The organism is Ulvibacter antarcticus (assembly GCF_003688405.1).
GTDB classification, from domain to species: Bacteria; Bacteroidota; Bacteroidia; order Flavobacteriales; family Flavobacteriaceae; genus Ulvibacter; species Ulvibacter antarcticus.
On record NZ_REFC01000011.1, the window covers coordinates 230,686 to 346,028 of the forward strand.

The 115,343-nt window shown below is 37.3% G+C and carries 101 protein-coding genes and 1 tRNA gene (2 of these 102 only partly in view); 53 read left to right on the top strand and 49 right to left on the bottom strand.

Translation table 11 applies throughout. From position 1 onward, the window contains the following. Window positions 1-398: the beginning of a patatin-like phospholipase family protein gene (locus tag BXY75_RS01240; RefSeq protein ID WP_121905881.1), read on the bottom strand. It extends 1,837 nt beyond the left edge of the window; the window shows 398 of its 2,235 coding nt (coding positions 1-398); the start codon lies at window positions 396-398; the stop codon falls past the left edge of the window. Between the two features lie 49 nt (window positions 399-447). Next, a complete protein-coding gene (gene uvrC / locus BXY75_RS01245; protein WP_121905882.1) occupies window positions 448-2,250 on the bottom strand; it encodes an excinuclease ABC subunit UvrC in 1,803 nt (600 codons plus the stop codon). A 135-nt stretch (window positions 2,251-2,385) separates the two neighbouring features. On the opposite strand from uvrC, the gene BXY75_RS01250 reads away from it, so the two are divergent. The 11 genes from BXY75_RS01250 to BXY75_RS01300 all read left to right on the top strand — a co-directional run bounded on the left by BXY75_RS01250 (window position 2,386) and on the right by BXY75_RS01300 (window position 11,345). Further along, the gene (locus tag BXY75_RS01250; protein WP_147437211.1) at window positions 2,386-2,802 is read left to right on the top strand and encodes a hypothetical protein; all 417 of its coding nucleotides are present in this window, start codon (window positions 2,386-2,388) and stop codon (window positions 2,800-2,802) included. A 62-nt stretch (window positions 2,803-2,864) separates the two neighbouring features. After that, window positions 2,865-5,087, top strand: coding sequence for a TonB-dependent receptor (locus BXY75_RS01255; RefSeq protein ID WP_121905884.1), 2,223 nt, complete (start codon window positions 2,865-2,867; stop codon window positions 5,085-5,087). 56 nt (window positions 5,088-5,143) lie between these two features. Continuing rightward, window positions 5,144-6,016: an ATP-grasp domain-containing protein gene (locus tag BXY75_RS01260; RefSeq protein ID WP_121905885.1), complete on the top strand. Its 873-nt coding sequence runs from the start codon at window positions 5,144-5,146 to the stop codon at window positions 6,014-6,016. Between the two features lie 87 nt (window positions 6,017-6,103). Continuing rightward, window positions 6,104-6,529, top strand: a complete 426-nt coding sequence (locus BXY75_RS01265) for an ATP-dependent zinc protease family protein (protein ID WP_121905886.1) — start codon at window positions 6,104-6,106, stop codon at window positions 6,527-6,529. Beyond that, a complete protein-coding gene (gene rimK / locus BXY75_RS01270; protein WP_121905887.1) occupies window positions 6,526-7,401 on the top strand; it encodes a 30S ribosomal protein S6--L-glutamate ligase in 876 nt (291 codons plus the stop codon). The genes BXY75_RS01265 and rimK overlap by 4 nt, the downstream gene beginning before the upstream one ends. Before the next feature lie 11 nt (window positions 7,402-7,412). Next, complete coding sequence (locus BXY75_RS01275) at window positions 7,413-8,405, top strand: succinylglutamate desuccinylase/aspartoacylase family protein (protein ID WP_121905888.1); 993 nt, start codon at window positions 7,413-7,415, stop codon at window positions 8,403-8,405. Next, entirely contained in the window at window positions 8,406-8,966 is a 561-nt protein-coding gene (locus BXY75_RS01280) for a 5-formyltetrahydrofolate cyclo-ligase (RefSeq protein WP_121905889.1), read from the top strand. Between the two features lie 50 nt (window positions 8,967-9,016). Then, window positions 9,017-9,298: a CD225/dispanin family protein gene (locus tag BXY75_RS01285; protein WP_121905890.1), complete on the top strand. Its 282-nt coding sequence runs from the start codon at window positions 9,017-9,019 to the stop codon at window positions 9,296-9,298. A gap of 25 nt (window positions 9,299-9,323) precedes the next feature. Next, on the top strand, window positions 9,324-9,704 hold the full coding sequence (locus BXY75_RS01290; protein ID WP_121905891.1) for a DUF2752 domain-containing protein: 381 nt from the start codon (window positions 9,324-9,326) through the stop codon (window positions 9,702-9,704). Window positions 9,705-9,818: 114 nt separating this feature from the next. After that, complete coding sequence (locus BXY75_RS01295; RefSeq protein ID WP_121905892.1) at window positions 9,819-10,904, top strand: PAS domain-containing sensor histidine kinase; 1,086 nt, start codon at window positions 9,819-9,821, stop codon at window positions 10,902-10,904. A 15-nt stretch (window positions 10,905-10,919) separates the two neighbouring features. After that, window positions 10,920-11,345: a response regulator gene (locus tag BXY75_RS01300; protein WP_211331801.1), complete on the top strand. Its 426-nt coding sequence runs from the start codon at window positions 10,920-10,922 to the stop codon at window positions 11,343-11,345. Between the two features lie 32 nt (window positions 11,346-11,377). Here BXY75_RS01300 and BXY75_RS01305 read toward each other — a convergent pair whose 3' ends face one another. The 4 genes from BXY75_RS01305 to ileS all read right to left on the bottom strand — a co-directional run bounded on the left by BXY75_RS01305 (window position 11,378) and on the right by ileS (window position 16,566). Beyond that, complete coding sequence (locus BXY75_RS01305; protein ID WP_121905893.1) at window positions 11,378-11,995, bottom strand: lipoprotein signal peptidase; 618 nt, start codon at window positions 11,993-11,995, stop codon at window positions 11,378-11,380. Window positions 11,996-12,039: 44 nt separating this feature from the next. After that, window positions 12,040-12,669, bottom strand: coding sequence for a hypothetical protein (locus tag BXY75_RS01310; RefSeq protein WP_121905894.1), 630 nt, complete (start codon window positions 12,667-12,669; stop codon window positions 12,040-12,042). 81 nt (window positions 12,670-12,750) lie between these two features. Next, window positions 12,751-13,131, bottom strand: a complete 381-nt coding sequence (locus BXY75_RS01315) for a TraR/DksA family transcriptional regulator (protein WP_121905895.1) — start codon at window positions 13,129-13,131, stop codon at window positions 12,751-12,753. A gap of 3 nt (window positions 13,132-13,134) precedes the next feature. Further along, window positions 13,135-16,566 (bottom strand): isoleucine--tRNA ligase, encoded by a 3,432-nt coding sequence (gene ileS / locus BXY75_RS01320; protein ID WP_121905896.1) that lies wholly within the window; start codon window positions 16,564-16,566, stop codon window positions 13,135-13,137. Window positions 16,567-16,803: 237 nt separating this feature from the next. Here ileS and BXY75_RS01325 point away from each other — a divergent pair, with 237 nt between their 5' ends. Genes BXY75_RS01325 through BXY75_RS01335 form a run of 3 tightly spaced genes read left to right on the top strand, consistent with a single transcriptional unit; the run spans window position 16,804 to window position 18,683 of the window. After that, entirely contained in the window at window positions 16,804-17,712 is a 909-nt protein-coding gene (locus tag BXY75_RS01325) for a DUF6268 family outer membrane beta-barrel protein (protein WP_147437212.1), read from the top strand. A 56-nt stretch (window positions 17,713-17,768) separates the two neighbouring features. Continuing rightward, window positions 17,769-18,329 carry an NUMOD4 domain-containing protein gene (locus BXY75_RS01330; RefSeq protein ID WP_121905898.1) on the top strand — a complete coding sequence of 187 codons (561 nt, stop codon included), beginning with the start codon at window positions 17,769-17,771 and terminating at the stop codon, window positions 18,327-18,329. 3 nt (window positions 18,330-18,332) lie between these two features. Then, on the top strand, window positions 18,333-18,683 hold the full coding sequence (locus tag BXY75_RS01335; protein ID WP_121905899.1) for a hypothetical protein: 351 nt from the start codon (window positions 18,333-18,335) through the stop codon (window positions 18,681-18,683). 14 nt (window positions 18,684-18,697) lie between these two features. Here the strand turns inward: BXY75_RS01335 and BXY75_RS01340 are convergent, their stop codons facing one another. Further along, window positions 18,698-19,162: a CBS domain-containing protein gene (locus BXY75_RS01340; protein WP_121905900.1), complete on the bottom strand. Its 465-nt coding sequence runs from the start codon at window positions 19,160-19,162 to the stop codon at window positions 18,698-18,700. A 205-nt stretch (window positions 19,163-19,367) separates the two neighbouring features. Here BXY75_RS01340 and BXY75_RS01345 point away from each other — a divergent pair, with 205 nt between their 5' ends. Beyond that, complete coding sequence (locus BXY75_RS01345) at window positions 19,368-21,716, top strand: M28 family peptidase (protein WP_121905901.1); 2,349 nt, start codon at window positions 19,368-19,370, stop codon at window positions 21,714-21,716. Then, entirely contained in the window at window positions 21,709-22,515 is an 807-nt protein-coding gene (locus BXY75_RS01350; RefSeq protein ID WP_121905902.1) for a Rossmann-fold NAD(P)-binding domain-containing protein, read from the top strand. The genes BXY75_RS01345 and BXY75_RS01350 overlap by 8 nt, the downstream gene beginning before the upstream one ends. 202 nt (window positions 22,516-22,717) lie before the next feature. Here the strand turns inward: BXY75_RS01350 and BXY75_RS01355 are convergent, their stop codons facing one another. Together BXY75_RS01355 and BXY75_RS01360 are read right to left on the bottom strand one after the other, a co-directional pair. Further along, window positions 22,718-24,784 carry a M13 family metallopeptidase gene (locus tag BXY75_RS01355; RefSeq protein ID WP_121905903.1) on the bottom strand — a complete coding sequence of 689 codons (2,067 nt, stop codon included), beginning with the start codon at window positions 24,782-24,784 and terminating at the stop codon, window positions 22,718-22,720. A gap of 93 nt (window positions 24,785-24,877) precedes the next feature. Then, on the bottom strand, window positions 24,878-25,465 hold the full coding sequence (locus BXY75_RS01360) for a hypothetical protein (protein WP_121905904.1): 588 nt from the start codon (window positions 25,463-25,465) through the stop codon (window positions 24,878-24,880). Window positions 25,466-25,579: 114 nt separating this feature from the next. Here BXY75_RS01360 and BXY75_RS01365 point away from each other — a divergent pair, with 114 nt between their 5' ends. From BXY75_RS01365 to BXY75_RS01380, 4 genes are all read left to right on the top strand, one after another. Next, window positions 25,580-26,527 carry an NAD-dependent epimerase/dehydratase family protein gene (locus BXY75_RS01365; protein ID WP_121905905.1) on the top strand — a complete coding sequence of 316 codons (948 nt, stop codon included), beginning with the start codon at window positions 25,580-25,582 and terminating at the stop codon, window positions 26,525-26,527. Between the two features lie 118 nt (window positions 26,528-26,645). Beyond that, on the top strand, window positions 26,646-27,581 hold the full coding sequence (locus tag BXY75_RS01370) for a hypothetical protein (protein WP_121905906.1): 936 nt from the start codon (window positions 26,646-26,648) through the stop codon (window positions 27,579-27,581). A gap of 126 nt (window positions 27,582-27,707) precedes the next feature. Further along, the gene (locus BXY75_RS01375; RefSeq protein ID WP_121905907.1) at window positions 27,708-28,658 is read left to right on the top strand and encodes a putative periplasmic lipoprotein; all 951 of its coding nucleotides are present in this window, start codon (window positions 27,708-27,710) and stop codon (window positions 28,656-28,658) included. A 121-nt stretch (window positions 28,659-28,779) separates the two neighbouring features. After that, entirely contained in the window at window positions 28,780-31,707 is a 2,928-nt protein-coding gene (locus BXY75_RS01380) for a VWA domain-containing protein (protein WP_121905908.1), read from the top strand. A gap of 259 nt (window positions 31,708-31,966) precedes the next feature. On the opposite strand, the gene BXY75_RS01385 is transcribed toward BXY75_RS01380, so the two are convergent. Further along, complete coding sequence (locus BXY75_RS01385) at window positions 31,967-35,017, bottom strand: tail fiber domain-containing protein (RefSeq protein ID WP_121905909.1); 3,051 nt, start codon at window positions 35,015-35,017, stop codon at window positions 31,967-31,969. 743 nt (window positions 35,018-35,760) lie between these two features. Between BXY75_RS01385 and BXY75_RS01390 the strand changes: the two genes are divergently transcribed. Next, window positions 35,761-37,155, top strand: coding sequence for a cytochrome c peroxidase (locus BXY75_RS01390; protein WP_121905910.1), 1,395 nt, complete (start codon window positions 35,761-35,763; stop codon window positions 37,153-37,155). A gap of 10 nt (window positions 37,156-37,165) precedes the next feature. Here the strand turns inward: BXY75_RS01390 and BXY75_RS17375 are convergent, their stop codons facing one another. From BXY75_RS17375 to rseP, 3 genes are all read right to left on the bottom strand, one after another. Further along, window positions 37,166-37,450 (bottom strand): GIY-YIG nuclease family protein, encoded by a 285-nt coding sequence (locus tag BXY75_RS17375; RefSeq protein WP_211331802.1) that lies wholly within the window; start codon window positions 37,448-37,450, stop codon window positions 37,166-37,168. A 427-nt stretch (window positions 37,451-37,877) separates the two neighbouring features. Beyond that, window positions 37,878-37,951, bottom strand: a tRNA-Asn gene (locus tag BXY75_RS01400). 127 nt (window positions 37,952-38,078) lie between these two features. Continuing rightward, a complete protein-coding gene (gene rseP, locus BXY75_RS01405; RefSeq protein ID WP_121905911.1) occupies window positions 38,079-39,407 on the bottom strand; it encodes an RIP metalloprotease RseP in 1,329 nt (442 codons plus the stop codon). A gap of 251 nt (window positions 39,408-39,658) precedes the next feature. Here rseP and BXY75_RS01410 point away from each other — a divergent pair, with 251 nt between their 5' ends. The 4 genes from BXY75_RS01410 to BXY75_RS17065 all read left to right on the top strand — a co-directional run bounded on the left by BXY75_RS01410 (window position 39,659) and on the right by BXY75_RS17065 (window position 42,931). After that, complete coding sequence (locus BXY75_RS01410) at window positions 39,659-40,324, top strand: SCO family protein (protein WP_121905912.1); 666 nt, start codon at window positions 39,659-39,661, stop codon at window positions 40,322-40,324. 97 nt (window positions 40,325-40,421) lie between these two features. Beyond that, on the top strand, window positions 40,422-40,649 hold the full coding sequence (locus BXY75_RS01415; RefSeq protein WP_121905913.1) for a FeoA family protein: 228 nt from the start codon (window positions 40,422-40,424) through the stop codon (window positions 40,647-40,649). A gap of 1 nt (window position 40,650) precedes the next feature. Further along, window positions 40,651-42,750, top strand: a complete 2,100-nt coding sequence (gene feoB, locus BXY75_RS01420) for a ferrous iron transport protein B (RefSeq protein ID WP_121905914.1) — start codon at window positions 40,651-40,653, stop codon at window positions 42,748-42,750. 22 nt (window positions 42,751-42,772) lie between these two features. Further along, a complete protein-coding gene (locus BXY75_RS17065) occupies window positions 42,773-42,931 on the top strand; it encodes a hypothetical protein (protein WP_170152827.1) in 159 nt (52 codons plus the stop codon). A 7-nt stretch (window positions 42,932-42,938) separates the two neighbouring features. Here BXY75_RS17065 and BXY75_RS01425 read toward each other — a convergent pair whose 3' ends face one another. The 7 genes from BXY75_RS01425 to BXY75_RS01455 all read right to left on the bottom strand — a co-directional run bounded on the left by BXY75_RS01425 (window position 42,939) and on the right by BXY75_RS01455 (window position 49,217). Next, the gene (locus BXY75_RS01425; protein WP_121905915.1) at window positions 42,939-43,331 is read right to left on the bottom strand and encodes a hypothetical protein; all 393 of its coding nucleotides are present in this window, start codon (window positions 43,329-43,331) and stop codon (window positions 42,939-42,941) included. A gap of 67 nt (window positions 43,332-43,398) precedes the next feature. Further along, window positions 43,399-44,559, bottom strand: coding sequence for a metal ABC transporter permease (locus BXY75_RS01430; protein ID WP_121905916.1), 1,161 nt, complete (start codon window positions 44,557-44,559; stop codon window positions 43,399-43,401). Continuing rightward, a complete protein-coding gene (locus BXY75_RS01435; protein WP_121905917.1) occupies window positions 44,552-45,676 on the bottom strand; it encodes a metal ABC transporter permease in 1,125 nt (374 codons plus the stop codon). The genes BXY75_RS01430 and BXY75_RS01435 overlap by 8 nt, the downstream gene beginning before the upstream one ends. A 351-nt stretch (window positions 45,677-46,027) precedes the next feature. Beyond that, the gene (locus tag BXY75_RS01440) at window positions 46,028-46,768 is read right to left on the bottom strand and encodes a metal ABC transporter ATP-binding protein (protein ID WP_121905918.1); all 741 of its coding nucleotides are present in this window, start codon (window positions 46,766-46,768) and stop codon (window positions 46,028-46,030) included. 10 nt (window positions 46,769-46,778) lie between these two features. Next, entirely contained in the window at window positions 46,779-47,687 is a 909-nt protein-coding gene (locus BXY75_RS01445; RefSeq protein ID WP_121906577.1) for a metal ABC transporter solute-binding protein, Zn/Mn family, read from the bottom strand. Window position 47,688: 1 nt separating this feature from the next. Continuing rightward, window positions 47,689-48,345, bottom strand: coding sequence for a metal-dependent transcriptional regulator (locus BXY75_RS01450; RefSeq protein WP_121905919.1), 657 nt, complete (start codon window positions 48,343-48,345; stop codon window positions 47,689-47,691). 137 nt (window positions 48,346-48,482) lie between these two features. Beyond that, window positions 48,483-49,217, bottom strand: coding sequence for a molecular chaperone DjiA (locus tag BXY75_RS01455; RefSeq protein WP_121905920.1), 735 nt, complete (start codon window positions 49,215-49,217; stop codon window positions 48,483-48,485). A gap of 183 nt (window positions 49,218-49,400) precedes the next feature. On the opposite strand from BXY75_RS01455, the gene BXY75_RS01460 reads away from it, so the two are divergent. From BXY75_RS01460 to BXY75_RS01470, 3 genes are all read left to right on the top strand, one after another. After that, window positions 49,401-49,811 (top strand): BrxA/BrxB family bacilliredoxin, encoded by a 411-nt coding sequence (locus BXY75_RS01460; protein WP_121905921.1) that lies wholly within the window; start codon window positions 49,401-49,403, stop codon window positions 49,809-49,811. A gap of 92 nt (window positions 49,812-49,903) precedes the next feature. Continuing rightward, on the top strand, window positions 49,904-50,647 hold the full coding sequence (locus BXY75_RS01465) for a lysophospholipid acyltransferase family protein (protein ID WP_317125231.1): 744 nt from the start codon (window positions 49,904-49,906) through the stop codon (window positions 50,645-50,647). Beyond that, complete coding sequence (locus BXY75_RS01470; RefSeq protein ID WP_121905922.1) at window positions 50,647-51,327, top strand: HD domain-containing protein; 681 nt, start codon at window positions 50,647-50,649, stop codon at window positions 51,325-51,327. Before BXY75_RS01465 ends, BXY75_RS01470 begins: the two co-directional genes overlap by 1 nt. Window positions 51,328-51,336: 9 nt before the next feature. Here BXY75_RS01470 and BXY75_RS01475 read toward each other — a convergent pair whose 3' ends face one another. The 8 genes from BXY75_RS01475 to BXY75_RS01510 all read right to left on the bottom strand — a co-directional run bounded on the left by BXY75_RS01475 (window position 51,337) and on the right by BXY75_RS01510 (window position 62,072). Further along, entirely contained in the window at window positions 51,337-52,404 is a 1,068-nt protein-coding gene (locus BXY75_RS01475; RefSeq protein ID WP_121905923.1) for a PA0069 family radical SAM protein, read from the bottom strand. 85 nt (window positions 52,405-52,489) lie between these two features. Next, window positions 52,490-53,272, bottom strand: a complete 783-nt coding sequence (locus BXY75_RS01480; RefSeq protein ID WP_121905924.1) for an enoyl-CoA hydratase/isomerase family protein — start codon at window positions 53,270-53,272, stop codon at window positions 52,490-52,492. A 53-nt stretch (window positions 53,273-53,325) separates the two neighbouring features. Continuing rightward, entirely contained in the window at window positions 53,326-54,783 is a 1,458-nt protein-coding gene (locus BXY75_RS01485) for a sensor histidine kinase (RefSeq protein ID WP_170152828.1), read from the bottom strand. A gap of 59 nt (window positions 54,784-54,842) precedes the next feature. Then, window positions 54,843-55,379 (bottom strand): CopD family protein, encoded by a 537-nt coding sequence (locus BXY75_RS01490; RefSeq protein ID WP_121906579.1) that lies wholly within the window; start codon window positions 55,377-55,379, stop codon window positions 54,843-54,845. A 45-nt stretch (window positions 55,380-55,424) separates the two neighbouring features. Further along, complete coding sequence (locus BXY75_RS01495; protein ID WP_121905926.1) at window positions 55,425-58,523, bottom strand: WD40/YVTN/BNR-like repeat-containing protein; 3,099 nt, start codon at window positions 58,521-58,523, stop codon at window positions 55,425-55,427. Between the two features lie 56 nt (window positions 58,524-58,579). Continuing rightward, window positions 58,580-59,950: an MATE family efflux transporter gene (locus BXY75_RS01500; RefSeq protein WP_121905927.1), complete on the bottom strand. Its 1,371-nt coding sequence runs from the start codon at window positions 59,948-59,950 to the stop codon at window positions 58,580-58,582. A 62-nt stretch (window positions 59,951-60,012) separates the two neighbouring features. Beyond that, entirely contained in the window at window positions 60,013-61,050 is a 1,038-nt protein-coding gene (gene hemH / locus BXY75_RS01505; RefSeq protein WP_121906580.1) for a ferrochelatase, read from the bottom strand. 131 nt (window positions 61,051-61,181) lie between these two features. Beyond that, window positions 61,182-62,072: a helix-turn-helix domain-containing protein gene (locus BXY75_RS01510; protein WP_121905928.1), complete on the bottom strand. Its 891-nt coding sequence runs from the start codon at window positions 62,070-62,072 to the stop codon at window positions 61,182-61,184. Between the two features lie 189 nt (window positions 62,073-62,261). On the opposite strand from BXY75_RS01510, the gene hemA reads away from it, so the two are divergent. The 14 genes from hemA (at window position 62,262) to BXY75_RS01580 (ending at window position 73,803) form a co-directional block, all read left to right on the top strand. After that, complete coding sequence (gene hemA, locus BXY75_RS01515) at window positions 62,262-63,533, top strand: glutamyl-tRNA reductase (RefSeq protein WP_121905929.1); 1,272 nt, start codon at window positions 62,262-62,264, stop codon at window positions 63,531-63,533. Next, the gene (gene hemC / locus BXY75_RS01520) at window positions 63,530-64,441 is read left to right on the top strand and encodes a hydroxymethylbilane synthase (RefSeq protein ID WP_121905930.1); all 912 of its coding nucleotides are present in this window, start codon (window positions 63,530-63,532) and stop codon (window positions 64,439-64,441) included. Before hemA ends, hemC begins: the two co-directional genes overlap by 4 nt. A 262-nt stretch (window positions 64,442-64,703) precedes the next feature. Next, window positions 64,704-65,729, top strand: coding sequence for a uroporphyrinogen-III synthase (locus tag BXY75_RS17195; RefSeq protein ID WP_211331803.1), 1,026 nt, complete (start codon window positions 64,704-64,706; stop codon window positions 65,727-65,729). A gap of 46 nt (window positions 65,730-65,775) precedes the next feature. After that, the gene (gene hemE / locus BXY75_RS01530) at window positions 65,776-66,807 is read left to right on the top strand and encodes a uroporphyrinogen decarboxylase (protein ID WP_121905932.1); all 1,032 of its coding nucleotides are present in this window, start codon (window positions 65,776-65,778) and stop codon (window positions 66,805-66,807) included. Continuing rightward, the gene (locus BXY75_RS01535; protein WP_121905933.1) at window positions 66,804-67,292 is read left to right on the top strand and encodes a DUF6973 domain-containing protein; all 489 of its coding nucleotides are present in this window, start codon (window positions 66,804-66,806) and stop codon (window positions 67,290-67,292) included. Before hemE ends, BXY75_RS01535 begins: the two co-directional genes overlap by 4 nt. Window positions 67,293-67,302: 10 nt before the next feature. Next, on the top strand, window positions 67,303-68,082 hold the full coding sequence (locus BXY75_RS01540) for an EI24 domain-containing protein (protein ID WP_121905934.1): 780 nt from the start codon (window positions 67,303-67,305) through the stop codon (window positions 68,080-68,082). Continuing rightward, window positions 68,075-68,605, top strand: coding sequence for a GNAT family N-acetyltransferase (locus BXY75_RS01545; RefSeq protein ID WP_121905935.1), 531 nt, complete (start codon window positions 68,075-68,077; stop codon window positions 68,603-68,605). Before BXY75_RS01540 ends, BXY75_RS01545 begins: the two co-directional genes overlap by 8 nt. After that, the gene (gene hemF, locus BXY75_RS01550) at window positions 68,602-69,504 is read left to right on the top strand and encodes an oxygen-dependent coproporphyrinogen oxidase (RefSeq protein ID WP_121905936.1); all 903 of its coding nucleotides are present in this window, start codon (window positions 68,602-68,604) and stop codon (window positions 69,502-69,504) included. The genes BXY75_RS01545 and hemF overlap by 4 nt, the downstream gene beginning before the upstream one ends. A gap of 121 nt (window positions 69,505-69,625) precedes the next feature. Next, the gene (hemB, locus tag BXY75_RS01555; RefSeq protein WP_121905937.1) at window positions 69,626-70,609 is read left to right on the top strand and encodes a porphobilinogen synthase; all 984 of its coding nucleotides are present in this window, start codon (window positions 69,626-69,628) and stop codon (window positions 70,607-70,609) included. Between the two features lie 18 nt (window positions 70,610-70,627). Then, window positions 70,628-71,140 (top strand): DinB family protein, encoded by a 513-nt coding sequence (locus BXY75_RS01560; protein WP_121905938.1) that lies wholly within the window; start codon window positions 70,628-70,630, stop codon window positions 71,138-71,140. A 65-nt stretch (window positions 71,141-71,205) separates the two neighbouring features. Further along, the gene (locus tag BXY75_RS01565) at window positions 71,206-71,559 is read left to right on the top strand and encodes a hypothetical protein (protein WP_147437213.1); all 354 of its coding nucleotides are present in this window, start codon (window positions 71,206-71,208) and stop codon (window positions 71,557-71,559) included. Window positions 71,560-71,664: 105 nt separating this feature from the next. Continuing rightward, window positions 71,665-72,135, top strand: a complete 471-nt coding sequence (locus tag BXY75_RS01570; RefSeq protein WP_121905940.1) for a hypothetical protein — start codon at window positions 71,665-71,667, stop codon at window positions 72,133-72,135. Between the two features lie 103 nt (window positions 72,136-72,238). Beyond that, window positions 72,239-73,330 carry a CNNM domain-containing protein gene (locus BXY75_RS01575; protein ID WP_121905941.1) on the top strand — a complete coding sequence of 364 codons (1,092 nt, stop codon included), beginning with the start codon at window positions 72,239-72,241 and terminating at the stop codon, window positions 73,328-73,330. Beyond that, entirely contained in the window at window positions 73,330-73,803 is a 474-nt protein-coding gene (locus BXY75_RS01580; protein WP_121905942.1) for a methylated-DNA--[protein]-cysteine S-methyltransferase, read from the top strand. Before BXY75_RS01575 ends, BXY75_RS01580 begins: the two co-directional genes overlap by 1 nt. A gap of 6 nt (window positions 73,804-73,809) precedes the next feature. Here BXY75_RS01580 and BXY75_RS01585 read toward each other — a convergent pair whose 3' ends face one another. Then, window positions 73,810-74,637 carry a hypothetical protein gene (locus BXY75_RS01585; RefSeq protein WP_121905943.1) on the bottom strand — a complete coding sequence of 276 codons (828 nt, stop codon included), beginning with the start codon at window positions 74,635-74,637 and terminating at the stop codon, window positions 73,810-73,812. 76 nt (window positions 74,638-74,713) lie between these two features. Between BXY75_RS01585 and BXY75_RS01590 the strand changes: the two genes are divergently transcribed. Together BXY75_RS01590 and BXY75_RS01595 are read left to right on the top strand one after the other, a co-directional pair. Further along, on the top strand, window positions 74,714-75,865 hold the full coding sequence (locus BXY75_RS01590) for a serine hydrolase domain-containing protein (protein ID WP_121905944.1): 1,152 nt from the start codon (window positions 74,714-74,716) through the stop codon (window positions 75,863-75,865). Between the two features lie 51 nt (window positions 75,866-75,916). Further along, window positions 75,917-76,624 (top strand): 3'-5' exonuclease, encoded by a 708-nt coding sequence (locus BXY75_RS01595; protein WP_121905945.1) that lies wholly within the window; start codon window positions 75,917-75,919, stop codon window positions 76,622-76,624. Window positions 76,625-76,722: 98 nt separating this feature from the next. Here the strand turns inward: BXY75_RS01595 and BXY75_RS01600 are convergent, their stop codons facing one another. Further along, window positions 76,723-80,523 (bottom strand): M4 family metallopeptidase, encoded by a 3,801-nt coding sequence (locus BXY75_RS01600; RefSeq protein WP_121905946.1) that lies wholly within the window; start codon window positions 80,521-80,523, stop codon window positions 76,723-76,725. Window positions 80,524-80,729: 206 nt separating this feature from the next. Here BXY75_RS01600 and BXY75_RS01605 point away from each other — a divergent pair, with 206 nt between their 5' ends. Continuing rightward, window positions 80,730-82,418, top strand: a complete 1,689-nt coding sequence (locus BXY75_RS01605) for an ABC transporter ATP-binding protein (RefSeq protein WP_121905947.1) — start codon at window positions 80,730-80,732, stop codon at window positions 82,416-82,418. 613 nt (window positions 82,419-83,031) lie between these two features. Here BXY75_RS01605 and BXY75_RS01610 read toward each other — a convergent pair. From BXY75_RS01610 to trhO, 6 genes are all read right to left on the bottom strand, one after another. Next, window positions 83,032-83,685: a CoA transferase subunit B gene (locus BXY75_RS01610; RefSeq protein WP_121905948.1), complete on the bottom strand. Its 654-nt coding sequence runs from the start codon at window positions 83,683-83,685 to the stop codon at window positions 83,032-83,034. 93 nt (window positions 83,686-83,778) lie between these two features. Further along, window positions 83,779-84,477, bottom strand: coding sequence for a CoA transferase subunit A (locus tag BXY75_RS01615; RefSeq protein ID WP_121905949.1), 699 nt, complete (start codon window positions 84,475-84,477; stop codon window positions 83,779-83,781). A gap of 148 nt (window positions 84,478-84,625) precedes the next feature. Continuing rightward, a complete protein-coding gene (locus BXY75_RS01620) occupies window positions 84,626-86,944 on the bottom strand; it encodes a penicillin-binding protein 1A (RefSeq protein ID WP_121905950.1) in 2,319 nt (772 codons plus the stop codon). Window positions 86,945-86,950: 6 nt separating this feature from the next. Then, window positions 86,951-87,436, bottom strand: coding sequence for a gliding motility lipoprotein GldH (locus BXY75_RS01625; protein ID WP_121905951.1), 486 nt, complete (start codon window positions 87,434-87,436; stop codon window positions 86,951-86,953). Next, window positions 87,426-88,727 (bottom strand): PSP1 domain-containing protein, encoded by a 1,302-nt coding sequence (locus tag BXY75_RS01630; protein ID WP_121905952.1) that lies wholly within the window; start codon window positions 88,725-88,727, stop codon window positions 87,426-87,428. The genes BXY75_RS01625 and BXY75_RS01630 overlap by 11 nt, the downstream gene beginning before the upstream one ends. A gap of 89 nt (window positions 88,728-88,816) precedes the next feature. Beyond that, window positions 88,817-89,848, bottom strand: a complete 1,032-nt coding sequence (gene trhO / locus BXY75_RS01635) for an oxygen-dependent tRNA uridine(34) hydroxylase TrhO (RefSeq protein WP_121905953.1) — start codon at window positions 89,846-89,848, stop codon at window positions 88,817-88,819. 377 nt (window positions 89,849-90,225) lie between these two features. Between trhO and recA the strand changes: the two genes are divergently transcribed. The 3 genes from recA to BXY75_RS01650 all read left to right on the top strand — a co-directional run bounded on the left by recA (window position 90,226) and on the right by BXY75_RS01650 (window position 93,546). Beyond that, window positions 90,226-91,230 carry a recombinase RecA gene (gene recA / locus BXY75_RS01640; protein ID WP_121905954.1) on the top strand — a complete coding sequence of 335 codons (1,005 nt, stop codon included), beginning with the start codon at window positions 90,226-90,228 and terminating at the stop codon, window positions 91,228-91,230. 135 nt (window positions 91,231-91,365) lie between these two features. After that, the gene (locus tag BXY75_RS01645; protein ID WP_121905955.1) at window positions 91,366-91,902 is read left to right on the top strand and encodes an RNA polymerase sigma factor; all 537 of its coding nucleotides are present in this window, start codon (window positions 91,366-91,368) and stop codon (window positions 91,900-91,902) included. A gap of 105 nt (window positions 91,903-92,007) precedes the next feature. Then, window positions 92,008-93,546 (top strand): outer membrane beta-barrel protein, encoded by a 1,539-nt coding sequence (locus tag BXY75_RS01650; protein ID WP_121905956.1) that lies wholly within the window; start codon window positions 92,008-92,010, stop codon window positions 93,544-93,546. Between the two features lie 92 nt (window positions 93,547-93,638). Here BXY75_RS01650 and BXY75_RS01655 read toward each other — a convergent pair whose 3' ends face one another. Beyond that, complete coding sequence (locus BXY75_RS01655; protein ID WP_121905957.1) at window positions 93,639-94,379, bottom strand: lysophospholipid acyltransferase family protein; 741 nt, start codon at window positions 94,377-94,379, stop codon at window positions 93,639-93,641. 145 nt (window positions 94,380-94,524) lie between these two features. On the opposite strand from BXY75_RS01655, the gene trpS reads away from it, so the two are divergent. After that, a complete protein-coding gene (gene trpS / locus BXY75_RS01660) occupies window positions 94,525-95,493 on the top strand; it encodes a tryptophan--tRNA ligase (RefSeq protein ID WP_121905958.1) in 969 nt (322 codons plus the stop codon). Here the strand turns inward: trpS and BXY75_RS01665 are convergent. Next, window positions 95,477-96,232: a hypothetical protein gene (locus BXY75_RS01665; RefSeq protein WP_121905959.1), complete on the bottom strand. Its 756-nt coding sequence runs from the start codon at window positions 96,230-96,232 to the stop codon at window positions 95,477-95,479. The two genes, trpS and BXY75_RS01665, sit on opposite strands and share 17 nt — an antisense overlap. A gap of 64 nt (window positions 96,233-96,296) precedes the next feature. Then, entirely contained in the window at window positions 96,297-97,403 is a 1,107-nt protein-coding gene (gene dprA / locus BXY75_RS01670; RefSeq protein WP_121905960.1) for a DNA-processing protein DprA, read from the bottom strand. A gap of 109 nt (window positions 97,404-97,512) precedes the next feature. Between dprA and BXY75_RS01675 the strand changes: the two genes are divergently transcribed. The 4 genes from BXY75_RS01675 to BXY75_RS01690 all read left to right on the top strand — a co-directional run bounded on the left by BXY75_RS01675 (window position 97,513) and on the right by BXY75_RS01690 (window position 105,808). After that, window positions 97,513-98,454, top strand: a complete 942-nt coding sequence (locus tag BXY75_RS01675; protein ID WP_121905961.1) for an HU domain-containing protein — start codon at window positions 97,513-97,515, stop codon at window positions 98,452-98,454. A gap of 73 nt (window positions 98,455-98,527) precedes the next feature. Next, window positions 98,528-99,037 carry an acyl-CoA thioesterase gene (locus BXY75_RS01680; protein ID WP_121906581.1) on the top strand — a complete coding sequence of 170 codons (510 nt, stop codon included), beginning with the start codon at window positions 98,528-98,530 and terminating at the stop codon, window positions 99,035-99,037. 182 nt (window positions 99,038-99,219) lie between these two features. Continuing rightward, window positions 99,220-101,958: a S8 family serine peptidase gene (locus tag BXY75_RS01685; protein WP_121905962.1), complete on the top strand. Its 2,739-nt coding sequence runs from the start codon at window positions 99,220-99,222 to the stop codon at window positions 101,956-101,958. A gap of 238 nt (window positions 101,959-102,196) precedes the next feature. Further along, entirely contained in the window at window positions 102,197-105,808 is a 3,612-nt protein-coding gene (locus BXY75_RS01690; protein ID WP_121905963.1) for a S8 family serine peptidase, read from the top strand. Window positions 105,809-105,862: 54 nt separating this feature from the next. Here the strand turns inward: BXY75_RS01690 and BXY75_RS01695 are convergent, their stop codons facing one another. From BXY75_RS01695 to atpA, 10 genes are all read right to left on the bottom strand, one after another. Beyond that, window positions 105,863-107,098 carry a murein hydrolase activator EnvC family protein gene (locus tag BXY75_RS01695; protein ID WP_121905964.1) on the bottom strand — a complete coding sequence of 412 codons (1,236 nt, stop codon included), beginning with the start codon at window positions 107,096-107,098 and terminating at the stop codon, window positions 105,863-105,865. Next, complete coding sequence (locus BXY75_RS01700; protein WP_170152829.1) at window positions 107,099-107,872, bottom strand: DUF4292 domain-containing protein; 774 nt, start codon at window positions 107,870-107,872, stop codon at window positions 107,099-107,101. It abuts the gene before it with no gap. Window positions 107,873-107,876: 4 nt separating this feature from the next. Beyond that, the gene (locus BXY75_RS01705; protein WP_121905966.1) at window positions 107,877-109,247 is read right to left on the bottom strand and encodes a tetratricopeptide repeat protein; all 1,371 of its coding nucleotides are present in this window, start codon (window positions 109,245-109,247) and stop codon (window positions 107,877-107,879) included. Between the two features lie 55 nt (window positions 109,248-109,302). After that, complete coding sequence (locus tag BXY75_RS01710) at window positions 109,303-110,319, bottom strand: sugar nucleotidyltransferase (RefSeq protein WP_121905967.1); 1,017 nt, start codon at window positions 110,317-110,319, stop codon at window positions 109,303-109,305. 74 nt (window positions 110,320-110,393) lie between these two features. Beyond that, entirely contained in the window at window positions 110,394-110,828 is a 435-nt protein-coding gene (dut, locus tag BXY75_RS01715) for a dUTP diphosphatase (RefSeq protein WP_121905968.1), read from the bottom strand. A 75-nt stretch (window positions 110,829-110,903) separates the two neighbouring features. Beyond that, window positions 110,904-112,364, bottom strand: a complete 1,461-nt coding sequence (locus BXY75_RS01720) for a lipopolysaccharide biosynthesis protein (protein ID WP_121905969.1) — start codon at window positions 112,362-112,364, stop codon at window positions 110,904-110,906. A 55-nt stretch (window positions 112,365-112,419) separates the two neighbouring features. After that, window positions 112,420-112,926 carry a hypothetical protein gene (locus BXY75_RS01725; protein ID WP_121905970.1) on the bottom strand — a complete coding sequence of 169 codons (507 nt, stop codon included), beginning with the start codon at window positions 112,924-112,926 and terminating at the stop codon, window positions 112,420-112,422. A 180-nt stretch (window positions 112,927-113,106) separates the two neighbouring features. Beyond that, the gene (locus BXY75_RS01730) at window positions 113,107-113,625 is read right to left on the bottom strand and encodes a hypothetical protein (RefSeq protein WP_121905971.1); all 519 of its coding nucleotides are present in this window, start codon (window positions 113,623-113,625) and stop codon (window positions 113,107-113,109) included. A 127-nt stretch (window positions 113,626-113,752) separates the two neighbouring features. After that, entirely contained in the window at window positions 113,753-114,616 is an 864-nt protein-coding gene (atpG, locus tag BXY75_RS01735) for an ATP synthase F1 subunit gamma (RefSeq protein ID WP_121905972.1), read from the bottom strand. Window positions 114,617-114,689: 73 nt separating this feature from the next. Further along, on the bottom strand, window positions 114,690-115,343 hold the end of the coding sequence (atpA, locus tag BXY75_RS01740; RefSeq protein WP_121905973.1) for a F0F1 ATP synthase subunit alpha. Its footprint extends 927 nt past the window's final position; the window shows 654 of its 1,581 coding nt (coding positions 928-1,581); the start codon falls outside the window, past its right edge; the stop codon is at window positions 114,690-114,692.

Consider the following 115,343-nt stretch of genomic DNA (forward strand, 5'->3'; position numbering starts at 1 on the left):
TTGGATAAACCAGATGGAAAAGAGACTTGAAATTTATCGAAAGGTAATGTAAGCGCATATTTTTCGGACTCTTCTTTCTCATAAAAAGTCTTTGCGCTACGCGGAATATTATCCTGTATCAAAGTATTGAAATCCACTATATTAAAAATAGAATCTAATTGCTTTGCTGAGTAACCCGACGCATATAAGGCACCAATAATTGCTCCCATACTGGTTCCACCAATATAATCGATCCTCACTCCTGCATCTTCAATTGCCTTTAATGCACCAATATGAGCCAATCCCTTAGCTCCACCTCCACTTAACACTAATCCCACCTTTAGGTCTGTGGTATCTTTAGTTTGTGAAAATGCAACAAGACTGCTGCAAAACAATAGCAAAAACAGGTATTTCTTCAATTTTTCTTTTCCTTACAAATTAGCGATTTTTCGTTGATAATACAGCACTTTACTCGGTTTTAGTGCTATTAAAATAAGTGACAATTTTTTTTGCACGACTACTTCCTACCACTTTGGCAATCTCATCAAATTCGGCTGCGGCTATTCTTTTACTACTTTTAAAATGACTCAACAATTCTACCACGGTTTTTTCTCCAATACCCGGGATCGATTCCAATTCAGTGTTTAATGCCTCCTTGCTTCGTTTCAGTCGATGAAAGCTTATACCAAAACGATGTGCTTCGTTTCTTAATTGTTGAATAATTTTTAAAGTTTCAGATTTCTTATCCAAATACAATGGAATGGGATCATCGGGATAAAATAGTTCTTCCAGTCGTTTTGCGATACCTATAATAGCTATCTTTCCTCTTAAACCTAATTTATCCAGACTCTTTAAGGAAGATGAAAGCTGTCCCTTTCCCCCATCAATGATGATCAATTGCGGCAAAGGTTGCTCTTCTTCCTTTAATCTTTTATAGCGTCTATAGACTACCTCTTCCATAGAGGCGAAATCATCCGGTCCAACTACCGTCTTAATGTTGAACTTACGATAATCCTTCTTACTTGGTTTTCCGTTTTTAAAGACTACGCAAGCCGCAACTGCATTTGTACCCTGTATATTACTGTTATCGAAACATTCAATATGTCGCGGTTCTTCGGTAAGTCGGAGATCTTTCTTCATTTGAGCCATGATTCTCTTTTCATGACGGTCGGGATCTACGATCTTCGCTTGTTTAAAGCGTTCCATCCTAAAATATTTGGCGTTTCTAATAGAGAGATCGAGAATATGTTTTTTATCTCCCGCTTTGGGAATATACACCTTAACTCCCTCTTCCACGGTTATAGAAAAAGGCACATAAATTTCCTTGCAGATAGATTGAAATCGTTGACGCAGTTCAATCACGGCCAACTGCAACAATTCCTTGTCGCTTTCATCCAATTTTTTCTTAATTTCCATGGTATGAGATCGAATGATAGAACCATAAGAAATCTGTAAATAATTAATATAACCAAAACTCTCGTCGGTTACTACCGAAAATACATCCACATTGTTGATTTTCGGATTTATAATAGTCGATTTCGCCTGATAATTCTCCAGGATCACAATTTTTTCTTTCACCCGTTGTGCTTCTTCAAACTCCATATTCGAGGCATATTGGGTCATTTGCTTTTTAAAATCCACCAAAGATTCTTTAAAATTCCCTTTCAATATATTTCGAATTGCCTCTATTGACTCATTGTAAGATTTTTCAGATTGATGTCCCTCACATGGCCCCAAACAATTTCCTAAATGATACTCGAGGCAAACCTTATATTTTCCTGTCCTTATTTTTTCTTCGGAAAGGTCATAATTACATGTTCGTAAGGGGTATAAGCCTTTAATAAGGTCTAATAGAATATGTACGGTTCGCATACTGGTATAAGGACCGAAATACTCGGAGCCGTCACGTATCATTTTTCTGGTTGGGAAGACTCGGGAAAATCGCTCATTTTTGATGCAAATCCAAGGATAGGTTTTATCATCCTTTAGTAAAACATTATATCGAGGTTGGTATTTCTTAATTAGGTTATTTTCCAGTAATAGTGCATCGGTTTCCGTGTCGACGACTATATGCCGGATTGTTCTAATTTTTTTTACTAATAATCGAGTACGCGCATTATCGTGCTCTTTATTAAAATAGGAAGCCACTCTTTTTTTAAGATTGATCGCCTTTCCTACATAAAGTAATTTATCATCCTTATCGTAATATTGATAAACCCCTGGCGAGGACGGAAGTGTAGAAATTTGAAGTTTAACCGAACTGTCTTCCATAACTCAAAGATACTAGCATTTTTATTTTTCAATCTTTTTATTCCGGTCAATTATTGTTAAATCCGGGTTAAACCAATATCGATAAAAAACCATAGAGCTAAGTTCGTCGTATATTTTATATACACATCCAACCAGATGCAGAATAATGTCGAAATATCATCTTTTAAAAGGATTCTCATAATCCTTCTGGCATTTATGTATATTATGGCGCCTTTAAAAAACACCTTCCTTGGCCTTGCTCATGACGTTTCTCACGCCTTTGAAAAAATTCAAAATAGTACTCATTCACATTCTCACAATCACGAGATCGCAAACCATCATGAGCATAAATTAATTTCTTTCTTTTCTATAGTATTTTCTTCGGAAAAGGACGCTACCTCGTCTCATGATTTGCAAGCTCTTCAACATTTCGACAAACATCTTATGCAGCAGGATTTTGCTCTAAAAATCCTTCCGAAGCAAAACAAAAAACAAATCTTTCATTTCGCCTTAGACAGCTATACCGCCTTTCTAAAAAACACTTCACCGCCTCCACAGGCAACTATTTCATAACATTTTTTTAAGGCCTACTGTTCGCCAACGGTTAGGCTATCTATCAATTTATAATCACCATTATGAAATATAAACTATTATGGTGTTTACTAATCGGCTACTCCTATATGCAATCGCAGACATTGGAGGGAACGGTAGTGAACATCGACAACACCATTATTGAAGACGTTGCAGTATTTAACAAAACCAGTGGTACTCACTCACATACAAACGCTTCGGGAACCTTTGTTCTGGAAGGAATAAATATTAACGACCAACTGTTCATTTCGCATTTGGGATATGAGAATTATCTTTATGTTATTCAACCAGATGACCTGAATTCTAAGATAAAAATAGTCTTGAAAGAAGCTCCTATTTCATTGAGCCAGATTATGCTTACTCCAGAAATTAATTCACTTAACGAGATAACACAAATAGATTTGAAAACAAATCCCGTAAAATCTTCACAAGAGATATTGCGCAAGGTTCCGGGACTAGTTATAGGGCAGCATGCAGGAGGTGGAAAAGCAGAACAAATTTTCCTTCGTGGATTTGATATTGACCATGGAACCGACATTAGTTTATCGGTAGATGGGCTTCCTGTAAATATGGTTTCTCATGCTCACGGACAGGGATATAGCGATCTTCATTTTTTAATTCCGGAAACAATCGAAAAAATTGATTTTGGGAAAGGACCATATTATGCCGAACGAGGTGATTTTGCCACTGCCGGCTATGTCGCATTTAAAACAAAAGAAAAGCTCGATCAAAGTTCGGTTTCTGTCGAGTATGGAGATTTCGGATCTTTCCGAACGGTTGGACTATTTGATTTATTGAATACCAAGAAAAGTGACGCTTATATCGCAACATCCTTAAATACATTTAACGGTCCATATGTTTCTCCGCAAAATTTTAATCGTTTCAACGTCATGGGTAAATACACCTACAAAATGGATTCGGATCAAAAACTGTCTTTTACAGCTTCTCACTTTCAGAGTAAGTGGGATGCTTCAGGGCAAATACCGCAGCGGGCTTTAGATGCCGGGTTGATAGGTCGTTTTGGCGCAATAGACGACACTGAAGGCGGCAATACAAGTAGAACAAACTTACTCGTGACTCACAGCAAAAAACTTTCAGAAGCTAAAAAACTACAAACCGAAGTCTACTATTCTCACTACGATTTTGAGTTGTTTTCAAATTTCACTTTCTTTCTCGAAGATCCTGTAAATGGAGATCAGATTGCACAACGAGAAGATAGAAATCTATATGGTTTTAAAACTACACTTACTGAGAAAACGGAGCTCTCAAATTTTGATTTTGAATACACCGGAGGAATTGGACTTCGTTATGACGATGTAAACGAAATTGAATTGTCGCACACCAAGAATAGGCAAGAAATAATAGATCGGCTCGCTTATGGAAATGTAGATCAAATTAATGCTTTCGGGTTTTTGAATACAGAATTTGATTTTGGCAATTTTAAAGTAAATCCATCTGTGAGATTGGATTATTTTAAATTCGATTATGAAAATTTTCTAAGTGAAACCTACGATAACAGAAGTGAAACAAAAACATTTGTGAGTCCGAAGCTCAATTTTATCTTTAGTCCAAATCGAAAATCGCAGTATTATTTAAAATCAGGAATCGGATTTCATTCTAACGATGCCCGAGTGGTTGTAGCAAATGAAGGAAAAGAAGTATTGCCAGCTGCCTACGGACTCGATCTGGGAACAATTTATAAACTAACAGAAAAATTTGTCGTCAATACCGGTGTTTGGGCGTTGTTCCTAGATCAGGAATTTGTTTATGTTGGAGACGCGGCGATTGTGGAACCAAGTGGGAAAACGCGACGCTTGGGTGCTGATTTCGGATTTCGATATGAAGCATTAGACTGGCTTTATTTCTTTGGTGACCTTAACTATACTTACGCTCGTAGTACTCAAGAAGCGAAAGGCATGGACTATATCCCTTTGGCTCCGGACCTCACATCTTCCGGCGGATTTTCTATTGAAAATTTTCATGATTTTTCAGGAAGTCTTAACTACAGGTATATTAAGGATAGAGCGGCCAATGAAGATAATAGCATCATAGCCGAAGGTTATTTTATAACAGATTTCAACCTAAATTATACTTATAAAAATTGGGCCTTCGGACTAGTAATTGAAAATCTATTTGATACGAAGTGGAATGAAACACAGTTCGCTACCACAAGTCGCTTGTTCGATGAAGTCGATCCGGTAGAGGAAATACATTTTACACCAGGGACACCTTTATTTGCTCGTGCTAAAGTTACCGTTAAATTTTAACTGATATGAAGGGGCACGTTCTTTTTTTATTACATTAGCATTGCTAATTACAATCGATGAACATTGCCATCTTATCACGTGGAGAATCACTCTATTCTACTCAAAGTTTATTAAAAGCCGGGGAATTTAGGAACCATGCTGTGGAAGTTTTAGATCCGTTCTTTTTTTCGATGGAGATAGAAAATGGAAAACCCTTATTATATTATGGAGAAGAACCAGTGGATGATGTTCATGCTATCATTCCGAGAATTGGAGCTTCGCATACTGCAGAAGGGGTAACTTTGGTGCGGCAATTTGAGGCCATGGGAATTTTTACTGCAGTTTCTTCGGAAGGAATACTGAATTCAAGAAATAAATGGACCTGTTTTCAGCTCCTGTCTATAATTCAAGTTCCTATGCCCAGAACTATTTTAGGAAACTTATATCATATGGAAGCGGCTCTAAAAAAATTCGAAAAAAACCCTGTAATTATCAAGGTTTTAGAAGGCACGCATGGCACTGGTGTTATCTTGGCCGAATCTTATCAGACCGCTTTATCAACCGTTGAAACTTTAAGTGCTTCAAATATTGATTTTGTTATTCAAGAATATATTGCAGAATCCAAGGGATCTGATATTAGGGCAATTGTAGTGGATGGCGTTGTTGTAGCTGCAATGAAACGATATTCCCGCGAGGGTGATTTTAGGTCCAATTTACATCGTGGAGGGACTTCAGAAAAAATAAATCTAAGCAATGAAGAAGAACGCCTCGCAATTCGAACTGCGAAAGCACTTCGCTTAGGTGTTTGTGGGGTGGATATTTTACAATCTAACAGAGGGCCGTTGGTGTTGGAAGTGAATTCAACGCCTGGGCTTGAAGGAATAGAAAATACCACCGGTATAAATATATCTAAAAGTATAATTGGTTATATTGAACGAAACAAGCGATAACAGTAGGTTTATAAAATTCAATTAGCCACATTTTGAATTAGTATTAGAAAGGCTTTTTATTATCTTGCAATTTCAAAAAAACACCCCTTGAAAAGAAACATTGGTCGAATAGACAAAGCAGACTTTCCATTATTGAAACTCATCGACGTTGAAGTGAAAATAGACACAGGTGCTTATACTTCTTCAATTCACTGTAAAAATGTAATAATTGAAGACAATTATTTAAAATGTAATTTCCTGGATGAAGAACATCCCGATTATAACGAAATGGAAATCATTTTCGACAAATATGATGTGAAGGTAGTAAAGAGTAGTAATGGGCAAGCAGAAGCCCGTTACCGTATAGAAACTGAAGTCCTTTTATTTGGAAAAATCCATACCATCCATTTAACTTTAAGTGACAGGGATGATATGAGATATCCTGTCCTAATAGGCAGGAAGTTTCTAACTCAAAAATACAATGTCGACATCAATAAAACCAATTTATCATTTAAGTTAAAAAACAAGAAATGAACATAAAGATCCTATCAGCGAACCCGGGATTGTATTCTACACAACGACTGGTTGAAGCTGCAAAAAAACGCAAACACAATATTGAGATAATAAATCACACCAAATGTGATATTGTTATCGAAAAAAAGAACCCGGTTATTTTTTATAAAGGAAAAAAACTGGAGCATGCTGATGCAGTGATTCCAAGAATTGGGGCCTCAGTTACATTTTATGGTACTGCGGTGGTTAGACAATTTGAGATGATGCGAACTTTTACTACTACCGAATCGCAAGCCTTGGTTCGTTCTAGAGATAAATTGCGAAGCTTACAAGTACTTTCAAGGGCTGGTTTAGGATTACCAAAAACGATTTTCACCAACTATTCACGAAACGTAAAAGAGATTGTAGAACAAGCAGGTGGAGCACCTGTGATCATAAAATTACTGGAAGGAACGCAAGGAATAGGAGTTATTCTGGCAGAAACCAAGAAAGCAGCCGAATCGGTAATCGAAGCTTTTAATAATCTACAAGCTAGAGTGATTGTTCAGGAATATATTAAAGAAGCGGGAGGAGCAGATATTAGAGCATTCATTATTGACGGGCAAGTCGTTGGTGCCATGAAACGACAAGGAAAAGAAGGAGAGTTTAGAAGCAATCTTCATAGAGGTGGAACAGCGTCTGTTATAAAATTAACGGATGAAGAAGAAATAGCTGCATTAAAAGCTGCTAGAGCAATGGGTCTTGGTATAGCAGGGGTAGATATGCTTCAATCCGCCAGAGGACCACTAATTTTGGAAGTGAATTCTTCTCCGGGACTTGAAGGCATAGAAGCTGCGACGGGTAAGGATATTGCAAATGAAATCATCAAATACATTGAACGTAACGTCGATTAAACCTATTGTTTATGAATTCCAATGATCTTATCATTCTAGGTGAAAAAATCGCATTAGGCGAAAGCAGAGTTATTAATTGGAGTATTGCCAAATTGTACACTTCCACCAAGATCGACATCCCAATTATCATTGAAAGAGCAAAGGAGCCTGGACCAACCTTATTAATGACAGCGGGAATCCATGGTGATGAAATTAATGGCGTTGAAATAGTTCGTCAAACAATTGCCAGAAAAATTAACCGCCCTAAGAAGGGAACTATTATCTGTATTCCTATTTTAAATATTTTTGGTTTTCTGAATGCCGATCGAGTTTTCCCTGATGGACGTGACCTTAACAGAGTTTTTCCTGGCACTAAAACCGGATCATTAGCTAGTAGAGTTGCCTATCATTTTACTCAGGAAATATTACCACATGCCAATTACTGTCTCGACTTTCATACGGGTGGCGCCAGTAGGTTCAATGCGCCACAAATTCGGGTAAATCCAAATGATGAGCCTTTAATGCACCTCGCCAAAGTCTTTAAAGCTCCATTTATTGTTATGTCGAATAATATCGACAAGTCTTTCCGAAGCACTTGTGCTAAAATGGGAATACCGGTATTGCTATTTGAAGGAGGCAAATCTCTCGATAGTAATAAATACATCGTGAAACACGGGGTAGACGGCACCATGAATATCTTAAATGAGTTGGGAATGTTGGGAGATAATTTTTCACGACATGCATCACCAACGAAGACTATAATAATTGATAAAAGTAAGTGGATACGCGCCCAGCGAAGTGGCCTTTTACACGTAAAAATAGAGTGCAATAAGCATGTTCAAAAAGATGAATTTTTAGCGACTATTACCGATCCGTTTGGTCAAATGCGATTTAAGGTAAAAGCACCAAACGAAGGTTATATTATCAATGTAAATCATGCCCCCATTGTACATCAAGGGGATGCCATTTTTCATATTTCTACTAATGATTCTGTTGCTGATGCTTCGGAAGATGAACTACATTAAATGAACAAATCTCTCTTGCGAAAAAAGTATAGCGATTTAAGAGCGGCAATGACTTCCGAAGAGATAGAAGAAAAAAGCATTATGATTGCCAATATGGCTTTATCACTTCCCATTTGGAACTATACCTACTACCATATTTTCATGCCAATTGAAGGTAAAAATGAAGTGAATACCGAAAACTTACTTCACATATTGCAAGGGAAAGATAAGAGCATTGTGATTCCCAAAGCAAATTTTAAAACAGGGGAAATGAGCCACATATTGCTTCAGGAAAATACTGCTTTGTACATTTCTGATTATGGCATTCCCGAACCAGTTTCAGGTATCGAATTATCTCCTACTCAAATAGAGGTTGTTTTTGTACCGCTTTTAGCTTACGATCAAGATGGAAATCGAATTGGATATGGGAAAGGATTCTATGACCGATTTCTTTCGCAATGCAAAGAAACTACCGTTTTTGTTGGGCTATCCTTCTTTGAACCCGAATCTGAGATTGCATCAGAATTGAATGATATACCTTTGCATTTTTGTGTTACACCCAAAAAAACATATCAGTTTTAAAAAATTCGTAGTATATTTAATATCTAATTAATACTTTAACCAATCAAACTATGGAAACTACCAATAATCCTGCTGGAACTCCTCCAGACAACAATCTCGTTTGGGCAATTCTTTGTACTGTTTTATGCTGCCTTCCCTTAGGAATTGTGGCAATTATTAAATCTACCAAAGTAAAAGAGCTTTGGGCTCAAGGTGATCACGCCGGAGCACAGAAAGCTGCCGACGACGCTAAAAAATTCTCCATGTGGGGAGCCGGCGTTGGACTAATTTTTGTTGTTTTATATATTATTTTAGTCGTTGTTATGGGAGTTGGTGGTGCTTTTGCAGGATAATAAAAAAATTCTAAAAATCTCCCTTATGGCACTTTTCCTTGGGGGAGGTTTTTTACTCTTTTTCTTCTTTAATCCAGCAGAACACTCATTTTTTCTTCCTTGTCCATTTAAACTAATTACGGGCTATCATTGTCCAGGTTGTGGTTCGCAAAGGGCGTTACATCAATTGTTTCATGGCGACATTTCTGGTGCCTTTGGCTATAATCCGCTAATGGTGCTTTCGCTACCCTTAATTGTCGGTGGATTTGGAATAATGGCCTATAACTTCTTATTCGATACCAGCCACCGATTACAATTATTTTATAGTAACACCTTTATTTACTTATATTTTGGGGTTGCCGTTTTATACTGGATTGTCAGAAATATTCCGTTTCCTCCCTTTTCATATTTAGCACCCAGTGGCTGAAATAAATAGGTGATGTATAATATATTTTTATTATCTATATTTAGTCACCCTTTAGACTGATTTTAAATCAGTTTACGACAAGCTTAACTGAAACCTATAATCACCTAACTATAAATGGAGGAAAGTAACAAAAATCCATTTGATTATTTTTACTATCAGGAAGTAGCCGACCTCACAGCTGCAGGAGGTTGGAGTGTCAATTTTGATATGAAGACTAGTTATTTAGATCCCCAGGCTAGAAAAATCTTAAATGTTCCGGAAAATTTTCAGCCTTCTTTGAGAACAGCTCTTGATTTTTATCCTGTTATTGAAAAAGTACGAGTGACTGAATTTTTTGAAGGATGTGCTAATGGAATTCCGTTTAACGCAACTCTGAAAATGCTTACATTCGACAATAAAGAGTTTTGGGTTCGGGCCGTTGGCAAGCCATTATATGATGATGGAACCATTGTGGGTGCACAAGGAGTATTTCAAGATATTGATTTTGAAAAACTAAAAGAATTGAGCCTCGAAAAATCTTTGAAAGTCATTGAATCTCAGAACTCAAGACTTTTAAATTTTGCACATATAGTCTCGCATAATCTTCGATCTCATTCAAGTAACTTACAACTAACTATCGAATTACTGAATGCTGTAAATTCAAAAAATGAAGAAGAAGAGTTGAAAGAAAGTTTAGTACACATTTCGAATAGTCTTAATGACACTATTAGTCATCTCAACGAAATAGTTTCTGTACAATCTAAAGCGCATGATCAAAAAAAAGAATTACTTTTCGAGGATGTTTTATATAACATCAAAAACTCAATTAACCGATTAATAATAGACACTGATACAAAAATCATTTCAGATTTTTCTGAATTACCCGGAATGACATATATCCATGCTTATATGGAAAGTATTTTTTTAAATTTAATTTCAAATGCTATAAAATATAAACACCCGGAAAGAGCAGCTTTAATTCATATCTATTCTTATCTTGAAAACGGAGAATCATATCTAATGTTTCAAGATAACGGAATAGGAATTGACCTCGACACATATGGCAGTAAAGTGTTCAATATGTATCAAACATTTCACCAAAACGAGGATGCCGTGGGAATTGGACTATTTATTACAAAAAATCAAGTGGAAGCACTTCAGGGCACTATTAGTATTGAAAGTGTTGTGAACCAAGGCACTATTATAAAGATAAAATTTTAAAAAACTAACCCAACTTTGACAACATCAACTCCCCCTATTAAACTTTCATGTATTATCGATGATGATGAAGTCTACATTCGCCTCATCAAGAAAATCATTGATATAAAAAAGTTATCCGAAAATTTACTTATTTTCAATAATGGCAAAGAAGCTTTAGATTATTTCACGGCTATTATACAAAATGTTTCTAAGAACGCCTTTCCGGAAATAATTCTATTGGACTTAAATATGCCCGTTATGGATGGGTGGGATTTCCTTAAAAAATTTACTCAAATAAAGCCGCCAAACAATGGGTTTAAAACCACTTTGTACATCGTGAGCTCCTCTATTGATCCTTACGAAATTGAAAGAGCGAAGTCTTTTAATTATGTTAAAGATTACCTTGTAAAACCTGTTAGTATGGATGAATTTGAAGCAATTTTTAAATCAAAGACTGCCTAAGCAATTACATTTCGCATTAAGCTAAATCAAGTCTATTCTTCTTCTTCTGTTTTTTTCTTCGGAAAAGCTCTCTTATTGAATGCTATTAATAATCCAACACCTGTGCTTATCGACATATCGGCGATGTTAAAGACTGGATCGAAAAATGTGAAAAATTTGCCCCCCCAAAAAGGAATCCATTCGGGTAAGTACCCTTTCCATAATGGAAAATACAGCATATCTACCACCTTGCCATGAAACAATGTGCCATATCCACCTTCTGGCGGAAACATCGATGCAACCTGATGATGACTGTCATTGAATATCAATCCGTAAAAAACTGAATCGATAATATTTCCAAAAGCTCCAGCGAAGATTAAAGCAATTGCAACAATTAATACTTTAGACCCCCCTTTTCTAACCGAATCCCAAAGCCAGTAAGCTATTCCTACAATGGCAAACAACCGGAAAGTCGTTAGTATCAATTTTCCGTATTCCCCTGGAATTTTTGCTCCCCAAGCCATTCCTTCATTTTCAACAAAAAGAAACTGAAACCAATCGAACACTTTAACACCATCACCTAGTGAAAAATGAGTCTTTACATAGATCTTTGAGATTTGATCTACCAATAAGATCAGTATTATAATAAGAATCGGCTTTTTAAGCGACATATATGAAGTTATTTCTTGCTTAGGAAGCTGTAAAAATAGCAATATTATTTGGTTTGAAGCAGCCTAATGTTACCATAGATGCTTTCTGCTTCAATAAGTAAGCTTCCGTTAAAATCTAAGTGGTTTTCAACTGTTCCATTTGTAGATAAACCGGTACCGGATACATCAGTTCTGGCAAAAACAATGATATCTCCTTTTTTTGTTTGCAAACTGGCATCACCCTTAAAATTTTGTAGCTCGCAATTTCCTTCTTCAAGAGCAACTGAAAGAAACCGATAAGACCCTTCCACTTCAACTGAAGCTAACTTAGATTCGATGCTTACTTGCAAGCCTTCAGGAATTACTAGTCTCATTTCAATTGCCATTATCTTATGTGCTGCCAGCTTATCATTTTCCGGCTTAAAAAAGGGAGCGTACGACGTCTCAATTGTAAGTTTATCATTTTTAAGCTCGGTGGCCAGTAACAACTGTTCGTAATTTTCTCCGGCGACTTCAGTATGCACTAAAATTTTGTCTGTCTTTTCTGAAGTGATTGATATTTGATAAACCGAATTACAACGCAGAAAGAGTTTCTCTACTCCTTCAGCATCCCATTCCCTTTCAAGAATCTTTTGTGCAAATCCTTCCGAAGCAAAAGCACTTATAAGCAATATGAAAACAAATTTTTTCAGCATAAAAAAAGCCCCGACAAAAAGTTGAAAGGGCTATTGATTTTATTCCCCTCTTACATTAAAAGGGAGGTATGTTAATTAGGACTATTGCATATTTTTAGCCTCGATACTCAAAGTAGCATGCGGCACCAACTTTAAGCGTTCCGGATTGATCAATTTCCCCGTTACACGACAAATGCCATAGGTCTTATTCTCAATTCGAATCAATGCGTTTTTAAGATCACGAATAAATTTTTCCTGACGAATTGCTAGCTGTGAAGCCGTTTCCTTACTCATTACTTCACTACCTTCATCGAAAGCTTTAAAAGTAGGAGACGTATCGTCGGTTCCATTGTCACTATCATTTCTGTATGCGCTTTCAATAAGCTCTAATTGCTCTTTAGCTTTTACAATCTTCTCCTGAATTAGTGTCCTAAAGGATGCTAATTCTGAATCAGAGAATCTACTTTTAGTTTCTTCAGACATATTTTAATGTTTTTTTATACTTATCGTGGTCGTGATGTCGTCAAATGCAATTTCTATACCATTCGCTACTTCGCGTTCAAATTGCAATACCTCGGTAAGTGTTTCTTCTTTTATATAATCCAGATTTTCTTGTATAGCATTTAGTAGTGTGTCATGCTCCTTTATGCTTACTTCAACTCTATCTGTAACTTCAAATCCTGAGTCTTTTCGTAAGTTCTGAATTCTATTAACCAATTCTCTGGCGATACCTTCATTTTTAAGCTTCGGACTTATCGTAACATCCAATGCAACGGTTACTCCATCGGCGTTTGCAACTAGCCATCCTTCAATATCCTGTGAACTTATAACTACATCATCGAGGCTCAATGTAGTATTTTTTTCGTTAACTAAAACGCTTATTTCACCTTCTTTTTCCAATATGTTAATTTCTTCCTGACCAAAGGTTGTAACTACCTGTGCTACAGCTTTCATTTCTTTCCCAAATCGAGGTCCTAATTTTTTAAAATCCGGTTTGATCTGCTTTACAAGTATCCCCGAACCTTCATCAATAAGCTCAATTTCCTTAACGTTTACTTCAGATTTAATTAAGTCGGAAACAGCAAGTATTTCCATTCTGGAAGCCTCATCAAGCACCGGAATCATTATTTTCTGAAGTGGTTGTCTAACCTTTATCTTTTCCTTCTGTCGTAACGACAATACCAAAGAAGATATTGTTTGAGCCTGTTGCATTTTGTGCTCTAGAGATTTGTCGATAAATGCTTTATTTGATACCGGAAAATCACTTAAATGGACAGATTCTATTTGTGGTCTTTGCACCCCTTTTAGCAAATCTCTAAATAAGCGATCCATGAAAAATGGAGCTATTGGCGCCCCTAATTGAGCTACAGTTATGAGACATGTATGCAGGGTCTGGTAAGCCGAAAGTTTATCGTTGCCGTCACTTGCACCTCCAGATTGATCTTTTTTGGCTGGTTTCCAATATCTTCTTCGACTTAATCGCACAAACCAATTGCTTAAATTCTCTTGTACAAATTCAGAAATAGCACGCGCTGCTTTCGTAGGTTCATATTCTCCGTATGCACTATCTACATTAGCAATAAGCGTATGTAATTCGGAAAGAATCCAACGATCGATTTCCGGTCTTCTTTCTAATGGCATATCAGCTTCAGAATAATTGAAATTATCCAAATTGGCATACATACTAAAGAAGCTATAGGTATTATAAAGTGTTCCGAAGAACTTATTACGAACCTCGCTAATTCCGTCCACATCAAACTTTAAATTATCCCAGGGATTGGCATTACTTATCATATACCATCTCGTAGCGTCAGGACCGTAGGTGTCAAGAATATCGAAAGGATCGGCAGCGTTTCCAAGACGTTTGGACATTTTTTGTCCGTTTTTGTCTAAAACCAGGCCGTTTGAAACCACATTTTTATAAGCTACATCATCAAAGATCATCGTTGCAATTGCATGTAAAGTATAAAACCAACCTCTCGTCTGATCGACACCTTCAGCAATAAAATCGGCTTTACGCCATGTTTTTTCTACCTTCTCCTTATTTTCGAAAGGATAATGCCACTGCGCATACGGCATGCTTCCGCTATCGAACCAAACATCAATTAGATCGGCTTCACGCTTCATAGGTTCACCACTTTCAGAAACCAAAACAATTCCATCTACTATATTTTTATGCAGATCGACTTTGTTGTAATTCTCTTCGGAAAAATCGCCGGCAACAAAATCTTCAAAAATATCTTTGGCCATTACTCCTGCCAAAACAGCTTTTTGCATCTCAGCTTTTAGTTCTTCAATCGAGCCAATTACTATTTCTTTGGTCCCATCTTCGGTTCGCCATAGCGGTAAAGGAATTCCCCAATATCTGGAACGTGAAAGATTCCAGTCGTTCGCATTTGCCAACCAATTTCCAAAACGTCCTTCTCCGGTAGCTTTCGGCTTCCAGTTAATCGTCTCGTTTAGTTCGAACATGCGATCTCTAAAGTCGGTTACCTTGATAAACCATGAGTCTAATGGATAGTATAAAATAGGCTTATCGGTACGCCAGCAATTTGGATAACTGTGAACATACTTTTCAACTTTGAAAGCTTTATTCTCTATTTTTAATTTGATGGCAAGCTCTACATCAACAGATTTATCTGGTGCTTCACCATCTTCATAATATTCATTTTTAACGTATTTTCCAGCATACTCCCCCATCTCCGGGCGAAACTTACCTTGAAGATCCACAAGTGGAACTAAGTTTCCATTTTCGTCTTTTACAAGTAAAGGCGGTATTTCAGGAACAGCTTCTTTTGCAACTTTTGCATCATCTGCTCCAAAAGTTGGTGCTGTATGCACAATCCCGGTACCATCTTCAGTGGTTACAAAATCTCCGGTAATTATTCTGAAAGCATTTTCAGGATTATCATTTGGCAATGCATATGGCAATAATTGCTCATATTTAATTCCAACTAAATCCTTTCCTTTGAATTCATTAACTATAAAATATGGAATTAACTTATCTCCCTGTTTGTATGCTTCAAGTGATTCTTCGTTTGGTTTTTCTTCAAATTTTGAAGCAAATTGCTTCCCAATTAAGTTTTTAGCCAGCACTACATTTATAGGCTGAAACGTATATTGATTGAAGGTTTTAACCAATACATAATCGATTTTCGAACCAACAGTTAAAGCTGTATTACTAGGTAGCGTCCATGGGGTGGTTGTCCATGCTAAGAACGAAATATTGTTAGATTCCTGAGCTAGAAAGTCCGGTAAAGTTTCCACAATGGCTTTAAACTGTGCAACAACTGTGGTATCGGTTACATCCTGATAAGTCCCCGGCTGATTCAATTCGTGCGAACTCAATCCGGTTCCTGCCTTTGGTGAGTATGGCTGAATAGTGTATCCCTTGTACAAGAGATCCTTGTTATAAATCTGCTTCAGCAACCACCAAACCGTCTCCATATATTTGGATTGGTAGGTGATGTACGGATCTTCCATATCAACCCAATATCCGTAGCCTTCAGTCACTTTATTCCAAACATCGGTATATCGCATAACTGCCTTTCGACAGGCATCGTTATAGGCTTCAACAGATATTTTCTTACCGATATCTTCTTTGGTAATTCCCAACTCCTTTTCAACGCCCAATTCAATTGGCAGTCCATGCGTATCCCAGCCTGCCTTTCGATCTACCTTAAATCCTTTTTGAGTTTTGTAACGACAAAAGATATCTTTAATGGCACGTGCCATAACGTGATGAATTCCCGGTAATCCGTTTGCAGAAGGAGGGCCTTCAAAAAACACAAATGGTTCATTTCCTTCGCGAATAGAAATACTTTTCTCGAAGATGTTTTCTTTCTTCCAAAAATCGAGTGTGTCTTCCGCTAACTTCGGAAGGTCTAATCCCTTGTATTCCTTAAATTTTGTGCTCATGAATTTGCGCCTTTTTATAAGCTTGCAAAAGTAATGAATTTTCAAGAACTAGGCTACTTTAAACATTGATGTAAACGCCTAAACTTCATTAGGTAATTTTTTTAAGCTTTGCTGCTCTTTGTGCCTACTTTGTGAGCTTCTTGGTATTAGAATGATTTAATAGTGAAAGTTGAGCTTTGGATGTGATTTTTGTTCTGAACGAATTTTATATCTTTAACCGAACCAACACTTTTTCAATTGAGAAAAATACTTATTGTCTTATTCGTATTACCTTGTTTGTTAACTTCCCAGAACTATGTAGACATCATACGAATTGGATATGGTGAGACTTTCAACAATACTTATGTTGATACCACGGGGAATACCAATGTAAGTTCTCTGGAAGCCGACATTACCTTTCCGGTAGTTTTAAATAAAAAACATGCGCTTATCACTGGTTTTAATTTCAGCCGCAATGAGCTTCAACTTATTCCCAATGGTGAGCATACAAGTTTAAGCAGTACTGTTTTAAAACTTGGACTTGCTTCTACTTTTAATGAAAAATGGAGCAGTACATTAGTTTTACTTCCTAAAATTGCTTCCGACTATGAAAAAATTACTTCCGACGATTTTTACTTTGGTGGATTAGCACTTCTTAAACTTCAGAAAACAGAGCAATTAAAATATCGTTTTGGAATTTATGCTACTTCCGAAGCCTACGGTTTATTTACAACCCCGATTATTGGATGGTATTATTTAAGTAAGAACTCAAAATTTGAAATGGACGTTTCATTACCAATTGTTGCTGACATTAGTTATCACTTCGGAAAGACTTCGGTTGGTATTGATTATTACGGTATTGGACGAAGTTTTAGGTTATACGGTGATTCTCAAGATTCGGAAGCTTATGTCGATTTAAGTTCTCTAGAGTTTGCGGCTTACTTTGAATATGGATTGCTTCAGAAAAGTGTCTTATTACGAGCTAAAATAGGGTATTCTAGTAATAATTTTGAAGTATATACGACCGATGATACTATTGATTTGGGACTTTCAGCATTTAGCTTCGGAGACGATCGAACTCAATTGAATCCTGACCTTAACGGAGGAGCTTACTTTAAATTTGAAGCCATTTATCGCTTCCATATTTCTTCAGAAAAAGAAAAGTAAACAAGCTGTTTTTTAAAGTTTTAGATATTTCCTATATTTGAATAAACTCCCCAGTTATGATAAACAGTTTTAGAAATGAAGTCTGGAAAGATTTCACAAAGCCAATTTGGCATACACCGAAAAATTATAAAATTTCAAATTTTGGCCGTGTGATCAGTTATGATAAAGATCCGGACGGCCAGTTAAAGAAATTATATCTGTTAAGTGGATATCCCACTTTTTCGTGTAAAAAGAAAGATGGTAAAACCGACTTGCTCTATGTACATCGAGTGGTAGCCGAATTGTTCCTTGATCCGGATGAAGAACGCTCTTATGTAATTCATAAGAATTTTGATAAGGCCGACAATCATGTCGATAATCTTAAGAAGGTTAACAAAAAGGAATTGTTTGCTCACAATATGGACAATCCTGCCGTTATCAAGGCGAAGAAAGCGGCGAAGTTAAACCCGAAATATTCAAAATTATCTGCACCTAAGGTTCGGATGATAAAAAGAAAAATATTTGATCCCAACCGAAAAACCCGCATGCGTATAATAGCAAAGCAATTTGGAATTTCGGAAATGCAACTCTACCGAATTAAATCGGGAGAAAATTGGGGGCATATTGTAGATTATTAGCGAATGGAAAAAAAATGTCCTGAGTGTGGTGATAAAATAATTGGACGTGCGGATAAGAAATTTTGCAGCGATGCCTGCCGCAACGCACACAATAACACACTCAACAAGGACAATAAGAACCTAATTCGAAATGTCAATAATCGGCTTCGTAAAAACTACCGGATTCTTGAAACGCTAAATTCCAAAGACAAAACAAAAACCACCAAAGAGAAATTACTCCGATTGGGGTTTAGCTTTGATTACTTCACGAGTTTGTACACCACCAAAACAGGTTCAATATATTATTACCTCTATGATCAAGGGTATTTACCCTTAGATAACGACTATTATTTGTTGGTGAAAAGAGAAATGTAAGGCTGTGATTTAAATTATTTCCAGGTTTGCCCTTTCAACTTTAAAGCCGCAATTAAAACATCTTTCTGACTAATTTGCCCTACAAGTTTTCCATCTTCTACAATTGGAAATCTACGATGTTTTGATTCTAAAAATTTATTGGCGGCATCAAATACATTCATATTTCCATCGATGGTATCCACATTCTTAGCCATGTGTTTTTCAACGGTTACATCTTCCATTGGCTGATTGTAATACCGGCTTTCGCTTATCTGTTTCATACAATCTCCTTCAGAAATTATACCCACCAATTCATATTTATCATTGACCACCGGGCCTCCGGAAATCTTTTTATTAATTAAAATTGTCATTACTTCCATCACAGTTTGATCTGCTCTGAAAGTGATAAGATTTCTAGTCATATAATCGGCAACAGTAATGTTTTCTGCATTTCCTTTTGTAGGCTTTGCCCTTTTACCCATAAAACTTTTAATTCCCATAACTGCTAAATTTTATCTCTCTAATATAGTCAATTTTAAAATAGCTCCTTTCCCTTTATCCTTAAAGAATTACAAATGCTGTTTCAAATCGTGCAATACTAATTTTTATTTAATTGACCTTAATCGCATTTATAAGGCATTTTTAATCTTAATCGTTCACATTGGTAGGATTGTCGTATTTTTAAAAAATACTAACGCCACTTTTATGAAAAGATCCTTTCCCCTTCTTTCCTTTCTCCTAATTATTGGATTAATCTATTATAGTTTTTACAGTTTAATGCCACAAAAAGGAAGCCCATCATCTGTTTCTGAGACTGAGTTCTCTACCCAGCGTGCACTGATTCCATTAAAAGAAATTAGCAAGGCTCCTCACTATCACGGTTCCGAAGAACAAAAAAATGTACGGAACTATTTACTGAAGGAATTACAATCGTTAGGTCTGGAGACTGAAACTCAGGAAGGTTTCGTACTCAATCCTGAATTCGGTACACTGGATAAACCCATAAATATAGTTGCGCGATTAAAGGGCGTCAACAGCAGTAAATCACTACTACTTCATACTCACTATGACAGCGCACTTGTGCCTTCTTTCGGAGCCAGTGACGCAGGAAGTGGCATCGTAACCATACTCGAGAGTCTTCGTGCTTTTAAAGCCACAGGTAAACAACCAAAAAATGACATCATTGTTCTTTTCTCCGATTCTGAAGAAATCGACCTCGAAGGGGCAAGGCTTTTTCAGGCAAACCATCCGTGGGCGAAAAATATTGGGATCGCATTAAATTTTGAAGCAAGAGGAAGTGGCGGACCATCGGTAATGATTCTGGAATCTAATGGTGGTAATCAAAACCTCATCAAGGCGTTTATTGAGGCGAATCCTGAATATCCAGTAGCATCCTCACTTATGTACAGTGTCTATAAAATGCTGCCTAATAAAACAGATTCTACTGTGTTAAGAGAAGGTGGCGATATCGACTGTTTTTTCTTTGCATTTATGGACGATCATTTCGATTATCATACAGCAAATGATACTGTTGAAAATCTTGATATTAACTCATTAGCACATCAAGGAAGTTACCTGCTCCCATTACTAACATATTTTGCGGATGCCGATTTAAGCAATTTAAAATCGGATGTCGACGATGTATATGTAAACATGCCATTTGTAAAAATGATCCATTATCCGTTTGCGTGGATATTGCCAATGATTATTATCTCCTGTGTTATTTTGATTGTTCTTATTTTCTTCGGAATTCGTAAAAAGAAACTTAATGCAAGGGATATATTAAAAGGATTTATCCCGTTTTTGCTGTCGCTTATAATCTGTGGAATTTTAGGATTCTATGGTTGGAAATTGTTGCTGGCTATTTATCCTCAATATGAAGAAGTTCAACAAGGATTTAAATATAATGGCCATGCTTACATTGCCGCCTTTGTATTTTTATCGCTGGCGATCCTTTTTTATCTATACGATAGGTTTTCGAAACGCGAAAATGTGGTTAGCATTTTTATTGCGCCTATAATTTTTTGGATCATTATTAATGTGGTCGTTTTTTTATTTTTAAAAGGTGCCGGTTATTTTATAATCCCAGTGTTCTTCGGACTTTTATCCTTATGGTTACTGGTTAGACAGCAAAAAGCAAATCTACTTTTAATGGCATTATTGGCAGCACCGGCTATTTTCTTGTACGCACCATTAATTCAGCTATTTCCGGTTGCATTGGGATCAGATCATGTGGTTATTAGTTGTGTTTTTACCGTATTACTTTTCGGTTTGTTGATTCCTGTTTTAGGGTTTTATAACAATAAAAGCATCTTTTCTATAGGGAGTTTTGTATTGGCAATCATCTTTCTAATTTCAGCTCATTTTAAAAGTGATTTTTCTGAAAAACGCCAAAAGCCAAATAGCTTAATCTATTATGAAAATGCCGATAGTGGTAATGCGTATTGGCTTACCTACGATAAGATACTTGATGATTGGACCAAAGGATATTTGGGCAAATCGCCCGAAGCGGCATCAAAATATGTTAATTATTCTTCCGGAAGTAAATACAATAAAGGATATACGTTTGCTTCGGAAGCACCTCAAAAGGAAATATCCGACTTTGAAACGGTACTACAAAAAGATACTATTGAAAATGGGTCCCGTAATGTCACCTTTACGATCTTTCCGAAGCGACACATAAATCAATTAAGCTTATATGCCGACACGACTATCACTTTTCAATCGCTTGCATTTAATGGACAAGAAATGCCAAAAAACAGCAGTGGAAATGTAGAAAGAACACGGGCTTCTTTATTGAGATACATAGTTGCCAATAATGACTCACTTGAAGTTTCGTATACTACAAAACAAGATATCGAAGTGCCTTTCACGGTATTAGAATACTCTTTCGATTTGATGAGTAACAATCAGTTTACGATAAACAAACGTCCTAAATACACCATGCCGAAACCATTTATTATAACCGACGCCATTGTTGTTAAAAAAACGATTTCAATAAATACTATGCAAAAACGAACCCTGGATTCGATAACACCTCAAATTAATGAATAACACAATTGCCATTGCAGGATTAGGATGGTTAGGAAAACCACTTGCTCAAAAATTAATGACCCTCGGTTATAGAATTAAAGGTTCTGTTACTAGTTTGGACAAAGCGACCCTGCTTCAGAAAAACGGTTATGATGCATATAAAGTAGAAATTTCTGAATCAGGTATTTCAGGTGAGATCAATGCTTTTTTATCTGAAATCGAATATTTAATCATCATGATTCCACCCGGATTAAGACGAAATACAGGTGCGAACTATGTTTTGAAAATGACGCATTTTTTAGCTGAAATTGAAAAAACTTCAGTTGAAAAAGTCATTCTAGTAAGCAGCACCTCGGTCTATGATGATTCTCAGGGTGAAGTAACCGAAAACAACCTTCCGAAGCCAACTTCCGAAGCAGGAAAACAACTCGCAGAAGTTGAGCGTATGTTCTTTAATTCTGCAAAATTGAATAGCAGCATTGTTCGATTTGGCGGCCTGTTTGGAGGTAGTCGGCAACCCGCGCGTTATCTTGCCGGAAGGGAAAACCTCATCGATGGCGATGCACCAGTGAATCTAATCCACAGAGATGACTGTATTGGGATTCTTTCAGAAATAATAAAAAAGAATGCTTTTGGACATATTTTTAATGCTGTAATACCCAATCATCCCAGCAAATCTGAGTATTATACAATGAAGACCTTGGAGCTTGGATTAATACCTCCTACTTTTTCTTCGGAAAAGAAAGAAATCAAATTTAAGCAAGTCGATTCAGAGAATCTTAGCTCAGTTTTGGGATATCAATTTAAGAGGGGTTTGTAAATAAGTTGATCAACTTATTCAATTAAAGCAAAATTGCTTAAAAACATCCTTCCCATCCCCTTCCTTCGAAGGAAGGGAGAATTATTTGGGATAAATTTAAATCTCCCTTTTATAGGACTCTATAATTATGGGAATAGGGGGATATCTAACAAAAAAAGGAGCCCTAAATTGGACTCCTTTTTTTATAAAATATAATGAGTTTTTACCAAATACGTACTCTCTTCTCTGGAGCTACATACATCGGATCCCCTTCTTTAATATCGAAAGCTTCGTAAAAAGCATCTATATTTTTAAGAGGCTCAGTTGCTCTATATCTTCCTGGAGAATGAGGATCTGTTTTCACCTGATTCATCAAAGACTCATCACGTTGCTTGGTTCTCCAAACAGTAGCCCAGCTCATAAAGAAACGTTGCTCCGGTGTAAGACCGTCGATATTTTCAGGACGTCCGGTTTCTTTGTAAAGTCGTTGTAAACCGTCATACGCTCCTAATACACCACCAAGGTCACCAATGTTCTCACCTAGGGTAAATTTACCATTGATAAATACACTGTCTAACACTTCTATACTGTCGTATTGAGCAGCAAGAGCATTTCCTCTTTCAGTAAAATTTTCTAAATCTGCTTCAGACCACCAGTTTACAAGGTTTCCATTGGCATCAAAACGAGAACCACTATCATCGAATGCGTGAGAAATCTCATGTCCGATTACAGCACCAATTCCACCGTAATTAACCGCATCATCTGCTAAATAATCATAAAAAGGTGGTTGTAGTATAGCTGCTGGGAATACGATTTCGTTATTAAACGGATTGAAATACGCGTTTACAGTTTGTGGAGACATTCCCCATTCAGTTCTGTCAACTGGCTCATCAATATCATCAAGATTATCTTTTAAATTCCAAGCACCTACGGCAACCATATTATCATAATAGGTATTACCCGGTTTTACAGCCATAGAAGAATAATCCTTCCATTTGTTAGGATATCCAATCTTAACGGTAAATTTATCCAACTTTTCAATTGCCTTAATCTTGGTAGTATCGCTCATCCAATCTAATGCATTAATACGATCTTTATAAGCCGCGATTACATTGGCGATCATCTTTTCTGCTTTTTGTTTAGCTTCCGGTGGGAACATTTCGTCCACATATAATTTTCCTAAAGCCTCACCAACACTACCATTCACTGTGCTTAATGCACGCTCATCTGCTGGCTTCTGCGCTTTCGAACCATTTAAGTACTTGCTATAAAAGTCCCAATTAGCTTTTTCAATTTCTGTAGTTAACATGCCTGCTGCACTGTTAAGTGTTGTCCATCTCATTACAGTTTTCCAAGAATCTACATCGCCTTCAGACAGTGTTTTTTGAACAACATCCATGTAAGTTGGTTGCATTACGATCAAAGTATCTAGTTTCTTTGTAACTCCCATGTCTTTAAAAGCTTGCTCCCATTGAATAGCCGGAGCCATTTTTTGAATTTCTGCCATTGATCTTGGGTTGTTGAAGTTTCTGAAATCTCTACTTGCTACTTTATCCAATCTTGGAACCGCTAGTTTAGTTTCGAAAGCAAGAATTTTCTCAGCCTGAGCACCTGCATCTTCTTTAGAATCTCCTAAAAATTGAAGCATTCTTGTAATGTGCTTTACATATTCGGCACGAATTTCAACCGACTTTTTATCTGTATTTGTGTAGAAATCTCTATCAGGAAGTCCAAGACTTCCAGGTGTAATATAGGCCGAATTCATAGCACTATTACTAGGATTAGAAAAAGCTGCTACTCCTAAAAACGGCTGAGCAACGGTAACGGCATCTTCTGTCATTACCTTTTGAAAATCGGCTACAGTTTTTATTGAAGCTATTTTATCCAAAGCGGGTTGAAGCGGTTTAATTCCGGCCGCATCTCTTGCTACCGTATCCAATTCAGATTCGAAAATCATTAAGGCTTTTGCTTGATCGGTTTCCGGAGCATATTTTCCGCTTTCCTTAGCATCGGAAAGAATCTTTAAAACATCTTTATCTGTCGATTTCCGCAATACGCCAAATCCTCCCCATCGTACTTGGTCATCTGGTATTTCTGTGTTTTTCATCCAGCTTCCATTTACATAATTGTAAAAGTCTGCTCTAGGATTTACGGTAGTATCCATATTTGATAGGATAATTCCTCTTTCTACGTCATCTGTATGCGCCATTTTCTTATCGTTCTTACATGCTACAACGGTAGCACCTATTACAATAACGACTAATGCAGATTTAAAAAATGTATTCTTCATTGGTATAAGATTGGTTTAAAAGGTTAATTTATTGTTTAATTTTTTAGATCAATACCTCCGGTATTTGTCTGTATTTTAGATTGGTTGTTACAGTTAATTTGAATTTTTATCCTGAAGTTCAGATTTATAGACTGAATCTAAAAAGCGTTTTTGTTTTTCTATTTCTTTCTTCTCATCATCCTTTCGTTCAAAATCTATATCGTCTTTCTGAAATTTCTCGTTTATTTGAAGGATAAGATTTTTTGTGGCAACATTTAATTCGAAAATATCATTTTGCAATTTTGCAGAATCAATACGAGGTTTAAATACCTCCTGTCGCAACAATGATCCTCTGGTTTTAGCAATCATTACTCGTGAAACTATAGGCTGATTTTGAAGCGTATCCGGCACTTTTTTTGTGAGCGAATCGATACGGGAAAGTAGTCGATCTGACTTAACTCGGAGGTCTTCAACCGTGCTTCCATTGATTCCTTCAGCCTCTTTTTGAAAATCTTCAAAGGCACCCCAATTAGTAATATATGTTTTTGCGTTTACAGAAAGTGTAGGAAAAACAAAGGTATTATCGCCGTATATACTGGAGGATTTTTCAAGTTGATTTGTAGTTTCAACCTCTTCCGAAGGGCTTCCACAGGAAAACACCAAGGCTACTATTAATATTAAATACCCGTAAAAAAGCTTCATTACTAAAATGGTAAGTTGCGCAAATATAATTTTAATAATGGCATAGCTGCTGTTTTTTAAGAAAGAATTAGGAGAGAATATACCTATATTTACCCTCTATTTCACAAAATGACAATGAAAAAAAGAATTCTGATTATAGGAGCTTCAGGACAAATTGGAACTGAGCTTACTACGTTTTTAAGAAAAAAATACGGCAATCATAAAGTGATCGCCAGCGATATAAAAGAAGGGGATGAAGCTTTTATGAAAGCCGGACCTTTCGAAATTTTAGATGCTATGGATTACGACGCCGTTCAGGATGTTGTTATTCGACATGAAATTACAGATGTCTATTTAATGGCTGCTATGCTATCTGCTACAGCCGAAAAGTTTCCAATGAAGGCCTGGGAACTTAATATGAACTCCTTATTTAACATCCTAAATTTAGCCAGAGACAAGAAAATTGAAAAAATATTCTGGCCGTCCAGCATTGCTGTTTTTGGACTTACCACACCAAAATCTGATACCCCACAACGAACCGTAATGGAACCTTCAACCGTGTATGGAATAAGTAAGCAAACGGGCGAGCGATGGTGTGAATACTATCATAAGCGCTACGGTGTTGATGTGAGAAGTATTCGGTATCCCGGGCTAATAAGTTATAAAACACTTCCTGGAGGTGGAACTACAGACTACGCGATTGATATTTATTACAAAGCCTTAAAGCATAAAAAATACATCTGTTTTCTAAATGCTGAAACGACTTTACCTATGATGTTTATGGACGATGCAATTAATGCGACCGTTGGTTTAATGGAAGCAGAAGATCGTGATATAAAGATTCGAAGTTCTTATAATTTGGCAGCAATGAGTTTTAATCCTGAAGAAATTGCCGCTAGTATTCGTACCCATATTCCCGATTTTAAAATCACTTATGAACCGGACTTCAGACAGGCAATCGCAGACTCATGGCCACAAAGTATAGATGACACTCAAGCCCGTAAAGACTGGGGATGGGAGCATAAAGTATCCCTTGATGAAATGACTCAGATCATGTTGGAAAATCTTAAGGAAAGCAATTAAAGCCACAAAGAGAACTGATAATCAGTAGGTAGGGAATTTATGATTTGTAGGAAATATTTAAATTTATTCCTACAAATCAGATTTTTATTCTATATTTGAATCCCCTAATTACCTACTTATGAAAAATTTAAGCCTATTAATAGTGCTTTCTATTGCACTATTTTCTTGTTCTCCCAATGAAGAGAATGCCCCAGCAGAAGAAGAAATAAATTTTGCTTCATCACCAATTATTGTTCAATATCACAGTCTTTCGAGTACTACCGGAGATATTTCGGCAAAGTATTATTTTGATGAAGACCAACGATTTACAAAGTACCATAAAATAGGAGATGGTTTTACAATCAACTATAACTACGATGGTGAAAAATTAGTTCTTATTATTAAGGAAGATCTTAACGGAAATATAATTGAACGTAAGGATGTGCTTTATAATGCTAATGATAAGATTTCCTTTATTGGTGATCGTAAATTTAAGTATGAAGCCAATGGCAACTATTATTCCGAAAGTACTAGTTACGTATCTGTTGGGCCTTATATGGTTGGAAATTTAGAAGAATTGGAGTACTCCTACGATAAATTCTACTTTCAAAACGGAAATCCAATGCCACAATATTGCTATATGAGTGGATACTTGCAAAGGAATATTGAAACCGGTGTTCTTACAGACACGGGCGCATGCAATAATCGTTGGACTGCGAATTATTCGAATAATAATGTGAATACAAGCTATTACAATGGAATTGCTTCAGAATATTACTTCGATACGAATACAAATCCGATGTATAATAACACAACTAATTTTAAAGATATTCTAGGTTTCTTTTCTTCGGAAGGAAACGGACCTGAACTTCAACAGTTATTTATTGTTTCAGAAAACAACAGAACCAACATTCAATGGGATACTACAGGTACTGAAAACACTACCTATAGCTACACTATGAATACCCTTGGGTTACCTGAAGACTCTACAGCTAAAGATTACAATAATGGCGTGTTGGTAAATGAATATCCGTTCGCAAATTACTACTATGTTGGGGATGTAATTCCTGACTAATAAAAATTATATTACTGTATAATCTGAATACTAGCGTCACTGATCGATGCTTAGTATTCAGATTTTTTTTACCCTAATTGAACCAAAGTTAAACCACCTTTTCTAAACAAGAATAAATTATTTTGTATGAAAAAAATCTACCTATTATTTATTCTTAGCATCATTTTTTCTTCATGTTCCAAAAGCGATGAAGCCGGAATTCCATTGGAATCTCAGATGGATGAGGAATTAATTGATGACCCTACTGTGATAGCGCAATATCATACCGTAAATTATAACGGAGATATTGCCTCAAAATACTATTTTGATCGCGAAGGAAGAATCTACAAAACCCATAAATTGAGTGAAGACACTACTCTTAACTATGAATTTGACGACACAAATAAACTAGTGAGCATTGACACGAAGGATGTAGATGAGAACATACTATCTTCAATCACTATTTCTTACGATAGTTACAATCGTATAATTAGTATTGACGATAGAACTTTTGAATACAATGAAGTTGAAAATTACTACACCGAAGCTGAATACTTAAACTATGATCATGACATTTTTGGTGACATAGAATGGGTTCAGAATTTGTATTATAGATTTACTTTTCAGAATAATACCAATCCAATTCCCCAATATTGTGTGTATTATGAAGAAATCACCACCAATACAACAACCGGTGAAGTTACAATTTACGGATACTGTGATAGCGATAGTAGCTTGCACATATATTATTCAAATGAAAACGTTTCTTCCGTTGGAAATGAGAGTTCAAGTAATTATGAATATGATGATTTAATAAATCCTTTATTTTCTTCGGAAAACAATTTAACCTATGTTCTTGGTTTTCTTTCTAGTTCAAATAGTTATCAGTATAATACATTGTATAAAACCATCTCTAAAAATAAAAGAGTGGCTCAAAGATATGAGAATGAAGATCCTGAAACTGCAGAGTTTTTATATAATTACAACTCGTTTAATTTACCCTTCGAAATGATTGCACAGCAGTATTATGTTGGCCAGTTGGAGTATGAAGGTTTGGCGGCAAAATATTATTATCAAGGAGATGTAATTCCTGACTAAGAAAAAAACATACTCTTAAAACATTGTTAAACAGTGTTTTACCCTGCTAAATTCCGTTATTAACCTCTACTATATCCAAATTATTTATGTGATCTTGAATAGCATTTAAAAGCTAGAACTTATGTCACATAATATAGGCCGAATGATTACTATGGCTCCATTGGGTATCGGACCAGATCATGGTAATCCTTCCGAAAATTTTGAACACGTTTCCGACCCGGTACAAGATACCAGGTTTCTCATTTTACACTTCACTAACGCCAGCTTCCCGGCCAGCAATAGCTTGGAAGTTGATTTAGGATATGGTAAGGATATTTTTAACGCCTCAGATGGTTCAGATTTCTGGACACGTCCAATTAACATCAATGCTTTTCCAGATAAGAAAGTACCTATTGAATATATAACAAATGGGGCAGTAACTGGAGGAGTCGAATTAGTTGGTTACGGCAGAGCACAAAGATTAGGCGAAGGATATCGTACATGTACATTCACAAACTGCGATTTATTTTTACATGAATCCCCTTATACAGAACCCGTATATGATCCTTTTTGGATCTGCGGAGCGAATTTTGTTACCTGTGCATCTGATCCAACTTGGAAAAACTACGACACCTTACCAAATGACATACGCAAGCAAGTAGGAAGAGCCACCTGTATGATGATCTCGGCGCACGGGGAATATTTGTCTACATGCTCAGCCACACTTGTAGGTGAAAAATTAGTCTTTTTGGCAGGACATTGTATAGCAATTGGTAGTGAGGGATCTGCGATAAGTGGAGTTGGTGTAGCATCTGCTTCAATTGTATTCGACTATGAGACAGATGAATTAGGAAATAGACCCCCAGGCTATGCGCCAAAAATATTCAAAGTTAAGGGAGCTCCAGAGTACAACTATAACTCTGAAATTGATTATGTTTTATTTGAAATAGAAGTTCCTCCAGGAGGGACTGGGATTACCCCACTTCCAATGAGAACGGACTTCCCAAGTGTAGGTGAAGATGTTTTTTGCATTCACCATCCAAACGGGGCAGTAAAGAAATTTTCACCGCGAACAGGTAATTATTTACAAGTAGCCAGCACCTCGCCAACGGGAGTTTATGTTACTCTGGATGTAGCCGGAGGTAGTTCGGGCTCTGGTCTTTACGATAAATTTGGTAATGTGGTAGGCACTTTATCATTTGGAGTTGCCTGCTCACCCTTAAAATATTATTCCACGGCTCACATGCTCAAGGAAATTGGTACCACACCGCCACCTCCTGCAGTAGATAGAGACGTTATGATAGTCTTAGACCGCTCTGGTTCTATGTCTGAAAGTACTTTCTCGGGGGGCACAAAAATTGAAGAAGCAAAAGATGCGGCTTCACTTTTTATTACAATGATTCAACAGGAAGAAGGACATAGAATTGGTCTTGTTTCCTTCAGTAACACCTTAGACCTAGACTTTGATCTACTACCAAATTCCAACACGAACATAGCAAATTTGGTAGGTCCACCACCCTATTCCGCAGGTATACTTGGAGATATAATAACCGGCGGAACTACTTCAATTGGTGGTGGCATAGACTTAGCATTAGATCAGTTTTCAGGTGCCGTTGATAAAGATGAAGTAATTTTATTACTCACAGATGGGATGCAAAATGCGCCACCTTCCATAGAATCAATCGAAGGAGATATAAATAATAGACGATTATGCATTGTAGGCTACGGAGATGAAACAAACCTAAACGGTCCATTATTAGCTAGTTTAGCGGTCTTTAATGATGGAAGCTATACGGTTGCACAAGATGAGCTTAGTCTTAAGAAGTTTTTTGCCGCATGTTTCGGAGATATTTTTGAAGCAGGTTTTTTAATGGATCCAGATTTTAATTTACCTCGCGGACAAGAACGTGCAAAAGAACCTGTTTTATTTAATGTTTGTGGGGAGGAATCAGTTACCATAGTAGTGGGTTGGGACAAACCAGAAGCGTCCTTACTTTTTAGTGTAGAAACCCCGGCGGGACAACCAGTTTCAATAGGGGATCCAGAAATTACATCAACTTTTGGTCGTAGCTGGAGACATATGCGAATAAAACTACCTTATAAAAGTGAGCATGATGGCGAATGGAAGATTTATGTGTACAGACCCGGAACTCAGGGAGAATTTCCATCAGCGCCAATTGAACTTAACTATTTTGTGAATGTTATCGCCAAAGGAGGCCCAACATTAAAACATATTTCGAACAAAAAAAGGTATTATACCGGGGATGTTATTAACCCAATTGTAAGACTCTTTTACCCAAACAATTTTTCACCCGGACATGGAGCGATTAAAGTAACTGTGACGAAACCAGAAGAAAGTCTTGGAAACATATTAACGAAAAGCGGACTTATAGATCCTACCCAAAGTTCGGGAGACACCATTCCTGCTATTAATGCTACCTTAAAAAAATTAGCGTCAGATAAAAATCAGCGACTCGTAACTTATACAAAGGAAACATTCGAACTTTTTGACGATGGAGCACATGAAGATGGTGCGATGGAGGATGATGGAATCTTTGGAAATCCATTAACCGATTTACTGAAACACTCTGGGGTCTACACTTTTCATGCACAGGCCAAATATGGTCATGATTGCGAAGCCTCTAGAGAAACTGTTTGGTCGATTTATGTGGATACGAAAATTGACCCAAGAAATACAGTTATTGATAGCATATTAATTAGTACTGGACCAAGTGGTTTGGAGCGATGGAAATTTACATTTACGCCAAAAGATTCATATGGCAACTTCCTTGGACCAGGTAGAAACGACGGTTTTATTGTAACTGGGGCATTTGGAAATGTTACAATAGGTGATTTAAAAGATCTTGGTAATGGTAGCTATGAAGCGATTGTGGATTTCGACCCATCTTCGGGTGGACATCCGGGAATCACTATCGATCAAGCAGATACACCCACAACGGTTTTCTGCCCACCAAAGGACGATAAACCTACCTCAAAATTCGGATTACTATGCTGGTTGTTAATCTTATTTTTGATTCTGATCATTATTTTATTGTTGATTTTTAAATAAAATCTTTAGGAAGAGTTATTGTTCGTAATTAAACCTAGGATTTGCTCAGTAATAATTTTACTTATACACACCAAAAGAGGCGGTCTTTTCAGACCGCCTCTTTATGGTTTTTTGTGTTTTCATGGGCAGACATTGCCGGCAATCACTTCAGAAAAATAAAAATCCCGATCTAAAATCTAGATCGAGATTTTCACGATTCCTCTTCTTGTGCCTGACTGTAAGCTCCAAAGAATTAAGAATAGAATGGTTAGTTCATATTCTAATGCGTTTTAAGCATTTTTTTAGTAGCAATCAATTGCCCATCTGCGATAAGACTGTAAGTATACATACCAGAACTTAAATCACTTCCAAATACGATTAAACTACCTTTTCCCCTACTATCCAAATTAACCGTTTGTATTAATTGTCCGTTGAGATTATAAAACAAAATTTGAGCTTTTTGGACTGTAGTGGGAAGTTCATAATCTATAGTTGTTTGCTCAGCAAAAGGATTGGGTACATTTTGCTCCAGTACTATCATTTCTCCATTATTAAGGTGAACATTTAAAACACTTCTTAATTCTTCTTGTTGAGAAGGATTATTTTTATTAACACCATTATTATTTACTTTACATAATAAAGGTAGGATATTACTCAAACAGTTTTCCAATTGTGTTAAACGCTCATTTAGATTATCAATTAATGCATCTTTGTCGGTTAACGCAACTTGCTGTTCTTGCATACCAGCAATTAATAGTGGTATAAATTCTTGATAATTCAATCCTTTGTAATTTAATTGAGCTTGAGTTTGTTTTCCAAGAGTATCATATTCAGCAACCATTACAATATCACTAACTAAGTCGGGTAAGACTTTTTCTACTTCTTGTGCAATTAAGCCCAAGTGTTGTTTAGAATCAAAACCTAAATAGGAATAATTAGGAGAATCTAAATTATAGGATTTAGGAGATAGTTGATTTATAATACTTATTGCCTCAGTTAAAGGTAGTTGATTGGTTTTAAACTGATTATCTGAAGCTGTAATATGGGATCCAGTAATCATGACATTCCCTTGAAACCAACCAGCATAACTGTTAGGTCCATTGGAAGAACCCCGAACTCCAATATTAAAGTCTGCGCCATTCGCATTACCTTCAACTCCAATATTTTGCAATCCTGGGTTGGAAGAATGCCCAAATACTCCTGTTTTTTTTCCTGAAGTGCTTCTCGCAGCGGTTCCTTGTATACCAATATAATCGCCTATACCAATAACACCTGATGCAGGTGTTGCATTGACAATTAAACCAGAAATTAGACTGTTACTAATGCCAACCATTGAGATGTTTGCACCAGAATATAAACTCGATGTATCTTCTGTTTCAGTTCTCAGGTTGAAACCAGAATATGCAGATCCAGGACTACTTGTGCCGCTTATTTTGCTGCTAATTTCTATTGCATTTTGCCCTGATGTTTGAGTTTTTTCAGCATTAATTGTTAATTTTCTACCCTCAGTAAATCGAAGAGCATCGTTTCCTTTGCTATCTTTCATTAGTAAAATATGCTGCCAATTGTCATCATTTTGAATGCTCACTTTTGAATCAAACATACCTCGAAAACCTATTCTACCATTTCCAGCGAATAATAATCGTTTGCCATTCATTGGTATTTCTCTAGCATTTAATAGTTCTCCACCGTTTAATACTGTTCCATTAGTATATGCTTGTCCTAATTGTACTTGATTACTATTACTTGGATTGATGGATAATCCATTATTGGCTTGAGTGATACCTGTTCCGCCACCACCTAATGTCGCAGCATCTCTCCAATGCACTCTGTTTAAATCATCAGGGTCTGCAACCAAAATTTTACTTAACTCATTATTCTGACTTATGGTTCTTATTCTTAAATCACCATCAATATCTAATTTGGCATCTATAGGTGCGGCCACAGTAAAATCTCCAATACCCATCATGCCGTAATTGGGAGCTGATAATGGAGTTGCTAGTTGTGGTACAAAGCGAGCCACTTCCAGCCCATTAGATGAGTTTGCAGGAGCAGTAGAAGAATTTGTATTGGAAGTAAAAATAAATCTTAAATCATTTTGTCCTACATTATCTCCCCAATTAATTATTGCATCAGCTTTACTGCTTCCTTCCGCTTTTAATCCAATAAACGTATTATCCTTCCCATCACTTGTAAAACTTCCAATATCCATCCAATTTCTCCATCCATCGGTTGAACTACCTCCAACGCCACCAGTGTTATAGCCTAAGTGTAGCAAACTTCGAGGTTGTGTTATCGGATCATTTCCTTGATGGCTAAGAGCTACCCGGGTAATATTATTGTTAGTTGCACCTGCCGGATCAGGAACGCTTGGTGCCCCTATGCTGGTAATTCGCATACGTTCACCATTATTGATTCCTCCTGAGCCATTATTCCAATCTGTTTGGATGATAAGAGGTCTATTTTCTTGTTGCCTGATGTAAGCTGTTCTGTTTGGTCTAATTCCTATACGTAAACCATCATCAACAGTTTGTTCTGTGCCATTTTGATTAGTTATTTGAAGCCAAGTTTGCTCATTCCCTACTCTACTCATATGCAGAAGCGATGCAGGGCTGACATAATTCATATTATCAATACCAAAGGTAGGCCCCAAACCCATTAGACCTTGACCTGTAAAGCGAGCAATATGCAGGCCATCTAAATCCGTAGCGAGAGTTAAATCATCCGATATGTCCGCACTACCACTTCCAGAGGTGAAACGAAATGATAATACATCAGGACCAGCTCCATTGCCAGGATTATCACTCCATGCAATAGTTGTTTCTGTTTTATCTGTTCCATTGCCAACTTTACGAAGACCAATATATGACAAATCATTGTTATCTGTAAAGGTTATTCCTGTACGCATCCAATCACGGTAACCCACTGTTTGTACAAAAGTTCCTTCGTCACCATTTAGATGAAGTAAGGAGAATGCCCCAAAATTTGGAACATTAAATATATTCTGAGACCATTGTGAACGATTACCTAACAACATAAATCCATTACGATTTCCTCCGTGACCACTAATGGGATAACTTATATCTCCATTTAACTTCATAGTTGATACGCCGTTGGTGTAGGTGTAAATTGGACTATTCCACATTGTACCGAAGATGTTAGCTCCACGGGGTATAGTGTTTCCAAAATTATTTCCACCTCTATACCAAGCAGCGGCGGCACGGGCACTGGTATTTGTTCCCGGAGGAGTACCTTGCGGATCAGTTTGAGAGAAAGCAATCATTGGTGCAATCACTACCATAGTGATTGCCATTGTTCTAAAGATTTTCATAATTTAAAATTTTAGTTAGTAAATAAGGTCAATATATTTTGCTTCTAAATTCGCTCAACTCATGTTCGGTCATCATTAAAAAGTAATCTGAAAACCCATTTAGGTTTTGGAGAATCTAGCATCATTAGCTAAGACTTAAGCCAGAAAATCCCTGCCAAAATGATGACAAGAAAATAAATTTGTTACGTGGGAATAATAGGAGGGAATTATTAAATATACTGATTTTCAGCTTATTAGTAAAATTATTCTTATCTTTTAAAAAGATGCATGTATTCGTTTTTTTGATTTATGTGCCTAACGGTGTAGTACAAGCACTTTTTTAAAAGTAACTTTAATCGTCAATTCTAATAATTAATTTGAGTAAGAGAATTTGTCATATGATAAAGTCTTGTCCGTTTATTAGTGCAATCATAAAATACATTTCCAACTATGATTGTTAATAACGACGCGTTAGGGATAGCAGCGGCATCCCATGTAGTAGTGTAAACTCACTACATGGATATAGCGCATAGCCCGCTCGAACGCCAATAAAGAATAGAAATTGATAAAAACTATCTGAAATCTCTGAAAATTATTAATTTATGGAACTATTAACGCCTTAGCAACTATTAAATGTGGGGCTAAAGTAGTTAGCCTGGGGATTTTATGCAGATATTGTTTATTAGATATCTTAAAAACACTATCTTGAAAAAAATCTATCTGAAACAATCCTAATAGTTACTATTGTATTCTAAACCAGAGTCTTGTCAAGAAAAATTTCTATAAAAAATAAATTAATATACCCTCTAATCCTATTGGCTTTTGGATGGATTTTAATCAGTGCTACCATCGATTTGGATAACCTTTTTAATTATGCCAACCAGGATATTCCAGAATATATTTCATTTGACAATACAAATGATAATCATATAGATGACAGGACAGCCACTTTAGGTCGTGTACTTTTCTATGATAAAAATCTTTCCAGCGATGGCACTATAGCCTGTGCAAGTTGCCATATCCAAGCGCACGCTTTTAGTGATCCAAACGTTCAGAGTACAGGGGTTAACGGACTTACTAGCCGGCATTCCATGAGACTTGTAAATCCTAGATTTTCGCGCGAAGAGCATTTTTTCTGGGACGAACGTGCTGCAACACTTGAAGACCAGACATCTCAACCCATACAAGACCATATAGAGATGGGGTACAGCGGCACCAATGGTGATCCCACTTTGACGGATCTTTTAAATGATATGGAAAACATAGATTATTACAACACCCTTTTTGAATTTGCTTTTGGTGATACTGAAATCACAGAAAACCGTATTCAATTCGCTTTGGCTCAATTTATAAGAAGCATTCAATCCTTCGATTCCCGGTTTGATGAAGGTTTTGCGCAAGTAAGCCATACAGGTGAAACCTTTCCAAATTTCACGGAGCAAGAGAACAGAGGTAAGGAATTATTCGTAAACAGTGTAGGTTGTGTTAATTGTCATATTCCTCCCGAATTTTCGATTGAAATACACTCAGCAAATAATGGTGTGATCACCGTAGCTGGAATACCTGGTGAAATAGATTTAACAGTTACCCATCCGCCATCCCTTAGAGATCTTGTAAACCCGGTAGGTGACCTAAATACTCCCCTGATGCATGATGGGAGTTTTACAAGCCTTTTAGACGTAATTAATCATTATAATGATATCCCAAATAACCCAGCAAATACCAATTTAGACGTACGATTAACAGATCCCAATGGAGATCCACAGCAGCTAAATCTTACCGAAGATGAAAAACAAGAGTTGGTTGCATTTTTGAGAACGCTTAGCGGTACAGACATCTATACGAACGAAAAATGGTCAAATCCTTTCGAACCGGACGGCTCCATAACTATTATTGGTGGCACTTTGGGTATTTCTGAAGAAAGCCTGACCCCTTTCATTTCCATTTCCCCAAATCCAGTAGTTAATATTGCATCGATTGAAACCAACCTTGGGCAATTCGAAGTTTGGATTTACGACCTAACTGGAAAGTTGTTGTTCCAAGAAGAGGCCACTGCTCAAACAATGGTTGATTTTAGTACTAAAGCTTCCGGATTGTATTTTGTGATAATAACTTCGGAAAACAGTTTGCAAATTACCAAACGTTTGGTGAAGAAGTAAGAAAGCCTACTTATCGCTTAGGATAATTAATTAATAATAGTGTATCTCTTAAATGCAACTTCAACATCCTTTTACCCTGTGTCGTTTTAAAATACGACTCTCGTCTTACTGCGTCTTTTTTACTTATAAATAATTCACAATAAACCAATTTTAAAGGCCTTCGCTTTGAAGTACTTATTGTATATCCTGCATTATGGTCTTTGAGTCGTCTTTGAACATTTGTTGTATAACCATGATATAACAGCAAATCCCGTTCGCTTTGAAGAATATATACACAATAAGGCAAAATCATCATCAGTCTAAAAGTTATTATATTATTAAACTGAGGATAGTTATAAAGATATAAAAAAGTCTCACGATTTCTTATAAGGCTTTTAATCTAATTGGCTATAAAGTAGAGCGAAGCTCACTTTATAGCCGTGAAGTGAGCTAGACTCAACTCATTTTAACACTTCATTGTCTTAAGGAAAGATTATTACAACTGCTTTTTAACGAAAAAAGCCCACTCAAATTGAGTGGGCTTTTAAGCTGTTTTCGGCTATAATGTAGAGCGATGCTCACTTTACAGCCGTGAAGTGAGCTATGCTCTACTTCTCGGCTCCTCTTCTTGGGCTCCCTTCGTCACATTCCTAAGGTCATTCGCTCAGGATAAACTTCTCGCTATGAAAACTATATTATAAACAAAAATCCCGACCTAAAAATAGATCGGGATTTTCTCTGGGCTCCTCTTCTTGGGCTCGAACCAAGGACCCTCTGATTAACAGTCAGATGCTCTAACCAACTGAGCTAAAGAGGAATTTCATATAGAAATTTAAAAGGTTTTATCCTTTTAGCTTGCCTATTTACCGAAGCTTTCGATGCGTAGGCGGGTGCAAATATAATTTATTTTTAAAATGTCGCAAAAAGAAAAGTGTATTTTTTCACTATTTAAATATTGCTCTATAAATATCATTCCCGTTTGCAAACAGAACCAAGGCTATTAATAAAAAGAATCCAGCCATTTGGGCGTACTCCATAAACTTCTCATTTGGCTTTCTACCAGTTACAATTTCATACATTAAAAACATTACATGCCCACCATCTAGGGCAGGGATAGGAAGTATGTTCATAAAGGCTAAAATGATAGAAATCAAGGCTGTCGTTTCCCAAAAGCTCATCCAGTCCCAAGTATCCGGGAATAAGTTTCCAATCGCACCAAAACCACCTACCTGTGTCGCTCCTTTACTTGTAAAGACGTATTTAAATTGTTTTACATAATCCTTCAGGATATTATATCCATAACCAACACCTCCTGTTATACTCTCTCCCAATCCATAATCCAAGTGCGTGGTTTTGTCGTACAATTCTCTTCCGAAGTTATTAACCCCAAGAATTTTGTCTTCTTCCGAAGTTGATACTCTCAAGGTATCTAAGCTATTGTTTCTGGAAATAACCACTACGTTTTCAAAACCATCATTCGACTTAATACCTCTTGTAAATTCATGCCAATAGTTTACAGGCGTCCCATTTACAGCTACCACTTTATCTCCTTTTAAAAATCCTGCCTTTTCTGCCGGATAATCCACAAGTACAGTATCAATCACTGATAACCTCATAGGCTGAAAAGGCTTCAAAAGATCAATTTTAAACATTTCAGTACCTATATCTTCAGGTAAGGACAAGGTTTCAACCATGCCATCTCTATGTTTAACCTCTACCGTTTCAACATCACGCAAAAATAAGTATTTGTTAATCTGGGTTACATTTTCAAAATCCTTTCCGTTTACCTTCAGAATTTGGTCTCCATCTTGAAAACCATATTGATTAAATTGCTCTGCAACCGCAAAACCTTCCGGTAGATCGGCATTGGTTGTAATATCTCTTCCGTAGAAATACAACAAACTCATATAGATTACAAAACCTACGATGATATTCACTGTAACTCCACCAAGCATGATAATTAATCGCTGCCATGCCGGCTTGCTTCTAAATTCCCAGGGCTGCGGTGGACCAGCCATCTGCTCCTTATCCATACTCTCATCGATCATCCCGGCGATTTTCACATAACCACCTAATGGCAGCCATCCAATACCGTAGACGGTATCACCGATTTTCTTTTTGAAAAGGGCAAACTTCACATCAAAAAAGAGAAAGAACTTCTCTACTCTTGTTTTAAATAATTTTGCTGGTATAAAATGTCCCAATTCGTGTAATACGATCAATAAGGACAGACTTAATAATAACTGAATTGCTTTAACGGCAAATGGACTCATAGTTTCTGAAATAAATTATAAAAACAACTTCATTTTAAATATTCGGCAAACGTCCTGTTCAAAAATTGAACCTAAAATGAAATCACTTCCGAAGCAACCGCTCCAGAACGAAAATTAACGCACAAAAGTACTGTTTTATGACCTCTTAAAAAAATTCCGTTTTCAGTTTGTTAACGGTGCTAAACATTTATGAATTTCAATTGGCTCATTCCTTTTTTTGATAGTAATTTTGCATAAAATATTTTAAAATAATGCTTCAGTTCTTTTCAAAATATAAGTTCCTCGCTGTAGTACTTTTTGTGCTTTCAGCCATTATTATCACTATCATTTACAACATTTTGAAACCCACTGAAATTCTTCCGGTATTTCAACCTTCACAAGTAAGCTCCGAAATGGTCGATAGCACACTGCAACATGTAAAAAAGTATCACGTTATAGCCGACTTTGCCCTTCAAAATCAAAATGGAAAAACCATCACTCAGAAAGATTACAACAACAAGATCTATGTAGCCGATTTCTTTTTTACTACTTGTCAGACAATTTGTCCTGTTATGACCGATCATATGTTAGAAATACAGGAAAAGCTGAAGAACGATACCGACATTCTATTACTCTCTCATACCGTAACCCCGGAAATCGATTCGGTAGCTCAACTTAAAAAATATGCAATCGAAAAAGGTGTGAACGATGCCAAATGGAATTTGGTGACCGGCGACAAAAAAGAAATCTACACCCTGGCACGAAAATCGTATTTGGCGGCGAAAGACAATCCCTACGAGGAAAACGACCTTATACATACCGAAAATTTTGTGTTGGTCGATACTCAGAAGAGAATTCGAGGCTTTTACGACGGGACCGACCCGGAAGCCATCGAGCAACTACTGCATGATATAGAGGTTTTGAAGAAAGAAAAATAAAGCTGAAAAAACGCGATTACTTTATCCTTTCAAATCCTTGCAAGGCTCTTTATTTTCACCTACTTTTACCTTGTTTAAAATCAATCTAAATAAGAGAATGTTAACAATTGCCTCCTTAAAAAAAGGTCAACGAGCGATCATCAAAGAGTTTTCGATCGATGTTGTGCCATTAAAACTTTTGGAAATGGGTTGTCTTCCCGGTAATGAAATAGCATTGGTTCAAACCGCTCCATTTCACGATCCCTTGTATCTAAACATTAATGGTAGCCATTTAGCCATTCGAAAAGACACAGCTTCCCAAATTGAAATTGAATTGATAGATTAACATGGCCAAACAGATCAACGTTGCACTTATTGGAAACCCGAACACGGGGAAAACTTCGGTGTTTAACGTTCTCACGGGTCTTAATCAGAAAGTAGGAAATTATCCGGGCATAACCGTTGAGAAAAAACAAGGTGTCTGCAAACTCCCAAGAGGTGTAAAAGCCCATGTTATTGATCTACCGGGGACTTACAGCTTGAATGCTTCCTCATTGGATGAAAATGTTGTTATCGAGCTACTGCTTAATAAAAACGATAAGGATTTTCCTGATGTTGCAATTGTCGTTACTGAGATTGAGAACCTCAAACGAAATCTACTACTTTTCACCCAAATTAAAGACCTTGGAATCCCTACAATTCTCGCCATCAACATGGCAGACAGGATGAAACGCAAAGCGATTTCACTGGATATTGAACTGTTGGAAGAGAAACTGGAAACCAAAATAGCGCTTATAAGTTCGCGAAAAAATATTGGCTTCGATACACTCAAGGATCTAATTACAAATTATAACCAGCTTTCAACAAAACCTTGTGTAAATGCTTCCAGTATTGCGCCGGAGTATTTTGACCGACTTCGGAAGGTATTTCCAAATCAGGATTTGTACAAACTGTGGTTGGTAATTACTCAGGATGTTAACTTCGGAAAACTGGAAAGGAACGAAATGCAGGGAGTTGCTTCTTTTCAAACAGAGTCGAAAAGTAATCTGAAGCGACTTCAGCAGAAAGAAACTATCGCGAGATACCAATTTATAAACGGTGCCTTAAAAGAAACGCTCACCATCGATACTGCAAATGCCAAAGACCTTAGAAGTAGGTTGGACCGTATTTTAATCCACAAGGTTTGGGGATATGTTATTTTCTTCGGACTACTGCTCCTTATGTTTCAAGCTATTTTCGATTGGAGTAGCTACCCAATGAATTTTATAGACACTACATTCGCGTCATTAAGTGAATGGGTAAAAAATACTATGCCTTCTGGAGATTTCACCAATTTAATTGCTGAAGGTATCATTCCGGGACTCGGCGGAATTGTAATTTTTATTCCGCAAATAGCCTTCTTGTTCCTCTTTATTTCTATGCTCGAAGAAAGTGGCTATATGAGCCGTGTAGTATTTTTAATGGACCGGATCATGAGACGCTTCGGGTTAAGCGGAAAGAGTGTGGTGCCATTAGTTTCAGGTACTGCATGTGCCATTCCTGCAATTATGGCGACTCGTAATATCGAAAACTGGAAAGAACGACTTATTACCATCCTTGTAACTCCGTTTACAACCTGCTCAGCACGATTACCTGTTTATTTAATTATTATTGCTCTTGTGATTCCTGAAGGTCGTGTATTGGGTATTTTTAGCCTACAGGGATTAACCCTTATGTTTTTATACCTTCTTGGTTTTGGTGCTGCTATTTTCTCAGCCTATTTGCTAGATAAGATCCTCAAGATTCGAAGCAAGACCTTTTTTGTGGTAGAGATGCCAAATTATAAGCTCCCAATGCCCAAAAACGTTATAATTACGGTAATTGAAAAAACAAAGTCATTCGTATTTGGCGCAGGTAAAATCATTCTTGCAATATCCATTATCCTTTGGGTATTAGCATCTTATGGTCCTGGTGATTTTAACAGAGCTTCAGAAATAGTTACACAAGAAACCGCAGCAACAAATCTTTCCAAAGAAGAAATTGAAACTAAAATTGCTTCTTATAAACTAGAACATTCCTATATCGGAATTATCGGAAAAGGAATAGAACCTGCCGTTCGACCGTTGGGGTACGATTGGAAAATAGGGATTGCCATTGTAAGTTCTTTTGCCGCAAGAGAAGTATTCGTTGGCACATTAGCCACTATTTACAGCGTTGGAAGTGAAGAAGAAGAAACCATTAAAAACCGAATGGCAGCTGAGGTGAATCCTATTTTAGGAACTCCCTTATTCAATTTCGCCAGCGGAATTTCATTATTACTATTCTATGCTTTCGCGATGCAGTGTATGAGTACGCTTGCCGTTGTTAAAAAGGAAACCAACAGTTGGAAATGGCCTATGTGGCAACTATTTGTTATGACAGCCATTGCCTATGTAGTCGCTTTGGGCGCTTATCAATTATTAAAATAAAAATTATCCTTAACTTTACATTATGCAACAAATATTAGTCATATTAACCTTTAGTCTGGCAGCAGGATTTCTGCTAAGGAAATTTGTTTGGAATCCCATTTTTGAAGGTCGCCAAAAGTCTTCCGGAACCTTAGATGGTGGTAAAACCAAATGTGGAAAGAACGATTGTGGTTGCCATTAATTATTTTCTAATCTTCGGAAACTAATAGTACATAATCCAATTTTCCCTGTGTTTCAGAGGTAGGATAAGGTGATAATGATACGCCTTTTAATTTGTATCCTTCCGAAGCAACCAAAGTAGTATCAACAGATCCCTTAAAAAGAATCTCTTTTTGTACCGCCGCTTTACCTTTTTCTTTTACTTCAACTAATATTTTTACCTGTCCGGCCCAGACACAAGTCACATCTGTAGGACAACGTGAATCCTCCAAAACTTTGATAAAATTCACCGAAGCTTTTTGAAACTGAACGGTTTCACCCATTGGGACTTTTACTACAATTTTTGGTACTTCTACAGGCTGATCCTGCGAAAACACAATGGTTGTGCATAATACGATTAATAAAAAGAGTGCTTTTTTCATAACAATAAGTATTTCTGTTTTAAAGATATAGGAAAAAATGATGCCAAAAAATGAGCAGTGTCTAAAATTACCCTCTAAAAAGGAAGAAATCATCCTTCATATGCTCGATGTTTTCATCCCGATTGGTAATAATATATTCGATTGCCAAATCAGTAAACTCTTGCCCTTTGTTGGTTAATGAAACGACCTTGTTTTCAATGGTGATCATATTATTCTTTAAAGCCAGATTGAGCACATTTTTAGAGCGTACTTTCTGCCAATTTATATGTTCGTTTAAATGATTAATATGTCGTTCATTTTCTTCGGAATGATTCGTCAAGTGTAATAAAAAGGTAATCAATGATACTTCTATTCGTTGCTGTTTTTGTCTGTATAAAACCGATAATAGTCCTTTGGATGGTGCAAAAAGATACACCAATAAGAAAACCAACCCAAGTACGGTTGTCATGGAGCCCGAAATAGAGGTATCTAAAATATGGGCAAGCCAATAGCCCGCAATAGCAGCAAAAACACCAATTCCTATGGATAGCCCTAACATTTTTTTGAGATCACTGGTAAGCAAATATGCTGTGGCCGCAGGGGCTATCATTAAAGCAACTACCAAAATAGCACCAACTGCATCGAAAGCACCGACCACTGTTATAGATGAAACCGACATCAACCCGTAATGCAATATAATTGGTGAAAATCCTAATGCAGAGGAGAGCCCTGTATCGAAAGTACTTACTTTTAATTCCTTAAAAAACATCACTAAAAGTGCGAGGGTCATGATCAATATGACGCCCATAACCCAAAGTGATTTAGGGCCCATATCCATTCCGGAAATCAACAATCGATCGAAAGGAGCAAATGCAAGTTCTCCTAAAAGAACGGCATCAACATCCAAATGGACATCGTTCGCGTTTTTAGCAATTAATATCACTCCTATACTAAACAAGGCCGGAAAAACGAGTCCAATGGCGGTGTCTTCCTTTACTAATTTTGTTTTCTGAATTATTTCTACAAGTACGACGGTAATAACTCCGGTAAGGGCTGCTAATAGAATGAGAATAGGTGAATTGAGATCCTGAGTGATAAAGAATCCAATTACGATCCCCGGAAGAATTGCATGACTTATCGCATCACTAATCAACGCCATTTTTCGCAGTACCAGAAAAACGCCGGGAATGGCGCAAGCGATTGCAACGACAGCGGCAATTAATTGTATTTCAATCTGCGGATTATTCATTGTTAGATTGTTGGTTATACAAATCTTCAGCCTCCTTAAATCCCTCATTTGTCAATGCCCATTGCTGCCCTTCAAGAGTAATCCAATGCTTCTCTTCTAGCTTCCGAAGAGAGCCTCGCGTAAAACCATGAAAATTATTCAATATTCTAATGGCATGAGGATGCGAAATATTATCATGTGTTTTAACAATACCGTACATAAACTGAAGCGTTTTCTTTAATTGCAAGTCCTTTCGATTCTTTCGAAATCGAATTTCCCTAAATAACAATCCTCTTCCCGGAGAAAAGATAAAAGAGACAAACACGAAAACACTGGCGACCAAAACTATAACAGGTCCTGTAGAAAGATTATTCTGACTAGCACTAATGGCAGTGCCCAAAACTCCTGAAAAAGCACCAAATATAGCTGCCAGGATGACCATTAGTCCTAAGCTATTTGTCCATTGACGTGCTGCTGCTGCAGGTGCCAGTAATAATGCACTCATTAAAACTACGCCCACTGTTTGTAAACCAAGCACAATGGCAAGTACAATAAAAAATGTAATCAAAATATCAATAAACCGAGTGTTGAAGCCAAGGGTTTTGGTGTAATCGGCATCAAAAAGTAATATTTTAAACTCCTTCCAAAAAAGTAAGAGCACAAATAAACAAATCCCAGTTACAATGATCATGACCTTTACGTCACTTTCAACCAAGGTCGCGGCCTGACCAAATAAGTATTTATCCAAGCCTGCCTGATTTGCATTTGGCTGCTTTTGGATATAAGTAAGCAGCATCATTCCGAAGCCAAAAAATAAGGACAAAATAAGTCCAAGGGCTGTGTCGGTTTTTAAATGTGTTTTAGTGATCATTCCCCGAATCCAAAAGGTGCCAATTAACCCACTTACAAGCGCGCCAAGCATCAGAATATTAGAGTCTTTGGCTCCAGTAATTAAAAAAGCGATCGCAATTCCCGGTAAGGCGGCATGCGAAATGGCATCACCTAATAAACTCTGCTTCCGAAGTACCGCAAAACTACCTAGCATTCCGCATATTGCACCCAATACGGCCGTCCCTAACGTAATAGTACGCAGGGTGTAATCGGTCCATAATAAATTGAAATATTCGCCTATACTCATCTTTAGTCTTTAGTCTTTAGTCTTTAGTCTTTAGTCTTTAGTCTTTAGTCTTTAGTCTTTAGTCTTTAGTCTTTAGTCTTTAAAAATTTCTGAAGATTTGTCAACATTTTAGTTAATTGTGATAATTTATATCTTGATTTCTCATTTGTGTCAGAATTAATAAAATTTTGTCTTTGAGCGGAATTAAAACTGATATCTCCCTAATCCCGGCCCTCTCCCGCTGAGAGGGAGACAATCATTAACATAAACTGAGAACCCATCGACAACTAGTGTTTCTCAAAATTAAATTCTACGTTTTTAATTTTTTCTACAAGCGACGCGTCCTATAAATTACTCGCTACTGGCTACTCGCTATTTATTCACCGCCACCTTATAATTGATACCGTAGGTTTTGGTGAGATTATCATCATTAAAAATATCTTTTACAGGTCCGGTGGCTATCTTTTTTACATTCAAAAAGGTCACCCAATCAAAATACTCGGGCACGGTTTGTAAGTCGTGATGTACAACGACCACAGTTTTGCCTGCTTTCCGAAGCTCTTTTAAAATATTGATAATTGCAATCTCGGTAGTAGCATCGACCCCTTGAAACGGCTCATCCATAAAGTAAATAGAAGCATTTTGAACCAATGCTCGGGCAAGAAATACCCGTTGCTGCTGTCCGCCACTCAACTGACTAATCTGTCTGTTTTTAAAAGATAGCATCCCAACTTTTTCCAAAGCCTCAAGAGCTGCTTTTTTCTCTTTTTGGCCCGGGCGTTTAATCCATCCCAGACTTCCATAGGTTCCCATCATCACGACATCAACCGCCGTTGTAGGGAAATCCCAATCCACGCTGCCCTTTTGAGGCACATACGCAACTAACTTTCGTTGCTTTTCATAAGGTTTATCGTAAATAGCAACACTTCCGGCTATTGGCTTAATAATGCCCAGAATTGCCTTTATTAGGGTAGATTTTCCGGCACCATTGGGACCCACGATTGCCATAAGTACACCTTCCGGAACGGCCAGATCGATATCCCATAACACCGGCTTATAATTATAAGCTACGGTAAGGTCATCTACACTAATTGCTAACTTCGGTTCTTCCATGTTTTAAGTTTTAACGTAGCGCATTTACAATTGTATTTACATTATAGGTAAACATGCCGATGTAAGTGCCTTCAACGCTTCCGGCATCTCCTAAAGCATCACTATACAAAGATCCTCCAATGATCACCTCATGATCTTTAGACAATACCGCCTGTTGAAGTGCTTCAATCGTGCGGCGAGGTACAGAACTCTCAATAAATATAGCTTTCACCTTATTTTCTATAATAAAATCAGATAGCTTTTGAACATCCTGCACACCAGCTTCCGTCGCAGTAGATATGCCTTGTAACCCAACAACATTAAACCCGTATTCCTTTCCGAAGTAATTAAAAGCATCGTGTGCTGTAACCAAAACTCGCTTCTCTTCAGGAAGTGTGGCAATAATAGAACGAACTTCCAATTCCAACTGACTTAGTTGTTCCTGAAACACCGTATTATTCTCCTCAAAAGCCGCTTTATGCTTTGGAGCTTTTTCAGATAAAACGGCCGTCACTTTCTCGGCAAATTGTTTAAAAAACTGAATATTGAACCAAACATGTGGATCGTAATTGGATGTGAAATAGGTCGATCCTATAAGTTCTTTTTTATCTAAAAACTCACCCAAAGCGACCGTTGTTTTTTGTTGGCCTTCCATTTTTTCCAAAACCTCCACCAATTTTCCTTCTAAGTGAAGTCCGTTATAAAAGATAACATCAGCATTATAAAATTTGGACACATCGCCTTCACTAGCCTTATACAAATGAGGGTCGACTCCAGCACCCATCAGTCCCTCAATCTCTACCAGATCTCCACCAATATTTTTAACAAGATCGGTAATCATTGATGTAGTTGTGACCACTTTCAGTTTTCCATTATCTTCGGAAGTGTTTTTACACCCAAAAAATGCAATCGTAATGAATATTAAATATATTTTCTTCATGCTAATTTGTTTGAACATATAAATTTTCCGCGATCTTTTTTGATATAAAAAATTGATCGCGTCCTACTTGAATCACCATAGAGCCATCGAAGAATTCTTTTCCCAAAACGGTGATTTTTGTACGAATACTGATCTTTTTCTTGTCGAGGTACTGCAAAAATTCGGGTGTAGATTCTTTTACACCTACACAAACCCCATTTTGATTCTTGTTAAGTTCGGAAAGTAATTTTTTCTCCGTCTTTTTCACATTTCCATGCTTGTCGGGAATGGGGTCTCCATGCGGATCGAAATCTGGAAAACCTAGAAATTTGTCTAATCGAACTATTAATTCATCGGACTGTATATGCTCCAATTGTTCTGCAATTTCATGAACTTCGTCCCAGTGAAAATTGAGTTTTTCTACCAAAAATACTTCCCACAATCTATGCTTCCGAATAACATTAGTAGCAACCTTACGTCCCGTAGGTGTTAGTAAAGCACCTTTATACTTTTTATATGATAAGACCTCCTTTTCGGCTAATTTTTGAACCATATCCGTCACCGATGACGGTTTGGTATCCATACGATCTGCAATAGAATTGGTACTCACTTCTCCTTGAAACTCTTGTTCCAAATGATAGATGGCTTTGATATAATTTTCCTCTGCTAATGTAAACATAGGGCAAAGGTAAACATTTTTACAAGCGTTATAAAAAAATAATTTTAGATAAGACTAAAAATTAACATTAAAAAGCGCTTAGACCCACCTTAATTCCTTCGGAATGCATTCTAGGTAAATTAAAAGATTGAAATATATTAGAAACCCCGTTCCTTTTGAAGCTGTTCATAAGCCTCCTGCACTTTTCGGAACTTCTCTTCTGCTCCCTTTTGATGCACCTCATCCATATGTTGAAGTTTGTCTGGATGATATTTCTTTGCCATTTCACGATAGGCTTTTTTCACTTCTACATCGGTCGCTGTACGCTCAATTTCCAAAATTTTATATGCACTATCAGGATTTTTAAAGAACATAGCCTTAATACTCTCAAAATCCCGAAAATTCACACCAAGAAAACCTCCTATTCGGTTAATCTCGCTCACTTCGGCCTCTGTAACATGGCCATCGGCATTTGCAATACTAAATAGAAAATGGAGCACCTGAAGTCGGGACTCATAACGCATTCGCTGACGCAGCAGGCCACCAATATTTGCGGCAGATATTTCACGCTTTTTTATTACTTCATTGAAAACTTTGAATGTGGCATTGGCACGATCCTTACCGTAGGATTGTACAAAATATTGTCGAACATAATCCAACTCGCTCTGACTTACATTCCCATCGGCTTTAATCACTAGCGATGCCAATGAAAGCAAATTAAGCTCGAAATCGGCAGGGGAAACCCTGTCTCCTGATCGCTGTTGAAAAATAGTTTTACGAGCTGATCCCTTGCCACCCATGTTATCGATAAGGCCTCCAACGATAAAACCTACGATTGCGCCTGGAAATCTATAAATAAAATAGCCTACAATGGCTAAAATCCAACTAAACATACTGCGTTATATTCTTAAAAATTAATTTTCGCAAATATAGGGAACTTACTACGGTCTTAAACGTTTTAATTGAATTGATCATAGGCTTCCTAAATGGTGATAAAAGGGTCTTATTTTCTTTTCCCCGTACAAAATTAGTTATCTTTGTATCAAATTTGTTACAAATAAAAAATAAGAGAAATTATGTATCCAGCAGAATTGATAAAGCCAATGCGTGAAGACCTTACAAATATAGGTTTCACAGAGTTATATACTGAAAATGATGTAAGCGAGGCGCTTAAAAAAGAGGGAACTACTCTTGTCGTGGTAAATTCAGTTTGTGGTTGTGCGGCTGCAAATGCACGTCCGGGAGCTAGAATGGCATTACAAAATGCTAAGACACCCGATAATTTAGTGACTGTTTTTGCCGGAGTTGACCGTGAAGCGGTTGATGCTGCCCGTGCTCAAATGGTGCCGTTTCCTCCAAGTTCACCTTCTATGGCCTTGTTTAAAAACGGGGAGTTAGTGCATATGTTAGAGCGTCATCATATTGAAGGAAGACAAGCAGATATGATTGCCGAAAACCTAAAAGGAGCATTCGACGAATACTGTTAATTTGATAATATCCTCTGTAAATTACAAGGATTTAATAATATTTTAAAACCGTTTCTAAAAAATTGGAAACGGTTTTTTACTTTTGAAATTAAATGAAACAAATCTCACACATACTAAGTTATCCGTTTACGATGCTGTTTTATTTGTTCTTCGGAATATCATTGTTATTATTTCACGTGATTCAAATAATTTGTTTGAAGCTTTTCGGCTATGACGCTCATAAAAAAAGTGTCGATTATTTTAACTGGACTATCATGCGTTGCTTAAATATTTTAGGCACACGCATTTCCATGAAAATCACCCAGCCACTTCCAGAAGGCGTTCCATTAATATTTGTATCCAATCACCAAAGTATGTGGGACATTCCGCCTATTATTTGGTCTCTGAGGAAATATCATCCAAAGTTTATTTCTAAAATAGAACTTGGCAAGGGAATTCCATCTATCTCCTATAATTTGAGACATGGAGGTGCCGCGTTGATCAATCGAAAGAATCCCAGACAAGCTATCACTGAAATGATTCGATTCACTAAATATTTGGTAGAATTTAATCGCAGTGGTGTAATTTTTCCTGAAGGCACTCGTAGTCGGGATGGTGTTCCAAAAACTTTTCATCGTAAAGGACTTGTCACACTCTTTAAGTTTGCTCCTGAAGCGTATGTGGTACCAATAACTGTAAACAATTCCTGGAAATTACAACGCTTCGGAATGTTCCCAATGCCTCTAGGCGTTCATTTAAAACACATAGTGCATCCGGCTATTAAAATTTCTGATTTACCTTCAGAAGAACTTATAGACAAGGTAGAAAATATTATTAAATCTGCCGTAAGCAACTAATGTTTTCCGAGAAAGATCAAGAAATAGTCGATAATACCATTCAGTTTGTAAAAGATGAACTGAAAAACGCCGAAGGGGGTCATGATTGGTTTCATATTGAACGAGTATATAAGAATGCCATGTTGATTGCTTCTGAAATGCCTTCCGAAGCACAGGAAAAAATAGATTTTCTTATCGTCGCACTTGGTGCCTTACTTCATGATATAGCTGATTCCAAATTTCATAAGGGTGATGAAACCGTTGGTCCCAAAAAAGCGGCTCAGTTTCTTAAAAACGAAGATATTTCCGAAGAAAAAACACAGCATATTGTAAAAATTATCGAAAATATCTCTTTTAAAGGAGGGAACAGAGAACAGAGTTTTAAGTCGGTTATGCTTGATATTGTTCAGGATGCCGACCGTTTGGATGCCTTGGGAGCTATTGGTATTGCGAGAACCTTCAACTATGGCGGATTTAAAAACCGAACTTTGTACAACCCGGATATAAAGCCTGACCTCAATATGTCACCCGAGACCTATAAAGCTTCCGAAGCGCCTACGATAAACCATTTTTACGAAAAATTGCTCCTTCTAAAAGACCGAATGAACACCGAAGCAGGAAAGAAAATCGCGATGGAAAGACATCGCTTCATGGAAACTTACCTGAAGCAATTTTATGCAGAATGGGATGGTAAACTTTAGTACAGCAAACTAAAACAACCGAGTCTGTGGATTTTTCAATGCTAAATAATGGCTGGAATCCAGTGTAGATGATCGTTTCTCTTTTAGATATTTTTTCTTCGCGAGTGTCATAGTGGCTTTTAACTGTGCCGCATAAGTTCCTTCGCCACGCATTCGGGTTCCGAACCGACTATCATTTAAAGAACCCCCATGACATTCGGCTATCTGGTTTAAAATTTTTTCGGCTCTATCCGGCATCGTTTTGTAAGCCCAATCCTTAAAAATTTCAGCAATCTGTCCGTTTAGTCTTACAATGGTAAATGCCACATCATAAGCGCCTAATTCAGCCACTTTTTTAACCAAAGGCAGTATTTCATGACTGTTTAAAGAAGGTATTATTGGCGCCATCATTACTCTCACCGGAATATTATTATCTGAAAGTATCTGGAGTGTTTTAAGCCTATTTTTTATACTCGCGGTTCTGGGTTCCAATAATCTTCTGGTTTCTTCGGAAAGTGAGGTGATGGATAGATTAACACTCACTAAATTTAAAGCTGAAAGCTCTTTGAGCAAATCCAAATCTCGAAGGATAAGGGAGTTTTTCGTTATAATCCCCACGGGATGCTTCCATTTTAAAAGGATTTGGAGGCATTTTCTGGTGATTTCCAATTTTCTCTCGATAGGCTGATAACAATCTGTATTCCCTGAAAAAACGATGGTCTCGCCCTGCCAATTCTTACTTCTTAACTTTTGCTCGAGAAGTTCGGGGGCATTCTTTTTTACCAAGATGTTCCTTTCAAAATCTAATCCGGCACCATATCCCCAGTACTGATGACTGTTACGTGCATAGCAATACACGCAACCATGCTCACATCCCTGATATGGATTGGCAGAATAGCTCATGCCTACATCCGGACTCGAGACTTTGTTCACGAAGGTCTTCGGAAAAACATCGATGTATTTTGTACGGTTCTTATCGGCAACTTCTCCTTCCGCTTCGCAGAAATTGAGATACTCATCTAGTACTTCATGTTGTAATTCAAAAAAACGATTGTGAATAGCACGCTGCGCTCCGCGACCTTTGATAGGTTCAGGCATAAAAAAACTTTGATAGATTAGGAGTCGATCAAAGTTAATTGTAATTAGGAAAAATTCCTAGTGTATTTGGAATAATTCCGATTATTTATTTTCCGGGAAAGTTAGCTTTTCGTTTTTCTAAAAACGCTTGGGTACCTTCTTTAAAATCGGCTGTTCCAAAGCACTTTCCGAATTCCATGATTTCTGTATCGAAGCCGTTCTCACCATCTTCGTAACCCGCATTGATCGATGAAATGGCAGCAGCGATAGCTACCGGAGAATTTCTCATGATTTTTCCCGCAATGCCTTCAGTAAAGGAAATAAGTTCATCCTGAGATGCGATGTGATTTACTAGTCCGTATTGTAGCGCTTGATTCGCGTCGATCATAGAGGCGGTCATTATCATTTCCATGGCTCTTCCTTTGCCAACCAATTGTGGGAGTCTTTGTGTTCCACCGTATCCCGGTATTAATCCGAGAGATACTTCCGGCAGTCCCATTTTCGCATTTTCCGAAGCGATTCTAAAATGTGCAGACATAGCTAGTTCTAACCCTCCTCCTAATGCAAAACCGTTAACGGCTGCTATAACAGGCGTAGATAGATTCGCTACATAATCGAATAAAAGTGCCTGTCCTTGAGATGCTAATTGTCCTCCTTCAGAAACAGAAAAATCTGAAAATTCACTTATATCAGCTCCTGCAACAAATGCTTTTTCCCCACTTCCGGTTATTATAATCACTTTTGTTTTAGAGTCTTCATCGGCCGTTTTAAAAGCTTTGTGAAGCTCTTTTATGGTTTCTTTGTTTAATGCATTGAGTTTTGAAGGTCGATTAATGGTAATTGTAGTAATTCCATTATCTCTACTGGATAAAATGTTTTGGAAGGTCATAAATTCAATTTGTTAGGTTTGTGGGGAGTAAAGTACCAAATTTAAGAAAATCGTTATAAAAGTCGAGGGAATAACACTTTAAATGTGGTGGTATTTTCTTCGGAAATACTTAAAGTGATTGTTCCGTTATAATTTTCTACTATTTTTTTCACCATTGCAAGTCCAAGTCCCATGCCACTCGATTTGGTCGTGAATTTAGGTTCGAAAATCTTATCCGCGTTTTCCTCTGAAACCCCTATTCCATTGTCGGTAACAGAGATTCCAACGAGGGTTCCTTCAGTAAAAACGTTGACCTCAATTCTAGGGTTCGGGTTTTGGTTTTGCTCGATCGCCTGAATGCTATTTTTTACAAGATTGGTAATCACTCGAATTAACTGGGTGCGATCAAATTTTACTGTGATTGAATCCTCTTCCGAAGAAAAATAAATATAATCCTCGTTAAAAATATCGAGTGCTAGTTTAGTGATTTTTACTACGTTCAAAGTTTCATCTTTCTGTGCCGGCATGGTCGCGTAGGTAGAAAAGGCTGAAGCTATAGAACTCATGGTGTCTATTTGCTGAATAATAGTATTACTATACTCTTCAATTTTCTTCGCCGCATCCGGATCGGTAGGGTCAAATTTTCGCTGAAAACTCTGTACTGTTAATCGCATAGGCGTCAACGGGTTCTTAATCTCATGTGCAACCTGTTTCGCCATTTCACGCCATGCCGCTTCCCGTTCACTAGCTGCTAACTGGGCCGCACTATTTTCCAATTCATCGATCATCCCGTTATAAGCATTAATAAGCGTAGAGATCTCTTCGGAAGTGTCTGTGATTAAAATCCGCTTGTTGCGCTTGTTTAAACGGGTTTCGGTAATTTTTTCAGTGATTTCATTCAGTGATTTTGTGATAAACTTTGATAAAAAATAAGCCAGCGTAATCGCAATCAATAACATAAAGATATAGGCAATTCCGAGGCGCGATAAGTTCTCTTTTAGCTCCTTTTTAATAAATCCGTCATCCTCAATATAAGGCAGATTTAAGATTGCTAAGGGTTTAAAATGAGGATCGGTAATAAATGTATAGGAGGAACGATACTCCTGTCCCTCCTCTTCAAATTCTTCGATAAAATTCTTTGATGGTGAGTTTTCGAGTGCGTTTATAGCATACTGCTTCATTTTCTTGCTCGTGGTATCCACAAAAAATGATGCCTTGGATGACTTTAGTAAATTTCCGTCCAGATCGTATAAGTAGATTTCCAGATTGTGAATAGCCTTTAACTCATATATCTTCTCTTTAAAAATTAAAGGAATTTTATCGGTCTCAACAGGATAAGTCGTGTTTTTTAGAATGAAATCAATGTTCTTACGTATGTTTTCTTCTTTCCGAAGCAAGCGATCTCTGTGATAGTCTTCCGCTTCCTCTCTGTACTGATAAACCGTTACAATTGCGATAAGGATTGAAGCACCTATCACTAAAAGTAACATCGATAAAAATATTCGGAATCTTAAGGACTTATGAATGCGCATTAATTACGATTTGTTAAGGGAAGATAGCAATAATTAAACCAAACATCTGAAGCTCACATTTAGTTTCTTTCCCGCAGTCTTTTATAAAACTTATAGCCCAGCATGAGCAATACTGAAAACAATAAGATACCTATCACCCCGTAAATCCAATTTACAGCGTTGCGTAAAACCACCAAAAAAACGATCGCAAAAAGTATAATTGTCGCTCCCTCATTAAAAAGGCGCATAAAATTTGACGAGTGTTTTACAATATCATTTTGAAGCTGTTTATAAATAATATGGCATTTTATATGATAGATAATAAGCAAAAATACAAAGCCTAATTTTACTTGCATCCAAGCATCCGACAAATAGAAAGGCCTTAAAACGATAAGCCATATTGCAAAGCCAATAGCTAAAATCATGGATGGCCAGGTGATTATCGTCCATAGTCGTTTTGCCATTATTTTAAACTGTGCGCCGAGTATTTCTTTGTCAGGAGAAGGTTTATGAAAGGCTTCAATTTGGTACACAAACAATCGGACAATATAGAAAAGTCCTGCAAACCAAGTGATCACAAAAATTAAATGAAGGGATTTTATGTAATTGTATTCCATATTCATCCCCTGCGTAGGCAGGGGTCTTTTTTAGGTATTGAGATTTTAGTTCTTATCGTCTTCAATAAACAGATAATTTAATTTCAAGGTATTAAAAGCCTCATTAAAATTCGCAATTTCTTCTGAAACCAAAGCGTCAAATTTCAACAATTGAGAATCAATTTGCTGCGTAAGTTCGTTTTTTACAGCAATATCTTGTTGGGTTGGGGGAAAATCGTCCATACCTACCAAACTGTTTAAATGCCCTAATTTATTGGTTAAACGTATTGGAAAGTTTAAGGGATCCTGCCCGCTTTTATTCTTAGTTTGATACAGTGTTTTTTCGATTTCTGAAAAATCCTCACTTAGCTTTTTGGCCTTTTCTACCAACTCTTTAGTCGCTTCATTGTCTTTGTACTGTTTCTGAAACGCCTCCAACTGATCATTAATCTTTCGTATTTTTTTGATGGATTTGTGAGCTTTATCAATGGTTGAATTTATATCAGAAATAAAATCGAACTGTCGTTGCATTCCAGCCATATTGGTCTCGGCATTTTTATCTGCAACAATTTTGAAGTCCTCAACAATACTTTTATCGTCATAATGCAATATCACATTATAATCACCGGGGACAGCTTGTGGCGCATCCAGACTTGCCCACCAAAGGATCATTCCGTCGAGTTTTTCAGCACCTTTTCCTTTCATATCCCAACTGTGAAAATTGGCTCCTTTTTTTACTTCCAGTTTGTTTTTATCGTCTTTGGTGCCATACGTTCGTAAAGTATCACCTCGTTTGTTTAGATAACTGAGTTTAATTTCTTTCTCTTCAGGATTGTCCAAGTAGAAGTAGGTCATCACACCAGCCGCGTGATTTGTTCCGGTGGTTAAAGAACCACTTTTAGAACTTCCTTTCATTCGATATGTATCTTTTGGTTTAAAGAGAATATCTTCATTATTTTTAGTAGCTTCGGAAAGCTGATGAAGTAGTGATAAATCATCTATAATCCATAGGCTTCGTCCTTGAGTAGCTACGATGAGATTGTTATCTTTTACCGCAAGATCCGTTATTGGTACAATGGGCAAATTCAGCTGAAACGGTTTCCAATTGTTTCCGTCATCGAAAGAGATGTACATACCTGTTTCAGTTCCGGCATACAACAGTCCTTTTTGCTTCGGATCTTCTCGCACTACTCTTGTAAAATGCTCGTCCGGAATACCGTTTGTAATCTTCTTCCAGGTTTTTCCGAAGTCATTAGTTTTATAAAGATAAGGAGCAAAGTCACCGGTTTTATATTTGGTGCCGGCAATATAGCATGTACCTACATTGAAAACAGAAGGCTCCACACTATTGATCATCATCCACTCTGGCATTCCTTTGGGAGTTACATTCTCCCAATTTTTTCCTCCATCCTTAGAAACATGCAACAGACCATCATCGCTTCCGGTCCATAATACACCTTCTTTCAAGGGAGATTCAGCTGCGGCGAATATGGTACAGTAATATTCTACAGAAGTATTGTCTTGAGTAATTGGCCCCCCAGATGATTTAAGTTTAGTGGCATCATTTCGGGTAAGATCCGGGCTTAGTAATTCCCAGCTCTCCCCTTCATTGGTGGTGGCATGCAAATGATTGGAAGCTGTGTACAGTTTATTCGGGTTATGAGGCGAAAAGAAAATAGGGAAGTTCCACTGAAAACGGTACTTCATGTCTTCGGCACCATGTCCCATTGGATTATCGGGCCAAACACTCACACTGCGAACCGTCTTTTTTTCGTGATTGTATCGCGTTAAAAATCCGTCGTAGCTACCACCATAGACTATCTCATTATTCTTTGGATCTACAGCTATGTGAGCACTTTCGCCTCCAGCTGTTCTTTCCCAATCGTCTTCATCTATATTTCCGCCTTCGTTTCTATGGGCTATTCGAATAGTCGAATTATCCTGTTGTGCCGCATAAATACGGTAGGGAAAAGAATTATCGGTGGTTACCCGATAAAACTGGGATGTCGGCTGATTGTGATACGTACTCCAGGTCTCTCCACCATCGTAGGTTGTTTGGGCTCCTCCATCGTCTCCAATAATCATTCTGTTAGGATCTTCAGGGGCAATCCATAGATCGTGATGATCGCCATGAGGTGTATCGTAGGTTTCAAAAGTTTTGCCCCCGTCCGTACTTTTATGATGCTGAACATTTAGCACATACATAATATCTTTATCCATAGGATCGGCATAGATACGCGTATAATACCATGCTCTTTGACGCAATTTACGTTCACTATTAATGTTTTCCCAGGTATCTCCACCGTCTTCACTTCGGTAAACACCGCCCTTTTCTTTGTTTTCGACGATAGCCCAGACACGTTCACTATTTGCTGGAGATACAGTTACACCTATAATTCCTAAGGTGTCTGTAGGAAATCCTTTGTTCTTTGATATTTCTTTCCAGGTTTCACCACTATCAGTACTTTTCCAAAGTGCGGAACCATCACCACCGCTGCTCAAGCTAAAAGGTGTTCGCCGTACATTCCATGTAGAGGCAAATAAAATTCTAGGATTATTAGGGTCCATTACAAGATCTACAGCCCCTGAATTTTCGTTGGCAAACAAGGTTTTTCTCCATGAATTCCCGCCATCGGTACTTTTAAAAACCCCTCGTTCTTGGGAGGGTTTGTAAATATTACCGAGGACCGCTGCATAGACTATATTATGATTTTTAGGATGTACAGCAATTCTTGGAATATGTCTTCCTTTTTCGAGTCCCATTTGTTTCCATGACTTCCCTGCATTTTCTGTTTTCCAGATACCATAACCTGAAGAAACATTTCCACGCACGGTTTTTTCACCTCCACCAACATAGATCACATTGGGGTCATCTTCGGCAACTTCTATAGCTCCGATAGATCCACCAAAAAAGCCATCAGATATGTTGTTCCAATGTCTTCCTCCGTCTTTGGTTTCCCAAACTCCTCCACCGGTGGCTCCAAAATAAAACAGATTAGGTTTTCCGGGCACTCCGGTTACAGCAGCGCTTCGGCCGCCACGAAACGGTCCGATAAGGCGATATTCCATAGCGTCGTAATATTTCTCATCGTAGGTCTGACTTTGAATGGATTCTGGAAAAATTCCGAAGAAAATAAAGAAAATAAGCAACTGAAAACGCGACATAATAAAAATTTAAAATGATTTTAAAGATACCTATTTCCGAAGCAATTCAATAAAGCTTATTTAATCATTTTTTTTACTTCCTTATTGAGGTAATAGCCAGTGACGGCAGTAGAAAGCACATCGGCAATAGGAAATGAAATCCAAACTCCAAAAACTCCAAAAAACTGCGGAAGTACTAGTATTAGTGGTATTAAAAAGAAACCTTGCTTCGTTAAACTTAGCAATAGTGCAGGAATTGCTTTACCTATCGCCTGAAAATAAGATGCTCCGATTAGTTGAATTATAATTACAGGAGTAGCCGCGAAAACCCATCGCAATGCAGAAGGAGTCCTCCTCATAAGCTCGGCGTTATCTGCGATTGTTTTTGCATCTAAATTTTCATTATTACTCATAAAAATAGCAACAATGTCTGATGGGAATATCATAATCACAGCAAAAATGAAGAGCGCGAGAGCACCAGAATATTTTATAGATGTATTAATTGATTCCCGAACTCTTTGATAAAATCCGGCGCCATAATTATATCCGGCAATTGGCATAAAACCTTGGTTTACCCCAATAACGGGGAAGAGCGCGAACATCAACATTCGACTAATAATTCCATAAGAAGCAACATCGAGTGCATCTCCGTGAGTAATTAAAACATTGTTTAGAAGTATGGTCAAAACTGCTATCGTTCCTTGCCTGGCGAGCGTTACGAAACTAAGACTGCTTATTTCTGAAACTATTTTCCTATCTAATTTAAGAGAACTCCATTTGAGGCGTAGTTCGCTTTTTACAATAAAAAACCATACGATAAAGGCAAAACAAATAAAGTAACTTATAAAGGTTGCCCATGCAGCACCTTCCATTCCGAAGTCAAAAACATTGATAAGAATATAATCCATAAAGATGTTTCCTATTGCGGGAAGCATCATGGCATACATGGCGAATTTTGGTTTTCCCTCGGCGCGAATTACGTTGTTCCCCATCATACACATGGACAACATTACGATTCCATACATAACTATGCGATAGTACACCAAAGCGAGGTCCTTGAAGGATTCATCAGCTCCAAAGAATTCGATTAGATTGTCTTGAAAGATAAGTCCGAGTGCTGCAAGTAATCCTGAAGTTAAAAAAGTAAGGGAAATCTGATTTCCAAATACTTTCAATGCTTTTGATTCATTTTTGGATCCTAAGGCTCTCGATAAAACTGAACTACCTCCAATACCAACAGACAAACCGATGGCGCCTATAAAAAAGGTGATTGGAATCACAACCGTAATCGCAGAAATTGCTAGAGGTCCTATCCATCGACCCACAAAAATAGTGTCGACGATCATGTTCAATGACATGACTAGAATCCCAATACTAGCTGGAACGGCTTGTCGAACTAGTAGTTTGCTAATGGAATCGGTTCCTAAAGTGTTGGAAATTTTTTTCATTTTACATCCTCACCCCTAAAACTCTTTCCTTGCAAAAAGAGGCGAGGATAACGGTTTATTATTTATGCAATTGCTGTTTTCAGGTCTTTAATCCGCCATTCATCTATCCAGCCGGTCATTACCTCAGCCCAATCATCGCGATCATTGAGGCATGGAATCACTGTGAATTCCTTACCACCGACCTCGTGAAATATTTCTTCTCCTTCCATAGCAATTTCTTCCAATGTTTCTAAACAATCACTAACGAATGCAGGCGTTACAACCACCATTTTTTTAGTTCCCGCTAGGCCCATTCGTTCTATGGTTCGATCGGTATATGGCTGCAACCATGGGTCGAATCCTAATCTGGATTGAAAAGAAGTTGAATAAGACCCATCCTTTAAATTAAGTTTTTCCGCCACTCTTCTCGTAGTGTCTAAACATTGATGACGGTAACAAAAATTATGAGCTTTGGAAGGTGTTACACAACAGGAATTGTTAATCTGACAATGTGATTTTGTGATGTCGCTTTTGCGAATATGACGTTCGGGTACTCCATGATAGCTGAATAACAGATGTTCGTAATCCAGGTTTTCTATTTTTTCTGAAATACTTTTGGAAAGCACTTCTATATAATCCGGTTTGTTATAAAAGGCCGGTAGAGATGTTATTTCTAATTGTGGAAAAAATTTATTTTTCAGTTCCTCAATGGCCACTTCTATTGTTTCGGTGGTTGCCATTGCAAATTGCGGATAAAGAGGTACTAACAGTATATCATCCACTCCTTGGTCTACCAATTCCTGAAGTCCTTTTTTTAGCGTCATACTTCCATATCTCATGGCTAATGCAACTGGAATTGTAGTTTTTTCCTGTATTTTTTTCTGAAGGCGCTCTGAGATTACAATTAGTGGCGAGCCTTCCTTCCACCAAATTCGTTCGTAGGCAGCGGCCGATTTCTTAGGACGTGTGTTTAATACAATACCTCGAACTAAAAAGGATCGAAACCAATAAGGAACATCAATAACACGTGGGTCCATCAAAAACTCATCAAGATATTTTTTTACATCCTTTGGATTGGTGCTGTCGGGTGAACCTAAATTTACAAGGAGAACTCCTTTCATATTCATTTCCAACACAGGTTGGAATCTGTTTAATTAGTAATCAATTTTCGAATTGCAAAAATACTATCTCTCAAATAAAAGTCTCCTAAAAAGACCATAAAGTTACTTTATAAGCATATCTACAGTATTAATCAAGACGAAAGTCCCATTATATACTTTTTGGGTGTAGTACCATATTTCTTTTTGAATGCTGCAATAAAATGGCTTGCAGTGCTGTAACCTACTTTTAGTCCAACCTCGTTTACATTATGAGAACCTGTTGCAAGTAGCTGTCTGGCAATTTCCATTTTATAGTCGAACAAAAAGCTAAACACAGAATCACCGTAAATTTGTTTAAAACCTTCTTTTAATCTATTGAGTGGAAGGTTAATCTCTTCGGAAAGTTCCTGGAGTGTTGGAGGTTCTGCCATTCTTAAAATGATAATCTGCTTCGCTTTTTTAATTTTTGCTACGTTTTCTTCATCAATTAAAAACGGACATTGCTCAACATCCACATCTGCTGGCCTATTAAAATACAAGCTCAATAACTCGTAAGCTTTTGCTTTGAAATAGAGCGGTTTTACTGAAGGATGGAGGTTGTAATTCATTAATTGATTAAGGACAATCGACGACGAAGGAGATATAGGCGCATCCTTGTAGTACTTCCTGTCTTTGTTCTCATCACTTAGAAAGGTTATATAATTGGCTTCGGAAGAAAAGAGACCGTGAAATTTCTTGATAGGTAGTAATACTGAAATCACCCAGGAATGTGAATTCACCTGAAGGTTTAATGGGAGATCGCGTTGAGGGTTATAAAGCAGTAACGAATTATCCTCATTCAATGCTAAAATATAATTTCCATCATTAAAAATAAAACTTGCGGAACCCTTTAAACAAAAATGAAACTGCACAAAATCTGAACCTACTTCCCTAGTAAATACCTGACTATCATCGGTTTCGTTGTTAAATTTTAAAATAAAGAAGCCGTCCTCAACACTGATTTCCTCGTAAAAACTTTGAGCGACATTTTTTTCAGAAAACATACTGATGTTATATTATATTATTTAGAATTGTTCTAGATAAAGGATGTGAATTACCCTCTTTAAACAGCGAAATTAGGGGATTTATATGATATTTATCATATTTTAATAAAAATTAACAGCCTGCGACACTATTGATACCGCTAGCGTTACTTTTTCAAGAAAATTGCTTTTACTTTTGCCTCGTTACCTATGAAAATAAACGGCAATCGACATATTTCATCTTTGGATGAAGGAAATTTCTACGCAATTGGACTTAATTATAAAAAGGCCGATGCAGTAACTAGAGGTCATTTTAGTATAAGTGAAACTGCTCAGCAGAATATATTGTCACATGCTAAAGATGAAGGGATTGTGACTTTGTCTGTAATATCTACATGTAATCGCACCGAACTTTACGGAATTGCAAAACACCCTTATCAAATTATAAAATTACTCTGTGAGTACACAAACGGTACAGTAGAAGAATTTGAAAAAGTAGCATATATTCACAAAAATAAGGACGCAGTTTCCCATCTTTTTAAGGTAGGTACAGGCCTTGACAGTCAGATTCTTGGTGACTTTGAGATTATTAGTCAGTTACGTAAAAGCTTCAGGGCATCCAAAAATGCCGGACTTATGAATCCATACTCCGAGCGTTTGGCGAATGCTGTTATCCAGGCAAGTAAAAAGATCAAAAACGAGACTGAAATCTCAAGTGGTGCAACTTCAGTAAGTTTCGCTGCAGTGCAATATATTATGGCACGTGTTCCATACGTTTCAGAAAAGAACATCCTTCTTTTCGGAACAGGAAAAATTGGAAGAAACACCTGTGAAAATTTAATAAAGCATACCAAGAACGAACATATCACACTTATAAATCGCACAAAGGATAAGGCCGAAAAGATTGCAGGAAAGTTCAATCTTGTTGTAAAGGATTACGCAAACATTCAAAGTGAAATCGCGCAAACTGATGTGATGATCGTTGCAACCGGTGCTCAACAGCCAACAATCTCTAAAGAGTTACTTTACCTTAAAAGACCTCTTCTTATTCTGGATCTCTCTATACCGAAGAATGTTTCAGATAATGTAAAGGAAAATGAATTAGTGACCTTGGTTCATTTAGACGACTTATCTACAGTAACGGATAAGACCTTAGAACATCGGGCATCTCAGATTCCGAAGGCAGAAAAAATTATTTCCGAAGTTGAAATGGAATTCAATGCTTGGGCGGAAAACAGAAAATTCGCACCTACTATCAAAGCACTAAAAATAAAGCTCGCCGAGATAAAATCGGGAGAAATTGATTATCAAAGAAGGAAAATAGCCGATTTCAACGAAGAACAAGCCGAAATAATTAGCAATCGCATAATTCAAAAAATCACAACACATTTCGCAAATCATTTAAAAGACGATACTATTTCCACATCAGAAAGCGTGGAAATGATCAATAAAGTGTTTCAACTTTCAAACACTGAGTTGTGAAAAAGCTGATACGAATTGGTACGCGCGATAGCGAATTAGCGCTTTGGCAGGCCAATACTGTTCAAAAAAAACTACAGAACTTAGGATATGATACCGAATTAGTCCCTGTGAAATCCACTGGCGACCTTATTTTAGACAAACCTCTTTACGAATTAGGAATTACCGGTATTTTTACAAAAACATTGGACGTTGCCATGATTAATGGAACGGTTGATATTGCCGTTCATAGTATGAAAGATGTACCAACGCTCCTCCCAAAAGGAATTATTCAAGCAGCCGTTCTAAAACGTGCTTCTTCCGAAGATATATTAGTGACAAATGGGCCATTTGAAGTTGAAAAAAATGCTACTATCGCAACCGGAAGTTTGCGCCGTAGAGCTCAGTGGCTACATCGATATCCGCATCATAGCCTAGTAGATCTTAGAGGTAATGTAAATACCCGATTGCAAAAATTAAAGGATAACAATTGGCAAGGAGCAATTTTTGCCAAAGCAGGTTTACAAAGAATTGATGTTCTTCCTGAAAACCACACCTCATTAGATTGGATGGTCCCTGCACCTGCACAAGGAGCGATGGTTATAGTTTCCATGAAGAATGATGATTATTGTAAAGAAGCTACTTCTAATTTAAACGATTTCGATTCAGAAGTTTGCACCCAAATAGAACGTGATTTCCTTCGGACTTTAGAAGGTGGTTGCACGGCTCCTATTGGTGCTCTGGCAGAAATAATAGATGACGAAATACGATTTAAAGGAGTGCTATTTTCCCTTGACGGGCAAACTAAACTGGAAATTGAAAAAGTAGTTCAAATTGATAATTATAAAGATTTCGGTGCAGAATGTGCCCAAAGTATTTTAAATAATGGCGGGAAGGAAATGATGCGGCTAATTAAATTAGAAACTAAGTAGTCCCTCACCCCCAGCCCCTCTCCCGCTGAGAGGGGAGCTGCTGAAAATTTAATAAGATTCGGGAAGTAACCAAATAATAAAAATCTCTCTCCCGCTGAGAGGGGAGATATAAAAAGTTTAATATGATACTGGAAGGAATCTAAATAGTAAAAATCCCTTCCGCTGAGAGGGGTGCTGTTGAAAATTTAATAAGATACGGGAAGGTTAACCATATAATAAAAACAGGTCTCCCTTTAAGATGGGTGATCTTTTAAAATTCTTTATGAAAATAACTAAAACTCAAATAGCAAGACATCTTAGGCAGGAGCAGACCGATGCCGAGATGAAGCTATGGGAAGTTTTGAGAAATCGTCAGTTTGAGAATTTAAAATTTAGGAGACAACACCCCTTGAAAGATTACATCGTAGATTTTTATTGTGATGAATTAGAGTTGGTAATTGAGTTGGACGGTGGCTATCATAATCATCCTAGTCAGCGATTCAATGATGAACAACGAGACTATCATCTTAGTTTTTTGGGATATAAAATTTTAAGATATCGAAATTCGGAGGTGTACAAAGGCCTTGTAGATATTTATAAGGACATCCAAAAAGTCAAAGATCAGTCTCCTTCTCAGCGGGAGAGGGTCGGGGTGAGGGACAGAATGATACTCTCCACCAAAAATCTCACTCCTATCCAAAAGAAGCCGCTTGAGAAAACCAATATCTCGCTCACAGAATACGATGCGATTTCAGTAAAACATCTTGACTTCAAGATTCCTAAAGGAATTGAAAACGTAATTTTTACAAGTCAGAATGCTGTAGATGCATTTTTTAAGCAGAATCCTTCAAAAGAAGATTTGGCTACGATGCGTTGCTTTTGTGTTGGCGAAAAGACAAAAGCACTTTTGGTTAAAAACGGTCTAAAAATGGTCAAAACAGCTCAATATGGAGTAGAGTTAGCCGATTTTATAGTAGAAAAGCATAAAAATGAAAGGTTTCACTTTTTCTGCGGAAACATTCGAAGTGATGATATTCCATCAGCACTAAAAAAGGCAGAAATCGAACTTTTTGAAGTAAAAACTTACGAAACTGCGTTAAATCCGGTCAGATTTGATAAAAAATGGGACGGAATTCTATTTTTTAGTCCGAGTGGTGTGAGGAGTTTTACTTCTGAAAACAAGATTGGAAACAGTCTTTGTATTTGCATTGGAACAACAACTGCTTCCGAAGCTAAAAAATATACGGATAAAGTCGTAGTTTCAGAGACTACAACCATTGAAAGTGTTATTGACAAAATAACGAAATAGAAAAAAGTAGAATAATTAAAAGGCCTCAGATTAAGGAGGAATTGATATGATAAAAAACGATTTATTTTTAAGAGCACTAAAAGGTGAAACTGTAGACAGACCACCGGTTTGGATGATGCGTCAAGCAGGTCGCTATCTCCCGGAATTTATGGAAATAAAGGCCAAATACGACTTCTTTACTCGTTGTCAGACTCCAGAATTGGCCAGTGAAATCACCGTTCAACCCATTCGAAGATACGGAATGGATGCGGCTATTCTCTTTTGTGATATCCTCGTGATTCCGCAAGCAATGAATATTCATGTGGAGATGAAGCCTGGTATTGGTCCATGGCTTCCTAACCCAATTCGTACAAAAAAAGATCTTGAAAGAGTGATTGTACCCGATATTCATGAAACTTTGGGCTATGTGATGGAAGCTATCAAAATGACGAAGGAAAAACTCAATGATGATATTCCGTTGATTGGATTCGCTGGAAGTCCGTGGACGATTCTGTGTTATTGCGTACAAGGACAAGGCAGCAAGAATTTCGATATAGCCAAAGGATTTTGTTTTACGAACCCTATTGAGGCACACGAATTACTTCAGAAAATAACAGATACCACCATACTTTATCTAAAGGAAAAAGTTAAGGCCGGTGTGAATGCCGTTCAGTTGTTTGATAGTTGGGGAGGGATGTTGTCTCCGGTGGATTATCAGGAATTTAGCTGGCAATATATACAGCAGATTATTGATGCCTTGAAGGATGAGACTCAGGTCATAGCGTTTGGTAAAGGCTGCTGGTTCGCGTTGGATACTATGGCGAAAAGTGGTGCGGCTGCTTTAGGGATTGACTGGACTTGTTCTGCAAGAAATGCGCGTTACTTAACTGGTGGCAAGATCACTTTACAAGGAAATTTTGATCCTGTTAGGCTGTTAAGCCCTCCAAAAACGATAAAGAAAATGGTGAAAGAGATGATTGATGACTTCGGAAAAGACCGATATATTGTAAATTTAGGCCACGGAATTTTACCAAATATACCTGTTGAAAACGCAGGAGCATTTATTGAAGCGGTAAAAGAATATAAATCGGAAGCTTGAAGATTTGGGCAAGGATACAAAGTTTAAGTTTCGGACAGCTTTGGAAACTGCTAGTCGTTTTTCTGAAGCATCCGTTATATATCTTACCAACAATTCGAGCAACCAAAGAAACCATGGAAACTTGCAATATTCTTTTTGGAGATGCGCATTTTAGAAGTGGTAAAGCAAATGCATTTCGTCATGCCTATTGGAATTTCATGATTTGCAAGAATTCGATGAAATTCTACAAAAACGATCAAATATCAACCAATTGGGCCGAAAAATTCACGAATTTGTATGAAAAAGTAACTCAAAACGAGAAACTTGATCAGATTATGGATTTCCATAATAACAAAGTCGGACGAATGGTGTTTTTGAAGAAATATGATCTAAACAAGCAAGAAATCACTGATTTATTGATGAAAATGAGTCAAAAAGCTATTAAATTCGAGGAAACGGATACATTAAATATAGATTCTGAACAGTTAATTTATATTGAAGATTAACAAAAGCTGTATGATAAAAAATATTCTAAAAGGTATTAAGGCTTACACTGGAACTTTCAAATTGATATCCAAACTTGGAATATGGAAATATTTCGGGGTACCTATGCTAATTAGTTTTCTTACCGCCACCCTAATAGGTTTTTCAGCCTGGGGCTGGTCTGATAATATTGGGAGTGTCATTGCAAAGATCTGGTTTTGGGAATGGGGTTCTGAAACATTTAGAACAATTAGCGACATTATTGGTGGTTTCGCCATTGTGGCAATCGGGCTTATTCTATACAAACATATAGTGATGGCATTAAGCGCTCCTTTTATGAGTCCTGTTTCCGAAAAAATTGAAGCCCATTTATTGGGTGTGAATCATGTGCATCGAGATACTACCAATGCAGCGCAGCTATGGCGTGGCGTTCGAATCAACGTGCGAAATCTATGCATGGAACTGCTGCTCACGATTCCTATTTTATTACTAAGTCTAATTCCGGTGGTGAACATAATTACCTCCATACTTTTGTTCTTAGTGCAATCATATTATGCAGGATTCGGAAACATGGATTATACCTTGGAGCGTCATTTTAAGTATGATGAAAGCATCCGTTTTGTAAAGAAAAACAAAGGAATTGCCATTGGAAACGGGGTTGTGTTTATGGCGATGTTGCTTATTCCAATCGTCGGAATTATATTAGTTTTGCCACTTTCGGTTACAGCGTCAACCACCGAAACTGTTCGCCTAATAAAAGAATCTGGCAGATTAAAAACTCCCGAAATCCTTCAGAAAGAATCGAATGTATAAGTCAGACACATTTTCCATATTCGCACTCAAAGCTGACGATGCTTATAATTTAAATGCTCTGATTCTTGAGAATATGGATCACTTCGGAAAGTATCTGCCAATTACGGTATCAAAGAACTTAACCGTAAAAGCTTCCGAAGCATACATTCAGAAGAAAAAAGAAGAGTATGTCAAAAAAACCTGTATTACTTTCGGTATAGAAGAAAGTCAGACAGGGAAAATAGCCGGGCTCATCATATTAAAGAATATTGAACTTAAGAAGAAAGAAGCTGAGTTTGCCTATTGCATGGCGGCCTCATTTGGAGGGAGAGGTTGGATGTCAATGGCTGTAGAAAAAATGATAGAATATGCCCAAGATGAATTTGGCATTGCTCACTTTAAAGTTATTACACACAAAACCAATATAGGAAGTTGCAAAGTGGCCGAAAAAACTGGTTTTATTTGGAAGAAAACATTATTAAAAGAGTTTAGACCAAAGAATTTTGCACCGATGGATATGGAATTATATGAACGCTCCTTATGAAAGATAAATTTGTCGCATACATACGTGAATTACAAAATGTCATCACTTCAGGATTAGAAGCAGTTGATGGCAACGCCAAATTCAAAGAAGACATTTGGAAAAGACCTGAAGGCGGTGGCGGCCAATCACGAGTCATTGAGAATGGTGAAGTATTTGAAAAAGGCGGTGTAAATATTAGCGAAGTACACGGAAAACTTTCGGAGTCTATGCAACAATATTTCGGAGTAAAAGATGCCGATTTCTTTGCTTGTGGTCTAAGTCTTGTATTACACCCAACTAATCCATTTATACCTACAGTACATGCAAATTGGCGTTATTTCGAAATGTATGATGCAAGTGGTAATATCGTCGATCAATGGTTTGGTGGAGGGCAGGATCTCACTCCCTACTATCTTTTTGAAGAGGACGCTAATCACTTTCATGGTGTTTGTAAAAAAGCCTGCGACGCCCATGATCCGGAGTTTTACCCAAAATATAAGAAACGTTGCGATTCTTACTTTTACAATGCGCATCGTGAAGAAGGAAGAGGAATTGGAGGTTTGTTTTTCGATTATTTAAAACGTACCGAGAAAATGCAGATGGCAGATTGGTTTCAATTTGTAACTGAAGTAGGTGATAGTTTCCTAGATGCATATGTGCCAATTGTTGAAAAACGAATGAATATAGCTTTCACTGAAGATCAGAAAAACTGGCAAGAGATAAGAAGAGGCCGTTATGTGGAATTTAATCTAGTACATGACAAAGGAACGCTCTTCGGGCTTAAAACCAACGGAAGAATTGAAAGTATTTTGATGAGTTTACCTCCCAAAGTACAATGGGTGTACGATCATCATCCGGAAGTTGGAAGTGAGGAAGAAAAATTGATTGAAGTATTAAAAAACCCTAAAGATTGGGTGTGAATTAAGTTAACAGTTCTCTTAATAAATAACAAGTCCCCTCGAGCGCAGTCGAGAGGTTAGCACATGATGATTATTTAGGTCTCAACTGCGCTCGACCGGACAAAACAGAAACTTATAACTCATGTTAAGAAGAAACCGCAGATTACGAAGTTCGGCAGCCATTAGAAGTCTGGTCCGTGAAACCATTATAAGCCCCGACGATTTTCTAGTTCCCATTTTTGTTGTAGAAGGAAAAGGTGTTAAAGAAGAAATTGCCTCCATGCCCGGTTATTACAGATATAGCTTGGATTTGTTAGCTTCGGAAGCAAAAGAAATATGGTCCTTAGGGCTAAAATCTGTATTACTGTTCGTAAAGGTTCCAGAACATCTGAAAGATAATAGTGGAAAGGAAGCATTGAATCCCAACGGACTTATGCAGCGAGCAATAAAAACAGTGAAAGATGCTGTGCCAGAGATGTTGGTTATGACCGACGTGGCGTTAGATCCTTATTCAAAATACGGTCACGACGGAATTGTTTCAGAAGGGAAAATAATCAACGACGATTCTAGTGCAATTTTAGCCGAAATGTCTTTGACACATGCCATTGCTGGAGCCGATTTTGTCGCACCAAGTGATATGATGGATGGACGCATTTTTGAGATTAGAACTCTGTTGGAAGATGAAGGCTTTCACGATACAGGAATCATGAGTTATAGTGCAAAATATGCTTCAGCTTTTTACGGACCTTTTCGTGATGCATTAGATTCGGCTCCCGTAGATCTTAAAGACATTCCGAAGGACAAACAATCTTACCAAATGGATTTTGCGAATCGGGATGAAGCAATAAGAGAAACTTTGATGGATATTGAGGAAGGCGCCGACATCGTTATGGTAAAACCCGGCCTGTGCTATTTGGATATAGTAAGGGATATTCGCAATGTTGTCGATGTGCCCGTGGCCGTTTATCAGGTGAGTGGTGAATACGCCATGCTAAAAGCTGCAGCCGAAAAAGGATGGTTAAACCATGATGCCGTAATGATGGAACAAATTACGGCCATTAAAAGAGCCGGAGCACATATTATTGCGAGCTACTTTGCAAAAGATGTGGTGAAACTTATCTCCTAATACAACAAATCAATCTCCATGAAAAACGCAATTTTAATTTTTTCACTATTTATTTCCTCTGTGACTATCGGACAACAACTAACAGTAAAATCAGCCTTTCTTGAAAAATGGGGAAATTCTAGAAATTACTTGTTGGAAGTCGCCGAAGCAATGCCCGAAGAGTCATTCGATTTTAAACCAACCGAGCGACAAATGAGTTTTAAAGAGCAGCTTATTCACATCAAAGGGAATATGGATTGGTTAAGTACGAGTTATTTTACGGATAATGAATTTGAGAAAGGCGTTTCAGAAATACCGGTAACCAAAGCGGAAACCATAGAAGTTTTAACGAATGCTTTCGACGCTGTTTCAGAAATAATTAGTATTACTTCCGAAGCCGAACTAAATGAAATCGTCGACTTTTTTTCCGGGCCAAAAAGTAAACTTCAGATTCTTAGTTTATTGCAGGATCATGTGACTCACCATCGCGGGCAGCTTATAGTATATCTCAATTTGAACGGAATTAACCCACCTAATTACGTAGGCTGGTAAATAGCAACTTAAATATTTAGCAAAATTTTATCATTACGAATCAATTTTCTGAATACCTTTACCTTGTGAAAGCATTAAATCCATATTATAGTTGTCTATTACTCCTGAGTCTCTTTTTGGCTTCAGGCGATATAGCGTTTGGTGCTGCTGCAGACTTTTCTAATATCAATTCGGAAAAAACTTCCACTTTTAATCCTGACCGCAATACGAAATCGGTTTTTGTGGAAGAAGTGGCCTTAACTGAGACCCTTCAAACAAGTCCAGAAGAAGAAATCGCGTTCATAGGATTTGGTAATTCTGTAATAAATCAAGAAAGCTTAAGCTTAAAAGTTGACGGATTTGTTAATTGCCTTTCTTCTCTTCAAGACAAGCGTAAATTATTGGGTCAAACCATCTTTCCTTACCATTTTTTCTGGTAATACTTTTTTCTTTTTATAACGCCAAGCATCACTTTCATAGCTAGTGGTGACTATTGCTGTTTCAGAAAAACAGAAAAATAAGTTTAACCAGAAAAAATATAAAACATGAAAACAAGTTCACTATGGGTCGATATCGTCCTAATATTATTGGTGGCAGCCCCTATTGTATATCTCATATTAATGACCACAGGCAAAGAGAAAAAAGCCAAAAAAGAAGTAACAAAAATTTGTAAAAAGAATGGATTAACCGTTAGTAATTTTGATATAACAGGGAATCTTATCCTTGGAATGGACGAGGGTCATAAAAAACTCATCATGTCTCATCGAAAAAATATTGAGAGAGACTTTAAAGTGATTGACCTTCAGTCTTTGAAAGAATGTCGCGTAAAAACGATAAAACTTTCAAAAAACACCACCGACTGGGTAGGGCTCGAATTACTTAAACCAGATTCTAAATTAGACATTTCTTTTTACGATGAAAGTAATGATGATGGTCCTTATATAGACCCTCTTGCCTGTATTAAAAAAGCAGAGCAATGGGAGAAGTTAATTAAGCCATTACTTAAGGCTTCATAAGAAAAAAAGGGCGGATTAAATTCCGCCCTTTTTTGTTATTAACATTCCATTACCTAAAAACCGTTTTTAAATCTTTAATTTAGTCCTCAATTAAAACCGTGAGATGACTTTATTACTTATTTACGCATTACTTTCAATTTTCATTTCTTTTTTGTGTTCCATTCTTGAGGCTGCCTTGCTCAGTTTTACCCCTACCTTTTTAAAAGTGAAGAAACAGGAAGGAAAAGGCTACGCCAAAACGCTCTCAAATTTCAAAAAAGACATCGATCAACCCCTGATCGCGATCCTTACGTTAAATACGATCGCGCATACAGTTGGGGCCATCTTAGTAGGTGTTCAAGCTGAAAGTTTGCCATATAAAGTTGAAGTTTTAGGAATAAATATGGTTGGAATCGTTTCTTCCATAATGACACTGTTAATTCTGGTTCTGTCTGAAATCATCCCAAAAACAATTGGAGCTACCTATTGGAAAAAACTGGGACCCTTTACCGCGCTTCTATTAAAAGTAATTATTTTCCCATTAAAATATACCGGAATACTTTGGCTGCTTACTTTTACCACCAAGTTAATTGGAAAATCTGCGCATGTGAGTACAATTAGCAGAGAAGAATTTATTGCAATGACTGATACGGCAGAAAAGGAAGGGGTTTTTGCCGAAAACGAAAGTGCGGTTATTAAGAATCTTTTAGTTTTTAGATCCGTGATGGCTAAAAACGTAATGACACCTTTTCCCGTAGTCGTGAGTGCCGACGAATCCTTAACTTTGAAAAACTTTTATGAATCGAATAAAAATTTACAGTTTTCAAGAATTCCGGTATTCAAAGACAGGAGTCATAACATTACCGGCTTTATACTTAAGGATGATCTGCTCGCAGAAATTGTTGAAGAGCATGGTGACAAACCCTTAAGTGATTTAAAACGGGAGTTAAATATGGTGCAGGACACAACACCTATTCCTCTGCTTTTTGATAAATTTATTCAGCAGAGAGCTCATATTGCGCTGGTAGTGGATGAATTTGGAAACACTATTGGAATCGTCACCATGGAAGATATTATTGAAACCCTTCTCGGTCTCGAAATTATGGACGAAAGTGATGCCATAGAAGATATGCAAGTACAGGCTCGCAAAAATTGGGAACGACGGGCAAAGCGAATGGGAATAGCATTGCAGGACGATGAAACAGCTTCAAAATAATGAAAAAAGCATATATAAATAGCCCGATTGGCATTGTAGAAATAATCGGTGATAAGGATGGATTACTAGCCGTTATTTTTATGGATTCTTCGGAAAGTTTCTCATCGGAAATACCTTCAGAATTAAAAGAAACAGTGAAACAACTCACCGAATACTTTGAAGGAAATCGAAGCGAGTTTCAACTGAAGCTTTCACCAAAAGGAACAGAGTTTCAGAAAAGAGTATGGAATGAATTGCAGCAAATCCCATTTGGGAAAACATCATCGTATCAACAAATGGCTAACAGACTAGGCGACCCCAAAGTGATACGCGCAGCTGCTTCAGCCAATGGAAAAAACCCTATTTCAATTATCATCCCATGTCATCGAGTAATTGGGAGTGACGGCTCGCTTACCGGTTATGCCGGAGGTTTACATCGTAAAAAATGGTTGCTTGCTCATGAAAGTCCTGTAACTCAAGGAGAGTTGTTTTAACTAATCTTAGGGGCAATTCATGTTATAATTGTCGATCATTTTTATGTATTCTGCCAGCACTATATTTGAATAGAATTCATCCATATACAAGGTTCCGTCTTCTTTAGACAATTTACTGCTGGCACTTTGTGCTTCCTGAAATTTAGAGTAAAACGCCTGTCGAAATTCTTTCTGATCCTGACCTTCCATTTCCTCAATATACTCTATAGTGGCCGGACAATCCTTAAAGATCTCTTTAATTGCCATGGTCATTCGCTTTTTCGCTTTCTTCATATTAAACACGGAAACACCTTTCATGTCTCCCATTTTCATAGCATAACCTTCTCCATCCTTACTTAAATAAACCACTGAACCCATATAATGAGCATTTGCCTTTCCTACCTCATCGGAGTATACGTTGTACATGAAAACATTCACTCTATCGTCATACACCATTGGTAAAAGCGCCTTTTTTTCAACATCTACAACTTCAAAATTTTTATCAACGGTCTTTAAAGGCATATAGTAAAAATTGGAATAAGTACTATCTTTCTCTTTTACACGAATGGAAGCAATATCTTCCGCCGGAATAACTTTTTTCTCTCCATTTTCATTTTTAATAGTAATGTTTTCTGCATTTAAACCAAGGTGATCTTCTACCGATCGTGAATCTAATAGTTTTAAAAAGGGATGTTTTAATTTAAGTAAGTTTCCTTTTTCAATAGTTCCGTTCTTTAAGTAAATCTCTATTCCGCCGGATTCAGTTTTAATCTTTGTCTTTCCATGTCCCTGCGAAAATACTGTAAGACAGCTGAAAAGGATTAAAATACAAACAATTCGATTTTTCATTTTCATAATAAAAATAGTTTTTAATCTTAAAAAGAACAGAAGTGAATTATTTTTCCCAACTTTCTTAAATCAAACCCAATATATGAAAATTCTTAAAACTCTTAAAAAAGCTTCTAAATGGGTACTTATTATAGCATTTGGGTTAGTAATAATTTTATATCTAACCGACTATAACTATATCCTTAAAGGCGTTCGAGTAGTCTATTTAACAGGACATATAACCGCTTTTATTGATGATTATACATATTTTGAAAACGAAGACATTCCGGCAAGTACCTTACCGCAGCCCTGGCCAATTCATGAAAATTACAACAGTGTAGTTGCTACCGAGGCACTTTCCGAAGTAAATAAAAAACTAGGGACTATCGCCTTTCTGATTATTAAAAATGATAGCATCTGGTTTGAAAATTATGCCGAAAACTACAGTAAAGATTCTCAAACAAATTCGTTTTCGATGGCAAAGAGTATCACCTCTGCACTTCTTGGGAAGGCTATACATGATGGGTTTATAAATAGTTTAGAGCAACCAGTCTCCGACTTTTATCCTCAATTTGCAAATAGCGGAATGACAGTTGGTGATCTTTCTTCAATGGCTTCAGGGCTAAATTGGGACGAGTCTTATAAGAGTCCGTTTAGCGTCACAGCACGATCGTACTACGATAACGATCTGGCTGAAACAATTTTAAATTTAAAGGTGGTCGATACACCTGGTAAACATTATAAATACCTCAGTGGAAATACCGAACTACTTGGGATGGTAATTCAAAAAGCAATACAAAAGCCCTTAGCAAAATATCTTTCTGAAAGTTTCTGGCAACCTATGGGAGCAGAAAACCCGGCGCTTTGGCAGGTGGATGATAAGGTAAATCGATTGGTAAAAAGCTATTGTTGCATCGCGAGTAATGCAAGGGATTTTGCGCGCTTCGGAAAGCTTTACAAAGACAATGGAAAATGGAATAGGCAGCGGCTTTTAGACTCTAGCTTCGTGGCGACTTCTGTGTATCCAAGATTTGAAGAAAGTCCGCAATATGGTTACGGGTTTTGGTTAAGTGACTATTTGGAGAAGAAGATTTTTGTTATGCGAGGGATTCTAGGACAATATGTAATTACAATCCCGGAGGACAATCTCATCATTGTACGCCTTGGGCATAACAGAGGTGATAAAACCGGAACACCTTTTACTTCCGATTTTTACACCTACGTAGAAGAGGTTTACAATATGCTGCCAGACTAAGTCGTCGATTTTTTGTAACTTTAATTATCGGCTCCCTCCATTACTTAGGCGATGATACATAAAATGAAACTGGAGGATATCCTTTTCCTGGATATAGAAACCGTTCCTCAATTTGAAAACTTCGAGGAGCTCGACGATACTGCAAAATTTCTGTGGGAACAAAAAACACTTTACCAACGCAAGGATATCAGTCCCGAAACTTTCTACGAGAGGGCAGGAATCTGGGCAGAATTTGGAAAAATAGTTTGTATTTCGGTAGGATACTTCAAGATTTCAGAAGAAAAAAGACGTTTTCAAGTGATTAGCTTTTATGGAGATGAACTTAAAATTTTAAGGGATATTAAAAGCCTACTTCAAACTCAATTTAATAAATCTCAACATCTGTTATGTGCTCATAACGGCAAGGAATTCGACTTTCCATATATCACTAGAAGAATGATCATTAATGGCATTGATGTGCCATTTAAGTTAGATCTCTTCGGAAAAAAACCTTGGGAAGTTCCGCATCTGGACACCATGGAATTATGGAAATTTGGGGATTACAAAACTTTCACTTCTCTGAAGCTAATGGCCTATGTATTGGGCATTCCATCGCCTAAAGATGATATAGATGGAAGTCAGGTTGGAGAGGTGTATTATAAAGAAAAAAACATCGCTCGAATCGTATTATATTGCGAAAAGGACACAATTACGGTAGCACAAATATTTTTAAAGCTTCGGAATGAAGCATTATTAACCAAAGGTGAAATTCGAATTTGATTTGAATAATTGAATTGAAAGTCCTGTTACTCCTCAATCTAAATAAATAAAGCCCACTCGATCGAGTGGGCTTTACTATTTGTTATGAGAATAAATTATTATTCCATAATAAAGCGTTCAACAAATTTTTCGTTGTCTGCATTTACTTGAATCATATAAATACCACTTTGCAATAGAGAAACATCAATTGTATTAGTAAATGCTCCTTTAGCAACCACTTGTCCAATCATATTAAATATGATATAATCTGTTGCAGTTGTCCCAGTAAGTTCTGCATTTAAAACAGCTCCTTTCACAGGGTTTGGATAAATACTTAAAACCGAATTACTAGAAGAGAATACGTCTCCTGTGATTCCCATAATTGGGTTACTTCCACCTAGAACAACGATATAATCTTCTACTTCTCCATAACTGAACGATTCGCAAGAAGTTGGAATTCCATTATACTTCATAGAAACACGCATTCTTGTAGGTCCTGCTGAAGCACTTCCAGGTACTGTAAATGTTCCGGAAACCGAAGTTGCTGTGCTAGCAGATCTTGAATAAACAAGTTCTCCAGAATCCCCAAAGTCACCATCACGGTTATAATCTATCCAAACGGCATAGCCTTCAGAATAAACTGTTCCAGTCCAAGCCGGGGTTATAGTAATTGTGTTACTACCGCTTAAATTGGTAGAAAGTGCAGTAAAGTTACCATATCCAACAGATGAAGCTCCAGTTACATTATTAATGCTTCCAAGTTGTACACGTTGGATATACTCATCTGAAGTACTATTACCATTCGATGCACAATATCCAGTTGGAGGAGTTCCACCACCACCACCGGTGCTTAGATTTACATTATCGATAGCAATATCTGCCTGCCATGTTGATCCTGTTAGACGATTAAATCGCAATTGTACGCTTCCGCCAACATAAGCAGACATATCAATCGTTGCAGTTAACCAAGCGTTACCTTTATTACCAGATTGGCTCCATAAACTTGTCCATGATCCACCGTTATCGTTACTTGCTTCTAACGCGATACTTCCCATATCCGCTGCACCATACATATGATATCCAAATGTAAGTGTCGCTGCCGATTCAGAACCTAAGTCGAAACAAGGAGAGTTTAAAATTGCACGCTTACTAGGGTAGTTTGGTGAAGATGCTTCCACATACATATACCATGATCCCTGTGCGCCTGTGGTTGGCCCAGTATTACTTGACGGAGTTCCACCCGAATCTCTAGTCCAATTAATATCATCGGCTGTAGATTGAGTCCATGCTCCTAAACCACTTTCGAAGCTTTCAGAATATGGGAAAGAAGAAATTCCTCCCGCACATCCGCTACCACCACCGCCACCGGTTGTAGTTACGTTTACAGTATTACTATATCCTGAAACATTTCCAGCAGCATCTTTTGCTCTAACTCTGAAAGAATATGCAGTACCGGCAGTCAATCCGGTTATTTGTGCAGTCGTTCCGGTTACGGTTCCTAAGTTTGAAGCTCCTTGATATACATCATATCCTGTTACTCCAACATTATCTGTAGAGGCATTCCATGCAAGATTTACTGTATTATCAGTTACTCCTGAAGCTGCTAATGATGTAGGAACGGAAGGAGCCTGAGTATCAGGAGCCACTCCGCCTAAATTCACAGTGTAGTCTTCAACTTCACCATAGGTAAAGGATTCACAAGAAGTTGGAATTGCATTGTATTTCATAGAAACACGCATTCTCGTTGCATCACCAACAGTACCTGCCGGTACGGTAAATGTTCCGCTATTTGGTGTATTTGTTGAAGCCGCTTTTGACCAAACCAATTCACCTGCATCACCAAAGTCATTATCACCGTTATAATCAATCCAAACTGCATAACCTTCTGCGTAAGCAGTTCCAGTCCAGGTTGGAGTTACAGTAACAGTATAAGATTGTCCTTCAATTAAATCTGTTGAAATACTTGTAAAGTCTGAATAAAACTGGGCTCCGGAAGCATTGTTAATGGTACCTAACTGTACACGACTAATATATTCGTCGTTAGTGTTGGTACTTGCTGAAGCACAATAATTACTTCCACCACCGCCTCCATAGGCAGCTCCTACACCAACTGCATGCCATGCATTGGTAACAGCAATCTCTTCGGCACCACCGGCACCATAAAGATCGATTGCAGACTGAATTGCTCCAGTTCTAGCATTTGCAAAAGTTGAATTCGAACTTAAATAGTTGTTTAATGTACGATACGATATTGCTGCAGATTTAGTCATTCCAATTCCTGAAACACTAAATGCATTACCAATATCGTTTGTTCCTGATCCTCCAACTACAGATAGATAAAACCAATAGTTTAAAACACCGGAGTTAGTATGTACACCACAGTAATCATTATTCTGTGTTGGCGTACCACAATTTGGATTTTGCCAGAAAGATCCGCCATAAGTATCTGGTTGGCTTTTCGAATTTGGATTGCTCATTGAGCGTAAAGCAGAAGATCCACTTCTTCTGTCAATTTCATCACCAATTAACCAAACAGCTGCCGAAGGACTTGTATCACTACCATTACCTTTTGCAAAATGCTCTACAGCTGCTCCCCAAATATCGGAGAAGCCTTCATTTAGTCCACCAGATTCTCTCTGATAAGCTAGATCTGCGGTAAAAGTTGTAACTGCATGTCCAATTTCATGGGCAGCAACATCAATAGAGGTCAAAGCATCGAAATTACCATTTCCTTCATTTCCGTTTGAAGATCCATCTCCATAAGACATCACTGAACCATTCCAGAATGCATTATCATAGTTATTATCAACATGCACATAACTTCTTATTTGTGCACCATTGCCATCGTAGCTATTTCTACTATGCTTTGTTTGCCAGTAATCGAATGTCATCATTGCGCCCCAATGTGCATCCAGTGCAGCATTGTCTTTATTTGCACTATGCTCTGCAGTAGTCCAATTATTATCATTGTCTGTGAACTGTTGATAGTTCGAAACATACGGATAGGTATTTCCAGGAGCTTGATGTAAAGCATCACGCGTATACACTTTTCTACCTGCATCACTTAAAATATAATTACTCCCGCTTAAGGCAGTCTCAATTGTACGACTTCCACTATATCTTGTGGCTGCGGTTCCGCTTACAAAAGCCATAGCTTCACTATTCTCAATACGATTACAGTATTCAGCTTCTGTTTCTACCATTGCCGGTGCTTCGCCAACATGTCCAAAAGTTGAAGCATGTTTTATGATAGCGTTGTAAAATAATGCCTGACCGTTATTAGCATCGATGTATAGGATTCCGCGGCTCATAGGGCTGGTTGCAAATATATCGAACTTATAAGCTAGCTTATAGGAGTTGATATGTTCTACGTCTCTACCACTATTGAAATCAGGAAGAATAACCAATTCACCTGCTGGTTTTTGGTAATTGTCCATTTCAGCTGCTGCATCAGAATACTCCCACATATAGTGCTGGGCTCCAATATGCGCTACAGCTTTGTTAAACGCTGTTGTATTGCTTATTCCAGGACTTACATCAAAATCTTCGTTTATTGAATAGTATTCCGAACTCAATGATTCTACTTTGCCACTTTTGGCATGGAGTATAAGGGTTCCGAATTCAACCTTTACACCACTATAATATTGTTGGAGTTTTTGGTGGGTGAATCCTAGTTGATCTTGTTCTTGTTTAATTGTTGTAAATGAAGTTTGGGGAGAGGGAGATAAAACTTCTTGTAGGAGTACGTTTGAATTTTGAAGAGAATAAGATTTGGCTTCGTCAAATATCAATAAACTTGGTGGCTCCTTGACATTTTTCTGTTCATCTGGTTTATTTTGAGCATCAACTTGGGAAATTCCCGAAAAGAACATCAAAATAGACAGTGAAATTAGAAAAATCACGTTGTTATTTTTTTTCATAATAAAGTAAGATTTGTTAAAAATTAGGTTTGTGTTTTTAAAAACTTGACTAAAAAAGAGCTATTTTTTTACATTATCAATTTTTTTGCGTTAAAATTATTAACAAAATATTGTGAATTTTTCAGTCAATTTCTATTAGCCCTATATAATCGGTAGGTTAAGCAAATATTTCATTTCGAAAAAAATTTAAACCTATCTTTGACTACATGGAGAAAAAGTTGATTTTGGAAGTTTCAGGTTTGAATATTTCCTTCGGAAATAAAAAAAAGAGTATCGATGTTATTCATGATATTTCTTTTGAAATCTTCTCTAATGAAATAGTCGGAGTTGTTGGAGAATCCGGTTCTGGTAAATCAGTGACTTCCATGGCTATAATGGGACTACTTCCGAAGAAAACTGCTAAAATCAAGGGAGAAATAATCTATGAAGACAAAGATTTGGTTACGGCAGATAATAAATTGCTTGAGACCATACGAGGTAAAGAAATAGCCATGATTTTTCAGGAGCCAATGAGTGCTTTAAATCCGTCGCTTCGCTGTGGGTTTCAAGTATCCGAAATTCTTCAGAAACATTTAAAACTATCTTCTTCCGAAGCTAAAAAAGAAACACTACTTCTGTTTGAAAAAGTAAAATTACCTCGTCCTCGGGAAATTTTCCGAAGCTATCCTCATCAGATTAGTGGCGGACAAATGCAGCGCGTAATGATTGCTATGGCGATTGCCTGTAAGCCTAAATTATTAATTGCAGATGAACCAACTACCGCTTTGGATGTAACTGTTCAAAAGGAGATTCTCTTACTTCTTAAAGAACTTCAATCGGAGACAGGAATGAGTCTTCTCTTTATCTCACATGATCTTAGTTTAGTTTCTGAAATTGCAGATCGGGTTCTTGTAATGTATAAAGGTGATATTGTTGAATCGGGTTCTGTAGAGAAGCTTTTTAAAAGTCCGGAAAACGAATATACAAAGGCACTTCTAGCATCCAGACCAACCTTGGGAAAGCGTCTTGAAAAGTTGCCAACTATCGCTTCAATTGCGGATAATTCGTTTAAATCTGTGGAAGTTAGTGAAGGACAAAGAGCTGCCAAACACAAAAAAATGTACACTCAGCTTCCTTTATTAGAGGTTCATAATTTAGAAAAGGAATATTTTAGCTCAGCTGGATTATTTACAAAAAAAAGTACAGTTAAAGCCGTTAATGATGTAAGTTTTAGGGTATTTGAAGGAGAAACCATGGGTCTGGTAGGAGAATCAGGTTGCGGGAAATCAACATTAGGGAAGGTAATCTTACAATTAGAAAAAGCAACCACCGGAAGTATAAAATACAGAGGCAAGGAACTTACAAAATTATCAGGTTCAGAGATAAGATCACTTCGAAAGGAAATTCAATTAATTTTTCAGGACCCTTATTCTTCGCTTAATCCACGGTTAATTATTGGGGAAGCACTAATCGAACCTATGAAGGTTCACAACATTTTGAGAACAAGAAAAGATCGGAAAGAAAAGGCGCTTGCTATTTTAAATCGTGTGGGTTTAGATGAAACTTATTTTTATAGATATCCACATGAATTGTCGGGCGGCCAAAGACAAAGGGTGGGAATAGCAAGGACGATTGTTATGGAACCAAAGCTTGTAATTTGTGACGAATCGGTTTCGGCACTTGATATTTCGGTGCAAGCTCAGGTACTCAACTTGCTGAATGAACTAAAAGAGGATTTCGGATTTACGTATATTTTTATTTCTCATGATTTAGCTGTGGTGAAGTTTATGGCAGATCAATTACTGGTCATGAATGCCGGTAAAATTGAGGAGATTGGGGATGCAGATGAGATATATGCCAACCCTACTAAGGAGTATACAAGAAAACTTATAGATGCGATTCCAAAAGGAATATAGAGAGAAATTCCAAAAAGTAAAATTCCAAATTCCAAAAATATTTTTAAGGGACAATTCAAGTTTGCTAAGTGGTATACAAAAGTATGCGAAAGTAGATAGGCTTTCTTATTTCGAAAATTTGGACATAAAAAAGCCCGTTCTAACCTCACAAAGAACGGGCTAACCTTTATCTGTATCGTAGCAGATTCGGGGGGTAATTAACTCTGAAAAAATTAAATCAATAAAAAAACCTTTTTAGCAACATACATTACGTTTTTCAGAAGCCGCACTGTATTTTTAAATGTCAAACTAATATTTTTCATAAGATAGGTTAGTTAGGTAAACTTGGGACTGCTAATATAAAACGCATTTTCAGTTATTCACGATTAAATACCCTTAAATTCGATGAAGTACACAATATTTTAACATTATAACAAACATCGAAGGCTTTTTCCTACAATAAATAGACTAAAAACTAAAAGTTTGATGCTCAAATATTTACAAAAATGGCAGAAAATTTGTAAAAAATGACCAGATAAATACAATTGGAATGAAGAAAATTGAGAAGATAGAAAATAAAAAAAGCAGCCTTTTTCAAGCTGCTTTTAAAATACTATAGTAATGAGTTGAGGCATTAAAAAGTCATTTCAGGAATATCACCATCAATTATTAGTTCTCCTTCGGTAGCAGCATCAATTTCTTCCACACTAACTCCAGGTGCTCGTTCCAATAATTTAAACTTCCCATTTGTTATTTCAAGAACGGCTAAGTTTGAAACTATTTTTTTTACGCAGTTAACTCCAGTCAATGGCAAGCTACATTGTTTTAATAGTTTCGATTCTCCCGCTCTGTTGGTATGCATCATTGCCACAATAATATTTTCTGCAGAAGCAACCAGATCCATAGCCCCTCCCATTCCTTTTACCATCTTACCCGGAATTTTCCAGTTGGCTATATCGCCATTCTGGGATACTTCCATCGCACCAAGAATTGTAAGATCCACATGTTGACCACGAATCATTGCAAAGCTAGTAGCAGAATCGAAGAAGGAGGCTCCGGGCAAAGCAGTAATTGTTTGTTTTCCGGCATTAATAAGGTCTGGATCTTCTTCCCCTTCAAAAGGAAACGGGCCCATTCCTAAGATTCCGTTTTCACTTTGGAACTCTACTTTTATATCATCACGTACGAAATTGGCGACAAGCGTCGGTATACCAATACCAAGATTAACGTAGTAGCCGTCTTTTACCTCTTGTGCAATTCGCTGTGCTATTTGTTCTTTCGATAACATAGATTATTAATTTGAAAATTATTCTATTCGGTGATTTGAAATTTTTCTGATTCAATGTGCTAAACTCCATTATCAAATTAGCTCATTTTCAAATTACTTCTTTCTAACCGTTAACTGTTCAATTCTCTTCTCATATTTCTCTCCTTGAAAAATACGCTGAACAAATATTCCGGGAATATGTATTTGATTTGGATCCAATGTTCCTGCAGGCACTAATTCTTCTACCTCAGCAACAGTAACTTTCGCTGCACCACACATATTAGGGTTAAAATTTCTCGCGGTTCCTTTGAAGATTAAATTACCAGCTTCATCACCTTTCCATGCCTTCACAAAAGCAAAATCTGCTTCGAAAGCCTTTTCAAGTAAATGCATTTTTCCATGAAACTCTCTGGATTCTTTTCCTTCTCCAACTTCAGTTCCGTAGCCAGCTGGTGTATAAAATGCCGGAATTCCACTTTGAGCAGCCTGACATCTTTGAGCAAGTGTTCCCTGCGGAATTAATTCAACATCAAGCTCTCCAGTTAACATCTGTCTTTCAAACTCAGCATTTTCTCCTACATAGGAAGAGATCATTTTTTTGATTTGATGCTTCTGAAGCAATTGCCCTAGTCCGAAATTATCCACTCCGGCATTATTTGAAATACAAGTCACTCCTTTTACATTCAAGCGAACTAATTCGGCGATTGCATTTTCTGGTATTCCACTTAACCCAAAACCTCCCAACATAAATGTCATCCCGTCCTTTATCCCTTTACAGGCTTCCGTTACATTCGCAACTGTTTTATTAATCATATTCTTATTTTAAAACATTATACCTCAATTACACCGCATCTTTCTATTTATCATCGGATATAAATTTAGGCAATTTCATACTATTAAAAAACCTCTTGGTGTATACATTTCCAAGAGGTTCATTAGTCTGTTTTCAGAATAAAAAATGCTAAAAATCAAATTCATCCGGAATTTCTTCCCCATTATTTTTACCATCCTTCCATTTAGAACAGTCCGTTACTATGGAAACGTTGGCAGGCCGTTTAAATTGACCTTTCGATATATCAAGCTCTTCATCTGCATAACATTTTTCCATGTATAATGCCCATACCGGCAATGCCATGGTTGCTCCTTGCCCATATGTGGTAGTACTAAAGTGTGTGGCTCTATCTTCTCCTCCAACCCAAACTCCGGTGACAAGATTCGGCACCATACCCATAAACCAGCCATCACTATTATTCTGAGTAGTACCTGTTTTACCCGCTATTGGATTAGTAAATTTATAAGGATATCCAGTTATGGTCGATTTATAAGCGCCACTGGTTCTTCCACTATGCCGTAATCTCGATCCAGAACCGGACTGTGTAACACCTTCCATCAGACTCACAGTTACATAGGCCGTTTCGTTGCTGATAACATCTTTTGTTTCAGGTACATTTTGATATAACACCGTACCATTTTTATCCTCAATTCTTGAAATCAGAGTTGGTTTTACATAAACACCTTCATTAGCAAAAGTACTATAGGCTCCAACCATTTCGAAAAGCGAAACATCTGGAGTACCTAATGCTATTGAAGGAGCTTCAGGCATGTCTTTAGTTTCCATACCCATCTTTTTTACTAAGTCAATCACCGGTCTCGGTCCTACTCTATCTATAAGTCTTGCAGTAACGGTATTTATGGAATTGGCCAAAGCTTCTTTAAGTGTTACCATCCCACCGTAACTACCTCCAGCATTTTTAGGAGTCCAGGGTTCCAGCAAGCCATATTTTCCAGCCGCGATTGTATACTGTGTATTCGGTAAGGTATCGCAGGGTGACATATGCATTTGATCTATCGCCGTAGCATAAACAAATGGCTTGAAAGTAGATCCAATTTGACGTCTTCCCGTTTTCACCATATCATACTTGAAGTATTTATAATTTATACCTCCAACCCATGCTTTCACTTCACCAGTTTGAGGCGACATTGACATTAAGGATGCTTGAAGAATAGATTTATAATATCGAATAGAATCCAGAGGCGTTAGAATTGTATCCTTACTATTGTTTTTCGCGCTCCAGGAAAAAATAGACATCTCCGTCTTCTTTTTAAAGCTGGCAATAATCTCGTTTTCACTTTTCCCCTGTTCTTTCATGATTCTCCAGCGGTCACTACGTTTCATAGCAGTATTTAGAATTTTCTCTGTTTCTTCGGGTGTAATGTCCCGAAATGGTGCGGTTTTGTTCTTTTTGTTCTGAATGTCAAATTCCTTCTGAAGATTTGCAAGATGCTCATCCATTGCCTCTTCAGCATAGGTTTGCATCTTTTTATCAATGGTCGTGTAAACTTTTAAGCCATCACTATAAATATTGTATTTGGAACCGTCCGATTTCGGATTCTTTTCAATCCAATCCGACATAAATGCTCTGGCATATTCTCTGAAATAAGTCGCGAGACCTTCAGTGTGACCTTGAGCAGCATAGTTAAGATTTAAAGGAAGTGCTTGTAAAGAATCTTTTACGGTTTCAGAAATAAAATCGTATTTCTCCATTTGAGCCAATACCACATTTCTTCTGTTTTTTACTCCAACAGGATTTCGAAGCGGATTGTACAAAGACGAATTTTTAAACATTCCTACTAACATGGCAGATTCTGACGTATTCAATTCTGAAGGGGCTTTGTCGAAATATATATTCGAAGCAGATTCAATACCAACCGCCTGATTTAGGAAGTCATATTCATTGAAATACATCGTAATAATCTCTTCTTTAGTATATCGTCTTTCCAGTCGAATAGCAATGATCCATTCCTTTATTTTCTGCATTGCTCTTGTTAATTTGCTGCTAGAGACTTTTTCAGTAAAGAACAACTTCGACAATTGCTGTGAAATAGTACTCGCACCTCCTCTTGATCCTAAGAAGACAAATGCACGAACAGTCCCTTTTGCATCAATTCCTGAATGATCATAAAAGCGAGCATCTTCGGTAGCTATCAATGCTTCAACTAGATGATCTGGCAACTCCTCGTAAGGAACCGGAGTTCTGTTTTCCTTATAAAATTTTCCAATGGTTTTCCCGTCGGAAGAAATAATCTCGGTAGCAAGATTCTTCTCGGGATTTTCCAAGCTTGTTTCATCGGGAAGACTTCCGAAGACACCCCATGAAGCAAGTAGAAACACGAATATGATTAACAATATGCCTCCAAGAAATATCTTCCAAAATGTCCTGGCGTGGCGCGCATTCTCATCCTGAGGCTTTTTTTTCTTTTTTGTCTGTTGTTTTGCCATATGCTTTTATTGTTGTTTGACTTCTTCAATAGTAAAGCCAACATCTGTAATTCCTTCTAAATTTGTAACGCCATCTACATCACCGTTATTGCGAACTGCCTGGCCTATCGTTACGATATAGCTTCCTTTTTCCAAAAACGAAACCTTCTCTTTATACCATAATTTATTTTCCTTGACACTTCCTATACCTTCACCAAGCCAGGAACCATCGGGATTTGCCATTCGATATTCAAGGGTATCAGTAACTGTTTTCCCATGAGGAAAATGCATGGAAACTATTAAAAACATATTGTTGAATCGATACTCATTCGAGTTGCGGACATGCACAAACAAATTATATTGCTTCAAAGAATCCAATTGTGGAATAGTAAATTCTACTAAATCGTCTTTATTCCAGCTGCCAGATAAGCCCTTGGTATCACTGTAGACCGTACCTGAATTACAAGATACCAGAAACGCTAATAAAAAGATCAACGCAATACTATTCCGCATTTTTTTTAGGTTTTCGGTTTCTGCTTCTGTTCTGATTTTTATTCTGTCCTTGGTCTCCACCTTCTTTAGCACCCTTAGGCTGTGCCGATTTCTGATTTCTACCTTTCGACTTTTGAGAAGATTGTCCTTTGTTTTGTCCTTGAGCAGTATTTTTACCCCTGCTTTTATTTTTATTGCGACTTTTGTTTTTAGAATGTTTTGGTCTATCAAAACGGGTAAGACTATCTTGTCCAACAACGTTGCTAAAAAGTTCTTTGTCGGGTACTACAATGTCTACGATAAACTCTTCCAGACTTGCAACTTTATTGCCTTTTTTATTTACTGCGATGATTTCATTCACCTTTTCCAGTGTAAGCTGGTGCCAGTTCATTCCTTCTTTTTCGTAGGCGTACCATAGCAGTCCTTTAAAAATATCTGTTTTCTGACAAACAGCCATTCCTTTTTCAGTGGATAATTTTACATCGCTCTTCGGAAAGCCCTCCAATGCATCAAGATAGGTGTCTAATTCGTAATTAAGACAGCATTTTAGCTTACCACATTGTCCGGCAAGTTTTTGAGGATTTAGTGATAATTGTTGATAGCGTGCTGCGGAAGTATTTACAGATCTAAAATCTGTTAACCAGGTTGAACAGCATAATTCACGCCCACAAGATCCAATTCCACCTAAGCGCGCAGCTTCTTGTCTGAAGCCTACTTGTTTCATTTCAATTCTCGTACTAAATGTACGTGCAAATTCTTTGATTAATTCTCGGAAATCGACTCTTTCCTCAGCTGTATAATAAAACACAACTTTTGAGGCATCCCCTTGAAATTCGACATCGCTAATTTTCATTTGAAGTCCCAATCGGATTGCTATTTCTCTCGATCTCTTTTGAACATCAGCTTCTTTATCACGAACCTTTTGCCAGATATCAATATCCTTTTGACTTGCTTTTCTGTAAACTTTTGGGAGGCTTTCAGGATTTGGATTCTCCTTTTTCTTCTTCATTTGCACACGAACAAGCTCGCCTGTAAGGGTAATGATACCAATGTCGTGCCCCGAGGCTGCTTCAGTAGCAACGATATCTCCAATACTTAATGTGAGATCTTCAGAATTTATATAGAAATGTTTTCGTCCGTTTTTAAAGCGTATTTCCACCCCTTTAAAAGGTTCCATATTAGCGGGAAGCGACATATTAGAAAGCCAGTCGAATACTGTTAATTTATTACAGCCATCAGTACCGCAAGTCCCGTTGTTCTTGCAACCCTTTGGCTGTCCATTAGTACCAGTGGCACAGCTTGTACAGCCCATATTTTTATATATATAGCTCTCTTTCAGTAAAGAGAGACGAAAATTAAACAATTAATTCAATCCGTAAATATACCAATTTAAATGGAACCTTACTTTTTGAATTTCAGTTTTTCTGAACGCCCTTTTTTGAAGATTTTATTGCTATTCGGAATTCCTTGTCGCAGTATTTTTTGCTCTTCAAAAGGTAGTTTTATGATTTCTTTACAATCGTCACTACAGCAATTGTCCATTTTTGAAGCACAGGCTTCACATTGTATAAACAACAAGTGACAGGCTTCATTCTCACAGTTCACATGATTATCGCAAGCAGCACCACATTGATGGCATTTTGCTATGATATCTTCGGAAATGCGCTCGCCTCTTCGGTGATCGAAGACGAAATTTTTTCCGACGAACTTATTCTCCAGACCTTTGTTTTCCACCTGTCGGGCATATTCAATAATCCCGCCTTCCAACTGAAACACTTGCTTAAAACCTTTGTGTTTGTAATAAGCACTTGCTTTTTCACAACGTATTCCGCCGGTACAATACATTACCAACTTCTTATCTTCTTTGTGATCTTTTAGATCTTCCTCAATAATATCTAATGAATCCCGAAACGTATCAACATCGGGAGTAATAGCACCTTTAAAATGACCGATTTCACTTTCATAGTGATTCCGCATATCGACAAGAACCGTATCCGGATCTTCGATTAGTCTGTTGAATTCTTCAGCCGCAACATGGACTCCTTTATTGGTCACATCGAAGCTGTCATCATTCAATCCGTCTGCGACAATTTTATGACGCACTTTTACTTTCAGTTTTAAAAAAGATTTTAGATCGTGTTCTATTGCGATATTGAGTCGTACATCTTTCAGAAAAGAAACTCCGTCTAAAAATTCTTTGAACTCGTTAAATCGTTTTGCAGGAACAGAAAGTTGAGCGTTAATTCCTTCGTGAGCAACATAGATACGCCCAAGAACTTCCATAGTATCCCAGGCAATAAATAAATGATTTCTAAATAGAGAAACGTTGCCGACTTTGGCATATTGATAAAAAGAGAGGGTGAGGCGATCTTCACCGGCAGCTTCCAATATTTGAGCTCTCTCTTTTGCACTTAAGGTATTGTACAGTTGCATGCTATACTTTTTTAGTGAAAAAGGTTGAATAAAATTAATCTTGGGCAAAAATAAGGTTTTTCAACGGTTTAAGAAACTCTTGCGGCCATGTATAAAACTAGACAATTGACCAATTCCAATCCTCTCAAGATTTAACCCATTATTTGGAGAGGCCCAGTTACCAATTCCCTACATCATATTTTTTTTTTTTGGAATTTGGAATTTCTTTGTTGGAATATAATACCTCGTTGCCTGCCCAATAAAATTAATCAGGCGGCCTTAGATTCGAGGTATTACATTGTTGACAAAAATTCTCATTAAGCCCGTATTCCTTTTGCTGTAAATACAAAGAAATAGTATTTTAGCCTATCGACTCCTTCACAAATAAAATAGAATTCATGAGCAAAGAAAACGAAGCTAAATTAAAAGCATTAAAACTTACTTTAGACAAATTAGACAAGACCTACGGAAAGGGAACTGTAATGAAAATGGGCGATAAGGCCGTTGTTGAAGTAGAGACCATTCCCACAGGTTCTTTAGGTTTGGATATTGCCTTAGGAGTTGGAGGTTATCCAAGAGGAAGAGTAGTTGAAATTTACGGACCTGAATCTTCAGGTAAAACGACACTAACTTTACACGCAATTGCCGAAGCACAAAAAAAGGGTGGAATTGCCGCTTTTATAGATGCAGAGCACGCCTTCGATCGCTATTACGCTGAAAACCTTGGGGTTGATATTGAAAACCTCATCATTTCGCAGCCAGACAACGGAGAACAGGCTTTAGAAATTGCCGATAACTTAATTCGAAGTGGTGCAATTGACATTGTAGTTATTGACTCGGTGGCTGCCTTAACGCCAAAAAGCGAAATTGAAGGTGAAATGGGTGACAGTAAAATGGGCTTACATGCTCGATTAATGTCTCAAGCACTTCGGAAACTAACCGGATCTATTAGTAAAACCAATTGTACCGTAATCTTTATTAACCAATTACGTGAAAAAATTGGAGTGATGTTCGGAAATCCCGAAACTACCACAGGTGGAAACGCGCTTAAATTTTACGCCTCTGTACGTCTAGACATAAGAAGATCTACACAGATTAAGGATAGTGACAGTAATGTACAAGGAAATAAGACACGAGTGAAGGTGGTAAAGAACAAGGTTGCGCCTCCATTTAAAACGGTGGAATTCGATATCATGTATGGTAAAGGAATTTCTAAAGTAGGTGAGATTATTGACCTCGGAGTTGATTTCGAAATCATCAAAAAGAGTGGTTCATGGTTTAGCTATGACGATACAAAACTAGGGCAAGGGCGAGACGCTGTAAAAACACTTTTATTAGACAACCCTGAATTAATGGAAGAATTGGAACTAAAAATAAAAGATGCCATCGCGGCCTTAAAATAAGAAGCCTTTTCTCCCTAACGCAACCTTTTTCATTATCAGGCATCTACAAAGTGTAGAAACCTGGATTATTATGGTTGCGGCTTACCAAATGATGTAAGTGGCTACAATTTAAAATAATAACTCACGGGACTGCAATTGACTTTAGACGAGCTCATCATACAATGTAAGAAGCAGGATGCTAAGGCACAGGGGGAGTTGTATAAACAATATTCGGGTGTATTATTTTCAATATGTCTGCGGTATTCTCCTAATTACGCCGAAGCTGAGGATAGTTTGCAAGATTCTTTCTTAACTATTTTCAAGAAGATAGAGCAGTTTCAGGACAAAGGTTCTTTTGAAGGATGGATGAAACGTATTACCGTGAATACGGTCCTTCAAAAATATCGAAAGCAACGTGTATTTGACATTGCGAGAGAAGATCAAATCGAGGATGAGGAGGATTTGATGATTGAAGACGAAGGAATCCCATTGGATTTTCTGTTAAAGATCATTCAGGAGTTACCGGATCGGTATCGATTGGTATTTACAATGTATGTGATGGACGATTATGCACATAAAGAGATAGCCGAAATGTTAGGAATCTCTGATGGTACGTCTAAATCCAATCTGGCAAGAGCCCGAATAATACTGAAAAAGAAAGTTGAAGAATATAGATTAGAACATAAAGAGTAAGAAACTTTCCTAATGTTAGTTTCGTATATATAAAGAGATCCCTGCCTTACGATGAGACAGGGGTAATAAACAAGTAAGAGATCCCCGCCTACGCGGGGAGTACACATGAAAGAAAATAAGCATATAGACAGCCTTTTCAAAGATCGCCTCAACGATTTTGAAGCCTCTCCTTCTCCTCAGGTCTGGAAAAACATCCAAGCCGAATTGAATAAGGATAAAGAGGACCGTAAAGTTATTCCGCTTTGGTGGAAACTTGGTGGTGTAGCTGCGCTATTGGCACTTTTGCTTACTGTTGGTAATTCGATGTTTAATTCGGATGTGACCGATTCTGATGTGGTAAATACGGAAGAATCTGTTCGTTCTAACGATATCGATACTGAGGCAAACCCGATTATTACTAATAAGGAGGATGTTATTGTGGTTGCTTCGGAAGAAGACGCAACTAATAACAAGCTTCAGGAAATCGAAACTACTTCCGAAGCTTCTGAACAAATAAAAAAGGACAGTCCTGCTAATTACAAAGAGTCCGTTTCAAACAAGTCTGAGAACAACAGCCGTGTTGCATCAGAAACAAACTCTTCCGAAGAAAAAACGAAGAAGGCGAAAGCGACCTATAATTCAAATCGCATAGAAGCACCAAAAAATCCTGTCTATTCTACAGAAAAAGAAGCTGTTGCAATCAATTCCGAAGAGAAAACAAAAAACATTGAGAAGCTTCAGAAGGAAAATGATGTTGTTAAAAGCAATCAAGAAAACCTAATTATAAAGAATACTCAGATAGAAGATACCGAAGTTGCTAAAACTGAAACTGCAGAGGACGAAAAGTCGTCCGAGGAGAAAAAATCTATATTGGACGAGATAAAAGAACAGGAAATTCTTAAAAAGGAGGATGCTATTGCAAAGGAGTCTAAAATCGACAGACGATGGGATGTGGCACCTAATTTTGCTCCTGTGTATTATAATTCTTTAGATGGTGGTTCTTCGATCGATCAATCGTTTTCAGATAATTCGCAAAGCGGCGATGTTAATATAAGCTATGGGGTGCAGGTGAGTTATGCAATTAGCAATCGATTAAGTGTGCGATCTGGTGTAAATAATGTAGATCTAAGTTATGGTACTAAAGGAATTGAATTAGGTACCGGACCCGTTTCTACTGCGCTTAGAAGTGTAAATTACGGCGGAAAAGAAATTGTACTTACAGCGGTAGATCAAGGTGGTATTGCAGAACAGAATTCTATGAATTCAGGAGAGTTTGGCGATATAAGTCCAAAATCGACAGATGGTGAAGCGATCATTACTCAAAACATTTCCTATTACGAGGTTCCATTGGAATTAAAATACAGTTTATTCAATAATAAATTTGGGATGAACGTGATTGGAGGTCTTAGTACATTATTTCTGGGTAATAACGATATTTCGGTAAAAGCCGGTTCGTTCGAAAGTACTTTAGGAGAAGCTAATAATTTATCGACAGTAAGTTTCACAACCAATGTAGGGTTGGGATTTGACTATAAAATATCAAGAAAATTTAAGTTTAATATTGAACCGATGTTCAAGTATCAATTAAACCCGTATACGGATTCCTCAGTGAATTTTAAACCTTACTATTTAGGGGTTTATACAGGGTTTAGTTACAAATTTTAGGTTAGTTTTTTAGTTGGTTTGGGAAACCAAACAAAAGAAACCGTTCAACGCCATAGAACGGTTTTTTTTTGCTTAAAAATCGGTCAATTATTCTAAACAGAGGGCGATTGAAGTTCGTTTAAAATTATCTCCCTTGTTTTGGTTTTAAGCATTCTGCGATCATCGGCAGCTAGTATTTCGGTTGGAATTATAGGATGAACTCTCACGCGCATTTTCCCTGGACTACCGCTAAAAAATTCATACGAAAAACGCTTCTTATTATCATGAAAGGTCATTGGAGCAATAGGAATATTGTGCTCAATTGCTAGACGGAAAGCACCATCTTTAAATTCATCAAGTGTCATGTTTAAATCATCTGGAACACCGCCTTCAGGGAAAATACAAACACTTAATCCTTGACTTATTTTATGTTGGGCTCTTTTAAAAACTTCCCCCCGACTTTTCGGGCTGTCACGATCAACCAGTATACAGGTTCGTTTATAGAAAAATCCAAATAATGGAATTTTCGCCAACTCCTTCTTTCCAACAAAAACAAACGGATTTCTGGTAACATACAGCATGAGCATGATATCGGCCATGGAAGTATGGTTAGAAACGAACATATAACTTGCGCCTTTTTTGTATTTTACATTTCTTTTGATAATAGGAAAGAATCCCATTCCAAATAGAATGATCGTCGCCCATAAGCGTGCCAATTTGAAAAAGAATGGATACCAACTCTCTTTTAAAATGCTAATTACCAAAATAGGAAACATTAATAAAATAGGCAACGTCACTAAAAGATAGAACCAAATTCTATATAGGGTGGTTAGTAAATAGCGGAAAAAATTCATTCAAGATCAAAAATACTGATTTGAATAATGCGAATAGCCTAAAAAAAGTAACTTTGCGCAAATTAAGTTGAATACCTCCGAAGACACTCCTTATAAATAGTGGCTCAATTGGTTTAAAAAGACTCCTGTTAATCCAGGAAATATTATGGCAAGAATACTTACAGGAATTCAAAGTACCGGTACCCCGCATTTAGGGAACATTTTAGGAGCAATCATCCCCGCCGTGGAAATGGCAAATAACCCGAAAAATGAATCTTTTTTGTTTATCGCAGATATGCATTCTTTAACTCAGATTAAAGACGCAGCAACCCTGCGAAACAACACTCATAGTACGGCGGCGACTTGGCTAGCATTCGGCTTAGATATTGAAAAGACGGTGTTTTACCGTCAAAGTGATGTTCCACAAACTGCAGAATTGTCATGGTATTTAAGTTGTTTCTTTCCTTATCAGAGACTTACACTTGCACATTCCTTTAAAGACAAGGCCGATAGATTGGGGGATGTGAATGCAGGCTTATTTACTTATCCTATGTTGATGGCTGCCGATATATTATTATACGATGCTGAAATTGTTCCCGTAGGAAAAGACCAACTTCAACATATTGAAATAACACGTGATGTAGCCTCAAGGTTTCATGCGCAAATGGGCGAGACTTTTGTTTTACCTAAAGGGCAGGTTCAAGAAGGCACCAAGTTAATTCCGGGTACCGATGGTGCGAAGATGAGCAAATCCAAGAATAATATTATAAATATTTTCCTTGGTGATAAACAACTTCGGAAGCAAATAATGGGAATTGAAACCGACAGCACCCCTATGGAAGAGCCTAAAGATCCTGACACTTGCAATGTTTTTAACTTGTATAAAATTTTAGGTTCTGAAACAGCAATTGCTAGTATGCGTAATAATTACGAAGGTGGAAACTATGGTTATGGACATGCGAAACAAGCCTTATACGAATTAATAATAGATCGCTTCGCAGAAGAGCGGTCTCGGTATACATATTTTATGGAAAATCTCCAGGAGATTGATAAAGCGCTAGAGCTAGGAGCTGCAAAGGCCGCAAAGGTAGCTAATGAAGTACTAAATAGAGTTCGAATTAAAGTAGGGTATTAAAAAAACTTTCATTATTATCCATGATATCCTCCTGTTCAGGATACGTACAATATAAGTAAAACAGTACAACCCCAAGCATAGACAACCCGCTATTTAAAACGCCACCTGCTACCAAAGGATCCTTAATAAAAAACAAATAATTAGAAGTTTCAATAATATCGCTCATAAAAAAAAGTGCTAAAGCCCCAATCAAAAAGGAGACTTTTCTTGTCTTATAACTACTCATAAAGTAATAAATGAGTCCTATACTAAGTACTAGTAGTTTCAATATGGTAAAGATAAAGCCATAAAGCACATGGCTAATACTTAGATGAAACTCATCTATAAGCGCCATTATTTTGTAAATTATAATGCCGTCAAGAATTAAGATAATTGCTACCGGCCAACTATAATTTTTTATCACAAATTCTTTACGACATTCTCTTATTACTTCCCTCATCATTAAAACAAACCCAATGATTAAAAAGATTTCATTGGCATATAACACAGCTATTGCATTCACTATTAAATAATAGTTTATAATGTTTAATAACATCGATGCAATAAATAACAAGAGAACGCTAATAAAAATCTTACTTCTTGGTTTATCGGTAGAAATATGCATTATCGTAATTAGCGATAAAAACAATAGATTGGCTCCAATACCAAACCCAAATTCTTTAACAATCTCAAAGTAAATCACTAAAATAGCAGTGCTTAAGATTAGAAACAAAAAGATTCTTCTGAGGATAATTGGCATGCGTCAAAAATAAGAAAATCTATTAGATAGCATGAGTTTCAAGTAAAGAAAGGAATTTATCATACTAAATGCACTGAAACAATTTTCCGGGTAACGGCCTTACCAATCCCTTTAACTCCAGACTCAATAAGATCGTTGCTACTTTATAAGTTGGGATGAAACATTCCAATGCAATGGTATCGAGCAGTTCTTTGTCTTTTGTTTTTAAATATTCAAAGATTTTTTGTTCTTCTTCGGAAAGCTCTGTGAAAAGCTGGGTTTGGATAGGAGCTTTCTCATAATCTTTTAATTTCCAGCCTAGCATAAATACTATATCCGCTGCGTGCGTAAGAATACGTGCCTGCTGTAATTTAATCAAGTCATTACACCCCCGGCTTTGAGTATCACTCGCTCTTCCCGGTACGGCAAACACCTCACGATTATATGAATTTGCAATGTCTGCTGTGACAAGGCTTCCTCCTTTTTCGGCAGATTCTATTACAATAGTAGCTTCACTCATACCTGCTATAATGCGATTACGTCTTAAAAAGTTAGTTCGGTCAAAGGGGTCGCTACTCCAGAATTCAGTGATAAATCCGCCATGCTCTTCCATTTTGGCTACATATTTCTTATGACTTTTTGGATAGATTAAATTTAAACCATGAGCCAAACATGCAATTGTTTGGAGTCCGTTATCCATAGCCGCTTTATGAGCTGTAATATCGACACCATAAGCAAATCCTGAAACTATTACGGGATTTACAGGGGCCAGTTCTTCAATTAGTTTTTCACAAAAACTGCGTCCGTACGAAGTAACATTTCGGGTGCCTACAATGCTAATTATTTTTTTATTCTGAAGGTCAATATTACCAGTATGAAAGTATAGAATGGGGCCGTCCAGACAATGCTTCAGTCGGTCGGGATAGTTTTTATCCTTGAAATAACTGAAAGTAATTTCGTTCTGTTCAATAAATAGAAGTTCCTCATCTGCTTCATCGAGTAGTGTGAGCTCATTTAACTCACGCAACTTTAAAGCTCCAATCCCATCAATTTTTAAAAGATTGCTTTTTTTCTCTTTGAAAATCCCTTCTGCAGATCCAACTGCTTGTAATAATTTCTTGGCTGAAGTGTCGCCCAAATTCGGAACACGCTGTAATGCAAGCGTATACCTTAATTCCCTGTTTGAAAGCATAAGTCGTTAACTTATTGGGGAGCAGTTAAATGTACAACTTTTAATTAGTTGTTAATAAGTTAGTGAGTCCTAAAAAGATTGAAAATGAAAAAAAAGTATATTTGTTTCAATGCAATTAACCACATACATAAAAGATCTACTATACCGATACGAATGTGTAATAATACCTGGATTCGGTGCCTTTTTAACCCATTATCAGTCGGCTAAAATAGATACTGCTACCCATACATTTTTTCCTCCGGGCAAAACGGTTTCTTTTAACAGGCAACTGCAGACAAACGATGGCTTGCTAGCTAATTATGTAGCTTCAGTAGAAAATTGCAGCTATGAAACTGCGCTTCAGAAGATTCGTAATTTTACAGGGAAACTATCACTTCAGCTTTCAGAAAGACAAAAGGTAACCTTAAAGAATATAGGAGATTTTTATTTGAATGATGAGAATTCAGTGCAGTTCGATCCTTCAGACAAAGAAAATTTCAATGCAGCCTCATTTGGTCTTAGTTCTTTTGTTTCTGAAGAAATTGCACGGGAAACATCCAAAAATCTTTCCGAAGCAACCGAAGAAAAAACACCACTACTATTTACTCCCGAAAGAAGACAACCAAAACCATATCTTAAATATGCCGCGATTGGCCTTATAGCCATAGCAATATCTGGATTTGGTGGTATGAAGTTGTATGAAGGACAAGTGCAAAAACATAATTTTGCAGAAAAAGAAAAGGCAAACACTAAGATTGAAAACCAGATTCAGGAAGCAACTTTTGTCATTGAAAACCCTCTGCCTGCTTTAAATCTAAACCTTCCGAAGCAAAAAGGAAAGTATCATGTTGTTGCCGGCGCCTTTAGAGTTGAAGAAAATGCTGCCAAAAAATTACAAGAACTGGTTGAAAAAGGTTTTGCTGCAAAGGCGATTGGCGAAAACCGCTATGGATTACATATGGTAGTTTATGCAAGTTTTGAAGACAGAATTGAAGCCCGCAGAAGTCTATTCAGCATTAAAAATTCTGAAAATAAGGATGCCTGGTTGCTTGTAAAAGATCTTTCTAAGTAAATTTTATTCATTAATTCTTTTGATTGTTTCAATTCCTGCCTCCACAGGAAATACTACCTTTGCAAAAAAACAAATGTCCGCTAAAACTCCTAAAGAATCCAGAACTGTAGTAACCGATTTAGTTTTACCGAGTGAAACCAATCCCATTGGAAATATGTTTGGTGGTGAGCTGCTAGCTCGTATGGATAGAGCTGCAAGTATTGCTGCCAGAAGACATAGTCGTCGAATTGTAGTGACAGTCTCTGTAAATCACGTTGCCTTTAACAAGATGATTCCCTTAGGGAGTGTAGTTACTGTCGAAGCCAATGTATCCAGAGCTTTTAAAAGTTCTATGGAGATCTTTATGGATGTTTGGATTGAAGATCGGGAAAGCGGAATGCGTTCGAAGGCCAACGAAGCAATTTACACCTTTGTTGCTGTTGACGAAATGGGGAATACTGTTCCAGTTCCTGAACTTATCCCGGAAACAAAACTTGAAAAAGAAAGGTTTGTGGCAGCTCTTAGACGCAAACAACTCAGTTTGGTTTTGGCTGGAAAAATGCAACCAAATGAAGCCACCGAATTAAAGGCATTATTCTCATAGATTTACTGAAAAAAACTCATACTCTATTGATTTCGTAGGGTTTTCGTGAATGTAAGGGTCATAATTTTTTCTGAAAATATTGCTGATTTCAATAGTGATTTAGATATATTTGAAACCTTTGGTGCCAAAAATTGTATCGTTTGGTGCCATTTCTCTATAAATTAAATCTAAATCTCAGCACTATGAAAAGAATTACATTCTCTTTTTTAAATTCATTTAAGGCTGTGAGTATTTTGGCAATTGCGTTGGTTATTTCTACCGCTAACGCTCAAAGTTCTTACACAGTACAATTTCAGGATGAATCAATCGCAATACCTGAAAACATTAGCACTTTCGATTGGAACCAAATGCCGGAATCATCAAAATTAAATGATAGATATTACGGTTGGGTACAGTTTTATCAAACTCCAATTCAAGACATTCAGGATTTGTTCAAGAGCTCTGGATTAGAATTAATCGAATATATTCCACATAAAACTTATCTCTTTTCTTTTCCGGAATCAACTTCAATCACCATGTTAGAAAATAATGGTGTTCGTGGAATTATTCCTGTTCCCGGGAGTGTAAAACTATCTACTGCATTAAAAAACCCTCCTTATGAGAGTTATGCTGTGGAAGGAAATAACATTATTGTGACCTTACAACATTATAAAACTGTGAATACGCAATTTGTAATTTCTGAACTAGCCAGAAAGCAAATAGGTGTAGTTCACCAATTTGATAATTCGAATATACTTGAACTTTCAATTCCAAATAACTGTCTTGCCGATTTATCAAGTCTTCCTTACGTAAAGTGGGTGGAATTAATATCGCCACCGGCCGTAAAGGATGATATTAAAGGTAGAGGTTTACACAGAGCAAATGGTTTGGACACCCAAACTAGTGCAGGAAGAAATTATACAGGTGAAGGTATTGGCGTTTTAGTAAGAGATGATGGTCGTGTAGGGCCACATATTGATTTCGAAGGTCGTCTTGTAAATCAAACAAGTGTATCCGGACAAAGTCATGGAGATGGTGTTGCCGGAATTATGACGGGTGCTGGAAACTTAGATCCAATGAACAGAGGAATGGCTGCAGGTGCCAATGTATGGGCAGTAAACTACGCGAGTAATTTCCTGGACAGTACAACACTAAACCTTATGAATAGCGGTGATGTTCAGATTACTAATTCTTCATATAGTAACGGTTGTAACGCAGGTTATACTACCATTACACAGACCGTTGATACGCAAATGAATGATTATCCTTCAGTTTTGCACGTTTTTTCAGCAGGAAATTCGAATGGAAGTAATTGTGGTTATGGAGCCGGAACTCAATGGGGAAATATCACAGGAGGACACAAGCAAGGTAAAAATGTGATCGCTACTGCAAATACTAATTTTGCAGGTTTGCTTACTTTTTCAAGTAGTCGTGGTCCCGCTCATGATGGTAGAATAAAGCCAGATATCGCAGCAAATGGTACAAATCAAGTTTCTACTAATGAGAATAACACCTATCAGACCTTTGGAGGAACATCGGCAGCCGCGCCTGGAATCGCCGGAGTATCGGCACAACTCTATCAATTATATAGTGAAGCGAATAGTGGAGCTTTACCTCCCGCTGCACTTATAAAAGCTACTTTGATGAATACTGCAAATGATGCAGGGAATGTAGGACCTGATTTCAAATTTGGTTGGGGAATTGTAAATGGATTAAGAGCTGGAAAGTTACTTGAAGATGAGCGTTATTTATCAGATCAGGTTTCACAAGGAGGTACAAACAATCATACAATTAATGTTCCTTCAGGAACTAAGGAAGTTCGATTTATGGTTTATTGGAGTGATCCGGCAGCAGCTGTAAATGCAGATCCTGCTTTGGTGAACGATTTAGATCTAGTGGTAACAGACCCGGGAAGTACATCGTACCTTCCATATTTATTGGATCACACACCAAATACAGTGAATTTAAATTTACCCGCCACCAATGGTGCAGACCATTTGAATAATGTAGAACAAGTGCTTATCGATAGTCCGAGTGCAGGAAACTATGACATTGAAATCAGTGGATTTAATGTACCTGTTGGGCCTCAGGAATATTTTATAGTTTATGAAATTATTTCTGAAAACCTTACACTTACCTACCCTAATGGAGGTGAATTTTTACATCCGGGAACAAACGAATCTATACATTGGGATAAGGTTGGTTTGACTTCCGATATTACGTTAGAATATTCTACTAATAATGGGGGAACCTGGACGGAGATCAATACATTTCCTAACACTGTTATTACCTATCAATGGGCTGTTCCTGCTGACACCGGTGGAAATGCGCTAGTTCGAGTTCGAAGTGGTTCATTTCAGGACGAGAGTGATGCGCCGTTTAATATAGCCGCTTATCCTACGGGGCTGGCAGTAACAGAAGTTTGTCCTTTACAAGCTACCTTTACTTGGGATGCAGTTCCTGGAGCAGAATCTTACGATTTCTATATTTTAGGCGAAAAGTTTATGGAAGTTGTTGGCAATTCGACTACAAATGAAATTACCGTACCAATTACAGATTCTGCTGCACCTATCTGGTTCAGTGTATCGGCGAAAAATGCCACAGATGGTTGGGAGAGTAGACGTACGATTGCGGAAAATCACCCTGGAGGGGAATTTGGTTGTACCTTAGCTATTGATGAAAATATTTTCTCAGATGCGATCTCATTGTATCCTAACCCAAGTAACAATACAGTAAATATTTCTATGAATAGTATATCAGTTTCTTCATTAGAAGTAAGCTTGGTTAACAGTCTTGGACAGATATTACACAGATCTAATTATGAAACTGTCAATTCAAATAACGAGATTTCAATTGACGTATCTGGATATGCAGCTGGCTTGTATTTTATTTCTTTCAATTCTGAAGGAGTTACGACCACGAAAAAACTTCTGGTAATGTAATACTGTAAGTAACTTATTTTAATTCAACAGCCGTTCATCCTTTCGAAGAACGGCTGTTTTTTTATAAGTACATTCACTTCCGAAGCATTCGTGATAATTTGACAATAAAGCCTCCCAATTTCTCCTATTTTAACAAGATTTGGTTCAAGTTTTAGAATTATATTAGATATATTTGATGTCCTTCCGAAGAAATTTAGCTTCCAAAAGGACAATTCTCCATTATTAAATCCAACTTCCGATGAAAAAAATTACCTTACAAAATCTTCAGAAAATTAGACTTTTAAGTATTTTGGTGATGCTTTTTGCAACCACCATTGTCTTTTCACAAACTAATTACAACGTACAGTTTCAGGACGAAACAGTAGTAATACAAGAAAACATTAATAGCTTCCAATGGGATCAAATGCCGGAATCCTCTAAATTTAACGGTGGTTACTATGGATGGGTTCAATTTTATCAAACTCCTACTCAGGATATTCAGAATCTATTCAAAACAAATAACCTTCAGTTAATAGAATACATTCCGAACAGAACCTATTTATTCTATTTTCCTGAAAACACTTCAGTTGCTTTATTAAGAACCAATGGTGTTCGTGCCATCGTTCCTGTAGCAGGTGAGTACAAACTATCTTCAGAATTAAAACACCCACCATTTGCAGATTATGCTATTGAAGGAAATAATATACTGGTAACGCTTCAATATCACAAAAATGTGAATGCACAATACGTGATCAATGACCTTGCAAATCAGCAGATATCAGTAAGACACCAATACAAAGGATCAAACAACATCGATTTGGTAATCCCGAATAACTGTTTAGAAACCTTATCCAGTCAGCCTTACGTTAAATGGATCGAATTAATAGTTGCTCCTTCTATACCGGATGATACCAGAGGAAGAAGCTTACATAAAGCGAATGGCCTTGATACGCAAACTTCAGCGGGCAGAAATTATACCGGAAGTGGTATTGGGGTAATGGTGAGAGATGATGGAATCGTTGGCCCTCATATTGATTTTCAAGGAAGAATAGATAATAGCACTGCCAGTGGTACAGGCCAAACACATGGAGATGGCGTTGGTGGAATTATGGCTGGAGCAGGAAACCTTGATCCATCTATGAGAGGAATGGCTGCAGAATCTAATGTGTTCGTGGTAAACTACGAGCCTAATTTTTTAGATACTCAAACGGTTACGCTTATTAATAATGGAAATGTTCAAATTACAAACTCATCGTATAGTAATGGATGTAATGCAGGATATACAACGATAACGCAAACCGTAGATAGCCAAACTAGAAACATCCCAACATTATTACATGTATTCTCTGCCGGAAACTCTAACAATAGCAATTGTGGCTATGGTGCCGGAAATCAATGGGGTAATATTACAGGAGGTCATAAGCAAGGAAAGAATGTGATTGCTACTGCAAACGTGTTTTTCGATGGATCATTAGTAGGTTCAAGTAGTCGTGGGCCAGCTCATGATGGTAGAATTAAGCCTGATATAGCAGCCAACGGACAAAACCAAAATTCCACTAATGAAAACAATACCTACCAAGTATTTGGTGGGACATCTGGAGCTGCTCCCGGAATCGCTGGAATTTCTGCTCAATTATATCAAGCCTATGGCGATATAAACGGAGGAGCATTTCCACCCTCGGCACTTATAAAAGCAACATTAATGAATACAACTAATGAAGCTGGAAATATAGGACCTGATTTTAAATTTGGTTGGGGAATTGTAAACGGACTTAGAGCAGGTATGCTAATAGAAGATGGACGCTTTTTATCTGATGATATTTCGCAAGGTGGAACTAATAATCATTCAATCAATGTTCCTGCCGGTACTACCCAGGTTCGTTTTATGTTGTACTGGAGTGATCCTGAGGCAGCTCCCAATGCAAATCCTGCCTTGGTAAATGATCTTGATTTGGTAGTTACCGATCCTTCAAGTGGTGCGCACCTCCCTTGGATTTTAAATAGCACTCCCGACCCAGTATTATTAGACACTCCTGCAACAACAGGAGCAGATCATCTAAACAATGTCGAGCAAGTCTTAATTAATAATCCTGCTGCTGGAAATTATGATCTTGAAATTAGTGGATTCAATGTTCCAACAGGACCTCAGGAATATTTTGTTGTGTACGAAATTATTTCAGAAAACTTAACAGTAACGTATCCTAATGCAGGTGAGAGCTTTGTTCCAGGTGAAACTGAATCTATCCATTGGGATGCAACAAACACTACAGCAGATTTCGATTTAGAATACTCCACAGATAACGGAGCTACTTGGAATGCAATTGCTACAGTAGGACCTTCTGTTACTAATTATGGCTGGAACATTCCTGCTACTGTAAGCGGTGACGCTCTATTGCGAGTAACAAGTGGGGCTTTTTCCGATACCAGTGATGAAAACTTTTCGATTGCTAATTTAGTAACCAATGTGAGTGTTACTCAGGTTTGTCCAGATATGGCTTCTTTTTCCTGGACCGCAGTTGCTAATGCAGAATCATATGATTTCTATATGCTTGGAACAACCGCCATGGAAGTTGCAGATAATGTCGCAACCAATTCGATTTCTGTAGCGATTACCGATCCAACGGCACCTATTTGGGCAGCAGTTGTTGCTAAAAATGCTACAGCTGGATGGGTGAGTCGACGTACTATCGCAATAAATCATCCCGGAGGTCTGCTAAATTGTTCATTGAATAATGATGTTGCAGCCGTTTCGATTGATAATAACCCAGGTGATTTTGCTACAGTATGTACCGGAGTATCAGATGTTGTTATTGTGGCTTCTTTCTTAAATTCAGGTATCGACCCTCAAAGTAATTTTGATGTGTCCTATCAGCTTGACAGTGATCCACCAGTAGTAGAATCGTATACAGGTACTATTAATTCAGGACAACAGGTATCTTATAGTTTTGTCACTCCTTTAACAATTACAGCTTCTGGTAGCTATACACTTACCGTAACAGTAGATCTTACAGGTGATGAAAACAATAGTAACGACACCGCAACACTTGACTTTTATGCTGTTACAGAGGCGACTCAACTTGATTTTGAAGAAACCTTTGAAACAGATGGCTTCCCACCTCCAGCATGGACGATTGAAAATCCGGATGAAGACGATACTTGGTTAGAACGTGTGGGTATAACAGGTAGTGATGGCAATCCAACTATAACGGGATATGTAAATAACTTTAGTTACAATTCTCCAGGACAGGAAGATTACATTGTAACTGAAATTTTTGACCTAACTAATGCGACCAGTGCTACTATGACCTTTGATCTTGCAAAAGCACAATATTCTGCGGGCTTCTCGGATGCTATGAGAGTAGATATTTCAACCGACTGTGGTACTACTTACAGTCAGATATATTATAAAGAAGGATTAGACCTTTCTACTATATCAGGCTATAGTACAGCCAGTAATTGGGCTCCAGGGTCTGCAAGTGATTGGAGAAATGAATCGGTAGATATTAGTGGACATACCGGCGGTATGGCAATTTTCAGATTTGTGAATATAAACGGATTTGGTAATAGCACTATTGTAGATAATATCAACATTTCAGGGTTACTTGGAATTGCTGAAAATAATCTCGCATCATCGGTAAGTATGTATCCAAACCCGGCTACAAATAATGTGATGGTATCGATGAATCAAACTGCTTTTGAAACACTTGACATTAGTATTGTGAATAGTTTAGGACAACAACTACAAAAAGTAGCCTCATCAAACAGCTCAGGAATAATTTCAATAGATGTTTCTAGCTATGCCAGCGGATTGTACTTTGTAAATATTACTGTAGATGGAGTGACTGCAACTAAGAAACTATTGGTTAAATAAGACCATCAGTTTATAGATAAAAAAAGGGCTGAAAAATCTATTCAGCCCTTTTTTTTACATCCTGTAAATCCAATCGGAAGGATTCATTTTATCGGAATTCTGGTAGATATAGAATTTTAAGACCGTCTTTCCAGTAGTTGGATTGTTGTAAATGGTTCCAATCTCCTGCTTCGTACTTACTTTGTCACCCTTTTTAACAGTCACTGTTGCAAGATTTCTATAAATAGTAATATAGTCTCCATGCCGAATATAAATCGCCTGATTAGCCCCTTTTATTTGCTGTATCTGCATCACTTCTCCCGAAAATACAGCTCTGGCTTTTGCATTGGACTCGGTCGTAATTTCAACACCATTGTTGTTCGTTGTCACATTAGGGAACTGCGGATGTTTATGAGTCCCAAAACTTTCAGTCACCACTCCTTTTTCTACCGGCCATACTAATTTTCCCTTGTTACTGGTAAAATTGGCTGCAAGTGCTTTTGCTTCTGGTGTAAGTGCAAAAGTAGTTGCTTTGGTTGTAACTGTGTTTGCAGTACTTCCAGACTCTCTATTCGATTTTTCGATGGCCAATCGGATTAATTTTTCAATTTCCTTTTCTATAGCTTCAGCCTCATTTTGTTTTTTCCGAATCTGAGAAGCAAACTTGCCTTCTTCCTTTTTGAGTGAGGCGATCATCGATTCCTGATCTTTCTTCTCCTGCCTCAATTTGGTTTTTTCTCTATTGTTTTCATCAATTAATTGCTCTTTTTGCTTTTTCTGAACTATTAAATCATTGTTCAATTGCTGAAGCTTGAGCGTTTTCTCCTTGATACTTTCCCCCTGTTTTTTTCTTTGCTTGGCGTATTGCTTCATATACTGCAACCTCTTATAAGCCTGTAAAAAGTTTTCCGAAGAGAAAAGAAACATAATCCTGCTCTGTTGCGATTTACTTTTATACGATTTTACAATCATCCCCCCATAATCCTCTTTCAATTCTTTAAGTTCACCTCTCAACTGATCAATATTCTGAAGGTTGTCATTAATATTTCTGGTAAGCAGATTGGCTTGTTGGTTAGTGACACGAATAAGGTTCTCACGCGTTGTAATTCGTTGGGAAATATCTTCCACATGTGTTAAAACCGATTTCTTTTCTCCTCTGGTTTTAAACAGCAGGGAATTAATTTGTTTAATTTCATCTAACAAAGCAACCCGTTTTTCCTCCAGTTCCTTTTGCTTATCAGGTTGTGCAATGGCCGAGAAAACGGTAAAAAAGCAAAGTGCCAGAAAGAAATATTTACTTCTATTATTCATCTATCGTAATTGAATTTCTTCATATCCATTTGGTATATCAAACGGAAAATTTATGGAAACATTGAGGTCGATCTTCTTATAATTTAGTTCAATCCTAGTTTTGTCTTCATTCTCACTTGCATTTATTTTAATTTCTGAAGGAAAGAAACTACCGTCAATCTCTTGATATTCACCATAATTAACGGTAAGAAGTCTGTTTTTTGAAGGTTGTGCCACAGATTCTGAATGTACTTTGAAATTTTCCTGATTCAGAAATAAGGAAACTATAAATTCTGCCTGTTGTTGCTTCGGAAGGATTTTATACCTCGCCTGAAGCAATTTTACATTGTAACTACGAGCGTTAAGTGCGAAAACAGATTGTCCCAATAAAATATTCTGCGCCTTTTCAAAATCGATGTCTGTTCCTAAAACTTCACTCAATAGCGTAAAATCACCATCGAAATATGACCCAGAAATACTTTCGTAATACTGTACTCTATCTGGAGTGATTAACACTTTGGCAAGGGTAATCCCCAAAATTGAAGCCTTTATCCAAATGATCTTGTCTTTCTCCATGCGAAGACTGGCAGTGATACTTTGAGATTTTTTTTCATCCTCATAAACCACCTGAACTCTTGCTGCCAAAGTATTGAAATTAGGGGTTGCCTTATTGTGATAGGTGATTACATCTTCAATTGAAGATACTTTTTTAGCAGACTTAGTCGCTTTGCCAGCAGTGCCGCAAGCGCTTAAAAAAAACACTGCTAAAAGAAAAAATAAAAGTTTAAACTTCATATACTTAATTAGAATCCTTAACATCTAACGCTTTTTGAGCATATTTATTCGCTTGGGACGTATCTCCTTTCGAAGTGTAAGCAATAGATAGTTGTTTGTAAAAGTCCCGTTCCATATTAGAATCGTCGAGCAAATAATCCAAGCCCATTTCTAAACTCTCAATTGCAGGGTCGGCTTTTTGAAGTCCGTTGTTTGCAACACCATTTAAGAGATATATTATTGGCTGTGCTGGAAAAATCTCCAAGGCAGCCTCGCTTAAATTGGCAGCTTCATTAAATTTCTTAAAATCGATTTGAAGCAATAAAGTATTTTTGAGCAAGCTAAAGTTATCACCATCTTTTTCGATGCCTTGTTCATACAATATTAAAGCTTCTTCCTTTCTGCCTTTGGTTACATAATAATCCCCTAGTTTCTCGTATACTCCGCCGTCATTCTCATTAGCAAATAGAGATACAACACCACTAAGTTCCTGTTCATAGTCGGGATTCTCCGTTACAAATTTGATAAAATCTCCCAGAACTTTATACTTGCCCGGTTTGTCTATTTTTTCTGAAGCGAATACCTTTTTCATTGAGTTCATAGACTCCTTGACATTGCCTTCGTCGAGATAAAACTTATAAAGTGCCAAATGAACTAATTCAGATTTAGGATTGTTCTTTAAAAGGGTTTTAGCAGTTTCAAATGCTTTTACTGTATTCCCTTCTTCACTATACAAATAAATTAAGTTGAGATAATCCTGTTCATTTTTTGGATTGCTGTCAATCTTCTCTTCCAGCTTATCTATTTGTCCGGAAGCATTTCCCGTCCTTCGGTAAATCTGAGTACGCAATGCATCCCTATAATCACTTTCGCCCAAACTTTCATCCAATTCGTCCAGCACTTCGATAGCCTTTTCAAACTGTTCGGTTCTAGAGTATAAATTGGCGAGATCTTCTTTGTAATCGTTATCAAATTTCGTGAGCTTTATAACCAAAGGAATCGCCGACACATAATCTTTCTCCTGATAATACAAATCGTAAAGTGCTTCCAATACTTCAATTTTGTCACCCTCACTGATTAGCACCTTTTTGAAATTCTCTTCTGCATCATCGAACTTTTTCAATTCCACTTCATTTTTCCCCATTTCAAAAAAGAGGACTGCTTTTAGTTTTGGATCATCTTTGGCAGCGCGCTCAGCTTTAGTAAGTGCTTCAAGGGCTAATTCGTAGTTTTCAATTCCTTTTTGCTTTAAGGCTTCAAAAAAATTCTCCTGAAATGCATCACTTACATCTCCCAAATCGTCGGTAGGACCTTCAATTTCTTGTGCGTTTAATAGCTTCGGAAAGAAAAGTATTCCGAAGAAAAAAAGAAGGATATGTAAATTGATTCTGCCCATTTATTTTTGATGTTGATTTCGCCCTTTGGAAGTGCGTAATGCAATACACATTAATCTATGATAATTTGCTGTAATCGCCAATGCTTATATTGGTGAAATTTCCATCAAATGTAGCATGATTACCAATCATTGCGTTGTCTAATGTAGCGTTTTTAATAACTGTATGCGTTTGAATTATACTATTTTTAACGCTACTGTTTTCAATAACTGTGCCGTCTCCGATCGAAGCGAACGGTCCGACAGTACTATTTTTAAGCATCACATTTTTTCCAATAAAGCAAGGCTGTATAATTTTGGAATTTTCGTTAGTGATCGATTCCGAAAGTAGTCCTTCATTGCTCTCCTGAAGAAACCCGAGCATTCTACGGTTGGTCTCAATGGTTACGTCTTTGTTTCCACAATCCATCCATTCATCAACGGTCCCTGTTTTAAACACTTTACCGTTGGCCATCATTCGTTTAATTCCGTCGTTGATTTGATATTCTCCGCCATTGATAATATTATTGTCAAGCACATATTGCAGCTCCGTTTTTAACTCACCCACATCTTTAAAGTAATAAATACCTATCACTGCCTGATCGCTCACAAACTCGGTTGGTTTTTCTACTAATTCTGTAATCTCATCTCTCTCATTAAGATTCACCACACCATATGCCTCAGGATTTTCTACCCTCTTGGTCCATATCACACTATCGGCTTCTTTATCGAGGTTAAAATCGGCTCTAATCAAAGTGTCTGCATAGGCAATTACAGCAGGGCCCGATAATGAAGGTTCAGCACACATAATGGCATGTCCGGTTCCTTTAGGGTCCAACTGTCGGTAAATGCTAGCCTTAGCACCAAGATCGGTAGCGAGGGCTTTTAAGCTTTCAACCACCTCTTCACCAAAAAAGGCAGGGTCGCCGAGTATAAAGGCGATTTCCTCAATGTCCTCATTGAGTACATGCACAATATCGGCCACCAAACGATGAACTATAGGTTTTCCAGCAACAGGAATTAAAGGTTTAGGTACGGTTAGGCTATGTGGGCGTAGTCGTGATCCACGACCAGCCATAGGGACTATTATTTTCATTTGTTAGATTTGAGTGTTGAGACATTAGATTTATTAGTTCTTATTTTATGAGATTCTGGCCTCCGCAGGGATTATTATTTAATACCTGTACTTCCGAATCCGCCGGCTCCTCGAGAGGTTTCACCGAGTGTTTCGACTTCTTCCCAAACCGCACGTTCGTGTTTGGCAATTATTAATTGCGCAATTCGCTCACCGTGTTCGATAGTAAAATCTTCGTTCGATAAATTGACAAGAATTACTCCAATCTCTCCGCGATAATCTGCATCGATGGTTCCTGGAGAATTTAAGACCGTTATTCCTTTTTTAGCCGCCAATCCACTTCTGGGACGGACCTGTGCTTCATAGCCTACCGGAAGTTCAATAAACAAGCCTGTTTTTACAATAGCACGCTGCAAAGGTTTTATAGTTGATGGTTCGCTAACATTGGCCCGAAGATCCATACCTGCCGAAAAAAGTGTTTCGTAGGAAGGTAAGGCGTGATCGGACTTGTTGATAATCTTTATGTTCATTTTAATATGATTCAATGCGTTTGCTTCGGAAAGACTCTAAGGTTTATAAAACCTAACAAATTAATGTCTTGATGGTTACCTTCTCATAATTCGCTTTATTTCGTGTCTTTCAGAAAAATAAATCGCTGACAAAAATACCAATAATAATACAGTTCCAATGATTAAATTCCTGTCGAAAACATAAAATGAAAACGAGGAGAATACAATGGCTAGTAACAAATAGCCTCCTATTCGTTTTAGATCGTATGGAACCGGATAGTGTTTTCTTCCGAAGTAATAGGACAAAAACATCATACTTCCATATGCCGCTAGAGTCGCAATTGCAGAACCTATATAGCTAATTATAGGGATCAAAGTAAAATTTAATACAAGGGTAACTAAAGCTCCAAATATCGAAATATAGGCGCCGTATTTGGTGCGATCGGTCACTTTGTACCACACCGAAAGATTGTGATAGATTCCTAAACAAAGATTAGCCAGTAAAATTATGGGTACAATTGAAAGTGCAACCCAATAAGCACTGTCTTTAATAAGTAATTCCTTGAAAACGTCAATATATACAATTACAAAAAGAAGGATAAAGCTTCCGAAGATGGTGAAATATTTGGTGATCGTAGCATAGGTAAACCTCGCATTTTCATGATTGGAATGGTTAAAGAAGAAAGGTTCAATTCCCAATCTAAAGGCGGTCGCAAAGAGTGTCATAAACACTCCCAACTTATAACAAGCCGCATAAACACCTACCTCAGCTTCAGCAATATCGCTAGGTAATAAATATTTTAGTAGAATCTTATCGAAGGCTTCATTAATAGAAAAAGCAATTCCTGCGATGAGCACCGGAAAGGCATACTTCAGCATTTTCTTCCAAATAACTGCATCGAATTTAAATCGGATTTTGATATAAAGTGGCAGAACAATTAGAAGGGTGAGTCCGCTAGCGATAAGGTTTGCGATAAATACAAGCGCTATTTTGTTCTCTTCGGAATAAATCGTATTCCAAAAAGATTCGGGTTGTTCTGAAGCCAAACCTGGTAACCATAGAAAGAAGAAGAGGTTAAAGCCTAAATTTACGCATACATTAAAGATCTTGATAATGGCATATCTAAGAGGTCTCTCGTTAGCCCTTAACCATACAAATGGAAGCACAACGAGGGCGTCGAGGGCGAGTATTAGTAAACCATAGGTAACATACTCCGTTTTAAACTCCAGGAAGTTTGATAATGGTTGCCGTACTAGTAGTAAAATTCCTAGAAAAACTATTGTTGATACCGTGAGAGAAGTAAGCACGGTGGATTGAACAATGTTCTTTTTTGACTCATCCTTATTGATAAAGCGGAAAAAAGCCGTTTCCATCCCATAAGAAAGTACAACATTCCCTAAAATAAGATAAGACATTAAAGAAGCATAGATCCCGAATTCTTCCGGAAGTAATACTTTGGTGTAAAGAGGAACTAATACAATAGCCAATGCCCGCGGCAAAACAGTTGCCAGGCCATAGATGAAAGTTTGTTGAAAGAGTTTTTTAAAAACGCTCAATGCCGAATATAGTTAAACGGCAAAAGTATTAAAATTAACAACGTCTCACGCACTTCTAGTCTGTTCCTGTTTCCTTTATTTCGGGATACTCGGTAGCAGGTTTATTATAGAGTTCGGAAATTTTAAAATAATGAAGTGTTCGCTTACCATCAAATCTGTAACCAATCACCATTTCATCTTCCAATAGTTCAAAAGGTGCAGTTTCGTCAACTACAGTTGGATCAACCTTTATCTTTTTAATATAACCCTTATAATGGTTACCATAACCGGTAAACTGATCCCTGAATTTTGGAAATCGAAGTGCTTCTACCTTTTTATTCTCAAAATAAAAGTTTTGAATAACTACATCTTCCGGTAATTCGGAAAAAGTAACGTGTAGATTTGTCCCTGAACCCACTCCTCGTACTCCGGCAACCCAGTCCTGACTATAGGCGTTACTTACTTTAAATGGTGGATCTTCAACGAAAGTGATCGTTTGTGATTTTGTGCTTAGACAGCTTGAAATGCAGAAAAAAAGAATTACTACCCCAACCAAACTTATTGCACGTTTTAATGTATTCATCTCCCCAGAATTTTTACAATTAAACAATTAGCTTAATTATAAAGATACAAAAGAAAATGTCTGTATTATAGTTGTTATTCGATTATATCGTAAGATATTTATTACTGCTTCTTCTGATACCAAGTATTTCCGAAGCAAAAAGATGATTTTGATTATAAAAATGGAAAGACATAGTTCTCTTTAATTTTTATCGCCTGGAAAGGCTGCCGGGTAGGCCAACAATGGCTTTACCTCAATATTTGAAACTTTATAAAATTTATCGGAACCGTTCTCTTTATAATGAATAACAGCTTCGTTATCGGCTAATTCGAATGGGAAATCAATTTCAAGGGTATTCTGGGCCTCTTTTACAGGATCTATATCCATAACAACATCCGGTCGTCTCTTGTCTTTAATATAGGCTGTAAATTTATTTGAGTCGCTAGGTGATTGCTTTAGTGCTTCGATTTTTTTACTAAAGTATATTTTAATGATTTCAACATCTGTTGCAATTTCATCAAAAGACAAATGAATATTGGTGCCTGAACCTCCGTCTGGAGTTCCGGCCACCCAATTTTGAGACGAGATTTCAGAAATAACGAATGCAGGGGATTTTTCAAATTTTAAGGTGTTGCTTCCTTGTGCACTGCCACAATTAGAAAAACTGAACAGTAGTACTGACACACCTAATAGACTGAATAAAAAATTAATACGTTTCATATGCAACTAAAATTACAATTAAATGGCTTCAGAAAAAAATCGTCTTACTTCATTACTTTCAAATTTTGAACCAAAAAAAAGCCTTCCGAAGAGATCGAAAGGCTTTTCATTAAATAAATAATAAAGTTTATCCAGCAAGTGCCTCAGCTCCACCAACGATCTCAAGGATCTCATTGGTAATCGACGCCTGACGAGCTTTATTGTATTGTAATTTCAATGCATCTCTTAATTCGGTAGCATTATCGGTTGCCTTGTGCATGGCAGTCATACGAGCACCGTGCTCGCTGGCAACTGAATCACGTAAACCTTTAAACAATTGCGTTTTTAAGCTCTTCGGAATCAGTCCTTCAACTATTTCTTCCTTTGAAGGTTCGAAAATATAATCTCCTGTTGATTTTGTTTCTGAAGCTTCCGGCGGAAGAATAGGTAAAAACTGTTCAGTAGTTACGATTTGAGTAGCAGCATTTTTGAAATGGTTATAAATCACCATGATCTTGTCGTAGCTGCCATTGGAAAATAGCTCCATTAACTTTTCAGCAATCTCGGCTGTTGCATCGTAAGATAGATCATCAAAAATAGCATTATTGTTTTCAACTACTTTCCCTGTTTTTTTAAGGATATCGTTTCCTTTTTTACCAAGGGTAATAAAATCTACCTGTTTTCCTGCAAACGAACCATCAACCAAGCGTCTTGCTTCTTTAATAATATTACTATTAAAAGCACCCGCAAGTCCACGATTAGAAGTAATTGCTACAACAAGCACTTTATTCACTTCACGTTGATCTGAATATTTACTTCCGCTATCGCTATCGAGTGTTGCACTTAAATTTTGCAATAATTCTGTAAGCTTTTCAGAATATGGACGCATCGCAGTAATAGCATCCTGGGCCTTTTTCAATTTTGCAGCCGATACCATTTTCATGGCAGAAGTAATCTGCATCGTTGATCCAACCGATGATATTCTGTTACGTATTTCTTTAAGATTCGCCATTCTTTTTTAGAATTGAGATTTGAGTATTGAGTATTAAGACATCTTTGTCTCAATACTCAATACTAATATCTAACTACTTTTTATACTTCGCTGATAAATCTGCTGCAACAGTTGTGATAACATCGATAGCATCGTCAGTAAGCTTTCCAGCCTTTAACGTATCTAATGTATCTCTGTGCTTCACATTCATCATTTCAAGGAAGTCTCTCTGAAACTCCTTTACCTTATTAACAGGTACATTACGCAGTAAATTCTTAGATCCTGCATAAATAATTGCAATCTGATTTTCTACTGTAAACGGATCATTTTGAGCCTGCTTTAGGATCTCCACATTTCTTTTACCTTTTTCAATAACATTTAGAGTCGCTGCATCAAGATCGGATCCAAACTTAGCAAATGCTTCCAATTCACGGTACGCTGCCTGATCAAGTTTCAAAGTACCTGCTACTTTTTTCATCGATTTAATCTGAGCATTACCTCCTACACGAGATACCGAAATACCTACGTTAATTGCAGGACGTACACCCGAGTTAAATAAATCTCCATCCAAGAAGATCTGTCCGTCTGTAATCGAAATTACGTTAGTTGGGATATATGCAGATACATCACCTGCCTGAGTTTCAATAATAGGAAGAGCCGTTAAAGAACCACCACCTTTTACCATAGGTTTTAAAACTTCAGGAAGGTCATTCATTTCACTTGCAATCTTGTCATCAGCAATAATTTT

Bases quoted from the DNA above. Each gene is read 5' to 3' on its own strand.
- BXY75_RS01365 (WP_121905905.1), top strand. From the start codon at position 25,580: ATGAAAAAAAGAATTCTGATTATAGGAGCTTCAGGACAAATTGGAACT.
- atpG (WP_121905972.1), bottom strand. From the start codon at position 114,616: ATGGCGAATCTTAAAGAAATACGTAACAGAATATCATCGGTTGGATCA.
- BXY75_RS01280 (WP_121905889.1), top strand. From the start codon at position 8,406: ATGAACAAATCTCTCTTGCGAAAAAAGTATAGCGATTTAAGAGCGGCA.
- BXY75_RS01255 (WP_121905884.1), top strand. From the start codon at position 2,865: ATGAAATATAAACTATTATGGTGTTTACTAATCGGCTACTCCTATATG.
- BXY75_RS17375 (WP_211331802.1), bottom strand. From the start codon at position 37,450: ATGATGATTTTGCCTTATTGTGTATATATTCTTCAAAGCGAACGGGAT.
- BXY75_RS01710 (WP_121905967.1), bottom strand. From the start codon at position 110,319: ATGAAAATAATAGTCCCTATGGCTGGTCGTGGATCACGACTACGCCCA.
- BXY75_RS01290 (WP_121905891.1), top strand. From the start codon at position 9,324: ATGGCACTTTTCCTTGGGGGAGGTTTTTTACTCTTTTTCTTCTTTAAT.
- BXY75_RS01355 (WP_121905903.1), bottom strand. From the start codon at position 24,784: ATGAAGAATACATTTTTTAAATCTGCATTAGTCGTTATTGTAATAGGT.
- BXY75_RS01690 (WP_121905963.1), top strand. From the start codon at position 102,197: ATGAAAAAAATTACCTTACAAAATCTTCAGAAAATTAGACTTTTAAGT.
- BXY75_RS01545 (WP_121905935.1), top strand. From the start codon at position 68,075: ATGTATAAGTCAGACACATTTTCCATATTCGCACTCAAAGCTGACGAT.
- BXY75_RS01650 (WP_121905956.1), top strand. From the start codon at position 92,008: ATGAAAGAAAATAAGCATATAGACAGCCTTTTCAAAGATCGCCTCAAC.
- recA (WP_121905954.1), top strand. From the start codon at position 90,226: ATGAGCAAAGAAAACGAAGCTAAATTAAAAGCATTAAAACTTACTTTA.
- BXY75_RS01680 (WP_121906581.1), top strand. From the start codon at position 98,528: ATGTCCGCTAAAACTCCTAAAGAATCCAGAACTGTAGTAACCGATTTA.
- hemB (WP_121905937.1), top strand. From the start codon at position 69,626: ATGTTAAGAAGAAACCGCAGATTACGAAGTTCGGCAGCCATTAGAAGT.
- BXY75_RS01580 (WP_121905942.1), top strand. From the start codon at position 73,330: ATGAAAAAAGCATATATAAATAGCCCGATTGGCATTGTAGAAATAATC.
- BXY75_RS01360 (WP_121905904.1), bottom strand. From the start codon at position 25,465: ATGAAGCTTTTTTACGGGTATTTAATATTAATAGTAGCCTTGGTGTTT.
- BXY75_RS01695 (WP_121905964.1), bottom strand. From the start codon at position 107,098: ATGAATAATAGAAGTAAATATTTCTTTCTGGCACTTTGCTTTTTTACC.
- BXY75_RS01575 (WP_121905941.1), top strand. From the start codon at position 72,239: ATGACTTTATTACTTATTTACGCATTACTTTCAATTTTCATTTCTTTT.
- BXY75_RS01260 (WP_121905885.1), top strand. From the start codon at position 5,144: ATGAACATTGCCATCTTATCACGTGGAGAATCACTCTATTCTACTCAA.
- BXY75_RS01345 (WP_121905901.1), top strand. From the start codon at position 19,368: ATGAAAAGATCCTTTCCCCTTCTTTCCTTTCTCCTAATTATTGGATTA.
- BXY75_RS01675 (WP_121905961.1), top strand. From the start codon at position 97,513: ATGCAATTAACCACATACATAAAAGATCTACTATACCGATACGAATGT.
- BXY75_RS01310 (WP_121905894.1), bottom strand. From the start codon at position 12,669: ATGCTGAAAAAATTTGTTTTCATATTGCTTATAAGTGCTTTTGCTTCG.
- BXY75_RS01500 (WP_121905927.1), bottom strand. From the start codon at position 59,950: ATGAAAAAAATTTCCAACACTTTAGGAACCGATTCCATTAGCAAACTA.
- BXY75_RS01605 (WP_121905947.1), top strand. From the start codon at position 80,730: ATGGAGAAAAAGTTGATTTTGGAAGTTTCAGGTTTGAATATTTCCTTC.
- BXY75_RS01425 (WP_121905915.1), bottom strand. From the start codon at position 43,331: ATGAAAAAAGCACTCTTTTTATTAATCGTATTATGCACAACCATTGTG.
- BXY75_RS01370 (WP_121905906.1), top strand. From the start codon at position 26,646: ATGAAAAATTTAAGCCTATTAATAGTGCTTTCTATTGCACTATTTTCT.
- BXY75_RS01430 (WP_121905916.1), bottom strand. From the start codon at position 44,559: ATGAATAATCCGCAGATTGAAATACAATTAATTGCCGCTGTCGTTGCA.
- BXY75_RS01655 (WP_121905957.1), bottom strand. From the start codon at position 94,379: ATGAATTTTTTCCGCTATTTACTAACCACCCTATATAGAATTTGGTTC.
- BXY75_RS01510 (WP_121905928.1), bottom strand. From the start codon at position 62,072: ATGTTTTCTGAAAAAAATGTCGCTCAAAGTTTTTACGAGGAAATCAGT.
- BXY75_RS01595 (WP_121905945.1), top strand. From the start codon at position 75,917: ATGATACATAAAATGAAACTGGAGGATATCCTTTTCCTGGATATAGAA.
- BXY75_RS01465 (WP_317125231.1), top strand. From the start codon at position 49,904: ATGAAACAAATCTCACACATACTAAGTTATCCGTTTACGATGCTGTTT.
- BXY75_RS01450 (WP_121905919.1), bottom strand. From the start codon at position 48,345: ATGTTTACATTAGCAGAGGAAAATTATATCAAAGCCATCTATCATTTG.
- BXY75_RS01340 (WP_121905900.1), bottom strand. From the start codon at position 19,162: ATGGGAATTAAAAGTTTTATGGGTAAAAGGGCAAAGCCTACAAAAGGA.
- BXY75_RS01385 (WP_121905909.1), bottom strand. From the start codon at position 35,017: ATGAAAATCTTTAGAACAATGGCAATCACTATGGTAGTGATTGCACCA.
- BXY75_RS01725 (WP_121905970.1), bottom strand. From the start codon at position 112,926: ATGAATACATTAAAACGTGCAATAAGTTTGGTTGGGGTAGTAATTCTT.
- BXY75_RS01275 (WP_121905888.1), top strand. From the start codon at position 7,413: ATGAATTCCAATGATCTTATCATTCTAGGTGAAAAAATCGCATTAGGC.
- BXY75_RS01455 (WP_121905920.1), bottom strand. From the start codon at position 49,217: ATGTTTAGTTGGATTTTAGCCATTGTAGGCTATTTTATTTATAGATTT.
- hemA (WP_121905929.1), top strand. From the start codon at position 62,262: ATGAAAATAAACGGCAATCGACATATTTCATCTTTGGATGAAGGAAAT.
- BXY75_RS01470 (WP_121905922.1), top strand. From the start codon at position 50,647: ATGTTTTCCGAGAAAGATCAAGAAATAGTCGATAATACCATTCAGTTT.
- BXY75_RS01705 (WP_121905966.1), bottom strand. From the start codon at position 109,247: ATGGGCAGAATCAATTTACATATCCTTCTTTTTTTCTTCGGAATACTT.
- rseP (WP_121905911.1), bottom strand. From the start codon at position 39,407: ATGAGTCCATTTGCCGTTAAAGCAATTCAGTTATTATTAAGTCTGTCC.
- BXY75_RS01630 (WP_121905952.1), bottom strand. From the start codon at position 88,727: ATGGGCTGTACAAGCTGTGCCACTGGTACTAATGGACAGCCAAAGGGT.
- hemF (WP_121905936.1), top strand. From the start codon at position 68,602: ATGAAAGATAAATTTGTCGCATACATACGTGAATTACAAAATGTCATC.
- trhO (WP_121905953.1), bottom strand. From the start codon at position 89,848: ATGCAACTGTACAATACCTTAAGTGCAAAAGAGAGAGCTCAAATATTG.
- BXY75_RS01380 (WP_121905908.1), top strand. From the start codon at position 28,780: ATGTCACATAATATAGGCCGAATGATTACTATGGCTCCATTGGGTATC.
- BXY75_RS01305 (WP_121905893.1), bottom strand. From the start codon at position 11,995: ATGTCGCTTAAAAAGCCGATTCTTATTATAATACTGATCTTATTGGTA.
- BXY75_RS01615 (WP_121905949.1), bottom strand. From the start codon at position 84,477: ATGATTAATAAAACAGTTGCGAATGTAACGGAAGCCTGTAAAGGGATA.
- dut (WP_121905968.1), bottom strand. From the start codon at position 110,828: ATGAACATAAAGATTATCAACAAGTCCGATCACGCCTTACCTTCCTAC.
- BXY75_RS01560 (WP_121905938.1), top strand. From the start codon at position 70,628: ATGAAAAACGCAATTTTAATTTTTTCACTATTTATTTCCTCTGTGACT.
- hemH (WP_121906580.1), bottom strand. From the start codon at position 61,050: ATGAAAGGAGTTCTCCTTGTAAATTTAGGTTCACCCGACAGCACCAAT.
- ileS (WP_121905896.1), bottom strand. From the start codon at position 16,566: ATGAGCACAAAATTTAAGGAATACAAGGGATTAGACCTTCCGAAGTTA.
- rimK (WP_121905887.1), top strand. From the start codon at position 6,526: ATGAACATAAAGATCCTATCAGCGAACCCGGGATTGTATTCTACACAA.
- feoB (WP_121905914.1), top strand. From the start codon at position 40,651: ATGGCCAAACAGATCAACGTTGCACTTATTGGAAACCCGAACACGGGG.
- BXY75_RS01330 (WP_121905898.1), top strand. From the start codon at position 17,769: ATGATAAACAGTTTTAGAAATGAAGTCTGGAAAGATTTCACAAAGCCA.
- BXY75_RS01540 (WP_121905934.1), top strand. From the start codon at position 67,303: ATGATAAAAAATATTCTAAAAGGTATTAAGGCTTACACTGGAACTTTC.
- BXY75_RS01475 (WP_121905923.1), bottom strand. From the start codon at position 52,404: ATGCCTGAACCTATCAAAGGTCGCGGAGCGCAGCGTGCTATTCACAAT.
- BXY75_RS01620 (WP_121905950.1), bottom strand. From the start codon at position 86,944: ATGGCAAAACAACAGACAAAAAAGAAAAAAAAGCCTCAGGATGAGAAT.
- BXY75_RS01445 (WP_121906577.1), bottom strand. From the start codon at position 47,687: ATGAAGAAAATATATTTAATATTCATTACGATTGCATTTTTTGGGTGT.
- BXY75_RS01700 (WP_170152829.1), bottom strand. From the start codon at position 107,872: ATGAAGTTTAAACTTTTATTTTTTCTTTTAGCAGTGTTTTTTTTAAGC.
- BXY75_RS01285 (WP_121905890.1), top strand. From the start codon at position 9,017: ATGGAAACTACCAATAATCCTGCTGGAACTCCTCCAGACAACAATCTC.
- BXY75_RS01350 (WP_121905902.1), top strand. From the start codon at position 21,709: ATGAATAACACAATTGCCATTGCAGGATTAGGATGGTTAGGAAAACCA.
- BXY75_RS01435 (WP_121905917.1), bottom strand. From the start codon at position 45,676: ATGAGTATAGGCGAATATTTCAATTTATTATGGACCGATTACACCCTG.
- trpS (WP_121905958.1), top strand. From the start codon at position 94,525: ATGGCAAGAATACTTACAGGAATTCAAAGTACCGGTACCCCGCATTTA.
- BXY75_RS01250 (WP_147437211.1), top strand. From the start codon at position 2,386: ATGCAGAATAATGTCGAAATATCATCTTTTAAAAGGATTCTCATAATC.
- BXY75_RS01315 (WP_121905895.1), bottom strand. From the start codon at position 13,131: ATGTCTGAAGAAACTAAAAGTAGATTCTCTGATTCAGAATTAGCATCC.
- BXY75_RS17065 (WP_170152827.1), top strand. From the start codon at position 42,773: ATGCAACAAATATTAGTCATATTAACCTTTAGTCTGGCAGCAGGATTT.
- BXY75_RS01665 (WP_121905959.1), bottom strand. From the start codon at position 96,232: ATGCCAATTATCCTCAGAAGAATCTTTTTGTTTCTAATCTTAAGCACT.
- BXY75_RS01610 (WP_121905948.1), bottom strand. From the start codon at position 83,685: ATGTTATCGAAAGAACAAATAGCACAGCGAATTGCACAAGAGGTAAAA.
- BXY75_RS01730 (WP_121905971.1), bottom strand. From the start codon at position 113,625: ATGAAACGTATTAATTTTTTATTCAGTCTATTAGGTGTGTCAGTACTA.
- dprA (WP_121905960.1), bottom strand. From the start codon at position 97,403: ATGCTTTCAAACAGGGAATTAAGGTATACGCTTGCATTACAGCGTGTT.
- BXY75_RS01570 (WP_121905940.1), top strand. From the start codon at position 71,665: ATGAAAACAAGTTCACTATGGGTCGATATCGTCCTAATATTATTGGTG.
- BXY75_RS01490 (WP_121906579.1), bottom strand. From the start codon at position 55,379: ATGGAATACAATTACATAAAATCCCTTCATTTAATTTTTGTGATCACT.
- BXY75_RS01685 (WP_121905962.1), top strand. From the start codon at position 99,220: ATGAAAAGAATTACATTCTCTTTTTTAAATTCATTTAAGGCTGTGAGT.
- BXY75_RS01585 (WP_121905943.1), bottom strand. From the start codon at position 74,637: ATGAAAATGAAAAATCGAATTGTTTGTATTTTAATCCTTTTCAGCTGT.
- BXY75_RS01410 (WP_121905912.1), top strand. From the start codon at position 39,659: ATGCTTCAGTTCTTTTCAAAATATAAGTTCCTCGCTGTAGTACTTTTT.
- BXY75_RS01295 (WP_121905892.1), top strand. From the start codon at position 9,819: ATGGAGGAAAGTAACAAAAATCCATTTGATTATTTTTACTATCAGGAA.
- BXY75_RS01375 (WP_121905907.1), top strand. From the start codon at position 27,708: ATGAAAAAAATCTACCTATTATTTATTCTTAGCATCATTTTTTCTTCA.
- BXY75_RS01495 (WP_121905926.1), bottom strand. From the start codon at position 58,523: ATGTCGCGTTTTCAGTTGCTTATTTTCTTTATTTTCTTCGGAATTTTT.
- BXY75_RS01335 (WP_121905899.1), top strand. From the start codon at position 18,333: ATGGAAAAAAAATGTCCTGAGTGTGGTGATAAAATAATTGGACGTGCG.
- BXY75_RS01480 (WP_121905924.1), bottom strand. From the start codon at position 53,272: ATGACCTTCCAAAACATTTTATCCAGTAGAGATAATGGAATTACTACA.
- BXY75_RS01485 (WP_170152828.1), bottom strand. From the start codon at position 54,783: ATGCGCATTCATAAGTCCTTAAGATTCCGAATATTTTTATCGATGTTA.
- hemE (WP_121905932.1), top strand. From the start codon at position 65,776: ATGATAAAAAACGATTTATTTTTAAGAGCACTAAAAGGTGAAACTGTA.
- BXY75_RS01625 (WP_121905951.1), bottom strand. From the start codon at position 87,436: ATGCGGAATAGTATTGCGTTGATCTTTTTATTAGCGTTTCTGGTATCT.
- BXY75_RS01460 (WP_121905921.1), top strand. From the start codon at position 49,401: ATGTATCCAGCAGAATTGATAAAGCCAATGCGTGAAGACCTTACAAAT.
- BXY75_RS01440 (WP_121905918.1), bottom strand. From the start codon at position 46,768: ATGGAAGAACCGAAGTTAGCAATTAGTGTAGATGACCTTACCGTAGCT.
- uvrC (WP_121905882.1), bottom strand. From the start codon at position 2,250: ATGGAAGACAGTTCGGTTAAACTTCAAATTTCTACACTTCCGTCCTCG.
- BXY75_RS01600 (WP_121905946.1), bottom strand. From the start codon at position 80,523: ATGAAAAAAAATAACAACGTGATTTTTCTAATTTCACTGTCTATTTTG.
- BXY75_RS01415 (WP_121905913.1), top strand. From the start codon at position 40,422: ATGTTAACAATTGCCTCCTTAAAAAAAGGTCAACGAGCGATCATCAAA.
- BXY75_RS01590 (WP_121905944.1), top strand. From the start codon at position 74,714: ATGAAAATTCTTAAAACTCTTAAAAAAGCTTCTAAATGGGTACTTATT.
- BXY75_RS17195 (WP_211331803.1), top strand. From the start codon at position 64,704: ATGAAAATAACTAAAACTCAAATAGCAAGACATCTTAGGCAGGAGCAG.